This is a genomic window from Thermoanaerobacterium sp. R66 (assembly GCF_028895185.1).
GTDB lineage: Bacteria > Bacillota > Thermoanaerobacteria > Thermoanaerobacterales > Thermoanaerobacteraceae > Thermoanaerobacterium.
The window spans coordinates 2,016,490-2,131,832 of sequence record NZ_JAEUWW010000001.1 but is presented as its reverse complement, the minus strand read 5'-3'; the positions used below and the strand labels follow the sequence as shown (position 1 = coordinate 2,131,832).

Sequence of the window (115,343 nt, the reverse complement as noted above, 5' to 3'; positions counted from 1 at the left end):
GTAGATTTCTCGATGCTGCTTCAATGGCCATCCACTTGCTTAAAAGCATACCAAATGGTGCAATCATCAACGACAAAATGCCTATAAAAGTTATGATGGTCGTAACAGGCATTTTTGTAATGAGCCCTTTCATGTCCTCGATGTCGCGGCTACCGATATTTTGTTCAATTGTGCCGACGCACAGGAACAAGAGAGCCTTTGACACTGCGTGGAATATTAAAAGCAAAATTGCCGCTGTTATAGCACTGGAAGTATTGATTCCTATGCTGGATATCATCAATCCTAAGTTGGCAATCGTGGAATACGCCAATATCTTCTTGCCATTGCTTTGACTTAAAGCCAATATTGATGTGGCGATAAATGTGAAAGCACCATACAGTGCTATAAACCCGCTTAATGTCGTACCTCTAAATGTAGGAGCTAATCTTAAGATAAGGTATATAGCAGCTTTCACCATCGTGCTTGAGTGCAAAAGTGCTGACACCGGTGTCGGTGCCACCATAGCACCTAAAAGCCAACTTTGGAATGGCATCTGAGCAGACTTTGTAAATGCACCTAATACCATAAAAGCCACAGGTATCAACAAAATATACGATGTATCAGACTTCAAAACAGCATCTAATGTTATCATGCCAGTATATTTGTATAGAATTATGATTCCAACCAACAATGAAAATCCGCCAAACATATTAATCCACAAGGCTCTTGATGCATTTTTGATTGCCACTTCTGTCTTATCGTGAGAAATAAGCAGGAAAGATGACAGAGAAGTTATCTCCCAGAAGAAATACAGCCACATCAGATTATTGGAGAATATTATGCCATTCATTGCTCCAAAGAACAAGAGTATGACTGCAAAAAATCTTGATTGCCTTGATTTAACCAATTTTTCTTCTTTTTCATGATGATCCATGTAACCAAAAGCGTACAAAGCTATTATAGGCCCTACTATCGAAACCACCAAATTCATTATGATTGAAAGATTGTCGATGTAAAATGCGCTTACTTCTTGTTCTTTCAGTACAAATAATTCAAAGTATGCAAGAGGCAGTATCTGCAATATTGAAAAAATCGCTATCTTAGGCTCTTTAACCTTAAATGACACATAAAGAGTATAAAGTAAAAGTACATAATCACCAACTTTTATCAATTTATCGATGATTCCATAATACGATGTTCCAATCACCGCCGGTAAATTGGCAGTTTTAAAAATTGCCAATGAACTTAAAAATACGATAAGCAGTGTAGCCGAAACAAATACCTTTCTCGCTGAAGCCTTACCAATTGTAATTGTTATCAAGCTCATTACAATTGGAACAACAATGCTTATTAAAACCAGATCACTTGCCATTTTTTCACTCCTTCTTTATTTCATTTAATGAATATTATATATTGTATACATTTTTAAATACCCATTTTGATTATAAATCTAATTAAATGATAAGTCAATTGTATTTAATATTAATTAATTTTGTTTATTATTTAACAATATTTCAATGAATTTTGCAGTTTTTCCCACAAAAATAGCAGAGGAATAATCTCCTCTGCTGCCGTCAACAAGCTTTTTGTGCAGTCTCTCCATTCAGTATCCTTCTTAAATATTCACCAGATATCGTTTCTTCTTTAACTAATATACTGGATATCTCGTTCAGGACATCTATCTTGTCCTTCAAAATCTCTTTCACCTTTTCTTCCTGCTCCTTTATTATCCTGTTTACTTCCTCATTTACCTTATCCCCTGATATATCGTCTTTACTGATGATGCCAAGGCTTGAAAGCCCTGTATAGACTATTTTCTTTGCAATATCCACTGCCTGTTCAAAATCGTTGGCAGAGCCTGTACTTCTGCTGTTTAGAATGAGAAGCTCAGCAGCCGTTCCACCAAGAGCCACCATTATTTCGTGCTCCAACTGTTCTTTCGTGTATATAAACGTATCGTCTTTCTCAGTCTGTCTTACGAAGCCTAAAGCCTTACCTCTTGGCACTATCGTTACAGTAGCCACAGAATTAGGATTGACTATCTCTCCAATTATGGCATGTCCTGCTTCATGTATCGATACTCTTAGTATCTCATCTTCTGTAGGCTTTTTATCTGTCTTTTCGCCAAGTATGACTTTGTCAACCGCTTCCTGCAAATGCTTTTGCATTATCTTAGATGAACTATCCCTCATGGCCAATATAGCCGCTTCGTTGCACAAGCTTTCCAGATGAGCTCCCGAGAAGCCAAAGGTATCTTCTGCAATCGCCTCTAAATCCACATTTTCATCTAAAGGCTTGTTTCTCGTATGAATCTTCAGTATTTGCAGCCTACCGCTTTTATCGGGAAGGTCTACCGTCACCTGCCTGTCAAACCGCCCCGGCCTTAATAAGGCTGGGTCTAACATATCAGGTCTATTTGTAGCTGCCACCACAAGAATATTTATATCATTATCGCTTTTTATTCCATCCATCTCAACAAGAAGCTGGTTTAGTGTCTGATCGTACTCATGGTGACTTTCGTTTGTACCTCTTTTTGCACCAAGTATGTCTATTTCATCTATGAAGATTATCGCGCTGTTTTTTTGCTCCTTTTTAGCCAACGCTTTTGCCGATTCAAAAAGTTTCCTGACTCTCTGTGCACCGACACCTGCGTACATCTCTATAAATTCACTGCCAGATGTAGCTACATAGCTAGAGTCAGTGTACTTTGCAGCAGCCTTAGCAAGAAGCGTTTTGCCTGTACCTGGAGGTCCACTTAAAAGTATTCCTTTAAGCGGCCTTATGCCCATTTTCCTGATTTTATCCCTGTTTATCACAAAATCCAATGCTTCCTTCAGCTCTGATATGGCTGTGTTTTGACCGCCTATGTCATCAAAAGACACGCTTGTGTCAGGATTTACTACTTTTCCTGACGAACTTATAAGCCCCCTGCTTTCCAGCAAGAAGCTTAAAGCGAAAATCATCATTCCTACTATCACAATAGGAGTTATATCTATGCCTAATATAGCAGCAAAAATCACTAATGCAATTGAAATACCGATTAGTATTTCTTTAACCATCTGTTACATCCCCCTTTGTATTGCGCGGTATAATCTTGTACAAGTAATTTTGACCATCATATATACTTAAATATATATTGCTACCATCAATATAGACATTCGTCTTCGCACCTTTTTCAATGCCATTTTTGTCAACAATTTTGCTCATATCTATATAATCGCCATTTTGAATGGCCTGATATATGGCAAACTGATCTTCGTAAAATAGACTGTCTAATTTGTCGTTAGGATTGTCAACTATCTTTATATCAATTTTAACCGGATATTTCTCAATTATTTTTTCAATGTCCTTATACGCTGTCATAAGGTTGTCTACCTTTTTAAGCTTGATATTTGCCGTATAACCGCTGTTTCCAATACTTACATTTGCAGATTGAACATTATTGAAGGACTTTATGTCATTGGCTATCTTCTGCGGCAATATGCGGTTCTGATATAAATTAAATCCTCCTAAAAGCACACCCAACGCCAACGTCACTGTTACTATAACTACCTGCCATTTTAATTTTGAAAACATAATATACCCCCTTTCCAGCGACGTGATATATCATATTATATCATAAAATATATACTCAGACAACACCATAGTATCTCATTTGATTTCTTCAACTCATAAAACTATAATTAACTTAATAATATATAATTATATTACAACTTATATCCAAAACTTAATGTTTAAAATTTACAGAAATAGGAGTGAAAAATCATGAGGATAGCAGCTACTGTGACAAATGACGGATTAATTTCTAAATTGCCAGACGGTCCTTATATAGTTATCTATGATGTAGAGAGAAAAGACGCAGAAAAATACGAAAATCCAGGTTTTCCTCTAAAAGATGGTAGGCGAATCGCTACAGTTAATTTTCTCATAGAAAAGAAAGTCGATCATGTCATCACAATACCCGAATCATTCTGCGACATATCGTATGGCAAAGCTAAAAATAGCGGCATCAAATTCATAAGACTTGATGAAAGTCTGCCATTTGAAAATGTCATAGAAAATCTTGAAACTTACTTAAATAGCGCAGCGTATGATATACCAGAACAAGAATTATTTAAGAAAAAATGAAAAATTTATAGGAGGCATTGGTAATTTCGATGCCTCCTTTTTTAAGATAAATTATCAGCCAATAGGCTTTACTTTTTCTGACACTTTTTTCGCCAGTTCCAAATAGTATTCTGCTTCAGGTTCATTTATAAAAGCTACTGGCAAGCCAATATCGCTTTTTTCGCGTATCTTTATGTCAATAGGAATCTTTACAAGAACTTCTGTATTAAGCTCTTTTGCAAGTCTGTCTGTTTCGCCTTCTCCAAATATATTGTACTTTTTATGGCAATCAGGGCACTCAAAGTACGACATGTTTTCAGCTATTCCTATAAGCTCTATATTTACCTTCTGAGCCATATATGCAATCCTTCCTGCCACATGTGAAGCAGATGCTTGTGGAGTCGTGACAAGCAAAAATTTCTGCTCAGGTATTTTCTGCATTATTGTAAGAGGTACATCCCCAGTGCCTGGTGGCAAGTCAATTATCATGTAGTCAAGTTTTCCCCAATAAACATCATTCATAAACTGCTCCAGGACGCCTCCTAAAAGCGGTCCTCTCCAAATAAGCGGTGTATCTTCATCTGCAAAATTGCCCATGGAGATAACCTTGATGCCGTACTTCTCTATTGGCAGTATCGTATTTTCATCTAATGCATAAGGTCTTTCGCCTACTATGCCTAATAAACGAGGTATGCTGAAGCCTAAAACATCGGCATCAATTAAGCCAACTTTGTAGCCTAACTTTCCTAAAGCAACTGCAAGGTTTGCAGAAACCGTAGACTTACCAACACCGCCTTTGCCGCTTCCAACTGCGATAACACGAGTCTTTTCAAACAAAGGCACTTTCCCTTGATTCATGCTATTTGCAAGCTTTTGCCTTTCTTCTTCTGTCATGGCTCCCATGTTGACAACCACATCATCAACGCCATCCAAGCTTTTAAGTTTATTTATGACATCTTCCTTTATGGTGTTTTGAAGTGGACAGCCTTTGATTGTCAATTTTATGTCAACTGTGACTGTACTGCCGTCTATATTGATATTATCAACCATATTAAGGTCGACGATGCTTCTTCCTATCTCAGGATCAAAAACATCTTTTAGTGCATTTAAAATTTGTTCTTTTGTAAGCAACTGTATACCCCCTAATGGTATTTTATTTTTTAACACTTATATTATAATATACAATCCTAATAAATAGAATACCTATAAAGCGAAATTTTTATCATATGTCACATTTAAAATCCACCTTAATGGAGTGAAAACAATTACCAAATTAACAATGAAATTTTTGTTAAATCGGTTGATTGAATAAAATTAGCTCTTAATATATGATTAAAATAAATACAAGTAAGGGGGATAAGTGTATGAAGGAGTTTCAGATTTCTTTAAATTCAATTGATAAGGTCAAAAATTTTGTGGAGAAGATGTCAAAATACCCTTTTGATATTGACATCGTATCAGGTCGCTACGTCATCGATGCAAAGTCCATAATGGGGATTTTCAGTCTAAATCTTGAAAACTTGCTTACGGTTATACCACACACAGACGATGAAGAAGCATTGGCTAACTTTTCCGATGACATAAAAGAATACATGAAGTAAAAATAAATTTAAAAGCGTAGACTATCTACGCTTTCACTTTTATATTATCGGCGGCGGTGTAGAGCCTTTTGGTATGGCTATTTGTCCCGTCATTGCATCAATGTGCATCAACCAATACCCCATATCGCCGGCATTTCTCATATTTTCCTTTAATGGACACCAGTACACAAACCCTGTCATGCCTCCAAAAGGTTGGTCAGAAAGTGTAAATAGCCCCGGCATGCCGTAGACGATGTATTTAAGCTTACCATTTTCGTCATTTACAAATCCTACTAAATAATGATCGTAGAAGCCATTCCTATATCCCGTATTTATCCTCCACCATCTGTAACCTTCCAGATTATTTTCAAATGGATGAACTTCATCAAGGTAATTCACAATATTATTTACATACTCTTTTAAATATTTTACATAACCGCTGTTTTCCTGTTCATAAACATCACTTTTAGTTATTGTATCATCGCTTTGATGCTCCGGTTGAACGCTTGTATTCCCTTCATCATTTAAATTAACATCACCCGTCTCCTCTATATTGTCAATTTGTCCATTTTCCACATCTTTTTCAGGCTCAACTTGAATTTCCACTTCTTCTTCGTGGTATTCCTCGTCATTGTACTGTGGCAATGTTGTATAGCTATCTACACTTTCTTTTTGACTTTCAACTAAATCCTCAATAAAATGAATCTCGCTTTTATCTTTTTCAATATTCTCTATGTTTTTCATAAGCTTCTTATAAGTGGCTTTCCAGTTAAATCTGGACTTGTCTATGACGCCAGACAATGGAATCAGCCTCTGTTGTCCATTATCTGCTTCTACTAATGCTACAGCAAGATCATCAAACTTCACACCCTTATCAAGCACATCGTCTGTATTAAAAGACCATTCTGCACCGCCTCTGCCTTTGTCGTCTACCCTTATTGCTCCAAACTCAACTAATTTAGGACTTTCTCCGATTTTTAAAAATTTTACTGTGTAAGAATAATTAGAATCGAGATTTTGAAGCGACGCTGTAATTCGGCCCCTTCCATTCATAGTTTCTATTTTAAGGTACCCTGATATTTCCTTGTCCTTTAAAAGCGACGCACCTCTCTCGTCAGGTTCCAGCATTATATACATGCGCTTATAAATATCCTTCCTTAAAGGCATTTTATATCCCCCTTATTTCAAATATATTTTAGCAATATATATTATGAAACAGGGGGATTTAATATTACATCTTCATATCATAAATGGTGTTTGCAAGCTCAGCAAACTTTTCTATTGAAAGAGTCTCTCCTCTTTGTTTTAAGTCTATGCCACATTTTGTCAAAGCATCTGCAATTATTGATTGATCAATGCTAAGGGATTTTAAAGAATTTGTTATTACTTTTCTTCTCTGTCCAAATGATGATTTCACTATTCTAAAAAAAAGTCTTTCGTCCTTCACAAATACAGATGGCTTATCAAGGACATGTAATTTTATAAGCGATGAACTTACTTTTGGCTTAGGTGAAAATACTTCCGGAGGAAGATTTAACAGTATCTCCGGCTTTGAGTAATAGTTTACTGCTACTGTCAATACGCCATAATCTTTGCCACCTGGATTTGCACATATCCTCTCCGCCACTTCTTTCTGCACCATTATAGTTATGTCTTTCATCAAGCGGGACTCTAAAAGTTTCATTATTATAGGCGATGTTATGTAATAAGGCAGGTTTGCAACGACTTTGCACTTTTCCCCTCCAAAATACGCATTAACGGTTTCTTTCAAGTCAACTTTCATTATATCGTCATTTAATACGATTAGATTATCACGTCCTTTAAAATCTGCCTTAAGTATGTCATAAGCTTCTTGGTCTATCTCATAAGACACTACCATATTAGCCTTCTCCAATATTTTTCTTGTCAGGGTGCCTAAACCTGCGCCTATCTCTATCACATTATCATCCTTTGTTATGCCTGATAAATCAACTATTTTTGATAGTATGTCTTCATCAAAAATAAAGTTTTGTCCAAGTCTTTTCTTTGTATTGAATCCTTTTATTTTCATCATCATCCAACCTCGCTTTTTTCAAAAAACAAGACAGGTTAAACCTGTCTACTTAAGTATATAAACTCTAACAGTTCGTCTTCCCCAATTACACGCTTCTCTATACGATGTAAAGAACAAATCGATGATATTGCCTTTTATCGCTTCCCCAATATCTGCTGCAACCCCAGGACCATACCCCTCAACATAAAGTCTTGTACCTAAAGGTATTACTCTCGGGTCAACCGCAATGATACCACGCCCGACTGTAGCACCAGAATACGTTAGGGATCCAGGCGGTGCATCATACCCTGTCGCATCCATTACCTTCATCTCTCTATATCTGTAGGTTTCTCCCCTTGACGTAGTCAAAAGCCCTAATGTGCCTACCTGCACTATCTTTGTTATGGGATCTTGCACTACGACGTCTTTTATAACTTGCCTTGATACTTCTTTCCCATCTTCATATGTAATTTTTATCGTCTTTTCTCTCTTTCCGTTTTGACCTTCTTGCACAACTAAAGTCTGACCTCTTATCATATTGTCATTTTGAATTGTTTGAACGTTGAAAGCTATATCTTCATCTTGAGTTATTACTTTTTCATTTACTCTAGTAATTGTGACATTCATTCCGCTATATGTTTTGCTATCTAAAGAGGTGCTAATTTTATCGATGGGACTTACTGTGATTTTTCCTTGAGCTAATACATCTTTTAATGTTGGTTTTACTGTGTATATTGTAATATCTTTTCCATCAACGTGAATTACCACGGGGTATGCTCTTTTAATGCTAACTTTCATTCCATTTTTCAGCTTCGAATCTATCGATGGTGTAACTTCGTCTTCTTTTCTAAGCTTTATATTTTTCTCCGCCAATAAGTCTTTTACACTGCTTTTAAATGTGGTCACAGCAACTGTTTTTCCGTTATCTGTGATTGTCACCTGTTTTTTCAAGTTAACGTATACAGTTGTACCTACTAACAAAATGACCAATGCAGCCAATATCAGAATTCCAACCGGTTTTTTGATAAGCTCAGTAAATGCACCCGGCCAAATTCTTCGGTTGCTTGCATCCATTACATAACCTCCTCATTTTTATTGGGAAGACTTTTTATAATTTTAATATAACATATTATTTTTGTCAAATTCATTTCATAATATTTATCTCCATTTCCATAATAAGTTATCACTTATATTATCTACTACATTATTATATTATATACATGAAAATATTATGTTTCTTTTGAAAAAAATACGCCCTTACGGGCGCATCATCTGCATCATTTGTGTCATTATCATGTATGCCATTGAAACATGATTGTAAGCATCCATAAACATTCTCATATGCTCAGGAGGGCACTGCATTGGTGGCATCATGCCCGGCATTCCTGGCATTGGATAAGGCATTGGTCCCATTGGTGGCTCGGAAGGGCACGGCATCGTAGGCATACCGCCCATTGGCGGTTGCATAGAACCCAAATACGGTTCTGGATTTACAGGTGGAACATTCATGGGATTTTCATTTACATTTTCTCCATCCATCTTTCAATTTTCCTCCTTTTTTTGAAATATCCATTTCAATACAGTATATGTTCCACCTTTTAAATTGCTATAAATTACTTGGACTTATTTTAAATAACTCTAAGGCGTTAGATGCTGTTATATCACAAACCTCATCAAATGTCATATTCTTTATTTCAGCAATCTTTTGTGCCACGTATTTCACATTAATAGGCTCATTCCTCTTACCTCTATATGGCACAGGCGTCAAGTAAGGACTGTCTGTCTCAATTAACAACTTTTCTATCGGCACTTTCATAGCTACATCAACAGCTTTTTTCGCATTTTTAAATGTCACTGGTCCTCCCAATGAGATGTAAAAGTTCATCTCAATCAACTGAAATGCCATTTCGCTGCTGCCTGAATAGCTGTGAAAAACCCCTCTTAAACTGCTTGTCCACTCTTTTTTGATAATATCAAGCACATCGCCATGTGCATCCCTGTCGTGAATTACTATCGGCAAATCATACTTCTTGGCAAGCCTTATCTGTTCTATGAAGCATTGCTTCTGGTATTCAACTGGCGGATCGCCGTAATAATAGTCAAGTCCTATCTCTCCTATAGCAACAACTTTTTCTTGTGATAACAATTCCTCAATAACACCAATGTCGTTTATTTCTTTTTGCGAATACTCAGGGTGTATGCCAATGGCGGCATATATAAAATCGTTACTTTTAGCAAGCTCAATCGATTTTTTTGACGTCTCAATGCTGGATCCTACATTTATCAATAATGTAAGCTCATCTTTGCACCTTTTTATAACATCATCCCTATCTTCATCATACTTTTCATCTTCCAGGTGTGCATGTGAATCTATAATCATAAAATCATCTCCTAATCAACGATATAATCTGCAACGTCCTTTTTATTTTAACACATTCTGTCAACGGAAAAATAATAATAATCCTATAGATGAGAAAATTAGCTTACATAAATTACCATAATAAACTTACATGAAAAAATTTAATAAAAAATAGAGACAAATGCTCACTTCTATGGTATTAATATGTTGTTGTCACACTATAACAATATTAAACATAGGAGTGGAGCAAATGTCTCATAATAAAAGAATAACAGAAAATTCATCAATAATCCAGTACTTAATGAAATTAAATTTTGCATTATATTTTACTAAACCTGTTATTCGCCATATTGTAGAATTTATAATTGCTGCCACTCAAAAGGGTTATAGTGGTACTGTTACTGATATAGTTAATTTAAGCTTTGCTAATTGCCATAGAACTACCTTTGGCAAATTCTTAAGTCAAGGTGTTTGGAATATAGAGTATGCATGGAGAGCTATAAGGCGGGAAGTTATTCGTATTATACTTGAATTATCACAAACTTGCAAAAAGCCGATATTTGTGATTTTTGATGATACTATTGCTGAAAAAACTAAGCCTTCGTCACAGGCTAAACATTCTATCCAGGCAACAGGATTTCATCAATCACATTTAAAAGGGAAGCAAGTTTGGGGACATCAGCTTCTTACTATGATGCTATCCTGCGGTAAAGTAGTATTACCTTACTACATCGAACGCTATGAAAAAGGTGGCAAAAGCAAAATCGAAAGAATATGTGAAATGGTATCTATGCTTCCAATACTTAAAGGACCAGCATATGGACTATGTGATTCATGGTACATAAACAAGAAAGTAATAGAAGCGCATTTTGAAAGAGGATACCATCTCATAGGAGCACTAAAAACTAATAGAATTATCTATCCACAAGGCATTAGAATTCAGATAAAAGACTTTGCCCAATATATCGAAAAGAACGAAGTTCACCTCGTTACAGTGAATGGTTCTAGGTACTGGGTATATCGCTATGAAGGAGCCTTAAATGGGATAGATAATGCTGTAGTTCTAATGTGCTGGCCTGAGAAAGCTTTTAAAAATCAGAAGGCTCTACATGCATTTATCTGTACTGATACTGAATTAGATACTGAGACTATTCTAAAATACTATAGTCAGAGATGGCCTATAGAAATATTTTTTAGACAGACAAAGAATAATCTTGGACTAAATACGTATCAAGTACGCTCAACAAAATCAATAGATAGATTATTATGGCTTATATCATTGACATACCTGTATTGTACGACTTCGGGCGACGAATATTACAAATTTGGGCAGGGAATAAAAATGGTTTGTAAAGAAGTACAAAAGCAGCGTATTCAATGGATTTATGAACAAGCTAAAAACTATGTATCTATTGATGAAATTTTAGAACAACTAAAATTAGCATAGGCAGAGTGTATCTATTTAATGGTAATATTTGTTATTAATTTTTCTCATCTATAGAATAATCTTACAAAAAAGAACAAGATTATTTTATTGCACGATCGTCTACAATTTTGCGAAAGATCAATTGATTGATTTAACCCTATTATATGTTTTATAAATAAGTGATACAGTAATCTCTGCAATTCCACATAGTATAAAAATTACCTTTGCGCTAAATATGCCTGTTAAAGCACCACCTATTCCTAATATACAATATTTTGCTTGAGATAGCTATCGTGGTAAGTCTTGTGCCAATACCTGATATTACATAACCAATAATATAAAGCATAAAATTGCTATTTGATAGCAATATTTTATTTCTTTTTCCAAAATCATTCATCATGTCATCACTTCTTTCTACAATCTTTAATTTAGCCATGTAAATAGCAAGTATTCTTCATTTGCTATTAATTAACACTAATCCAACAATGCAAAGCAATATGCCAATCAAATTCGCCATTGAAATATTTTCTTTAAAAAATATTATACCTATGGGAATTAACAATAGCGTAACAGATACGTTTGAAACTATTGCACCTAAGCTTATATCCCATCCTACCCTGTATGCAAGAAGAAACCCCAACTCTAATAAAATTATAGACAATCCTAAAGCGCAACTTGTCCAATTTAATCCTTTAAATGATTCAATAACATTAATATTTTTATGATACCAAATAAACACTATCAAAGAACCTATTAATGCGGTACAATACGTCAAAATTAGCGATGCAATTGGATCTGACTTTTCTGGTATCATTTTTTGGAGAATATGGTAAAACACATTAGCAATAATAGTTAGTATAATTGGTATATAGTACAAAAATCCCACCTCTTATTACATATTACATTCTTTGTAATTTGCCCCAAAATTTAAATTACCTTCATAATAGCATCAATGTTTAATTTTAGCAATAGCTAAATAAAAATCGTATGGTATATTTTGTATATAAACAAAAGAAAATTCAACTAATTTTATTCATATATCTACTAATTTTTAGTTTTTATGTTATGCTAAAATTAATGTAAATAATGCGTAATTTGAAAATGAAAATATAGTGCAATGTTTGTATATCTCCAAAAATAAAACAAGGGAGGAAAAATAAATGAAACGAAAATTAATTATGATTATGACATTGTGCATGCTCATCATATTTTCTATTGGTACAATTAGTTATGCTGTCTCTCCTCAAGTGCAAGCCAATATTGCCGCACAAGACAACTTTAAAACATTGCTTAAAAGCATTAATACAGAATACCGCGATTTTTATTTTACAACAAAAGATGAAGTATCAAAGGCAAAGTTGGGAAATCCAATTCAATGGGCCACTATTGATATTAATAAATATGATCCTTCAATAAAAATAAGTGATCAAGTCACTCGTGAACCATTTTACACATACCCAGTAATAGCTGGAAACAATGTAATAACTGATTTTTCAATCATATTAAAGAATGAAGAATGGCATGTTGTAGATTTTGGCGGAGCATTAACCAAAAATATTTATAAATTAGCAAATGAAAATAATTTTAATCCTGGGGATTGCTTTTTACTGAATTTTGGCGGTGATATATTTGTGATTGTTAATAAAAATGGAGAAGAGATGGCCTTTTCACCATATTACTCTGATCAAAATGCTGGTCTAAAAGAAAAAACACTTGTAAACAGCGATATTATTAAAAAATCTTTTATGAACAAAGTGCGTAATATTCAAGAAAAAGCAAAACAAGGAAATTATAAGACAATAGGCAGCAATGAAGCTCTATATGGACTTCCTCCGTTAGAATTCAAGCAGAAAGGCATTTTTGAACGTTTATCTATTTATTTTAATCATTTATTATAACAATTATTATACAATCTGATCAGCATTCCAAGCTCTTATTAAATAACTGAAGCTTGTCTTGTATATACACAAGTTAGGAAAACTCAGTCAAGCAGAAATTGAAGTTCCGAAAATCGGCACCTACTTCATAAAAAATGTGCCGGATTTCGGAACTTCCCAAATGTTGGAGTTAGAGTTATAATGTAGTCAAACAGATGAATTCAATGTATTATTTACTAACAAATATTTCTTTCATGCTTTATAACAATCGGGAGGCAATGTAATGAAAAAAAATATAATGATTTTGTCTATCATTTTATTGTCCATTTTGTTAACGTCTTGTCATGTAAAAACTAATAATCAAATACATAAAAGCCTTAATATAGATAATGCTTCAATCATTCCGCAAAATACAATTCCTCTTGGATTTGACAAATATAAAAAAAGAATATTGGTGTCAATAGAAAACAAAAACAATGAAAAAACAGAACTGGGTTTCTATGATTTAAATACAAGTGTAGTTAAACCAGTGATAAAGCCAGTTAATACTGATAAAAATATAATAAATGCTGCTACGGATGGAAAGTATATTGCTTGGGTAGAAGCATCTGATAATCCATATGGCAATGACTGGATAATATATGCCTATAATATAAAAAATGGAACCATTAAAAAGATAGACTACGGAAAATTAAATGAAAAATCTGCTTCAAAAGTATCCTTTAATCAACAGCCAAACCTGTCTTTGGATAGCTCAAAGCTTGTATGGTCTACTTATGAAATACAAAACAACAAAATTCTGTGTTCTTTGATTTTATACGATTTAGCAAATGACAAAAAGCAAGTGATAAGAAGCATTGATGGACTGGGAAATAGTTATATTGGACATCCAAAAATATTTGGCAATTACATAGTATGGCATGAAGGTAAAATCGAAGAGCAAAGCGAAGTTGACAAGGTCTATCTATACAATATTTCAAATAGTAAAATTGCAAAAATAAGCGATAATGGATTCACACCAAATATTTACGGTGAGAATATTGTATGGGTATCTGATAAAAGCCATATATCCTTATACAATCTCAAAACTAAAAATACTGTAGAAATTGTAAAAGGCGATGCAGTAGAAAGATGGTTTCCATCGTTAAACGATACATATATTACGTGGTATGATAATATGGGAATACTGGAATTATATAACATTAAGACAGGTAAATTGCAAGACTTCCCTATAAAAACAAATAATTTTTCTAGCATAATGGGTAACGTATTGTCATGGACTAAATTAGAAAATAATAAAGGTATAACACAATTTATTACCCTTTCTGAATGATGGTATGCCGATGCAGCACATACCCAATATATTTGCACCACGAAATATTTTGCATCATTTCTATAATTCAAATAACATAAGGAAGGAGTTTGCCTTTGAAGAGTTTATATGTTTGGCTAATAAGTATTGTAGTAAGTTTAATCATTTTTCTAATTGGTTTTGAAATGGCACGCTTTTCTGGACGGGTGTTTAAGTATTCCATACCGAAAGACAAAGAGTCTAAAATTAAGTTTTTCTGCTTTATAGCAATTGTCGTCATAGCTTTAATATTAGATTTCTTTTATCCAAAAAGATCTTCATTTTACTTAGCCCTGTTCACTGGATTAGCAGCCGGATTACCATATAGTTCTTCAGACAAAAATTCGAAAGATGATAAGAAGCAAAACACTTAAAGTAGTTCAATTAGATAAAAATAATGGCGGGAATCACCCCGCCTTCTTTTTATTTCACCTTCGCGTACTACCTGGATAGACATCCTTTTTATAGATCTATTTTTTTGTCAATAAGATATGATGTCAGAGTGAATAAACCTATATATACAAGTGTTTGGAAAACAAAGCTTGCTACATTTATCGGGAAAACCGCAAAAGACAAAGCAAAATTATCGCTTCTTTGTGCAATTCCTGAAAATAGATTTATATTTAAATTGTATGGAAATAAATTAATGAGAAGACCATTAATTTTACCGATTACATAGAAAATAATCAGAAATAGAACTATTGACAAAACTTTTCCATATTTTTTGCTGTAAATAGCTATCTTGCTGATTGTGATAGAAAAATACGACAAAATCAATAAAGCAATAAAACTCAATAAAGTAGATATAAATGAGCGAATTTCATATTTTAAATAGCTTGATATTCTTAACTTTTTAAAAGATAAAAAAGGAAGTTCACCCCAAATGTCGAATATATAAGTAGTAACCCAAATTTAACAAAAGAGGTGAACCTACTTATGTATATTCGACAAGAATGCTTATTTTCCTTCGACGAATTAATAAAATTTCAACCAGAAACAAAACTTGAAATGGTTTTGTCACAACTTGATTTCTCAAATGTCGTGCTTTCACTATCAAGGCCTGAATATAAAAGAGGCCCTAAAGGATATGATCCACTGCCTTTGCTTTATGCCTTAGTTGCTATGCAACTTGAGAAAATCCCCAATATAGCAAAACTTGTAGCTAGATTAAAATCAGACCCTGTATTTAGATATAACTGTGGTTTCAATGTATTGGGTCATGTACCATCTACATCAACATTTAGCAGATTTTTAAACCTGATATCAAAGTCGGATGCACTGGAAGAAGACTTTAAGCAATTAATACTTAAGGCTAAAAACCTCAATATAATTGATGGTACTAATATAGCTATTGATTCAACTAAATTGAACGCTTTTGAAAAACCAAAACCTAAATCAAAGATAAAAGATGATGGTAAATCTCCTAACTGGGGAAAGAAAAAAGATACTGATGGCAATGATATAAAATGGTTTGGATGGAAGTTACATATAATAGCCGACTGTAAAAGTGAGCTTCCACTTGCCATAGAAATTACTCCTGCAAGCGTAAATGATAGTATTTTAGCAATACCCTTATTAAAGAAGCTAAAAGAGTTTTACGGCAATACTTTTAATGTAAAACACTGTATTATGGATTCAGGCTATGATATAAAAGAGAATTACGATTATATCATGAACGAATTTCATGCACAACCAATCATAGCCTACAACAAAAGAGGAAGTTTTGCTCCACCAGAAGGATTAAATGAAAGGCTTCACCCAATTTGTTCTATGGGATATGAACTTGTATATTGGGGCAAAGACGGTGATTATTTAAAGTTCAGATGTCCACATGTATTAGGAAAGGTAGATTGTCCTCATGGTTCTTCTTGGTGCAGCAATTCAAACTATGGGTATTGCCTTAAAATAAATTACAAGAAAAATAACAGATATTTTAGCTTTCCAATAAGGAGTTCTGATGAATGGCAAGAGATATATAACCTTAGAACTTCTATTGAAAGATGTAATAGCCGATTAAAGGACTATTTAAATACTGACAATCTGCGCTCAGCGGGTATTAAGAAAGCTAAAACCTTTGCTTTATTAAACTGTATTACACTTGTCGCAGGTACTATTGCTGTTAATGTTACTAAATCATTGCCAAAAGTAGCTTAATAAACTGCCTATGCTTAAACAAGCGTATAGCAACAGACAAAAATTATTTTATAAACTATTTTTGTTAAATTTTCAAATTTCATAAGTTATCCACAGGCATTGATATGCTTAGCTTTGCTATTGCCTTTTTTAGCTTCAAAAATTAAAGCTTAATTGTGCAATTTCCTCAAATATATAAAGTATAAAAATTTTATGTTGAAGTACTGCATCTATAAACACTTTAGCTTCATTCACATATAATAGATTTATAAATGCCATCACTCCAGATACTGTTATAAACAATGTGAATTCAATGATCGATATAATTAGCTTTGAAAAAGCTATGTCAAAACCTCTTTGTGGCAGTGTAAACAAAAGATATCCTGTATAGCCGTACATATCTCTCTGATACAACATCACTCCTGATATAAGCACGGCTACAAAGCAGGCAAATCCAGCCATAAAAGATACAACGAATGGCAAGCCATGTGACCATGTATTATTTTTCGTTATAAGGTATATATTCAATAAAATCAAGGCAGCCAAAAATCCAAGATAATATTTATACCTTCCTAAAAACTCATACTTTATTAGTTTAATCATTATTCATACACCTCCCTGAAGATTTCATCAATAGATTTATTTCTTTCCATCCTTAATTCTTCAGCATTTCCTTTTAAAATAATTTCACCATCTGAGATAAATGCCACATCGTCAAAAAGCCTTTCAATATCTCTTACAAGGTGTGTAGATATAATCATTGAACTATCTTCGCGAATATTATCAATTATTGCGTCAATTATCTTTTCCCTTGTATTCGGATCTATTCCCCCAAGTGGTTCATCAAAAATATACAGTTTCGCATTTCTTGAAAGCACAAGTGTAAGATTCAATTTTTCAAGCATTCCTTTTGAAAGTGACGTTACTTTATCATTTTCATCCAACATCATAAAATCCAGCAATCTCTTTGATTTTTCAATGTCAAAATCAGCGTAAAAATCTTTGAAGAAATTTATCGCATCTCTAATCTTCATCCATTTATAGAGATAGTTTATATCAGGTAGATACGATACAATTGATTTTGTATAGATACCTGGTTCCTGACCGTCAATTAATATTTCGCCAGATGTGGGCCTTAATATGCCTGCTGCAATCTTTATAAATGTCGTTTTTCCACTACCGTTAGGACCTAAAAGACCTAATATTTTACCCTCTTCCAACTCAATATTAATTCCTTTTAATGCCTTTTTGCTGTAATAATTTTTAGTAAGGTTTGCCGTTTTTAAAATTAACCCCATCAGTTGACCTCCTTAAGATATTCCTTAATAATTTCGAGTATTTCATTTGAATTGAATCCTAAGCTTCTCATACCTGTTACAAATGACTCAGCTATCTCTTTTGCCATTTCTCTTTTTAACGATGCAAGCTTTTCGGTATTTTCGGTTATAAATGTTCCCATACCTCTTTGTGTATATGTGACGTTTTCCCTTTCAAGTTCCTGATAAGCTCTTTGAACAGTATTTGGATTCACTTTAAGGCTTTCGGCCATTTCTCTTACAGAAGGCAATTTGTCTCCTCCATTTAATTTTTTTGTCACTATATCCCTCTTTATCATATCCATAATCTGGATATAAATAGGCATTTTTTCATTAAATTCGATTTTCATGTTTCACCTCCATGATGCTATCATAGTGCACTAATTGAATAGTACACTATGATAGCGAGAATGTCAATATTTTTTTAAAAACTTATTGTAAGGTAAAATGCACATAAAAATAAGAGGGACTTATGTTATGCCCTCTTATAATGCTATTTTACCTTTGCTCCGCTTTCTATGTCTTTATCGACAGTTACAACAGTCAATTTACCTTCGTTTGATGCCGCCAAAATCATTCCGTATGATTCTATGCCTCTTAATTTTTTAGGCTCTAGATTTGCAACGAGGACGAGTTTTTTGCCTATAAGTTCATCTACTTTGTAATGCAGTGCAAGTCCTGATACAACTTGCCTTACCTCATCGCCTACTTTAAGTTTAAGCTTTAATAATTTATCAGCACCTTCTACTTTTTCCACTTCCAATACTTCTGCAACCCTCAAATCGATTTTTGCAAAGTCGTCTATTTTGATATAATTCGCCTCTTCCTTCGCTTCTACTTTGTTAGAAGTCTTTTCAGCTTCTTTAAGCTCTTTTTCTGCATCAATCCTCGGGAAAATATTCTCCCCTCTTTTGACTTTTGTGCCTGGTTTCAGTAAGCCGAATTTAAGGCTATCCCATGTCCTTAAATCATCGCCGATGCCAAGTTGTTCATATATCTTCATAGGCGTATTTGGCATAAACGGCGTTATCAAAATAGCAACAAACCTCAGTGATTCAACAAGGTTGTAAAGGACAGTTTTAAGCCTTCCTTTTTTGTTTTCATCTTTTGCCAATACCCATGGCATCGTCTCGTCAATGTACTTATTGGCGCGACCTACAAGCTTCCAAATCTCCGCAAGAGCATTTGAAAACTGTAGCTTATCCATATAACTTTCAACAACTTTTGGCAAATTATTTGCAATAGATATTAACTCATCATCAACATCGTCTTTATCTAAAGGCTCAGGTACTACACCGTCAAAGTATTTTTCCACCATCGTTACAGTTCTGCTTAGAAGGTTTCCAAAGTCATTGGCAAGATCTGAGTTTATCCTGGAAATCAGAGCTTCATTTGAAAATACGCCATCTGCTCCAAACGGAACTTCTCTTAAGAGAAAATACCTTATGGCATCTACGCCGTATTTTGAAACAAGCTCTTTCGGGTCAACCACGTTGCCCTTCGACTTTGACATCTTGCCGCCTTCTAATATAAGCCAACCATGGCCAAACACCTTCTTAGGGAGAGGCAAATCCAGTGCCATAAGCATAGCAGGCCATATAATGGTGTGGAATCTTACAATCTCCTTCCCAACAAGGTGCACATCTGCCGGCCAGTATTTTTTGAAATCTCCGTCGTGGTCTGTAGAATAACCCAACGCAGTTATATAGTTGGAAAGGGCGTCAATCCAAACATACACAACGTGTTTTGGGTCAAACGGAACTTTTACGCCCCAGTCAAATGACGTTCTGGATACGCACAAGTCCTCAAGACCTGACTTTATAAAGCTTACCATCTCATTTAGCCTTGATTCAGGCTGTATAAAGTCTGGGTGCTCCTCGTAATATTTAAGAAGCCTATCTGCGTAATTTGAAAGCTTGAAGAAATAGCTTTCCTCTTTCACAAGCTCTACAGGTCTGCCACAGTCTGGGCAGTTTCCATCCACAAGCTGTTTCTCAGTCCAAAACGTCTCACAAGGTGTGCAGTACCAACCCTCGTATTCGCTTTTGTATATGTCCCCTTTTTCATAAAGCTTTGTAAATATCTTTTGCACAATCTCTTCATGCTGCTTGTCCGTCGTCCTTATAAACTTGTCATTGCTTATGTCCATAATATTCCACAAATCTTTGATCCATGCCACGATCTCATCCACATACTGCTTCGGCGTAACGCCTTTTTCTTTTGCCTTTCTCTGTATCTTCTGACCGTGCTCGTCTGTCCCTGTCAAAAACATCACATCATAGCCTGTAAGCCTTTTAAACCGAGCCATCGCATCTGCAGCGACAGTCGTATAGGAATGGCCAATGTGCAGCTTATCGCTTGGATAATAAATTGGTGTCGTAATGTAAAAAGTCTTCGCCATGAAAATCCTCCTCATCTACATTTATTTTTAAGACGTAAAAAAACCCGCCTCCCACTAAGGGGCGAGTTTATTCGCGCTACCACCCTTTTCACATACGCCTCACGGTCGTATGCCTCGTAAAGTGCTGTCACACTCCTACTCTGTAACGGGAAATCCCGCCAAAGCCTACTTAGTTTCAGCTTTGAAGCTCAAGGTCCATGTTCAAAAGTTCATTCTCTGCTGGCTTTCACCTTAATCCAGCTCTCTTTTAAGAGAAATTCCTTTCTACTCTTCCCTTCATTGCCTTTTTAATATATTATTAACATCGTTACATAATAATATACTTTATCGCAAATGTATTGTCAACTATATTTTCTCCATCCTCATTCTTTCTTCCACAAATTTTACTGCATCTTCTCTGCTTTCTATTTCACCATAAAATTGATTTTTCCTCAATTCGTATAGTATTTGATTTAAAAGCTTATAATCTTTAAGATCGAAATTGACTATTATATCAAGCGGCGTAAGAAGTGGTGTCTTCGTCTTTTCAAAGTCCATGTACCTTCTTAATAGCTTTGTTATAAAATTCCTATAGCATGAAGCTTCATTCAACCTGCCTTGTCCTTTCATAGCCGATGTAACATCAGCTAACGACAAAAGCAAACACCCTATAGCATTTTCTTCAAGGTCTGAAAAGAATTTAAACAATGCTTTGTTTCCAGTCCCATCTATGTAAAGTGAAAATGGATTTACGTGGTACAAAACCATCTTCTTTATCAGAGATGCTTCTTTTTTCGCCAGTTTTAATCTCTTAGCTATATCTGCAACAATTTTTTCTCCCTTTACATCGTGATTGTAAAACTGAAGCCTGTTATCAGAATCTATGTAAATGGCATCTTTTTTGCCGATTTCATGAAACATTGCAGCAAGTTTCAATACATCTTTTAGCTTGTTTCCTGAGGAAAGATCTTTATCAAGGTACTTTTTGGCCAAATTTTCTATATCTGAAGGAAATCTGAGGTCATTTACAATTGTTTCATATTCTTCTATAGTCTTTATGGAATGATGCCATGAGTCCAAAACCTGATAATAGCACTTGCCTATCTCTTTCATCTCAGCTATCTCTGGGAACAGCGCATCGATTAATCCCAGCTCGTCCATCATTTGTACGTATTTGAAGGATTCCTTTGACTTAAGTATAGAATATATTTCACTCATAATTCTTTCTGAAGAAACGTTCTTAATTAAATCGGCTTTTTCTTTTATAAGATTTTTGGAATCCTCATCTATAGAAAAATTGTATTTAGCTGCAAATCTAATAGCTCTAAGCATCCTTAAAGGGTCATCATCGAAGGAACTTTTCCCTACGCATTTTATCTTCTTTTCTCTTAAATCCTTTAACCCGCCTAAAGGATCTATTATCAAGTCTACATCAAAAAAATCATTTAGCCTTATTGCCATCGCATTTATCGTAAAGTCCCTATGAAACAAATCTTCATCTATATTTTCGCCTCTAATTTGCGTAAAATCCAGCACTATATTTTCATATACGACTCTATATGTGCCTCTGTCTTCTGCATAAGGCACATAAGAGCCTTTTAGCTTATCACACACAAGCTTTGAAACCGAAGCAGCATCACCTAATACAGCAAAATCATAATCGCTTATATCTACATTTAGTATTCTGTCTCTTATGGTTCCTCCTACAATATAGACTTTTTCGGCCTCATCAGATAGTATGCGCTTTATCCTATTTATCAATATCCCCATATCATGTAAACTCCTCGTTTTTATATTACTGTCTTTAGTATATCAGATTTGAAGTTTCAAAAAAACAGTCTGCTGTAAAAAACAGATGACAGTATTGCAGCGATATCAGCAGCGATGCCCGCTACTATAGAATGCCTCATCTTTTTAACTCCAACAGATCCAAAATAGACTGCTAAGACGTAAAACGTAGTCTCAGTGGAGCCGTACATGACAGAAGCAAGTTTTGCTGTAAATGAATCAGGCCCATGAGATTTAATAAGTTCTGTCGCTATGCCTAATGCGCCGCTTCCAGATAGAGGCCTTATGAGTGCCAATGGCACTACATCTGACGGCATCCCAATTCTTGCAGTAAGCGGTGAAATCCACTTTGCAAAGATATCTAAAGTACCTGATGCCCTTAAGACTCCCACTGCCACCAACATTGCTAGCAAAGCAGGAAATATTTTTATTATCGTATTAATGCCCTCTTTTGCACCATCTAAAAAGACTTCATAGACTTTTACATGTTTAATTAATCCGTATGCAGGAATCAAAAGCATTATAGCAGGAATTATAAACTCAGAAATCGATTTAAGCAAAAATATCACTCCTTAAAAAGGGATGACTTTTCAAGTGATTTTACAACTATAAGGCCTACGGTTAAAGCTGTAATACTTGATAAAAGTCCAGCCAACACAAAATCTGCTGGATTTTTCGCACCTAAAGAAGCCCTTAACCCTATCATTACAGCAGGAAGAAGCTGAACTGATGCAGTGTTTATGACGAGAAATGTGCACATGGAATTAGATGCAACATCCTTTCTATTTAATTCTTGAAGGTATTCCATCGCTTTTATTCCAAATGGCGTAGCAGCATTGCCTAACCCCAACATATTAGCCGATATATTCATTATCATAGCGCCAATGGCAGGATGATCTTTGGGTATCTCAGGGAATAGTTTTATTATGGCTGGCTTTAAAACCTTTGCCAGCATGTCCATAAGCCCAGATTTTTCAGCTATCTGCATTATACCCAACCATAAAGACATGATGCCTATGAGTCCTATTGATATTGTAACAGCCGACTCGGATGAATCTATTATAGCTTTCGAAACTTCCCCCATCCTACCATTTATCATGCCGACGACCACACCTACACCAATCATGAAGATCCATATATAATTTATCAACTTTATCTCCCCCATCCTATAAAAATTTATGTTATTTTTAAAAAAAAATGCCATTAAACTATTGACTTATTTTTCAAAACTTGGTATTATTAGAATGCAAAGAATTTGTCGAATTTTGTAGTTTTAGGAGGGGAGAGAGATGTTGAAATCCACAGGAATTGTGAGAAAAGTGGACGAGTTAGGAAGAGTCGTCATTCCTATCGAACTTAGAAGGACTCTAAATATTGCAGAAAGAGACGCTTTGGAAATCTACGTGGATGGCGAGCAGATTGTGCTTAAAAAGTACGAGCCTGCATGTATTTTCTGCGGCAATGCAGAAAATGTCGTCAATTACAAAGGCAAAAACATCTGCAAGACATGCCTCGATGACATTAAAAAGAGCGAATAATATTAAAAATAATAGAAGTTTTACTTCTATTATTTTTTTTACTCTGTTATTTCATTTTTATCGTAAGGCTCTATATGGACGATGACTTCTGTGACACCAGGTATTTCCTTTTTTAATTTTTCTTCCAACTGATCAGCTATATAATGAGCATCTTTTATGTTTTCATTCGGGTCAACCATTATATGCATGTCTATATTTATATCGTCCTCTCTGCCTCTGCTTCTTATTTGATGGCAAGAAAGCACGCCTTTTACGGATAAAGCGATATCGCGAATTTTTTCTGAATCTATGACAATCCTATCGCACAAAATGTCGGAGCTGTGCTTTATTATTTCAATACCTGCTTTTACGATGAATATCGATATTGCTATAGACATCAGCGGATCGATGTATGGCGGTATTCCAAGTTTTAATGCAATAAGCGTAATGAGAACAGAGACAGACACGTAGATGTCGCTTTTTGTGTGAAGTGAATCAGATACAAGTATGTCGCTTTTTAAATTTACTCCTTGTTTGTACTCATAAGCAAATACAAATATATTAAGCAGTAATGTAGTAATCATTATTATGAAGCTGTCTAAGGTGATTTTTGGTTCTACAGGATTTAAAAGCCTTCCATAAGCTTCTTTTAATATAGTATAGCTTACTACAAACAGCATCACAGATATAAAAATTGACGAAAATGTCTCAAATTTTTTATGCCCATAAGGATGTTCTTCATCCTGCGGTTTTGACGCTAAATATATGCCTACAAGGCCTACTATATTGCCTGAGCTGTCTGACAATGAATGAAACCCATCAGCTACCATGCTGGCGCTTTTTATATGCAAACCGTATAAAAGTTTAGCTAACGCCACAGCTATATTTATAAAAAGTATGAGTATCAAAACATTCTTTATCTTTTTAAATGAATTCATTGTAAAACCCCTTTGTATCAATTGATAATTTTTAATATAATACATATTATATGCTTAAACTAAAAATTATGCAATATATTAAGATATTTTTATATTCGAAATTATTGATTATCATTATCAATTGATACTGATAGGCGAAATCGAATTACGATTCATCCTTCAATGCGAGCTTGTAAATTTCGCTTTTTGGTATCTTTAATTGTTTAGCCGTCAATTTAATCGCTTCTTTCTTATCCATGCCGCATTCAATGTATTTTCTGAGAAGCTCCTCTGGTTCCATCGCAACTTCATCTCTTCCGCCCTCTATAAGGACTACAATTTCTCCTTTTACATCGTCTCCTAATTTTGATAGAACTTCATCTGCCGTACCTCTTATGTACTCTTCGTGCACTTTTGTAAGCTCTCTTGCTATTACAACCTTTCTGCCTTCTATGTATGGCTTTAATTCTTCCAACGTCCTGACAATTCTATGAGGCGCCTCATAAATGATAACCGTTCTCTTTTCTCTCCCTATCTCATCCAAAGCGCTTTCTCTCTCGCTTTTCTTTGTTGGTAAAAATCCTAAGAAGACAAACTTCTTTGTGTCAAGCCCAGAGCCTACTAATGCCGTTGTTATTGCTGTAGCGCCAGGAAGCGATACTACATTTATCTTTTCTTCTAAGCAAAGTTTTACAAGGTCTTCCCCAGGGTCAGATATGCCCGGTGTACCAGCATCAGTAACCAGCGCTACATTTTTCCCAGCCTTTAAATCTATTAAAAGTTTTTTACCGCTTGAAGCTTTGTTATGCTCATGATAGCTTACTACGGTTTTTTTTATGTCGTAATGATTCAAAAGTTTCAAAGTCTGCCTCGTGTCTTCAGCAGCTATTATGTCTACTTCTTTAAGTATCCTTAGGACTCTTAAGGTTATGTCTTCCAAGTTTCCGATTGGTGTTGGGCACAAATATAAGCTTCCAGACATTCTATTCCTCCTCTATCGAAGTTTTCCCGTATATACTTAAAAGCTCCTTTGTGTACTCTCCATTTTCTTCGTATACGTAAAGAGGCGGCATTATTGCCACACCACTTTTTGCGCCTTTTTTTGATTCCACTAAGACTAAATTGGGCTTTTCCCCAACATGCGGATGGACAAACCTTATTTTTTTAGGTTCTAAATTGCAAATCCGCAAATTATAAACAATATCCACAATCCTATCCACTCTATGGACTAAAAAAAACTTGCCTCCAAACTTTAAAAGCCTTGACGCAACCTTTATGAAATCATGAAGTCCGCCATTTATCTCGTATCGCGATATGTTTTCACTTTCGCTATTTTTGTCAAATCCTGTGTTGCAGGGCATGTATGGGGGATTGGACGTCACAATATCGTATTTTTCAATTCCCAATTTATCCACAACATTTCGAATATCATCGTTTATTATGTCTATTCTACCTTCAAAATTATTGAGATATACGTTTCTTATGGCAATATCGGCAACTTCACTTTGTATTTCAACACCTACAATACGTGTATCTCTTGACTTGCCTGCTATCAAAATTGGTATGATGCCTGTTCCGCACCCTAAATCTATAATCTTGTCTCCTCTTTTTGTGTATACAAAATTTGAAAGCAGCACAGCATCCATCCCAAATTTAAACATGTCTTCTCTCTGTATAAGCTTAAGCCCATTCAAATTCAAATCGTCAATTCTCTCGCCATCTTTTAGCATATTACCACCTCGTTACAAATAATTTTACCATATCAATAAATTAATATAAATCGTATTGAAAAATAGATATAAGCAAAGTATACTATATAAAGAGTTTATGCATAGGGAGGAATGTGTTGGTGACGCATCCATTATTAGTGCCACATGTATCATCAGAAATAGGAACTTTAAAAGCAGTCGTATTGCACAGACCCGGAAAAGAATTAGAAAGGCTTACGCCTCAAAATTTGACAGAACTGCTTTTTGATGATATTCCATGGGTTAGAAAGATTCAAGAGGAACATGATGAATTTGCCAAAGTATTAAAAGATAACGGTATAACCGTTTTGTACGTAAAAGACCTTCTTCAGGATGTATTGAAAGATGACGCTATAAAAGAACAATTTATAATAGATCTTCTGAAGATAAATGGCATAACAAATACCGAAACAGAAAGCTACCTTAAAGATTACCTTATGGATTTAAGCTACAGTGATATTGCTGAAATTGCCATAAGCGGACTCGAAAAAGGAGATATTGACAATGTCATCCCAAAAGGCCTGGCTGAATTCATCTATGAAGAACACTATTTTTACATTAAGCCTGTGCCAAATATGTATTTTACCAGAGATCCCGGCGCAATGATAGATGGAGGATTTATGATAAGCTCCATGAAGTCTGCGGCGAGAAAACCTGAGACCCTCATAATGAAATACATATACAAAAACCACGATATTTTTAAGAAAAACGGCATTCCATGTTGGTACGACAACACCTATTTCCACTCTTTAGAAGGCGGAGATGTGCTTATACTAAGCGACAGAGTAATAGCAGTAGGATGCGGCGAAAGGACTACGCCACAAGCAATAGAAAGGCTTGCCCGCAATCTCTTTGAAGGCAATTCAACAGTAGAACACATCCTTGTCGTCCAGATTCCCATAAACAGATCATACATGCACCTTGATACTGTATTCACCATGGTAGATAAGGAAAGGTTCGTCTTCTACCCTGGAATAAAGAAAGATCTGCGAGTTTTTAGCATAATAAAGGATGATAAAGGTTTTTCAATTCAGAAAGAAAAAGACCTCCAAGACGCATTGAAATCTGCATTAAATCTCAGAAATATTGAAATAATACCTACAGGTGGTTTTAATGCCATAACGTCAGCACGGGAGCAGTGGAACGACAGCACAAATACGCTTGCTATAGCGCCAGGCAAAGTCATCACATACTCCCGAAATGAATCATCAAATAAAATCATGAGGAAAGAAGGCATCGAGGTAATCGAGATCGAAGGTTCTGAACTATCAAGAGGCAGAGGCGGTCCAAGATGTATGAGCATGCCACTTTTGAGATATTAGAGGGTTTTACCCTCTTTTTAATAATTTCTTAACATTTATGGTGTATAATAAATAAAAAACTATAGAGGGTGTGTTTCACTTGAAGAAATTTATCACTGCTTTTATGCTTTTATTGATGATTTTGACTTTTATGCTGCCACAAAAAAGTTATGCTGATACAAGCAACAATAAGAAAGTAGTGCTTGTAATAATCGACAGGGTTAGTCTAAGTGACTATACAAAATACGACGCAAAAAACATTCAAAAGCTAATCAACAAAGGTTCAGTTGGTCTTATGAATGTCAGAAATGCTGATGGTTACGTCGATGCATCTGGGTATTTGACATTTGGAACCGGCACAAGGGCAAGTGCTCATGACATCGGTCAAATAAGTCTTAATGTGAACGAAAAATATTCTTTCGGAACCGCGGGGGAAATTTACGAGCTTAACACAGGAGATGACTATGGAAATGCAAACATAGTAAATATAGGCATATCAAACCTTATACAAAGCAGCAAAAGAGCCGACTACAAGATTACGCCTGGTCTTTTAGGACAACTGCTAAAGGATAACAACATTCCTACATACGTCTTTGGAAATTCTGATATAATAACAGACAACACAGTTTCATACAGAAGGTATGGGGCGCTAATCGCCATGGATGAGAAAGGTACAGCATTTGGCGATGTCAGTGAAAATATATTGAAGTACGATAGAAATAGCCCCTATTTTATTAGCACTGATTACAACAAAATCTTTGACTATTTTCAAAAATACGATAAAAATGGTGGATTCTTTGTAATCGACACTGGTGATACATCGAGAGTAGATAGCTATTCTTCCAACGTATCAGACCAATTAGCATCAAAATATGAAGAATACGCCATAAAAAACGCTGATGCATTCATAGGAAAGCTTCTAAAAAGCTTGGATCCATCGAGGGATTTGCTTATAGTGGCAACACCTTATCCTTCAAAAAGCGATATGTCTACCAACAATCTGCTGTCCCCAATAATAATCTATGGTCCCGGATACAACGGACTTACAACATCTATCACGACAAAAAGAAATGGGATCATTACAAATTTAGATTTGGCGCCCACAATACTTAATTATTTCGGCATAAAGGCACCTGTAGAAATGTTAGGACATCCCATAACGAACATAAAGACCCAAGACAAAGTAAATTACTTGGAAAATCTAAATGATAAAGTAGTGTCTATCTACACTGCACGACCCATCGTCTTAAAAAGTTACGTAATTTTTCTAATCATAATTTTAATACTTTACCTGATTACGCTATTTCTAAAGATCAACTACTTAAAATACTTGAAACCTATAGTTTTAGGCGTGATGATCGTCCCTCTGTCGCTTTTGATTTTGTCCCTTTTTGGGCCTTTGACTGTGTATTCAAGCATGATCGCTTTGATACTTATAACAATAGCTTTATTGCTTATAATAAAACTTTTTGCTAAAGATGAACTTAATATGCTAATAGTGATAAGCCTTTTAACTGCTTTGACAATTACGGTTGACATTTTTACAGGAGCACATCTGATGAAAGGCTCTATTTTAGGATATGACGTCATAGCAGGTGCCAGATTTTACGGAATAGGCAATGAATACATGGGTGTTCTAATAGGATCCACAATAATGGGAATAATGACATACATCCAAAAGTATGACACGAGAATAAACAAATTATTAGGAGTGCTCTTATTCGCGGTAGTTTTCATGTTGATGGTGCTACCTCAATATGGTGCAAAAATTGGCGGATTTATAACAGGATTTATGGCATTTGGCGTAACGCTTTTGCTTATGTCAGAAATCAAAGTCAACTACAAAAGTTTGCTGATTTTGTTCATAAGCATGGCTGTCCTTCTGACGCTTATGTTTGTAGCATCAATGTTTATGGGCACTGTAACGCATATGGCGCAAACTGCTTTGATTGTTAAAAACGAAGGAATAATGGCTTTATACAAGATATTTGCCCGCAAATTAGACATGGAATTGACATTAATAAGATACACAATATGGTCGTGGGTTCTAATCATAACCATAATGAGCTTGTTTATCTTGTCATACAAGCCTACAGGAATACTTAAAAACATATTTAAGAAAAATAAATATATCTACTATGGCTTTTTTGGCAGCATTGTAGGAATGCTTTTTGCGCTGGCATTTAACGATGCTGGAATCGTGGCTGCTTCCACAATGTGCATATATGCATTTCCTCCAATACTGATAATGTTGGAAAGAGAAATAAAACATAATGAAATTTAGGAGATGATAAAGTGATATTGACATCATCAATTATACTTCTCATATCAATTGTAGCTGGAGTATTTGGAGCTCTTTTAGGATTAGGCGGTGGCATAATAGTAATACCAATGCTTACACTTCTCTTAGGAGTAAACATAAAATACGCCATTGGCGCCAGCATCGTATCCGTCATCGCCACGTCCAGCGGTGCTGCTGTAACGTATGTAAGAGATAAAATCACTAATTTAAGGATAGGAATGTTTTTAGAGATAGCTACCACGACAGGGGCTTTGACAGGCGCTTTTATCGCAGGACTCATAAGCTCAAAATACCTTTATATTATCTTTGGCCTTCTTCTTTTATATTCAGCATTCACTATGTTAAAAAAGCGAAATGAAGAATTGCCTGTAGGTGTGGTATCACAGCCTATAGCAAAAAAATTGAAATTAGAAGGTTCTTACTACGATAAAGTCCTTAAAAAAGAGATACAGTACAATGTCACCGGTGTAAACAAAGGATTTGGCATGATGTACATAGCTGGTGTAATATCAGGACTTTTAGGAATCGGAAGCGGCATTTTTAAAGTAATGGCAATGGACCTATTTATGAGACTTCCGATGAAAGTCTCAACTGCCACCAGCAATTTTATGATCGGTGTTACTGCAGCCGCCAGTGCTGGAGTATACCTTGTAAGAGGCGATATAGATCCAAAGATAGCTGGTCCTGTGGCACTTGGAGTACTTGTAGGTGCAACACTGGGTACAAAAATCATGACAAATATGAAAAGCACAACCATAAGGAAAATATTTATACCTGTCTTAGCTTATGTTTCCATCGAAATGCTTCTTAAAGGATTGGGGGTATAAGCCGTGGAAGAAATAAAAAATCAAAATGAGAAAATAGAAAACATGGAGATAATAATAAGCAAAACATTGAGGGCAGGAGTTTTATTAAGTGCTTTAATCATTCTCATCGGTTTAATCCTATTTTTTGCAACAAACAGCAGTGGCTACCCTGCAAACACATACCCTACATCTGTAATAGCAATAATTAAAGGGCTAATGTCTCTAAAGCCTTACGCCATAATCATGACAGGACTTTTAGTGCTGATTCTAACTCCCGTATTTCGCGTGGGAGTATCTATCATCACATTTCTTCAAGAAAAAGACTATATGTATGTATACATAACATCGGCAGTTTTTATTATTCTGATATTAAGCTTTGTGTTAGGCAAAGTAGAATAAAAAATAGAGGTAAAACCTCTATTTTTTTTATTCTCCAAAATCACTTCCCAATATCTCTTCATAAATTTCAGAAATCTCTTCTTTTTTATCGTCTTGGCTTTCTTCTATGACAATGACATCTTCTGGGTCGTACTCTTTCGTTATCTCTATTCCCTCAGCATTTTTCATCTTTACCTTAAGTTTTTTTCTTACAACGTCAACTTCTGCTACCCTCATCTCTTTGTCATCGACTTTTATAAGGCTTCCTACAGAAGGCAGTTCTGATCTAACTTCTTCGTAAGTATCCTGCTCATATTTTAGGCAACACATTAATCTGCCACACAACCCTGAGATTTTAGTAGGGTTAAGGGAAAGATTCTGATCCTTCGCCATCTTAATCGATACAGGCTCGAAATCCCCTAAAAATGTCACACAGCAAAGAGGTCTGCCACAAGGACCAAGACCGCCTACAATCTTTGACTCGTCCCTTACACCTATTTGCCTAAGCTCTATTCTCGTTTTAAAAACTGCAGCAAGGTCTTTTACAAGATCTCTAAAATCTATCCTTCCATCAGCAGTAAAGTAAAAGATTATCTTGTTGTTGTCAAAAGTGTACTCAACATCTATTAACTTCATGTCAAGGTTATGCTCTTTTATCATGTCCAAGCAGACGCCAAATGCTTCCGCTTCACAGGCTCTATTCTCCTTGTAATGCTCATAGTCCTCATCTGTCGCAATCCTAAGAACCATCTTAAGAGGAGCTATAATCTCGTCGTCGTCAACTTCTCGTTTGCCTACAACGACTTCGCCAAACTCTACTCCCCTGGCTGTCTCTACTATGACATTGTCACCCACATTTATAGGCAAATCACCTGGATCGAAGTAATATATCTTACCGGCTTTTTTAAACCGAACTCCTACAACTGTATACAAAATAAAACCTCCTAAATGCTTAAGAGAAATTTTTCAATGGCCATTTGGTAATTAACGTTTGACTTAAGATTGAATATGAGATCTTCTATCTCATTTATTATATTATTAAGCTTAGCCCCTGTCAAATCATTCGAAATTGCTTTAATTTTATCTAGTATATCTTTGTTTATAATGCTTTCTTCATCACGGAAGTTTAAAACCATAATATCCCTCACGTAAGAAACCATTATATCAATTACATCATCTATCATTTCTCTGTTTTCATCGAAAAATCTAAAGCTATCAAGCCTTAATGCCTTATCACTGCTTACTAAACTTCGTAATACATCTCCAACTTCAAGCCTTATAGTTGAATACTTCTCATCGGTCAACAAGTCCGCCTTGCCATAATTGCCGCAAGCAACAGACGAAATCTTTTTGGCTTCACTTGCATCGACATTTTTCTCATTTATAAGATAATCCTCTATAACATCATCCGATTCTCTATTAAACCTTATTATCTCGCATCTTGATACAATTGTAGGCAAAAGGCCGTCCATTTTAGACGCTGTCAATATAAACAGAACATGCAAAGGAGGTTCCTCTAAAGTCTTTAAAATGCTGTTTTGAGATTGCTCTGTCATTTTCTCAGCTTCTTTTATTACAAAAATTTTCTTATATGAATTGTACGGTTTAATATAGGCATTGCTTATGACAGTATTTCTCAATGTGTCTACTTTTATTGAGCCTCCCACAGGCTCTATAAAGAAAATATCAGGGTGATTGCCTGATACAAATTGAACGCATGAATGGCAACTGAAGCATGGCTTAGGATTTCTAACACAATTTACCATCATGGCAAAATACTTTGCCATGTACTCTTTCCCCAACCCACTTTCTCCAACAAAAAGATACGCATTTGCTATTTTCCCTGAATTTATGATCTTATCAAACAATTCTAAAATATTTTTGTGACCGTAAATTTTGTGCATGAAGCTTCACCTACGAATATATATCTATCAACAATCCTCTGATCTCCTCTATAGCGCTTAAAATATCAAGATTCTTCTTGTTTCCCTCTAAAAACTCCCGCGTCATAGTTTCAAGTTTATCATTCACTTTTTCAACAATAGTGTAGATTTTTTTTCGTCCACTTAGATTTATTGACTCTCTTTTGCTTTTTTGAAACATGCCATTTAAAGACTTCTGCAAGAACTCTTTAACTTTTCTCTTGTAAACCATAAGGTTATCCAAGTTCATTTCATCTTTTAATTTTTCAGCAGCATCGTCAATATCATTAAGCATCTTATTTAACATGCTTTCTTCTACTTTGCTTATTTCACTGTCAAAGATGTCTTCAAATTTTAAGGCAGAAGTCCTTTCACCTCTATCATCTTTTTCATAGCCTGTCATTATTTTATTTGAATTTATCTCTTGTATCTTCATGCAAAACACCTATATCCTGAAAAATTTTTCTACATCTATGACAAAAACGGTAGCTCCGCCGATAGAAACTTCAACAGGCTGTGGTATAAATATATCAGTGGCTCCTCCCATAGGAGTCGGAGATGTGATTATTCTGTCCCTCGTTTTACACTTCTTTTCAATCACTTCAATAGCATCATCCAGCTTATCATCTTCTACACCTATCATAAGTGTCGTATTGCCAGATCTTAAAAATCCACCCGTAGAAGCAACTCTTGTAAAGCTGAAGCCTTTTTCCGTAAGACCATCCATAAGCCTTCTTACGTCTTCGTCTTGTACTATGGCAAATATCAGTTTCACTTTTTTCCCCTCCTTAAATAATTTTGCTTACTTCAGCAATTATAGCCTTTTGTATATAGTAAATATCATGCGTAGCATCTACAATAAAGTACCTGTCTGGCCTTGACTTAATAAGATTCATATATCCCTCATAGACTTTTTCATGAAATTCTGCATCTTCTATCTCCAAGCGATCCTTGTCTTTTCTTCTGTCGATTCTCATTAAGGTATCTTTAGGCTTTATATCTAAGTACACAGTTAAATCAGGTACAAGTCCATCTATGGCGATACTGTTAATCTCCTCTACAACCTCTACTCCAAGTCCTCTCGCGTATCCTTGGTATACAATAGAGCTGTCAACAAATCTGTCCAAAATAACTATTTTCCCATCATTTAATGACGGTATTATGACCTCTTTTACAAGCTCTGCACGAGATGCCGCATAAAGAAGTGCTTCCGCAGATGGGACTATATTATTTTTTTTGTCAAGAAGTATTTCTCTGATTTTCTCACCTATTGCTGTACCTCCAGGCTCTCTTAAAACAACAATATCTCGTCCAATCTCCAAAAGGTATTTTTTAAGCAGATTTATCTGCGTAGTCTTCCCACTGCCATCTATTCCTTCAAACGTTATGAGTTTTCCTCTGTACATTATTTACACACCCGTATTTTTAAATTATCAATGCCAATAATCTTTATACCTATATTATATAGTAATTTTATATATTGTACCATATCTTTTTTTATGAGTTCACCAGGACACAAAAGCGGAACGCCCGGTGGATATGGAATTACATAATCAAGTGAAACCATTCCTACAGCTTCATCTATGCTTACATAATCATACTCTCTGTTTACAGCGTCTTTTGGTTTCATAGCCATTTCAGGAATTTCTGGGCGACCGTTGCTATCAAAATAACTTAATTTTTCATATCTTTTGTACTTTAAAAGACCTTTGATAGACTCTATTAGCTTGTCAAAAGATGATTCGTCATCAGCTACGGTCATTATGGCAAGTATATTTCTGTAATCTGACATTTCCATCTGAATGTTGAATTTTTCTCGCAGTATACTTTCCGCCACATTTCCAGACATGCCTATTCCACTTACATTGATGGTAAGCTTTGTAACATCGTAATCGTAGATTCCGTACTTGCCAATGACATCATCGCCAATACACTTTATACCATCTATTTCATTGATAACATCTCTTGCTTGAATCGATAGATCTACACATCTATCAAGCAATGCTTTGCCTTCCCTCTCCATAAAATCTCTGGCTAAATCAATTGATGTCATCAAAATATAAGAAGGAGATGTTGATTGATAAAGGCTTAAGTAAAACCTTAATCTATCAATATCTATCCTATCTGTATTCACATGCAAAATTGAGCTTTGCGTAAATGCAGGCAAAGTCTTGTGAACACTCTCAATCACAATATCTGCACCAACTGAAGATGCCGATAATGGCAATCTATCAGAAAATGCAAAATGGGCCCCATGTGCCTCGTCTACTATCAATACCTTGTCGTATTTATGAACTAAATACACCACTTTATTTATATCGACACAGAAACCATAATAATTTGGATATGTAATAACCACTGCCTTTACATTCTTATGTTTTATAAGGAGCTTTTCAAGCTCATCTATGGATATACCCATAGCTATGTCATCTTCATCGTCTATAAGCGGTTCTAAATAAATTGGTATGGCACCAGTAAGTATCAATCCATTATAGACAGATTTATGTGAATTTCTTTGAACAACTACCATGTCACCATCATTTAAAACTGATGACATTGCCGCATATATACCACACGTAGTACCATTGATGAGAAAGAAAGATGATTTGGCTCCAAATGCTTTCGCTGCAAGTCTTTCTGCTTCTAAAATCGGGCCATGTGGATCATGAAGATTGTCTGTCCCAGGAACTTCTGTCAAATCTATTTTAGCAATATTTTCAATGTATTTCCGGGAAATATTTTTCCCTTCCTTATGTCCAGGCATGTGATATGGTATTGTACCGTCTTCAACATATTTAATCAATGCTTCATAAAGCGGTGCTGTCAATTTTATCACCTTTTCACGTATTATACATATATAATACCATATAACACTAATTATTGCCTATAAAAAATATGAGGACATATTTCAACAGTCCTCATATTCAAAATCTTTTTTGTAGTTGCGCCAGATATCTATCATCTTTTTTCTGTAATATTCGTACTTTGCATCATCTGGAGATATGTGAGCGATTATTTTCTGGCAGTCATTGCATAAAAATTCTCCCAATACATCGATACCGTCTGTCTTTTCATGATTGCATATAAAGCACTTTTTAGTTTTTAACATGCTTTCCATATGCTACACCATCTTTCATAATATTCTAATATAATTATTTCCATAGTAACCAGTATCTATACGCTTTCTTATTAACATTATATTATTTTAAGAATAAAAAAAGGCAGGTCTAAGTGCATTTTGCACCAAGCCCTGCATGTATTTTTTTATGAGTTAAATTGCAATAGCTCCTTATGTCTGAAACACGATATTATATGGTCATTTACAATTCCAGTCGCTTGCATGTGTGAATATATTATTGTGGACCCCACAAATTTAAACCCTCTTTTTTTAAGATCATTACTTATCTTATCAGATAATGATGTTTTAGCAGGTACTTCGTCAATGCTTTCCCAATAATTTATGATAGGCCTTCCGTCTGTGAAACTCCAAATATACGTATCAAAACTACCAAATTCTCTTTGAATTTCTAAAAAGGCCTTAGCGTTTGCTATAGACGATTCTATTTTTCTTTTATTGCGAATAATGCCAACGTCATTTAAAAGCTCCTGCAGCTTTTTCTCATCAAAGAGCGAAACTTTTTGTGGATCAAATCCGCTATATGCCTTTCTGTAATTATCTCTTTTTTTAAGGATCGTAAGCCAATTTAATCCCGCTTGTGCCGATTCCAACACTAAAAATTCAAAGTGGACCATATCATCGTGTACTGGTACTCCCCACTCTGTATCGTGATATTTTATGTATATTTCATCTTTGAGGCACCAAGGACATCGATCCATTTTTTCCTCCTTACAATACCAGCGATGCTGCACCTATAAGACCCACATTTCCACCAAACTTTGCCTTAACAACTTTGCAAATCTGCCTATTTGGCTTTAATGCTCTTTCGTCAACTGTCCTCATCATTTTGTCATACAAGACATCCCATTGGCTTGACAATCCGCCACCTATTATTATAAGTTCAGGGTTATAAAATGCCATTATGTTTACAATACCTATTCCCAAATAAAATGCTTCATTCTCAATAAGCTCTAAAGACAATTTATCACCAGATTTTGCAGCATCAAAAATATCTTCTGCTTTTAACTCACCTAAAGGTTTGTCTTTGAGAATAGTATCTTTTCCAGACTCGATATGTTTTTTTGCAAATTTAACTAATGATGTGCCAGAAGCATAAGACTCTAAACATCCAGGATTGCCGCAATTGCACCATCTAGGCCCGTCAAAGTTTATGGTGTGATGTCCTATCTCAGCAGCATTTGAATTTGCGCCATTGTACAACTTTCCATCAATTATGGCGCCACCACCGATACCTGTGCTTACAGTCATATAAACCATATTATTTATTCCTTGTCCAGCACCAAATAAATGCTCAGCAAGTGCCGCAACATTAGCATCGTTGTTAAGTTTTATCTCTGTATCAAAATCTCTCTTTAATATGTCCACCAATGGAATGTCAATCCATCCAGGTAGATTAGGAGGACATTCCACCACGCCTCTATCTGCATTCAAAGGTCCTGGAGCACCTATCCCAATACCTGCAATCTGGCTGACATCTATATTCAATTTATTCAAAGATTCTATTATGCTTTTCTTTATGTTGTCTATTACATGTTGCGGTCCTTTATCTGCCTCTGTAGGTATTTTTACATTGCACAAAATATTTCCGTCCTCATCCATAATGCCGGTATTTATCTTTGTACCGCCAAGATCTACACCGCATGCAAACTTTTTCACAAACACTCCTCCTAAGCAAACTAAATTATTCTACTTCTATATTCATATAGGTTTTCCAATTTGTCAATATAAAAATTAAAAACTCCTTAAATAGGAGTTTTGCTTAGGGGGCTAATATATGAAATTTTTACCGGCAGCGACCTACTCTCCCGAGTAATCAGTACCATCGGCGCTGGAGGGCTTCACTTCCGTGTTCGGTATGGAAACGGGTTTTTAACCTCCGCTATTGCCACCGGAAATCTTTCGTTCATTTGTCTTTTGCATATATGCTGATTCTTTTCTTTGAAAATATTATTTCCGTTCGCAAATTGTGTTTTCTATATACTTTCGGCTCTCTTCGTTTGTTCGGCTAAAGCCGTCTATGCGTTGTGACGTCTTTTTACGCCTCACTTCACTCCGTTCGCCGAGTATATTATGAAAACGCAATTAATCGCTCTCTTCAATAATATTTTCTTCACATATATGCTTTCTTAAATGAACTTTGAATACTGCACAATGCTAAAGGTCAAGTCCTCGACTTATTAGTACCGGTCAGCTAAAAGTATTTCTACTCTTACACCTCCGGCCTATCTACCTCGTCTTCTTCAAGGTGTCTTACTCCTTTCGGATGGGAAATCTTATCTTGAGGTGGGTTTCACGCTTAGATGCTTTCAGCGTTTATCCCTTCCAAACTTGGCTACCCAGCTGTGCAAAAGGCTTTGCAACTGGTACACCATCGGTTTGTCCACCCCGGTCCTCTCGTACTAAGGGCAGATCCTCTCAAATTTCCTGCGCCCGCGACGGATAGGGACCGAACTGTCTCACGACGTTCTGAACCCAGCTCGCGTACCGCTTTAATGGGCGAACAGCCCAACCCTTGGGACCTACTTCAGCCCCAGGATGCGATGAGCCGACATCGAGGTGCCAAACCTCCCCGTCGATGTGGACTCTTGGGGGAGATCAGCCTGTTATCCCCAGGGTAGCTTTTATCCGTTGAGCGACGGCAATCCCATTCTCTACCGCCGGATCACTAAGCCCGACTTTCGTCCCTGCTCGAATTGTCTTTCTCGCAGTTAGGCTACCTTCTGCCTTTGCACTCTTTCGCGCGATTTCCTTCCGCGCTGAGGTAACCTTTGGACGCCTCCGTTACTTTTTAGGAGGCGACCGCCCCAGTCAAACTGCCCGCCTGTCAGTGTCCATATGCCGGTTTACGGCTCCTATGTTAGAATTTCGGTAATATCAGGGTGGTATCCCAACGTCGGCTCCATATAGGCTGGCGCCCATATTTCTCCGCCTCCCACCTATCCTGTACAGATATTACTAAAATTCAGTGACAAGCTGCAGTAAAGCTCCATGGGGTCTTTCTGTCCTGTCGCGGGTAACTCGCATCTTCACGAGTACTACAATTTCACCGGGTCCCCCTTCAAGACAGCGCCCAAGTCGTTACGCCTTTCGTGCAGGTCGGAACTTACCCGACAAGGAATTTCGCTACCTTAGGACCGTTATAGTTACGGCCGCCGTTTACTGGGGCTTAAGTTCAGAGCTTTGGATTTTCTCCTGACCCTTCCCCTTAACCTTCCAGCACCGGGCAGGCGTCAGCTCCTATACTTCGTCTTTCGACTTAGCAGAAACCTGTGTTTTTGGTAAACAGTCGCTTGGGCCTCTTCTCTGCGGCCTTTCGGCACTCCTTCTCCCGAAGTTACGGAGTCTTTTTGCCGAGTTCCTTAATGAGGGTTCTCCCGCTCGTCTTTGGATTCTCTCCTCGCCTACCTGTGTCGGTTTGTGGTACGGGCACCTCATCCTCGATAGCAACTTTTCTTGGCAGCCCCTTCGAAACTTCGCCTTTCGGCTCCCCATCACAGCTCTTATGAGCTTTGGTACTTCACTCAAAGCTCTTTTCGTCGCTGCTTGGACGTGCTCTACCAACCGCACGCTTTTCTTATCTCGCTGCGTCCTTGCTTCTCTTTTAGCGGATTTCGGTGGTACCGGATTTATTACCGGTTCTCCATCGCCTACGCTTTCGCCTCGGCTTAGGTCCCGACTTACCCTGGGCGGATTATCCTTCCCCAGGAATCCTTAGGCTTTCGACGGTAAGGTTTCTCGCCTTACTCTCGTTACTTATACCGGCATTCTCTCTACTGTACTGTCCAGATTCGCTTTCGCTTATCCTTCGTCCTGTACAGTACGCTCCCCTACCATTCTTTTCAGAATCCGTAGCTTCGGTGGCATGTTTTAGCCCCGTTTATTTTCGGCGCGGGATTTCTCGACCAGTGAGCTATTACGCACTCTTTGAATGTATGGCTGCTTCTAAGCCAACATCCTGGTTGTCTTGGAAATCCTACTTCCTTTTCCACTTAACATGCTCTTTGGGACCTTAGCTGTCGGTCTGGGCTCTTTCCCTTTTGACCACGGATCTTATCACTCGTAGTCTGACTCCCAGGGTCTCAATATGGCATTCGGAGTTTGATAGGGTTCGGTAACCTCTTTGGCCCCTAGTCCATTCAGTGCTCTACCTCCATATTTCCTTCCCCCTGAGGCTAGCCCTAAAGCTATTTCGGGGAGAACCAGCTATCTCCGAGCTCGATTGGAATTTCTCCGCTACCCACAATTCATCCCATGACTTTTCAACGTCAACGTGGTTCGGGCCTCCACCAGATCTTACTCCGGCTTCACCCTGATCATGGGTAGGTCGCACGGTTTCGGGTCTATGATATGCAACTCTCGCCCTTTTAAGACTCGCTTTCGCTTCGGCTCCGCTTTCGCTTAACCTCGCTGCATATCTATAACTCGCCGGTCCGTTCTACAAAAAGTACGTGGTCGCTTTCGCTTCCACTGCTTGTGGACATATGGTTTCAGGTTCTCTTTCACTCCCCTCCCGGGGTTCTTTTCACCTTTCCCTCACGGTACTATGCGCTATCGGTCACTTAGGAGTATTTAGCCTTGGGAGATGGTCCTCCCGTCTTCCCACCGGGTTGCCTATCCTGTGGTACTCTGGATCCCACTCGGTATTTAAAGCTTTCGCCTACAGGGCTTTCACCTTCTTTGGCCTGCCTTCCCAGGTCTGTTCGGCTTCGCTTTTCATACCTTCTTGTGGTCCTAAACCCCATCACCAACGGTGATGGTTTGGGCTCTTTCCTTTTCGCTCGCCACTACTCAGGAAATCGATTTTTTCTTTCTTTTCCTCGCGCTACTTAGATGTTTCAGTTCACGCGGTGTCCCTTCCTCATGGCTATGTGTTCACCATGGGATGCTTAAGTATTACCTTAAGCGGGTTTCCCCATTCGGAGATCTCCGGATCTGCGTCTGCTTGCGACTCCCCGGAGCGTTTCGCCGCTTGCTGCGTCCTTCTTCGGCTCTAAGTGCCTGGGCATCCACCATACGCCCTTTCTAACTTGACCTATTGTTTCCTCGTTTTTCTTCGTTACCCATATTTGCATTGTGCAGTTTTCAAGGTTCACTTTCCTGAGGGTCTAAACCCTCAAAACTGAACAGTGAGATACGACTTGTTGTAAGGATTGCTCCTTAGAAAGGAGGTGATCCAGCCGCACCTTCCGATACGGCTACCTTGTTACGACTTCACCCCAATCATTTACCCCACCTTCGGCAGCTCCTCCCCGGCACTCAAGTAGATACGGATTATTTCTTTTCTTCTCTATAATTCCATATCTACTTGAGTGCCGGGTTAGGTCACTGACTTCGGGTGTTGTAAACTCTCGTGGTGTGACGGGCGGTGTGTACAAGGCCCGGGAACGTATTCACCGCGGCATGCTGATCCGCGATTACTAGCAACTCCGTCTTCATGCAGGCGGGTTGCAGCCTGCAATCTGAACTGGGACCTGTTTTCTGGGATTCGCTCCGGATCGCTCCTTCGCTGCCCTCTGTTCAGGCCATTGTAGCACGTGTGTAGCCCAGGGCATAAAGGGCATGATGATTTGACGTCATCCCCGCCTTCCTCCGTGTTTTCCACGGCAGTCTCGGTAGAGTCCCCGTCTTTACGCTGGTAACTACCAACAGGGGTTGCGCTCGTTGCGGGACTTAACCCAACATCTCACGACACGAGCTGACGACAACCATGCACCACCTGTCTCACAGCTCCTCTTGCGAGGCACTCCGGTATTTCTACCAGATTCTGTGGATGTCAAGCCCTGGTAAGGTTCTTCGCGTTGCTTCGAATTAAACCACATGCTCCGCTGCTTGTGCGGGCCCCCGTCAATTCCTTTGAGTTTCAACCTTGCGGCCGTACTCCCCAGGCGGGATACTTATTGCGTTAACTCCGGCACGGATGATTCCTCACCCACACCTAGTATCCATCGTTTACGGCGTGGACTACCAGGGTATCTAATCCTGTTTGCTCCCCACGCTTTCGCACCTCAGCGTCAGTTCAAGTCCAGAGAGCCGCTTTCGCCACTGGTATTCTTCCTGATCTCTACGCATTTCACCGCTACACCAGGAATTCCGCTCTCCTCTCCTTGACTCAAGCTATTTAGTTTCAGATGCATACCCTCGGTTGAGCCCAGGTTTTTCACATCTGACTTTTATAGCCGCCTACGTGCTCTTTACGCCCAGTAATTCCGGACAACGCTCGCCCCCTACGTATTACCGCGGCTGCTGGCACGTAGTTAGCCGGGGCTTTCGTATGGTACCGTCATTATCTTCCCATACTATTGAGCTTTACGACCCGAAGGCCTTCTTCGCTCACGCGGCGTCGCTGTGTCAGGGTTTCCCCCATTGCACAATATTCCCCACTGCTGCCTCCCGTAGGAGTCTGGACCGTGTCTCAGTTCCAGTGTGGCCGTTCACCCTCTCAGGCCGGCTACCCATCGTCGCCTTGGTGGGCTTTTACCCCGCCAACTAGCTAATGGGACGCGGACTCATCCTATAGCGGATTTCTCCTTTCTTCAATTGATGATGCCATCATTTGACATTATCCGGTATTAGCACCCCTTTCGAGGTGTTATCCCAGTCTACAGGGTAGATTGTCCACGCGTTACTCACCCGTCCGCCGCTAAGTTCGTACCGTAGTACTCCCTTCGCTCGACTTGCATGTGTTAGGCACGCCGCCAGCGTTCGTCCTGAGCCAGGATCAAACTCTCATGTTCATATCCTTTGCTCTTATATCTCACTGTTCGGTTTTCAAGGTTCATTTCCCTCGCCGCTTATCGCGACATCGTCTATCTTACCACATTATCTTCTCTCTGTCAACTGCTTTCTCTTTGGTATTTTGTGGTATCTTTATTCGCTCCTCGCAGGAGCGACGTATGTTAATATACCACGTTTTAAATTCTAATTCAAGCTTCATTAATGTTAATATAACACAATTACATGTAAATAACTCAAGAATGCTTCAAAATGCTTCTATATACTACTGATTACACCTATCCAGTTCATCTCTAATAGATTTGAAATCTTCCCAAGCAGGATACTTTTTCTCCGGATCTCTTAAAAGTGCCGCTGGATGATATGTGGCTATTATCTTCACGCCTTTCTTTTCAAACCACTGTCCTCTCATGACTGTTATCTTAAAATCTTTATCAATTATGGCTTTTGCAGCCGTAGCACCTAAGCATACTATGATTTTGGGAGCTATTATTGCAACTTGATTTCTAAGATATGGTAAACATGCATCTACTTCACTCTGAAGCGGCACTCTATTGTTAGGCGGCCTGCATTTTACAATATTGGCAATATATACATCTTCTCTTTTTAAATTTATTGCTTCCAGCATCTTATTTAGCAATTGCCCCGCTTTTCCTACAAAAGGACGTCCTTGCAAATCCTCGTCTCGTCCAGGTCCTTCACCTACAAACATGATTTTCGACTTTAAATTTCCTTCGCCAAACACAACATTATTTCTGACATTGTGCAGCGGACATTTGGTGCAATTCATACATTGCTCTATAAGTTCTTTCAGCGGTAATAGTGACATCAAAACCACCCTTTTCAGTAATTCCTTTTTTTGTATTTGTCTCTTTCTGTTTCATAAAGATTATTGCCATACATATCGATTGTGACTATTGCAGGGAAATCCACCACAGTAAAAAGATGTATGGCCTCCGGTCCCAAGTCTTCATAAGCCAAAACCTTTGAATCTACTACTCTTTCAGATAATAAAGCACCAGCGCCTCCTATAGCTGTAAAGTAAACAGCATGATACTTCATCATTGCCTCAACCACATCTTTGTTTCTATAGCCTTTTCCAATCATGCCTTTTAAACCAACCTCTAAAAGCTTTGGCGTATAAGCATCCATCCTTCCACTTGTTGTAGGTCCACAGCTTCCTACAACTTGACCAGGTTTTGCAGGGCAAGGTCCTACGTAGTAAATCACTTGATCTTTTACATCAACGGGCAATTTTCCCCCATTATTTAAAGATTCTATCATTCTTTTATGTGCTGCATCTCTTGCAGTAAGAACTTTGCCTGTAATCAATACAGTATCGCCAGCACGGAGATCTTTTACAATTTCTTCTATTAAAGGCGTATTTATCTTTTTATACATTTTCTCCTCCACATTTTATATGTTTATAATATAGCTGTAGCATGTCTCGTAACATGGCAGGATATATTTACAGCCACAGGTAGCATTGCTATATGGGTAGGATATTTTTCGATGTTTACTGCCAAAGCTGTTATCCTTCCTCCTAATCCTTGCGGTCCTATGCCAAGTCCGTTTATTTTTAATAAAAGTTCTTCTTCTAATGCCCTCACATCACTGTCACTGCTTCTTTGATCGATAGGCCTTAAAAGGGCTTTTTTAGCCAACAATGGTGCATACTCAAAATTGCCACCTATTCCAACGCCTACTACAAGCGGTGGACACGCATTGGGACCTGACGCTTCAACCGTATCAATTATAAACTTCTTTACCCCTTCAATGCCATCAGAAGGCTTCATCATCTTTAGTGCACTCATATTTTCACTTCCGGCTCCTTTGGGCGCAACTGTGATTTTCAGCTTGTCGCCATCTACAATATCATAATGCACAATCGGCGGTGTATTGTCATTTGTATTGATACGTACAAACGGATCCATCACAATTGATTTCCTTAAATACCCATTAAGATACCCCTCTTTAACACCGTTTTGTATAGCATCTTTTAACGTACCATCCACAATATGAACATCTTGTCCTACCTCAACGAAAATCACAGCTATGCCTGTGTCTTGACATATTGGCATTTCTTTTGCCTTGGCTATCTCAGCATTTTCAATTATACTAGTCAATATTTCTATTCCTGTTTCGCTAACTTCCTCGCGAATTTTCTCCTTCAGTGTATTTAACACATCGTCTGGCAAATTGTAATTAGCTTTAATGCACAAAAGCTCTACAGCCTTTTTTACATCATCTGCTTTTATTTCTCTCATAAGCACACCTCATTACTAAATAAAAAAGCTATACAATGTCATTAAAATAATAATACTACAACATTAGATTTTGCAAAAGGGTTTTACACATATATCATTTTTACTGTCATACCACCATGCCCACTTCCAGTCACTATTACAACTTTTCCATTAAAGTCTTTCCTGCAAATAATCCTTTCATTATATTCCAAAAATCTATTCAAACAGCCTTTCTATAAAAATATATTTCTCCGTTTTCTATTGAATAATCGATAAGTTTTTTATCTCTTAAATAGCTCAAAAATGCGGAAACCGATGAAAAATAAATATAATACTGGGTAAAATTTAATGGCAGATCATTTAATATTACTAAGTTTTGCAGCAATCCTTCCCTTGTATGAGGTTGTTCCAATAATTCCAGTATAATTTCAATATTATCTTCTATATTTGAAATATTTTTTTCTATCAGTGCATCAAGCTCATCCTTGTTAAGCACTCTATCTATGTGACTTATTACAAAATAGTCTGCATCAACCTCTTTTAACTTTTTTAAGGTTTCTACGCTTTTTTCTATATTAAACAAATATGGAAGTGAATATTTTTTTATTGTATCCTCACTAAATACGCTATCTCCCAAAAAACATACTCTATCGGGTGTAATGACACCGATTTGATCTATTGAATGCCCCACCAAAGATATTATATCAAATTTTTCATCGCCAATTTTTGAGATACCATAATCAAGGACAAAATCAACAGAAAATGTTTTATTAGTCGTATCAAGATCTCTTATTGGGCATGAAGAAAATAGTACCATATCTCTTAACTCTGGATTTTCTATATATAATCGCTCCTTATTTGATGTATAGATTTCGCATCCAGGGTACTGAGTCTTAAAGTACATATTACCGCCGCAGTGGTCCATGTGATTGTGAGTATTTATAATATATTTGGGATGTAAACCACCTTCTGCTAATACATTGTCGATCTTTCTTGCTTGCCCATTGTTTATACCGGTATCTACTAATAGACAATTTTTGTTTTTATAGGTATAAACGCCTATATTTGTAGGATTATCGATGTAGTACGTATTTCTATTTATCTTATTTGAGCGAATTTCATATTTTAAATAGCTTGATATTCTTAACTTTTTAAAAGATAAAAAAGGAAGTTCACCCCAAATGTCGAATATATAAGTAGTAACCCAAATTTAACAAAAGAGGTGAACCTACTTATGTATATTCGACAAGAATGCTTATTTTCCTTCGACGAATTAATAAAATTTCAACCAGAAACAAAACTTGAAATGGTTTTGTCACAACTTGATTTCTCAAATGTCGTGCTTTCACTATCAAGGCCTGAATATAAAAGAGGCCCTAAAGGATATGATCCACTGCCTTTGCTTTATGCCTTAGTTGCTATGCAACTTGAGAAAATCCCCAATATAGCAAAACTTGTAGCTAGATTAAAATCAGACCCTGTATTTAGATATAACTGTGGTTTCAATGTATTGGGTCATGTACCATCTACATCAACATTTAGCAGATTTTTAAACCTGATATCAAAGTCGGATGCACTGGAAGAAGACTTTAAGCAATTAATACTTAAGGCTAAAAACCTCAATATAATTGATGGTACTAATATAGCTATTGATTCAACTAAATTGAACGCTTTTGAAAAACCAAAACCTAAATCAAAGATAAAAGATGATGGTAAATCTCCTAACTGGGGAAAGAAAAAAGATACTGATGGCAATGATATAAAATGGTTTGGATGGAAGTTACATATAATAGCCGACTGTAAAAGTGAGCTTCCACTTGCCATAGAAATTACTCCTGCAAGCGTAAATGATAGTATTTTAGCAATACCCTTATTAAAGAAGCTAAAAGAGTTTTACGGCAATACTTTTAATGTAAAACACTGTATTATGGATTCAGGCTATGATATAAAAGAGAATTACGATTATATCATGAACGAATTTCATGCACAACCAATCATAGCCTACAACAAAAGAGGAAGTTTTGCTCCACCAGAAGGATTAAATGAAAGGCTTCACCCAATTTGTTCTATGGGATATGAACTTGTATATTGGGGCAAAGACGGTGATTATTTAAAGTTCAGATGTCCACATGTATTAGGAAAGGTAGATTGTCCTCATGGTTCTTCTTGGTGCAGCAATTCAAACTATGGGTATTGCCTTAAAATAAATTACAAGAAAAATAACAGATATTTTAGCTTTCCAATAAGGAGTTCTGATGAATGGCAAGAGATATATAACCTTAGAACTTCTATTGAAAGATGTAATAGCCGATTAAAGGACTATTTAAATACTGACAATCTGCGCTCAGCGGGTATTAAGAAAGCTAAAACCTTTGCTTTATTAAACTGTATTACACTTGTCGCAGGTACTATTGCTGTTAATGTTACTAAATCATTGCCAAAAGTAGCTTAATAAACTGCCTATGCTTAAACAAGCGTATAGCAACAGACAAAAATTATTTTATAAACTATTTTTGTTAAATTTTCAAATTTCATAAGTTATCCACAGGCATTGATATGCTTAGCTTTGCTATTGCCTTTTTTAGCTTCAAAAATTAAAGCTTAATTGTGCAATTTCCTCATTTAAATTCATGCGATTACCCCCAAAAATCACATCATTACATGATAATTTTACACCTTTTATCAAGCCAGTTCAAAGGAAAAGCCCCATGATACCCATCATGAGGCTTTTAGACTACTTTTATATCTCTTTTTCTAAATTCTTCTTTTATCTCTTCTATTTTTGATGTGTCAGGAGGATTTATTCCCTTCAAACTATATGGTATCCCAAGTGCCTCATATTTATACACACCCATTTTGTGGTACGGAAGTATCTCAACTCTATCTACATTTTTCAACGATGAAACGAAATCAGCCAATTTCTTTATCTCTTCCATATCATCTGTTATTCCAGGCACTATTACATGCCTTATCCACATTTTTTTGCCTTCATCAGAAAGGTATTTTGCAAACTCCAAAGTCTTTCTATTCGAAGCTCCTGTAAGCTTTTTATGGCCTTCATCATCAATGTGTTTTATATCAAGCAAAAAAAGATCGGTGTATTTTACAAGTCCTTTCACTTTATCTATATTCACATATCCCGATGTGTCTAATGCCGTGTGTATGACAGATGCTTTAAGCTTTTTAAATAGATCTTCGCAAAATTCAGGTTGCAATGTAGGTTCTCCACCTGTCAGCGTCACACCACCACCTGATGATTTCATGTACGGTATATATCTTTTTACATCGTTAAATATCTCATCTGTCGATACTTCTTTACCATCGTTATAATTCCATGTGTCAGGGTTATGGCAATAAGCGCACCTTAAAGGACAACCTTGCATAAAGACTACATACCTTATGCCAGGCCCATCTACAGTACCACATGTCTCTATTGAATGTATCTTCCCCATAACCATGACACATCACCTTTACATAAAATTTGAATTACATGGATTCGTGGAACGTGCGGGATATGACCTCCAACTGTTGCTCTCTCGTCAATTTATTGAAGTTGACAGCATACCCTGAAACCCTAATAGTAAGCTGTGGATATTTCTCAGGATGCTCCATAGCATCAAGCAGCATGTCTCTGTTTAAAACGTTGATATTTATATGGTGTCCTGCATTAAATGCGTATCCATCTAATAGTCCCACAAGATTATTAATTTTATCTTCGTCATCTTTGCCAAGTGCATTTGGTACAATCGTAAATGTATATGATATACCATCTAACGAGCTGTCATAAGGTATTTTTGATACTGAATTCATTGATGCTATGGCACCTTTTGTATCTCTGCCATGCATTGGGTTTGCACCTGGCGCAAAAGGTTCTCCTGCCTTTCTTCCGTCAGGCGTTGCACCTGTCTTCTTGCCGTACACCACATTTGATGTAATTGTCAAAACAGACAGTGTTGGTATAGAGTTTCTGTAAGTCCTATGCTTCTTAAGCTTATTCATAAATCTTTCCACAATGTCAACTGCTATTGAGTCAACCCTGTCATCGTCATTGCCAAACTTAGGGAAATCACCTTCCACTTCGTAATCTACCGCTATGCCATTTTCATCTCTTATGGCTTTTACTTTAGCATACTTTATGGCACTTAAAGAATCTGCCGCAACAGAAAGACCTGCGATTCCAAACGCCATCGTCCTTACGATATCTCTATCATGCAAAGCCATAAGGGATCTTTCATAAGCGTATTTGTCGTGCATGTAGTGTATTATATTCATAGCCTTAACATACACTTTCGCAAGCCACTCCAGCATATTGTCGTATGCTGCCATTACCTCATCGTAATCTAAATATTCAGACGTTATAGGATTAAATTTCGGTGCCACTTGTGTTTTATACCTTTCATCGACACCGCCATTTATGGCATATAGTAGCGCCTTCGCAAGATTCGCCCTTGCTCCAAAAAATTGCATCTGTTCTCCCGTCTTCATGGCTGATACACAGCAAGCAATACTGTAGTCATCATTGTATATTGGCCTCATTAAGTCGTCATTTTCATATTGAATAGAGCTGGTATCTATTGACACTTTAGCACAAAACCTTTTAAAGTTTTCAGGAAGATTTTTAGACCATAAAACTGTCAAGTTTGGCTCAGGTGCAGGACCTAAATTATACAATGTGTTTAGAATCCTGAATGAATTTTTAGTTACAAGAGGTCTTCCGTCTACGCCTACACCGCCAATTGATTCGGTGACCCAAACAGGATCGCCGCTAAATAGCTCATTGTAATCAGGAGTCCTTAAGAACCTAACCATTCTAAGCTTCATGACAAAGTGATCCATTAACTCTTGCGCCTGTTTCTCTGTCAATGTACCTTCTTTAAGATCTCTTTCAATGTATATGTCAAGAAAAGTAGATACTCTGCCCAGCGACATAGCCGCACCGTTTTGTTCCTTTATAGCAGCAAGGAAGGCAAAGTATGTCCACTGCACAGCTTCTTTTGCATTTTTTGCAGGTTTTGATATATCATAGCCATACTTTAAAGCCATTTCCTTCATTTCGTTTAACGCTTTTATCTGTTCTGTCAGTTCTTCTCTCAATCGAATAGTTGCTTCATCAAATTCATCGTAATCAAGTTCAAGTTTTTCTTTTTCCTTTTCTTCTATGAGTCTGTCTATTCCGTAAAGTGCGACTCGCCTGTAATCCCCAATAATTCTTCCTCTGCCATACGCATCTGGAAGACCTGTGATTATACCGGCATGTCTTGCTGCTCTTATTTCCGGAGTATATGCATCAAACACACCATCATTGTGGGTCTTTCTGTACTTCGTAAATATTTCTTCTACTTTTGGGTCTATTTTATATCCATAAGCCTCACAAGCTTTTTTGACCATCCTTATGCCACCGTAAGGCATTATAGCTCTTTTAAGAGGTTTGTCTGTCTGCAATCCAACTATTTCCTCAAGATCTTTGTCTATATACCCCGCATCGTGGGATGTTATAGACGATACAGTTTTTGTATCGATATCTAATACACCTTTTTTTAATTCTTCCTTCATTAGCTCGAGTACTTTATTCCAAAGCTTAATAGTCTTTTCTGTAGGTCCCTCTAAAAAGCTGTCATCACCTTCGTATAACGTGTAATTTTTCTGTATGAAATCTTGAACGTCAATAGTCTTTTGCCACTTGCCCTCCTGAAACCCGCGCCATTCGCTAATCATCTTTATTCCCCCTAATGATTTATTATGGTTTTATTATAGCTGTTTTGTTCTTTGTAGTCAATATACTGTATACACTTCAGAAAATTTATTATCTTGAAACATCAACCTCATTGTATCACTATCAAAGTGTAAAAAATATGACATATATCACATTTTGATACAAATTTTATGTTTTTGGGATATAATTTAGTAAGGAGCACAGTTATACTGTTTAGGAGGAATCTAAGATGTCAAAGATGAGAATAGATAAGCTTTTATCAAATATGGGATATGGCACAAGGAAAGAGATTAAAAATTTTATAAAAGAAGGCCTTGTTTCAATAAATGATGTGATAATCAATGACCCTGGTTTTGCAATACAACCTGACAAAGACGTCATCACATTTAGAAGTGAAAAAGTCTTATACAAAGAATACATATATATAATGATGAACAAACCCAAAGGCGTCATCTGCGCAACTTATGACCCATCAGAAAGAACCGTTGTAGACCTTTTGCCACACCATATAAAATCAAGAAAGGTCTTTCCAGCAGGAAGACTTGACAAAGACACAGAAGGATTGCTTTTAATCACAAATGACGGAGAACTGTCACATAAGCTTTTATCGCCAAAAAAGCATGTTTTCAAAAAATACTATGCAGAAGTTTTAGGCTTTATCGACAAAGATGACGTGTCTTTGTTTTCAGAAGGCATATTATTAGACGATGGTTATAAGACTATGCCTGCAAAACTGGAAATAATATCTTCAGGCACTATCTCAAAAGTAAATATCTCAATCAGAGAGGGAAAATATCATCAAATAAAAAGAATGTTTGAAGCGATAGACTCAAAGGTCGTCTACTTAAAAAGGCTTTCAATAGGTCAATTAAAATTAGATGAAAATTTAAAAGAAGGGGAATGGCGGGAATTAAATGAAGAAGAAATAAAATTGCTTAAGTCAATTGAATAGTTATTTCAATTGATCGATTGCACAATGGGATATCATAATCGATATAAGGCTTTCGGCTCCTTCATTGATATTTACGCCATCTTCCGTTATGCCATCACTGCAGCCTCCACTATTTTCGTCGTATAAGCTTAACCCTTTTGAGTTTTTTCCGTAAAACCATTTGTCACAGTCTATAGCCCTTTTTTTGTATTTTTCGTCGCCTGTCAATTTATAAGCATCTATATACATGAGAGCCATCGTATACGCTTCCACAGGCTGTTCATCATATTCTGCAATGCCTTTGCCTTTTCTATACCATCCTTTGCATCCAACAGCTTTAAAATAGCCATTTTTAAAGCAAACACTATCCAGAAAATCGACTGTCTTTAAAGCGATATTCAGAATTTTTTCATCTTTAGCGATTGAAAAATACTTTAGAAGCGATAATGGAATGATTCCATTATCGTACGACACTACGTCTTCAAACCACTGCCAATCTTCGCTTGAGTTTTTTTCGTACTTCTCAATTATATCATGCGCCAATTTATCCATCTTTTTTCTAACGAAATTTTTGTCTAAATTCTTAAAAGAATTGTAAACATAGGATAAACCTATCAAGGTGTATGCTTTACCTCTGATGTAATTTAGAGTGTCTACTAAAGGCAGTGATTTCTCAATCATCTTATACGCAGGTAACTTTACCCTTTCATCTATATCTGCATTTATTAAATACCCTAAAGCCCAGATGCACCTGCCAAAACAATCTTCTGAAAAATCTTCATCAATAAATTTCCTATCGAATGACATAAAATTTCTATAATGTCCATCTTCTTCTTGTGCGTACATCAAAAATGACAAGTATTTTTTGATAAGGTCTATATACACATCATCTTTGTATTTTTCGTACATCATTGTACAGGCTATCAAAGCCCTTCCATTGTCATCCGTCGTATACCCATATTTAAGATTAGGGACAGAGCCAATAGAATGCTGCATCATACCTGTATCATCTGTCAGTATAAACAAATGGTTAAACATTTTTTTGCCGTCCACAGTACGTCCCTCCTTGTTTATACTGCTTCTTTTGCATCATCCTCTAAATCTTCAAATATTCTCAAGAACAATTCAACATATTCTAATGCAACATTGTCCCACATCATCGTTTTTCCATAAACTTTTATCTTCTCCTCCATGATTTGCTTTTCGTGGGGATTTTCTATGGCAAAATTTATGCAGTTTGCTATAGAATCAGGATTTTTAAATTCCGCCAACAATCCCCTTCCATCGCTTAAAATTTCTTCAGCGTATTTGTATGGTGTTGACACAACTAATTTTCCTAAGCCTGCAGCATATGCCAATGTCCCGCTGACCGCTTGTTCTCTGCCAATGTATGGCGTCAAATATACATCAGAAAGCTTTAAGTATTCTACGATCTCCCTTTTTGTCAGATATTTATTGACAAACTTTACATTGTCGTTTAGATTTAGCTCATTTACCTTCCTTACAAGAAAATCTCTGTAAACTTCCCCATCTGACTTGACTATATTAGGATGTGTCTGACCCAATATAAGGTACAATATATCAGGATATTTTTCCTTAACTTTTGCTATGGCTTCTATGCCATATTCTAACCCTTTTCCAGGACTTATCAGTCCAAATGTGCTTACGACGAATTTTCCTGCATCAATGTTGTATTTCTTTCTCAAACTTTCACTGGACAGCGTTGGCAGATTTGGAACTCCGTGAGGCAATACTACGATTTTTCTTTCATCAACACCATATAAATTGACAAGAAGTGGAATTGTGTTTTTGGCCATAGTGACAACTCTTTTGCTCTTTGTACACAATTCTTTTAAAATGTGCTTTTGCTTATCAAGTGGGTTAGACAATATCGTATGAAGAGTTACGACATAAGGCACTTTTAAATTGTCTACAAGGTCTAAAATATATTCGCCCCACTCACCGCCGTAAATTCCATATTCATGCTCGATGACTAACAAATCAATTAATGAATCATTTAATTTATTCGCAAGTTCTAAATAGCTATTTCGGTCGTGCTGCTTAAGTCTATAAATAACATCATCACCATAATCATACTCTTTATCGTCTATCGCAATCACTTTTGGTTCATTTATAATTTTAATATCTTTAAGCTCATTTACCAAATCTTGTGTAAATGTAGCTATGCCGCATTCTCTCGGCGGAAATGTACTCAAAAACGCAATGTTTATTTCTTTATTCTTTACCATTCATAACACCTCCATCAACTTACAGCATAATCGTTAATACCATTTGCATAAACTTCATCTTCAATTTTCCTCATGCCATCTATCACGCTATTTGAAGCTACGACAGCATTTATCAAATTTACATTTCCTTTGACTTTGACATTGTCCCATAAAACACTGTGTCTTATGATGCTGTTAGGACCTATACGCGTATTATCGCCTATAATCGCATACGGACCTATCTCTGCTTTGGCATCTATTTTGACGTTACTTCCTATAAAAACAGGCTCAACAATTTTTACAGAATTATCGATTGTGATTTTTCTACGCTTAGTATCATGATCATTTATGTCAACGTATTTGCAATACTTTTTTAATATGTCAAAGTGGACTTTTTTGTACTTTTCAATTGTTCCTATGTCTATCCAATACCCGTCATACCTATACGCAGCCATTTTATAACCTTTTGATAAAAGTTTTGGATATGTATCCCTTTCTATTGATACCACTTCATCTTTGGGGATTTCATTTAATAGCTGCGGTTCAAACACGTATATTCCTGCATTTATCCATTTTGAATTAGTCTCGTATGGTTTTGGTTTTTCTTTAAACGCTGTAATGTAATCATTATCGTCATATTCTATCACGCCGTATTGCGAGGGATCCTCTACTTTAGTCATTGCAATAGTAGCTAATGCTTTTTTTGACTTGTGATGCTCCACAAGACTTCTAATATCGATATCACATATAATATCTGAATTTAGCACTAAGAAAGTATCATCGAAAAATTCCTCAGCATTTTTTATAGCTCCGCCTGTTCCCAGCGGTATGTCTTCTTTGATGAATGAAACTTTTACCCCTAATTTTTCACCATTTTTAAAATAATTCTCAATATGATTAGATTTATAGCATGTGCTTATTACAACTTCGTCTACACCTTGATTCTTAAGTCTTAAAATGGTAGATTCTAATAATGGTCTACCCATTATTGGTACCATAGGTTTAGGAAGAAAATTCGTCAGAGGTCTTAGCCTTGTACCTAATCCTCCTGCCAGCAATAATGCTTTCATTCGAATTCCCCCTTCGTCAATATTTAGTTTTTGTTTAACAATTAGAATTTATAAACGTGTCGCAATCAAAGTACAATGTGAGTTAAATGTGAAGATACATCAGTAGTATTAGCACTCTATATAAACGGCTGCTAACAATTAAAATTATAATCCTTTTAATTCCATAAGTCAAGAGGGTCAAAGGATTGTAAACGTTAAAAGACTTTATACAAAACCTCCATCTACAGTCAATACTTGACCTGTTATAAATGAAGATTGATCCGATAGCAAAAAAACCACTGCCTTAGCGACTTCATCTGGCATCCCAAGCCTTTCGAGAGAAGTTCTTGTCGACAGATATTTAAGTGTATCATCTGACAAGTCTTTATTCATGTCTGTTTCGATTACCCCAGGTGCAACACAATTAACTCTTATATTTGATGGTCCCAATTCTTTTGCCAATGCTTTTGTAAAAGCTATAATAGCACCTTTTGAAGCAGAATATGGCACTTCACAAGATGCGCCGTATATTCCCCACATGGATGAAACATTCACAATAGCACCTTTTTTACTTTTTAACATGTACTTTAAAGCGCTTTGCGTACAATTAAACATGCCATTTAAATTCACATCCATCATGTATCTCCAATCTTCTGCTGATACATCCATAAAAGGCTTAATTTGTGAAACACCAGCATTGTTGACCAAATAATCTATGCGACCAAATCTATCAACTACATTTTTCATCATCGTTTCTACTTCTTCTCTATTTCTAATGTCTGCTTTAAATACCTCTGCATATCCTAAGTTACTTTTTATATAATTCTTTAAACTACATGCACTATCGTAATCTGTATTGTAATGAATTGCCACACATCCACCTAATTTTGCTACTTCTTTACATATAGATGAACCAATGCCTCCAGAACCACCTGTAACAACGACAACTTTTCCACTGAACATAAAAACATCTCCTTTAATAAATTAAGCCGCTTATAGATAGGTTATACAAAAGTAAAACAAAAATCAATAGAAAAAAAGTGTATGAAGCACTCATACACCTTTTGTGGTTATTTTTTTATGGCCTCTACTGTATTTTTTGTAGTGCTATAAAGGCCAGATGCTCCAAGACCCATGGCAGTTCCCAGTAGTATTCCTTTTAAAATATCGCCGGGAGCTATGTAAAGTATTCCTAAAGCTATTCCAAATATCAACGAAATCAATGCTGAATATTTTTTAGGTAAGCCAATTTGTTTTACTACCTCTACCAAACCTATTATCAAAGGTATCAACGACACGTCGTAAACATCCATAATAAAATCCCCCTAAATAAATATTTCTAATAACATTATATTTTGTCCCGCATCTTTTAAGACATGAAATTAAAAAGGCATATTTAAAAAATACTTAATAAAAAAAATCAACAAATAAGATAAAATAAAAAAGATCCCATTGACTGGAATCTTGATATCACTGGAGCGGATGACGGGATTCGAACCCGCGGTCCTCGGCTTGGGAAGCCGATGCTCTACCACTGAGCCACATCCGCAAAATATTCTTTTTTAAATACAAAAATGGCTCCTCAGGTAGGGCTCGAACCTACAACCTACCGGTTAACAGCCGGTTGCTCCACCATTGAGCTACTGAGGAATATATTATCCGGCAGCGACCTACTCTCCCGAGAAATCAGTACCATCGGCGCTGGAGGGCTTCACTTCCGTGTTCGGTATGGGAACGGGTTTTTAACCTCCGCTATTGCCACCGGAAATCTTTCGTTCATTTGTCTTTTGCATATATGCTGATTCTTTTCTTTGAAAATATTATTTCCGTTCGCAAATTGTGTTTTCTATATACTTTCGGCTCTCTTCGTTTGTTCGGCTAAAGCCGTCTATGCGTTGTGACGTCTTTTTACGCCTCACTTCACTCCGTTCGCCGAGTATATTATGAAAACGCAATTAATCGCTCTCTTCAATAATATTTTCTTCACATATATGCTTTCTTAAATGAACTTTGAATACTGCACAATGCTAAAGGTCAAGTCCTCGACTTATTAGTACCGGTCAGCTAAAAGTATTTCTACTCTTACACCTCCGGCCTATCTACCTCGTCTTCTTCAAGGTGTCTTACTCCTTTCGGATGGGAAATCTTATCTTGAGGTGGGTTTCACGCTTAGATGCTTTCAGCGTTTATCCCTTCCAAACTTGGCTACCCAGCTGTGCAAAAGGCTTTGCAACTGGTACACCATCGGTTTGTCCACCCCGGTCCTCTCGTACTAAGGGCAGATCCTCTCAAATTTCCTGCGCCCGCGACGGATAGGGACCGAACTGTCTCACGACGTTCTGAACCCAGCTCGCGTACCGCTTTAATGGGCGAACAGCCCAACCCTTGGGACCTACTTCAGCCCCAGGATGCGATGAGCCGACATCGAGGTGCCAAACCTCCCCGTCGATGTGGACTCTTGGGGGAGATCAGCCTGTTATCCCCAGGGTAGCTTTTATCCGTTGAGCGACGGCAATCCCATTCTCTACCGCCGGATCACTAAGCCCGACTTTCGTCCCTGCTCGAATTGTCTTTCTCGCAGTTAGGCTACCTTCTGCCTTTGCACTCTTTCGCGCGATTTCCTTCCGCGCTGAGGTAACCTTTGGACGCCTCCGTTACTTTTTAGGAGGCGACCGCCCCAGTCAAACTGCCCGCCTGTCAGTGTCCATATGCCGGTTTACGGCTCCTATGTTAGAATTTCGGTAATATCAGGGTGGTATCCCAACGTCGGCTCCATATAGGCTGGCGCCCATATTTCTCCGCCTCCCACCTATCCTGTACAGATATTACTAAAATTCAGTGACAAGCTGCAGTAAAGCTCCATGGGGTCTTTCTGTCCTGTCGCGGGTAACTCGCATCTTCACGAGTACTACAATTTCACCGGGTCCCCCTTCAAGACAGCGCCCAAGTCGTTACGCCTTTCGTGCAGGTCGGAACTTACCCGACAAGGAATTTCGCTACCTTAGGACCGTTATAGTTACGGCCGCCGTTTACTGGGGCTTAAGTTCAGAGCTTTGGATTTTCTCCTGACCCTTCCCCTTAACCTTCCAGCACCGGGCAGGCGTCAGCTCCTATACTTCGTCTTTCGACTTAGCAGAAACCTGTGTTTTTGGTAAACAGTCGCTTGGGCCTCTTCTCTGCGGCCTTTCGGCACTCCTTCTCCCGAAGTTACGGAGTCTTTTTGCCGAGTTCCTTAATGAGGGTTCTCCCGCTCGTCTTTGGATTCTCTCCTCGCCTACCTGTGTCGGTTTGTGGTACGGGCACCTCATCCTCGATAGCAACTTTTCTTGGCAGCCCCTTCGAAACTTCGCCTTTCGGCTCCCCATCACAGCTCTTATGAGCTTTGGTACTTCACTCAAAGCTCTTTTCGTCGCTGCTTGGACGTGCTCTACCAACCGCACGCTTTTCTTATCTCGCTGCGTCCTTGCTTCTCTTTTAGCGGATTTCGGTGGTACCGGATTTATTACCGGTTCTCCATCGCCTACGCTTTCGCCTCGGCTTAGGTCCCGACTTACCCTGGGCGGATTATCCTTCCCCAGGAATCCTTAGGCTTTCGACGGTAAGGTTTCTCGCCTTACTCTCGTTACTTATACCGGCATTCTCTCTACTGTACTGTCCAGATTCGCTTTCGCTTATCCTTCGTCCTGTACAGTACGCTCCCCTACCATTCTTTTCAGAATCCGTAGCTTCGGTGGCATGTTTTAGCCCCGTTTATTTTCGGCGCGGGATTTCTCGACCAGTGAGCTATTACGCACTCTTTGAATGTATGGCTGCTTCTAAGCCAACATCCTGGTTGTCTTGGAAATCCTACTTCCTTTTCCACTTAACATGCTCTTTGGGACCTTAGCTGTCGGTCTGGGCTCTTTCCCTTTTGACCACGGATCTTATCACTCGTAGTCTGACTCCCAGGGTCTCAATATGGCATTCGGAGTTTGATAGGGTTCGGTAACCTCTTTGGCCCCTAGTCCATTCAGTGCTCTACCTCCATATTTCCTTCCCCCTGAGGCTAGCCCTAAAGCTATTTCGGGGAGAACCAGCTATCTCCGAGCTCGATTGGAATTTCTCCGCTACCCACAATTCATCCCATGACTTTTCAACGTCAACGTGGTTCGGGCCTCCACCAGATCTTACTCCGGCTTCACCCTGATCATGGGTAGGTCGCACGGTTTCGGGTCTATGATATGCAACTCTCGCCCTTTTAAGACTCGCTTTCGCTTCGGCTCCGCTTTCGCTTAACCTCGCTGCATATCTATAACTCGCCGGTCCGTTCTACAAAAAGTACGTGGTCGCTTTCGCTTCCACTGCTTGTGGACATATGGTTTCAGGTTCTCTTTCACTCCCCTCCCGGGGTTCTTTTCACCTTTCCCTCACGGTACTATGCGCTATCGGTCACTTAGGAGTATTTAGCCTTGGGAGATGGTCCTCCCGTCTTCCCACCGGGTTGCCTATCCTGTGGTACTCTGGATCCCACTCGGTATTTAAAGCTTTCGCCTACAGGGCTTTCACCTTCTTTGGCCTGCCTTCCCAGGTCTGTTCGGCTTCGCTTTTCATACCTTCTTGTGGTCCTAAACCCCATCACCAACGGTGATGGTTTGGGCTCTTTCCTTTTCGCTCGCCACTACTCAGGAAATCGATTTTTTCTTTCTTTTCCTCGCGCTACTTAGATGTTTCAGTTCACGCGGTGTCCCTTCCTCATGGCTATGTGTTCACCATGGGATGCTTAAGTATTACCTTAAGCGGGTTTCCCCATTCGGAGATCTCCGGATCTGCGTCTGCTTGCGACTCCCCGGAGCGTTTCGCCGCTTGCTGCGTCCTTCTTCGGCTCTAAGTGCCTGGGCATCCACCATACGCCCTTTCTAACTTGACCTATTGTTTCCTCGTTTTTCTTCGTTACCCATATTTGCATTGTGCAGTTTTCAAGGTTCACTTTCCTGAGGGTCTAAACCCTCAAAACTGAACAGTGAGATACGACTTGTTGTAAGGATTGCTCCTTAGAAAGGAGGTGATCCAGCCGCACCTTCCGATACGGCTACCTTGTTACGACTTCACCCCAATCATTTACCCCACCTTCGGCAGCTCCTCCCCGGCACTCAAGTAGATACGGATTATTTCTTTTCTTCTCTATAATTCCATATCTACTTGAGTGCCGGGTTAGGTCACTGACTTCGGGTGTTGTAAACTCTCGTGGTGTGACGGGCGGTGTGTACAAGGCCCGGGAACGTATTCACCGCGGCATGCTGATCCGCGATTACTAGCAACTCCGTCTTCATGCAGGCGGGTTGCAGCCTGCAATCTGAACTGGGACCTGTTTTCTGGGATTCGCTCCGGATCGCTCCTTCGCTGCCCTCTGTTCAGGCCATTGTAGCACGTGTGTAGCCCAGGGCATAAAGGGCATGATGATTTGACGTCATCCCCGCCTTCCTCCGTGTTTTCCACGGCAGTCTCGGTAGAGTCCCCGTCTTTACGCTGGTAACTACCAACAGGGGTTGCGCTCGTTGCGGGACTTAACCCAACATCTCACGACACGAGCTGACGACAACCATGCACCACCTGTCTCACAGCTCCTCTTGCGAGGCACTCCGGTATTTCTACCAGATTCTGTGGATGTCAAGCCCTGGTAAGGTTCTTCGCGTTGCTTCGAATTAAACCACATGCTCCGCTGCTTGTGCGGGCCCCCGTCAATTCCTTTGAGTTTCAACCTTGCGGCCGTACTCCCCAGGCGGGATACTTATTGCGTTAACTCCGGCACGGATGATTCCTCACCCACACCTAGTATCCATCGTTTACGGCGTGGACTACCAGGGTATCTAATCCTGTTTGCTCCCCACGCTTTCGCACCTCAGCGTCAGTTCAAGTCCAGAGAGCCGCTTTCGCCACTGGTATTCTTCCTGATCTCTACGCATTTCACCGCTACACCAGGAATTCCGCTCTCCTCTCCTTGACTCAAGCTATTTAGTTTCAGATGCATACCCTCGGTTGAGCCCAGGTTTTTCACATCTGACTTTTATAGCCGCCTACGTGCTCTTTACGCCCAGTAATTCCGGACAACGCTCGCCCCCTACGTATTACCGCGGCTGCTGGCACGTAGTTAGCCGGGGCTTTCGTATGGTACCGTCATTATCTTCCCATACTATTGAGCTTTACGACCCGAAGGCCTTCTTCGCTCACGCGGCGTCGCTGTGTCAGGGTTTCCCCCATTGCACAATATTCCCCACTGCTGCCTCCCGTAGGAGTCTGGACCGTGTCTCAGTTCCAGTGTGGCCGTTCACCCTCTCAGGCCGGCTACCCATCGTCGCCTTGGTGGGCTTTTACCCCGCCAACTAGCTAATGGGACGCGGACTCATCCTATAGCGGATTTCTCCTTTCTTCAAATGATGATGCCATCATTTGACATTATCCGGTATTAGCACCCCTTTCGAGGTGTTATCCCAGTCTACAGGGTAGATTGTCCACGCGTTACTCACCCGTCCGCCGCTATCCGGCACTCAACTCCGCGTTTACTCATTTTTCTCTCTTTTTGCTTTATCTTTCTTTTCTGTCTTTTTTTCTGTAAGCGCTTAGTTGAGTGCCGGATCGCTCGACTTGCATGTGTTAGGCACGCCGCCAGCGTTCGTCCTGAGCCAGGATCAAACTCTCATGTTTATATCCTTTGCTCTTATATCTCACTGTTCGGTTTTCAAGGTTCATTTCCCTCGCCGCTTTCCGCGACATCGTCTATCTTACCACATTATCTTCTCTCTGTCAACTGCTTTCTGTCTGGTATTTTGTGGTGAATAGAATCATCATATAGCCCAATAATCTGTGCTCTATTAATATACCACATTTATTATTTATATTGCAATACTCCTATTGCCCAAATTACGGCCAATAATTCATTTTATGTCTAATTATCTTATAAATGCTTGGATTTTTCTCGTTTTATGTTAATTTTATGTAAAATTTTTGAGGCATCAATAGATGCCCCTAATACTCATTTTTTATTTGAAAGTATATTTTGCACTTGCTGTGTGGCCTGCTGCTGTTGATTTAGTTTGTTATTTGAATTTATATAATTCAACCTATTGTTTAGCATATTTACATGCCTTTGCATATCTTGCTGCATCTGCTGAAACATCTGCTTAGCTGCTGGATCATCTGTTGCACTGGCAAACTGCGCGTACGTTCCAAGTGCAGACTGTGCTGCAGCAACAGCCTTTTCGATATCGCTTTTTACAGTCATCTTTGCAACCTCCTTAATAAAATATTACCTTTTTTATTATTTCTATTAAGGAGATTATTTACACTTATAATTATTTGGAAATTTATATTACACGATATACTGCAACACAATAAGCAAAATCACTCCAGGTATGCCTAAAAAGCCTACAACTAAAGCTGTTATAGGATTTATGCCGACATATATTCCAAATGTCTTTCCAGCCATATTTATAAAAAACAAGACTAATGCTCCTACTACTCCATTTAAAATAAGCCTTATAAGAAATTTTCTCGGTACAACCAATAACCACCCAAGTATGTATAATAAAAAAAGTCCCACTACATATGCTATTATTATATTGTATTCAATGCTTAAATTCATAAAAATTCCCCCTTAATACATCCTATGATTATTATATTAAGAGGGGGACAAATTATGATATAAGCGAATTGAAATTATCAAAATTCACACCATTTTCTTTAGCTTTTTTAAGTAAATATGTATACTTCTTTCTCAATGACTCTATATTGTAAATAGCTTGATCAATTAAGTCAGGATCTGTGACACTTTGAAAATACATTTCCGCATCTTTTAACTGTCTCATGGTGTTTTTCACTTCATCTATCAAAGCATCATTTTCATCATTTGTTTCTTCTTTTGTAGCTGATATCTCCCTAAAAATTTTATATAGCGTGCCCATATAATACCTCCTCATCCATATTATTGACAGTTATATGGATGAGTATACTTATTTGTTCACTTTTTGTATTTCTCTTATTATCTCCAGCGATTTCCCATCTACCTTATTTTGCTTGACCAATTTATAGATCACATCGATTGCTTCAATATGTGACATACCTTTTCTATAGGGCCTATCTTCTGTTAGTGCTTGGTATATATCGCAAACAGCCATAAGCCTTGAAATTTCATCAAGGTCTTCTTCAGTAAGTCCTTCAGGATACCCTGAGCCATCTAATTTCTCATGGTGATTTGCAGCCCACTCAGCTATATCATCAATTTCTCCTATCTCCCGTAGTATTTTTTTAGTAAAGTATGTATGAGACTTTATCGTCGTAAATTCTTCTTCAGTAAGTTTTCCCGGCTTGTCCAATATTTCATTTGGTATGGCCAATTTGCCTAAATCATGCAAAAGGCCTGCTATTTTCACCTTTTGAACTGTAATTTGATCGTATCCGGAAAGCATCGCTGCTTTATGTGCAATTTCAGATATGCCTTTTGAATGGTTGTACGTAAAATGACTTTTGTTATCAATTATTTTTGAAAAAACTTCGGCGATACTCTCAAGATCATCTATTCCAATCACCATAATTTCATTTCTTATGTACGGATTTAAGACATCAAACTGATTATAATTTTCATAATCCAGCCAAAACTTTTCTTGCTTCATTAGATCTTTAAACATGCTTACCAATAGAGGATTAAACGCCTTTTTGGATTCTAAATCAAGCCATTTCTTTATGTTTTCCCTTGTATCGTACTCATTGAGTTTCTTGGATATAATGCTGTACCTTATATCAAATTGATCAGCTAAATATATTATCTGTGCTTCTAAAGGAATAGAGTTTCCACTAAGATGGAAATGCCCACTTCCATCCCAATTTTCATGATGATACTTGATGATTTCGGAAAACTCATCCCCTTTAGGCATCCCTTTTACAAATTCACTTCCTTTAAGGGAATGCTTCCACGTGCTGTCATGGTTAATGTCCTCAACTACATCGCTTTTCCCTATATCATGCAAAAAAGCAGAATAAAAGATCTTATATTCTTCATCGTCTTTAACGCCAATATTTCGTGCCAGTCTTATGGCAACATAGGCAACTTTCCTGGCATGTCCGAAACTTCTTTTCTCCATCACATCTAATGATAGCGATAACGCTGAAAGCAATCTAAAATAGTCTAATATCAAAACCTCATACCCCCTCCTTCTATACTTCTATAATACATTATTTAAAACAAACTTCCAATATAGTATCCTAAAAAAGCGCCAATAAGTCCAACGACGACAGTAACAAATGAATACAAAAATGCATGTATATAATGTTTTTTGCGAAAAAGATCTATTGTCTCATGAGAAAATGTGGAATATGTAGTAAAAGCACCTATAAATCCTGTCATGATAAACAATTTTATATCGTCATTAAATAGATGGACAAGCTTAGGACTTGATAAAAAGCTTAATAATAAAGCGCCAGTAACATTTATGATAAATGTCTCTAATGGCACTACAAATTCCCTATTTTCTTTTATGTGCCTTGATATTTCATACCTCAATATTGCTCCAAAAACTCCTCCTAAACCTACTAACAGCATATTTAGCATCAATTTTCTTCACGCCCTTTAATCATTTTTGCAGTCTTATCTCCTAATTCAAATCCCATAAATGACATGATAAATCCTATAAATATTGATAGAAGCACATACAATATCGCAACAGCGATTTTCCCGTTTCTTATTAGATCCATAGTCTCTTTAGTAAAAGTGGAGAATGTAGTAAAAGCACCTATAAATCCTGTTGTAATAGCAAGTCTTATATTGAAATTTACATTAAATTCTTCAAGGGATAAATTTGAAATATAGCTTAACAAAAATGATCCAAAGATATTAATAAAAAAGGTTTCAACGGGAAATACTGTATGCAATATACTTTGATAGTAAGTAGAAATTAGATATCTCAAAATTGCCCCAAAAAAACCACCAACACCTATATAGACGTATTCCATGTAAATCACCCTCCATTTTCATAAAACAGTAATAAATAAGCTCCTATTGAGTTAGTATACCCAATAGGAGCCATCAGCATCATTGCATTTAATGGTGAGCTCCATCACCTTACATCAACAATTATATCATAGATTTGTTTTTAAAGTAAATATTTTATATAAAATTTACATTTTATTTAAAGTGTCAATCTTATTAAGTAATTCTTGGTGTAATTTTTGCAATTCATCTATCTTTTTATGGAGATCTTCTATAATTAGCTCTGATTTTAAGTTAACTTTATAATCATTTTTAGAGCGAATTCTGTCTTTTGCTTCTTGCCTATTTTGGCTCATCATAATAATTGGAGCTTGAATTGCAGCAAGACATGATAAAATAAGATTAAGCAAAATAAATGGATATGGATCATAAGGACGTTTTAAAATAAAACTATTCGCAATGATCCAGGCAAAAAGCACAATTCCAAAACCTATTATAAAAACCCAGCTTCCGGCAAATTCCGCTAACTTATCTGACATTCTGTCTCCAAAAGTTAAATGCTTTTCATGCTCTTTTGAAACATCTTTAGCAACTTTCTCATTAATAATCATATGAATAATATCTTCTTCAATCATTTCAGAATCATCTATATCTTCTAATATAACTTTAATCAAGTCCTTTTTCGAAAAATTCTTTGTCATATTCATCCCTCATTTCATTGTAAAAATAAATATTGGTTAAAATTTTATGTTGATAGATATCAAACGCATTACAAGATTTAAATTTACTTTCCGTTAATTTAATGACGTGCATCATACTTTGTATAATTTTTATATAACTTCACTTTGTATTGTATTAACTTGTTTATTATCCACTTCATTGTCATCATGCAACACTTTGAAGAGACTTTCTATTGTACACATTTTTTTGTTTTCTAAACTTTCTATAAACCTGTTTATATCATTATCAAAAAGCTTGAAAACAGCCGCAAAAGTATTTCCATCATAAACAGACTCATTAAACGAAGCGCCATTATCAGTAAAAAATTTTAAAATATTTTTTATATTAAACTTGTAAAATGGTTTAAGTTTTATATAAAATACATCTGTAAAACTACCATTAAAAACTGAAATGCGTTTAGACGTATGATTCGTTTTTATATCATAATTCAATAGTATATCTATTAAATCTGCAACAACCGAATCACCTGTAGGCATTTGTCCTGCACCTTTTCCAATAAAAATTAGCTCTTTAAAACTGTCTCCTCTCAGTATAACAGCATTGTTTACATCACCAACACTTGCTAAAATGTTGCTATCTTCTATCAATATAGGCTCTACACTCGCATAGACGTTTCCTTTCTCGTATTTAGCCCATGCAAATGGTTTAATCTTGTATCCCAATTTTTCAGCATAATATATATCGTCATTTTTTATTTCATTTATACCATATCTCAATATTGAATTAGCAGAAACATCAGCATCGAATGCTTTTTTTATGAGAATCACAAGCTTATACAAAGCATCGAATCCTTTTATATCGTAATCCGGATTGCTTTCAGCATAACCTCTTTTTTGAGCTGATAAAAGTGCTTCATCATATTTCATTCCCTTTTCTGTTATTTGCGTCAATATGTAGTTTGTAGTACCGTTTATTATCCCTCCTACAAAATTTATTTCATCGGTTATTTTGAGCCTCTCAATTTGATGTATAATGGGGATTGCTCCAGCGACACTTGCTTCAAATTTCAAAAATACACCATTTTCATCTGCCATTTTTCTAAGCTCGTCTCCATATTTTGCTATTAACTCTTTGTTTGCAGTAATTACATGTTTTTTAGAAATTATCGCCTTTTTTACGTACTCGTAAGCAGGATCAATTCCTCCCATTACTTCAATTATTGCACTTATTTCGCTATCACACAAGATTTCGTTAGCATCAGTTGTTAGTATTTCATCTACACCATTAACATTTCTCGGCTTATCAGGATGCTTCACTAGTATTTTTTTTATTTCGGGATAAAACCCCGTTTTTTGTTTTATATGCTGTTTTCTTGATGCGACTATTTTATAGACTCCGCTTCCTACTGTTCCAAATCCCAACAATCCAATCTTAAATTCCATGTGGCATACCTCCTAAAAATTTTTGGCCCTCTTCAATGAGAAGAGGGCCAAAATACGCCACTCCTCTCATCTCTCAGGTTTTCCCTGCAGGATTTGGCACCAAACGCATATAAATGCCGGTTGCCGGGTTTCATCGGGCCAGTCCCTCCACCACTCTTGATAAGAGGCCTTCAATATTCTCTTTTAAATTTGTTGATATTTATATTATCACTTTATACGCTAAGAATCAATACATATTTTTAGATTTTTTATCTTTTCCACATTTTCTTACATCAACATAGTACCTTTTAGTTAAAAGATTCAATTTCGATCACTTACATTTCCCTTCTGCCTTCTAAAGCCCTTGACAGTGTTACAGAATCTGTGTATTCGAGGTCACCGCCTACCGGTACACCATGTGCAATTCTTGTCACCTTTATTCCAAAAGGTTTTATAAGCTTTGCGATGTACATTGCAGTTGCCTCGCCTTCTATGTCTGGATTTGTAGCTAATATTATTTCATTGATTTCAGCGTCTTTTATCCTCTCCAACAGCTCTTTTATCTTTATATCCTCTGGACCTATTCCATCCATAGGCGATATTGCACCGTGAAGTACATGGTATAAGCCTCGATATTCCCTCGTCTTTTCCATCGCTACTACATCTTTGGGATCGGAAACTACACATATGGTATGTGTATCCCTCGTCTCATCACTGCATATACTGCAAAGCTCACTGTCAGTAAAGTTATAGCACTTTTTACAGTATCTTAAATTGTTCTTTGCCTCTAAAATAGCATTAGACAAGTTAACAACATCGTCTAAAGGCATATCTAAGATGTAAAACGCCAGCCTCTGAGCTGTCTTGCGTCCAATGCCGGGAAGTCTTGATAATTCATCAATAAGCCTTGACAATGACCTCGAATATACGTTCATTAATTAATTCACCTCAGAACAAGCCAGGTATGTTGAAACCTCCTGTTATTTTTCCCATCTCTTCTGCAATCATCTTTTCAGCACTTCTTAAAGCTTGATTTACTGCAGCCAATACAAGATCCTCCAGCATCTCTACATCGTCTTTGTCAACGACATCCGGATCGATCTTTATGCTTATAAGCTCCTTTCTGCCATTTGCCACTACCTTTACAGCTCCACCGCCTGCAGACTCCTCAACCGTCTTGTTTTCAAGCTCCTCCTGCATTTTCTTCATTTGCTCCTGCATCTGCTGCGCTTGCTTTATCATGTTATTCATGTTGAAACCGCCAGGAAATCCTCCTTTAGCCATCCAAATACCTCCTAATTAATTTTGTATTCTCTCTTATTTATATGCTAATTTTGACTCAGTAGTGATTAATCAATCTATTATTTCTACATCGCCAAAATATTTTCTTACTGCCTCAATTAACTGTTCATCTTCATTTTTTTCTTCTGTAGCAAAAACTATGTTGTAATCATTACCTGTCAGTCTTTTAATAGCATCTTTGATGTAATCTTTATTTTCGATTTTATTAAGCTCTTCTTTGTAAAACACATGCTCCTTTGGATATTCTATCACAAAATTGCCATCTTTCAAATACGGTTTGCCTAAGCTTAAAAAAGAAAAAATCATCGGTCTGTCTTTCTTTATCATGCTTAATAGTTTTTTGAAAACTTCATTCACATTTATCTCAATGCTCTTATCTACTTTATCAACTATATCATCAGTTTTTTTCGCTTCTTTTTTTACCACTACATCATCAAAAGCCCTCTCAGATTTTAAAGTTTTATCATCAGCGACAATATCCTTCTCTACAGATGGCATTACTTTTCCATTTTTAATCACATTTTCCAACATACTTAGTCTATCTAAAATACTGTCCATATCAGGTGAGATTTCCGGATTTATAAGCTTAAGCAATGTTATTTCCAGCATTATTCTTGGAGATTGAGCATATCTTATTTTTCCCTGAAGATCTATCAATTTCTCTAACACATTTGATAAAAACGCCATGTCAAATAAAGAAGCCTTCTTAATTACATCATTTATCTCTGTTTCTAATATCTCTTCTGACTCATCACCACATGTCTTATATACAATCACATCTCTCAAAAAAGACAATAAAGCCTTCACCAAATTATTTACGTCTATGCCGTAAAGCATCAACTTATCTATCTGTTTTATGGTTTCTTTTCCATCTCTATCGTTTAAACTATTCACTAAAGCAAACAATGTATCATCATTTACAGTGCCAAGTATATCACACACATCATCATACGTTAAAACATCGTTGTATGAAGCACACTGCTCAAGTATGCTTATAGCATCCCTCATAGAGCCATTTCCATGCTTTGCAATCAGTGCAATTGCTTTACTGTCTATATTTATTTGGCTGTCTTCAGCTATCTTCTTTATATTCTGTGAAATAACTTTCGATGATATCCTTTTAAAGTCAAACCTTTGACACCTTGACAAAATAGTTGCAGGTATCTTATTTGGCTCAGTTGTAGCCAGAATAAATATCGCATGTTGCGGAGGCTCTTCAAGCGTCTTTAAAAGGGCATTAAAAGCGCTGCCAGACAGCATATGGACTTCATCGATAATGTACACCTTGTACTTACATGAAGAAGGAGCATATATGACGTTATCCCTCAATTCCCTTACATCATCAACGCTGTTATTCGATGCCGCATCTATCTCTATTATGTCCATGAGAGAATTGTTATTGGCAGACTCGCATATCTGACATTTGTTGCATGGCTCCCCATCTACGCTATTAGGGCAATTAACAGCTTTTGCAAAAATCTTTGCAACACTTGTCTTGCCTGTACCTCTTGTACCACAAAAAAGGTATGCATGTCCTATTCGCCCACTTTTTATCTGATTTTTTAAAGTCCTGACAATATGATTTTGCCCCAAAACTTCCCCAAAGCTTCTGGGCCTATACTTTCTGTACAGTGATTGGTACATATAAAAACACCTCATTTACTTAATTGTAACAAAAAAAAGGATACTTTTCTATATCCTTTTAGTTTGCTACTTCCGTTTCTATTTTTATCCTCTCCATCTTTTTTCTATCTCTCATGTATATAGATATTACGCTGTCAACAACCCTCGGATTAAACTGTGTGCCTTTGTACTTCAATAATTCATTTACGGCCTCGTCAAAGGAAATCCCCTTCCTATACGATCTATCAGATGTCATAGCATCGAACGAGTCTGCCACGCACAGTATCGCAGCAATCAGCGGTATGTTGTCGTCATCAAGCCCAAACGGATATCCTTTCCCATCGTATCTTTCGTGGTGCTTTTCAATTCCATCTATTATATCCTTAGATAGTCCAATTGGTTCTAATATTTTTCTGGATATTTTTGGATGTTGCTTTATCTTGTCGTACTCCTCATTTGTAAGCTTGCCAGGCTTGGTAAGTATACTGTCAGCCACCCCTATCTTTCCTATATCATGCAACAAACCAGCGATCCTTATCTTTTCTATTTCATCTTTTGGCAGTCCCATGCTTTCGGCTATAATTGCAGCGTACTTCGAAACTCTAAGTGAATGCCCCTTGGTGTATTTATCCTTTGCCTCAACAGCATGAGCCAAAGCGTCGATGGTCCTAAAGTACCAATTCCTCATGTCGTCATATAGATTTGCATTTTCTATGGCAACAGACACACTATCAGCAACAGACCTCAACAAGCTTATATCATTGGCAAGCTTTGAAGTTGTTAATATATTTAAGATTCCCACAGCCTTATCTTTAGATATGAGTGGAACAGCTATCACGTTTTTTACATTTAATTCTTTCAATCGCAAAAGCAAATTATCATCTATCGGGAATTTATTAGGATCCAAAACAGTAATCTCTTTTGAAACAAGAAGCTTAACATTTTCATCCGACGACAACGACAACTCTTTTAAAAGAGGCATGTCTCTCAATTCCCCTGCTGCTACCATAAGCTCTAATCTTCCTGACTCATTTATCGTCCTTATGGTACAAAGTGGTGAAGAAAGAATGGTGGATATTTTTTCAGCAATAGAATATAAAACATCTCGAGGTTCTAAATTTTTAGTCAACAATTGCGTCACATTTCCTATGGCCAGAATCTGCCTATTTCTCTCCATTATCTCTTTTTTCGCATTATTGTAATCAGTTATATCCCTCGACAAGCCTTGAATTCCCAATATCTCATTTTCATTGTTCTTTATTACCTTGGCTCTCGTTTCTGTAAGGAGTATTGAACCATCTCTTTTTTTGAATTTTATTTCCGCCATGCTTATTCTGCCATTCATCAGATCTTCCATGATCTTCTTATCGTCGTCATGAACGAATTCTGTGATTTTTCTGCCTGTCATCTCGTCTGGCATATAATCTAAATACCTTACTGATCTATTATTAATAAACTCTATATTATATTCACTATCAGTAAACCAAAGAATATCTGAAATATTGTCTACCAACGTCCTATACTTTGATTCCGATTTCTCAAGCTCGTTTGTCACAGCTTCCATCTGCTCATAAGATGCCTCAAGCTCTGCATAGTAATCTTGCAATTCGTTGTTTTTCTTTAAAAGCTCCTGAGACTCCCTTTTTAACTCTTCATAAGTTGACTTTAGCTTATGTGACATTTCTCTGAAACTTCTTGATAACTCTACAAATTCTTCTGAAACATCTATATCGATATTATAATCGTATTCACCATCTATTATACGTTTAACGCCTTCATTCAACTTTTCTATTGGATATGACAAGTGCTTTGACTCTGTCATTGCTATAAAAGCCGAAATAAACAATATCAAAAAAGAAGCAAATATGTTATTGCCTATGCCTTTTACTATGTGGACAAACGAAAGTAGATATACAAAGACTGAAACTCCGAATATTATGACGAACAAGCGATTGCGATAACTTCTAAACATAAATACCTCCCTAAGCAGTAAAAGTCACTATTAGTATTTTCGACAATGCGCAAAAAAACTTTACACAAATTTTAAATATCAGAATATTTTTTTGATAAAATATTTTTTATGTACGTATTAAAATTTTTTAGTAAAATATAATAAAATAAAAAGGCCGCACACCCGACTCTGTCATGTTACCATAAGCGTTACATAAGCAGTTAACTCCACTCAAGCACTCCCCCGGCACATGGAAGTATTTGCTTACCGTTGCTTCCTTCCAGACCTGGCGGGGTTCACAAATTTCCATTGCGGAGGACTTGAATATCATAATCACTTACTTATGCCAGCCTTACAGTAATCATGCCTCGGCTCGGGAATTCGACCCTGCTATAGCGGATTGCAGGTTACAGGGCACCGCTACCTCCCCATCTAGTACGGCCATGTAAGTCCTTTTCAACTTACAACATTATTTTGTGCAATGCAAGACCTATTATACATCGTCTATATGTAAAAATCAACACATGGATTGAAATTTTTAATGGATGTTATGGATTAAGATGGGAATTACATTTAATGGCGGAGAGAGAGGGATTCGAACCCTCGGTACCCGTTTTGAGGGTACACACGATTTCCAGTCGTGCGCCTTAGACCAGCTCAGCCATCTCTCCATGATATTTCCATGGCGGAGAGAGTGAGATTCGAACTCACGAGGCGGGAATCCGCCCACTCGCTTTCGAGGCGAGCGCTTTCGACCACTCAGCCATCTCTCCAGATTACCTTAGTCTACTAAAAAAATCATTTATCAGTTTTTTGCACTCATCTTCCATGATGCCAAAATAAACTTCTGCTTTTTTATTTAAAAGATCATATACAGTGCCTGCAGCACCGCTATCACGGCTCTCTGCGCCTATATACACTCTTTTTATTCTGGACTCTATTATCGCACCTGCACACATTGGACATGGCTCTAATGTGACGTACAGCGATGCACCATTAAGTCTCCAATCACCAATGCTTTTGCAAGCATCCTTTATAGCATTGATCTCTGCGTGCTGCGTCGCATCTTTTTCTGTTTCTTTCAGATTATGGCCTCTACCGATGATGATGCCATCTTTAACTACAACTGCACCAACCGGCATCTCTCCAAGCATAAAGCTTAGTATAGCCTCATCTATAGCAGACTTCATAAATTCGTTGTACATCTTAATCACACAAATGGTGCGCCCGAGAGGACTCGAACCTCCGGCACACGGTTTAGGAAACCGTTGCTCTATCCTGCTGAGCTACGGGCGCATGATTTATATTATAAATAAAATTTCAAATTTGTCAATATCATAGTGGTGCGCCCGACAGGATTCGAACCCGTGGCCTTTTGATTCGTAGTCAAACGCTCTATCCAACTGAGCTACGGGCGCACACTTACATACTTTATAATACCACAATTTATTTTTATTTGCAAATGCTAAATTAATCCCCGCTTAAAAAGGGCTATAGACTTTTATCTATAACCCTTACTTTATTACTGCATTCCTGTTTGTGTCGTATTCTGCTGATTTGCTTGCTGGTTTAAGAAATTGGCCTGTGCTTGCTGAGCTTGTTGAGCTTGCAATTGAGGTGTCAACTGCTGCAATTGCTGATTTGATGAATCTAATATTTTGCTCATCTGTGCAAATACTTGGTTTGCCTGTATGCTTTGTTGAGCCTGTTGAAGTGCAGCCATAGCCTGTTGTAATGCTTGCTGAACCTGCATATCTGTCTGCTGCTGCTGTTGTTGCGCTTGAGCTTTTACTTGATTTAATAATTGCTGGAATTGCTGCGGTGTGACATTTATGCCCATGCTCTGCAATTGTTGCTGAAATTGCTGTGCTTGCTGCTGTGCCTGTTGTTGAGCTTGTTGCTGTGCTTGATTGTTTTTGCCAAATCTTGCACTTAATTCTTCAGACACTTCGCTATTTACTTTTTCACCTAGGTAATCCTCAAATTCTCTCCTATTCAATGTAAACCCTCCTTTAAAAAATTTCCCCGTTATTTAATATTCCCTTTATGATTAGAATTAGTAAATGAAAATTTTACTATTGAAAATTTTCCAAATTATTTACAATGTCTTCGTATATTTTTATCCTATTCATTCCTTCTCTAGCGATGTACAAATTATTTAACGCCGTATTTAGATTGTTTACAAGTTGCGGCGGCAAGTCATACACGTATTCTACCTTTTCAGGTGTATTTTCTTTGTTTAGCTCTATGTTTAAAAGCACATCCTTTTCGATTACAGCTTTCATAGAGCTAATATCTCTTTCAAGATCTTTTAACTTGTATAGTGTCTTTTTCATGTTATCCAGATTGTCTTTTAGAGTTTTTACGTCATTACCTAATTCATCGATATTGGAGTAAATCATGTTTTCTATTTCTTTTAAGTTATCTAATCGATTGTCAGCCTTTCTCAAATAACTTATTAGATATTTTCTATCGTTATTTTCTTCAAATTGACTTTCAATGTACTCCTTAATTTCTTTTTCGCTTTTTTCTAATTTTGCATCAATTTTTGTCACATCATTTGATAAAATCTCATTGAAGCTCATTAATTTTTCAAATATATGTTCTGTTTCTTTTATCAAATTTTCTATCTTTAATTCTGACTGCAGTATTTCCATTTAACATCACCTACATTTAGTATCTCCACTTTTAATGCAAAAAATAAAGTGCACCGCCAAATATTAATTAGCAGTGCACTTTTCATCATCACTTTTTTATGCTATTGTTTAAATCATTAAGCACGTTTCCAAGCTCATCGAGATTTTTACCGAAATCTGTCCAATCGCCATTTTTTGAAGCATTCATTGCATTATTATATATGTCATTTGCCTTCTTTATAAGCTCTTGCTGGGTTTCATTCGTCTGCACTTGTGGAACCTGTGGCTGTGTTGGAGCTTGCAAATTAAATAGCTTGTTTAATGCATTTGCAAGCGTATCCTCCATTACGATTTTATCTTTGTACGCCAGAATGACCCTTTTCACTTCAGGTATTGCATTTTCATTTGATGACTGTATATAGATAGGCTCAACGTAAAGCATAGAATCGTCAATCGGCAGTGTCAGCAAATTGCCTCTTATGATGCTTGATCCTTTTTGATCCCACAAGCTCATCTCTTTTGAAATATTCGGATCTTGATCGATCATGTTCTCAATCTGCATAGGCCCATACACGACAGTGCTTTTTGGAAACTTATAGACTACCAGTTTTCCATAGTTATTGCCATCCATCCTTGCTGCCATCCAAGCCACCATGTTATCTTTCGTGGCTGGTGTATACGGAATCATCAAAACGTACTCAGCAGTTTTTTCTCCTGGAAGCCTCATTATGACATACTGTGACTCTTCCGGTTCTATCTTACCTGTAAATTTCTCCTTTGCTATGTCCCAAGAATCTTCTTTGTTGTAAAAGACTTGCGGATCTGACATGTGATAATTTTTATAAACGCTTGCTTGTATATCAAACATATACTGAGGATACCTTATATGAGCTTTTAAGCCTTTAGGCATCTCGTCTATGTTTTTGAATAGCCCGGGAAATATCCTGCTGTACACCTTTATTATAGGGTCATTTTTGTCAGATATATAGTACTTTACATCACCTGTATAAGCATCAACGACGACTTTGACAGAATTTCTTATGTAATTTATGCCTGTATCCCCATAAGGCTCTGAATAGGGATAGTTTCCAGAATAAGTGTATGCATCAATCATCCAATACAGTTTACCATTATCTACTACTATATATGGATCATCATCGTATATCAAAAACGGAGCTATCCCTTGAACTCTATCCTTTATGTTTCTAAAAAGAAGCATCCTGCTATCATGCGTAATGTCAGTGGATAAAAGTATTTTTATATTGCCAGTATAAATAGTGTACAAAAGCTTGTTTAAAAACGTCATAGGTATGCCTGATTTGCCAGAGTAAAAATTTTCTTTGTTTGTGTCGCCTGAAGGGTAATCAAATTCACCTGTCTTTGTATTTACTATTGCGTACGTGTTTGTAAGCTCTCCAAAGTATATCTCTGGCCTCGTTATCTTTATATTTGTGCTGCTCACTGGCGGAATATTTTTTATCACCATGTCTGGCTGCCCTGTAGCCGTTACATCATTTACGGTTGACATCACAACGCCATACCCATGTGTATATTTAAGGTGCATGTTGATCCAATTTTTCGCTTGGCTTGCCAGATTGTCAAGATTCATCTCCCTCGCAGATATAAAGACCTGCCTGTAATTTCCATTTATCATATACCTGTCGATATCTATGTCATTAAATTTATAGTAAAGCCTTATGCTTTGAAGCTGGTTGTATATTTGGCTTACAGGCCTATAATCATTTATCCTGATATTGTTTATAGTATCTTGGTTTTCATCTAATACCTTTTTGTCTATATTACCGCTTAAATCGTAATTTTTCTCTTCAACATTATTTAAGTCAAATGCTTTCTGAGTAAAGTCAATATTGTACTTCAAATAAGTCTTTTCCTTGTCAAGCTCGTTTGGCGCAACAATGAAACTTTGAACAACCACTTGTGATACAGTCGATAAGATCATGATGGCAACGATTATTACAGGTGATGCTATTATGTATTTAAGTTTTTGCCTAAATGCACCAATCATAAACAAAATGCCGGAAACTATTGATGCCAACATTAAAATCCTGTAAAACAAAAGCCTTACATGAACATCTGTATAGCCTGCGCCAAAGACAACGCCACTTTTAGAGTACAATATGCCATACGCTTTTAAGTAATAACCCAATGAAAGAACGGCAAAAAATACAAATCCCAAAACGGCAATTTGCCTAAAAGCTATCATCAGTATCTCTTTGTTGTAAATAGCTCTAAAAAAACCTCCTCTGTCTGATATCTCATAAAACCTGGTCTTATCGGATAAGTACATAAGCCCATATACAATTATAGTGGCGACTATGAGTATCGGTATTATGATAATAAGCAAATCATATACATCTAAAAGAAATGGCAGTCTAAACATGTAAAGGCTTATGTCTTTATTAAAAATCGGATCTTTCACGCCGAAATTCGCAGAATTTATGTAAAACAAAAAGTCGTTCCACCAATTTGCAGAGATAAATACAGAAATCAAAAAGCTTACAAATATCGATATGCCTATCACCACACCTCTAAATCTTTTGCGTACACTTTTGATTTCAATGTCCTGGGCAAACTTTGCATAGTCTTTAACCATTCTATTCAGGTAGAAATAAGAAAGGATAAAGATTACTACAAACGATGGTACACCTATAGTAAGCTGTGTTAAAAACTTCTTAAAAAATACCCCTAAATAATTTAAACTGTTAAACCACTGTATGTCCACAATAAGATTTGCAAGGCTTGCAAATAAAGCTACAATTAAAAATATTGATATCAATAAAATGATTATTGCCAAATTCCCTCTTTTCAAACAAATCACCATCCTAAAATGTACTTCTTGACACTATTATAATATATCCATTTTATAAAATGCAAAGCGATTTTTATTGATTAATTTAGGCATATAATGTATATTAGAAATAAATAGAAAATGATGATTAATGAGGATGTGATATATGGATGAAAAGGGCTTTAAAAATCTCCCTCCTTGTCATTTTAGGAATCGCTTTATCTATTGGCACAGGTGCATTTATGTTTTATAGAAATTTAAACGTTGTAAACACAGAAGAAAATCCTGTCACAACCAATAATCAAGTTAAAACGTCTAAACAAAATAACAGTAGTCAGAACAAAAAAAATATACTATTTGTCGGTGATGCCGATGGTCTCTCTGACACTATATTCGTGGCAAGCTTTGATGCAAATAAAAAAGAAATCGATATGTTATCGATTCCACGCGATACATATTATCCAAGGCCAGGCTACAATGCACCAACTGAGAAAAAAATCAATGCAGCTTATTCCGAGCAGAAAATAGACGGTTTAAAAGATGCAGTGGAAAGTCTGTTGGGAATAAAAATAGACAACTACGTCATTTTAACATATGATGGCTTCAAAGATATAATTGACACCATAGGTGGTGTCGAGGTAAACATACCGTTTAACATGAAATACGACGATAACGTGGCAAATCCACCACTTCACATAAACCTAAAGAAGGGACTTCAAGTATTAGATGGTGAAGAAGCTTTGCAATTTGTTCGTTATAGACATGGCTATGCAGATGGCGATATAGGAAGAATAAATGCTCAGCAAGAATTTTTGAAATCATTCATAAAGAAAGTCACATCACCTACCATAATAACGAAGATTCCATCTCTGGCCATAACACTAAGCAAAAACTTAAAAACAGATTTGACAGCAAAAGATATCACAACGTACGCATTGGACTTCGTCAAGAATAAGCCTCAAAACATAAATACTTCTATAGTGCCAGGAGAAGGCGGATACATGGGTGATTACAGCTATTATTTTGTAGACCAGCAAAAAGCCATGGAAGTGGCATCAGAGATGTTTGGAGACGGCCTAAACAATGATTCTGTAAGCACAGTCTCGCAAATAACGTATTCACCTATAAATAATACCATTTCTGTTGCGGTCTACAATGGAACAAAAGTACAAGGACTGGCTGCAAAGTACGCTGATGAACTTAAAAATCTTGGCTTTAACGTAGTCAAAATCGCCAATGCTGATGCGAAAAATTACGATGAATCATGCGTTTACGCAAATACCAGCATTGATAAAGCCCACAAAGTTGCCAATGCTCTATCAATAAAAAACGTATTAAAAGATGAAAAATTAAGCAGTGCAGATGTCACCGTCATAATAGGTAATGATAAAAAATGAAAAGGCGCAATTGCGCCTTTTTTTCAACAAAAAAAGTAGCCTATGTATGGCGGAGAAGGAGGGACTTGAACCCTCGCGCCGGGTTATCCCCGACCTACAGTCTTAGCAGGACCGCCCCTTCACCAACTTGGGTACTTCTCCATGTCAGCTACAATCTATTTTAATATTAAATTCATGGCGGAGAGGGTGGGATTCGAACCCACGGCTCCGTTAAGAGACACTGGTTTTCAAGACCAGCTCCTTAAACCCCTCGGACACCTCTCCAAGCCGGGAACAATATAAAGTATATCATATACCGGCTAAGTTGTCAATATTCATGAATCAATTACAGAGATTTCGCATCAAAATTCCAGCAAAAAATTTATCTTTACAAGAATTTTTATATTTTACATCTAGTTGAATATATGGTAATAGTAAATCCATTTAGATGCTAAAAAAGTTGTACTTTCCCCTTACCCCATGAATTTTAATAATGAATTTCCAGTTTTGTTTCAAATTATGTCTTCACAAACAGTGGATTACTCCATCCAGTTTCTATGATAAATATCTCATCTTTTATATCTTCAATAATATCTATTTGAAGCATATGCTTTTCCCTAAAATTTCTTATACACCTGAAGAAATATAATTGCATCAAATTAAATGCTATTATTATAAACATTAACACAGTTTCTACACCCTCAGGACTGTGCAGAAAACAGTGATTTAAATGCCATTCTGTTTTTAGTTGATGAAAAGCATTGTTTTCAATTTCCCATCTTTTATGTATTATTTTCCATAGGGTTTCTACTGAAGTAACTTTAGAGGTAGTTATTATCCATGATTCTTTTATTTCTACTTTGCCTGAGCTATGTATTTCTTCTATAAATTTTATAAACCTTACTTCTATGTCGGAATTAGGCATTTGAAAATTGTCTTCGTCCCAGGCCTTTATTTTAATATAATTATTACTTTTTTTCTTAACAGTCCATTCTTTATCTGCTTTTCGACACTTGAATAAACCAAGTGCATCCTTAACTATATTAAGTCTTTCATCTTTAACCCTTACTACTGCATCCATCCCTATTGATAATACTTCTTTAATCCAAGTAGATTTGCAATATAATGCATCAGCTACTATAATGTCTGCAAAATGATGAAATTCTTTATGCAATTTTCTAATTAGACGCTTGCCTGCTGTGATTTCTCCTTCGTCTTTATCTGAAGCATCTCTTTTAGGTTCAAGCATTTCCTGACCTATGATAAGATGTGGATCAGAACCTACAGTTGCACATATTACTGACCTATGAAAGTAATGAGTAATCCCGTCCTTTTGGACTCGTGTAAGACAATTATCACAGCACTTATTAGTGCTTTCAAATAACTCTACACCATCTATTGCAACGACTTTTAGTCCATCTATAGTTCCTTTTCTAAAAACCTTATTTTTTGTACTTGTCTTGATTATACTATTATTAAGTTCATTTAAGCCATCTAAATCAAAATTACTTAAAACACGCCTAATAGTGTCAATACGAGGAATTTTAGTCTTTTTAGGTAATACTTTTTTAAATTTACCTTTTTTAAGCCAATGTTCCAACCTATTAAAACTCCTTATTTGAAGTATAAATCCAAATAATACTACAAAGGTAACTGTTGAAATTTTTACTGAAGATTTTGCTCTTTTATCTTTTAGGGTATTGATTTTTTCTCCAAGATGGTATATCTTAGAGAAGTAGATAAGCATTTGTTTTAAATAACTTTTGTTCATTTTATCAGCATCCTTTCTATTTAGGTTATCGCAAAACATATTATAGAAAGGATGCTTTTATTTTGCAAATTTTTTCTTTCAATTTCCAGTAAAAAACGGAAAATCACATATTTCTAGCTGCTCTTAGTTAAATTTTATAAATCAACGTGTCTATCACTCTAAAAATTTTTAAATGCGAAATCTCTGAATCAATTATTTAATGTTATTTAATCCTTTTACTTCCTTATAACATCACATCTCATATACGGCCTTAAAGCTTCAGGCACAACTACAGAACCATCCTTTTGCTGATAGTTTTCAAGTATTGCTGCAAAAGTCCTGCCGACTGCCACACCTGAACCATTTAGAGTATGGACATACTGGGCCTTTCCTCCATCTTTTGGCCTGTATTTGATGTTTGCTCTCCTTGCCTGAAAGTCCTCGCAGTTACTGCAAGATGATATCTCAACATACCTTCCGTAGCTTGGCATCCAAACCTCAAGGTCGTACTTCTTTGCCGCAGTGAAGCCAAGGTCTCCAGTGCATATAGATACAACCCTATAAGGTATGCCTAAAGTCTTCAGCACATCTTCAGCATCGCTTACCATCTTTTCAAGTTCTTCGTATGATTTCTCAGGCTCTGTAATCTTTACCAGTTCTACTTTATTAAACTGGTGCTGCCTTATTAATCCTCTTGTATCTCTCCCTGCAGAACCGGCTTCCTGTCTAAAACAAGCGCTATACGCGCAATTGTATATAGGAAGTTTTTCACCGTCAATTATGGTCTCTCTGTACATATTTGTAACCGGAACTTCAGCAGTCGGTATCAAGAAATAATCTGTCCCAGCCACCTTAAATGCGTCTTCTTCAAATTTAGGAAGCTGTCCTGTGCCAAACATGCTTCTTCTATGAACCATAAAAGGCGGAAAAACCTCTGTGTATCCATGTTTTTCTGTGTGAAGATCCATCATGAAGTTTATTAGAGCCCTTTCCAGCCTACAGCCTAATCCTTTGTAAAACGTGAATCTGGAACCTGTAACCCGTGATGCCGCTTCAAAGTCTAAAAGCCCCAGCTCAACTCCAATGTCCCAGTGTGGCTTCACTTCAAAGTCAAATTCTCTAACATCGCCCCATCTGCGGATTTCCACGTTATCAGCATCGCTGTCTCCAACTGGAACGCTTTCATGTGGAATATTTGGTATGGTCCATAGAAGCTCTTCCAATTTCTCATCGTACTGCTTTACTTCGCTTTCCATCGCCTTGATTTTGTCGGATATTTCTTTCATCTCTTTTATCAATTCTTCAGCGTCTTTGCCTTCTTTTTTCAGTTTAGCTATGTTTTCAGATTCTTTATTTCTGGTGTTTTTCAAAGACTCCAGTTCCTTTAAGATTTCCCGTCTCTTTTCGTCAATCTCTAAAAATTCGTCGATGTTTGAGTTTTCTTTTTTAAGTTCAATAGCTTTCTTTACCTCATCTGGATTATTCCTTATCCTTTTAATATCAAGCATCATTTGCACCTCCTAATAAAAATATCCCGCCCTATGTAGGGACGGGATTTCCGTGTTGCCACCCTGATTCGGCTTAAAAAGCCCTCATCACTGATTTAACGGTCGCCCGATGGTTATTAACCATAGCTCCAGGCTGGATAAATATGTACATATACTGGTTTACACCCGCCACCAGCTCTCTTAAATATAATACATACTATTGGCCCTTCAACGCTTCTTTTAACTTAAAACTAATTATACTATATAACAAATGCGATTTCAACAATTATTTGCCAATCATAGAACCAAATCTGCTTAAAGGCCAAATTCTAAATACTATTTTGCCCATTATGGCATCTTTGGATACATATTTGTTTTTCCAATACCTTGAGTCAAGAGATTGATTGCGGTTATCCCCCAACATGAAGTAGTGATTTGGCGGAACTTTATACGGCCCAAATGTCTCATTTTTATTCATAGGCTCTTTAAGGTATGGCTCTTTTACTGGCTTTCCATTTCTATACAATATCCCATTTTTGATCTCAATGGTATCTCCGCCAATTCCGATTACCCTTTTTACAAAGCTTACAGACGGATCGTCGGGATACTTAAATACGACTATGTCACCTCTTTTAATAGGCTCAAATCTGTATATGAATTTTAATTCAATAAACTTATCATTAAGCTGTATTGTGTTAAGCATAGAACCTGTAGGTACGTCAACAAGCTCAAACACATACGTCCTGATAAACATAGCTATGATAAAAGCAAGCCCAATAGTAAGTATCCAACTTACAATCTCTTTTTTCGTATTGCTCTTCATCGTCCAATCTCCTTTTTTAAATATACAGTTATTATTATATCACATCAATATTTCAAATACTAACTTTATATACATTACAACAACAATGTATATAATGAATATATGTGTCAATAATTACTATATAAAATAATTTATGGGGGAATATGATGAACGAAATCAAATACCTATTAGAAATTGCCGACATAAAAGACACAGAGTACAAAAACACTTTAGCTTTGACATCTTTAATAGAATTGCTTATCGAAAAAGGAATAATATCTCAATCAGAAATAGCTAAAAAATCATATGAAATCAAAATAAAGACCGCCCAATAAATAAAATCCGGCAAAACCGGATTTTATTTATTCGTTTATGTAGACACATAGCTATTCCGATACTATAATAAAGAGTAAGGAGGGGTTTTTCGTGAAAGATTTTCTCTCACGGTATCAAAGCACTATAAGAAATTCAATTGTAATATTAGCAGTCATACTGAGCTTTTACCTATTTGTGTTTAAGCTTATTCCATTTTTAATGCCTTTTGCAGTGGCATTGTTTTTGGCTATTTTAATTGACCCTGCCGTAGAGTTTTCAGAAAAAAAACTGAAAATACCAAGGGGTTTGTCATCTGCATTCTTTATACTTTTATTGATTGGAATAATCGGTCTTTTAATAAGCCTTTTAGTCACACAGCTTGTATTCGAACTCAATACTTTAGCTGAACACGCACCAAGTTACACAAAGAATTTTGATGTAGTGATATCTGATTTGATAGACAGAATTAGGAGATATTATGTATCGCTTCCTACAAACATCTCAACTTTCTTAGAAAGCAATCTTCAATCGATTTTAAATAATATATCTGTGTACGCTAAAAACTTCGCAGGATGGATATTAGGCTTGGCAACAAAGCTGCCTAACTTTTTCTTTATGTCAATAATAACAATCGTATCAACGTTCTTTTTAAGCAAAGACAAATGGCTCATATTAAACTTTATAAAAAGACAGTTTCCATCCAATTGGGCATTTCACGCTGAAAATATAAAAGGAGATCTCTTTCAAACTTTAATAGGCTTTATAAGGGCTGAAATAACCATAATGTTTATCACTTTTTTAGAAGTTTCCATAGGGCTTACGATAATAGGTTTTGATTACGCATTTTTGCTGGGGCTTTTAGTCAGCTTTATAGATATACTGCCTGTTTTAGGATCAGGCTCTGTATTAGTCCCATGGGCATTGTACAACATATTCACCAAAAACTACCTTATTGGAATCTACTTGCTTATCATATATGCCATCGTCACAGTCGTAAGGCAGATGATAGAGCCAAAGATAGTCGGCCAAAGTATAGGCCTTCATCCTCTTGTGACGCTTTTATCCATGTTTATCGGTGCAAGGCTTTTTGGTGGTCTCGGGCTTATAATGGGGCCTGTTTTCGTAGTCGTCTTTAAAACATTCCAAAAATCTGGCATAATACCATCATGGAAGTAAAATACCCATCTTAAAAGCGTAATGCTCTTAAGATGGGTATTTTTTTATAAGCTTTCTATTTCCTTTATCAAATTGGCCATCTCAATTGCTGTAACAGCCGCTTCAAACCCTTTATTGCCTGACTTTGTTCCAGCCCTCATGATTGCCTGTTCAACTGTATCCGTCGTAAGGACTCCAAATATTACAGGCACATCGTAATCTACCGATATTTTTGCTACCCCTTTTGATACTTCATTTGCAACATAATCAAAATGCGGTGTATCGCCTCTTATTACAGCACCCAGCGCGATAATTGCATCGTATTTTTTTGATGTGGCCATCTTCTTTGATATAAGGGGTATTTCAAATGCGCCTGGCGTCCAAGCAATGTCAATGCTTTCATCATCTACACCATGTCTTCTTAAAGCATCCAAAGCACCATCCAAAAGTTTATTTGTTATAAATTCATTAAATCTGCTTACAACAATGCCTACTTTTAAGCCATCTCCAATGAGTTTTCCTTCATACTTTTTCAATACAATCTCTCCTTTGCTTATTTTTAAAATGAAGTAAATATGTGGTCAAATTTTTCTTTTTTTGTTTTAAGATATCTTTCATTGTGTCTATTGATTGAAACCTCTATAGGAACTCTTTCTACAATTTCAAGGCCATAACCTGAAATACCAACCAGTTTTTTGGGATTATTTGTCATTATCCTGAGTTTTTTAAGCCCAAGGTCCTTCAAAATCTGAGCTCCAATCCCATACTCTCTCATATCAGCCGGAAAACCTAATCTGATGTTGGCATCTACCGTGTCAAGTCCCTCATCCTGCAAATGATATGCTTTAATCTTGTTTAAAAGTCCTATTCCTCTGCCTTCTTGTCTTAGATACAATAGTACACCTCCTTCTTTTCCAATTTTCTCCATCGATGTATGAAGCTGATCGCCACAATCACACCTTAATGAACCCATAATGTCGCCTGTCAAACATTCTGAATGAACCCTGACTAATGTAGGACTATCAGATAAATCACCTTTCACCAACGCAACGTGTTCTTTACCTGTTAAGATTTCTTCATAACCTATTATCGTAAAATCTCCATACTTTGTGGGCAAATATGCTTCTGCCACTCTTTTCACCAGTTTTTCATTTTTTCTTCTATATTCTATGAGATCAGCGATAGATATTATTTTTAAATTAAATTTTTTCGAAAATTCAATTAGCTCTGGAAGCCTGGCCATCTTTCCATCATCTTTTATTATTTCGCAGATTACACCAGCACTTTTAAGACCTGCAAGCCTTGCTAAATCACACGCTGCTTCCGTATGTCCCGCTCTTACTAATACTCCTCCTTCTTTCGCTTCCAATGGAAATACATGTCCTGGCTTTGTAAAGTCATCCGGCATCGATTCATCATCTATAAGCATTTTTATAGTAAGTGCTCTTTCGTAAGCAGAAATTCCAGTTTTACAGTTTTTATGATCTACAGATACTGTAAAAGCAGTTTCTCTATTATCGGTATTATCAAATACCATCTTGCCAATGTTTAATTTTTTAAGCCTCTCCCCCATCATAGGAACACATACCAATCCACGGCCGTACTTTATCATAAAGTTCACATGGTCACTTGTCACTTTTTCCGCAGCCATAACTAAATCCCCTTCATTCTCTCTATCTTCATCATCGACTACAATGACCATTTTCCCATTTTTTATGTCTTCTATTGCGCTTTCAATAGTATCAAACATTTATGAACATCTCCTTATAAATAATTTTCTAGTGAACCTACTCCATCCTATAGAGGGTGGAGCTTCCTACTTCATAGACCGTTGCCTACTGCTATTCACAGCAGGTCTTACACAATCTCCATAGGCGTAACTTCGGGAGGAACCTTCCCTACAAAATTATTATTCTTATGCTGCTATGCCTAATTGTTTTAATCCTTCATATAGTATATTTATTGCTGCATTTACATCTCTGTCTATCTCTAATCCGCACTCGCATTTGTGTATTCTTACTGATAAGTCTTTTTCTACTATTTTCCCGCATCTTGAACATCTTTGTGATGTATATGCTGGATCTACTTTTACGAAGATTTTTCCTTCTTTTTCTGCTTTATACTGGAGATATTTGTCTAACATTCCCCATCCTGCATTTGCTATTGATTTTGCAAGTTTATGATTTTTCATCATATTTTTTACTTGCAAATCTTCAACGCATATGATGTCATTATGTTTTACTATGTTATAGCTTATCTTATGTAGATAGTCCCTTCTTTGATTCGCTACTTTTTCATGAAGTTTCGCTAATCTTTTCTTTTGCTTTTCTCTGTTTTTGCTTCCTTTCTTTTTTCTTGATAATTGTCTTTGCAGTCTTTTTAGTTTCTTCTCTGATTTTTGTAGCCATTTAGGATTTGAGTATAACTCTCCATCTGATGTTGCAGCTATTGAGTTTATTCCTTTGTCTACTCCTATTGCTTTTTCTCTTATGACTGTTTTTTCTTTTTCTTCTTCTACTTCAACTGACAGATTTATATACCACTTTCCTGCATGGTATTTTATGTTTATTGTTTTGACTTTTGTTGGATCAAAGTTTCTATGTGCTTTGATTTTTATATGCCCTATATTTTTTATGTATACATATCCTTCTTTCCCAAAGTTTCTTTTTGTTTCGCATTGTGGAAGTGTTATTGATGTGTAGTGATATTTATCTTTGAATTTAGGATATTTGGCTCTTTTGTCAAAGAAGTTTTTATATGCTCTATCTAATCTTCTCAACACATCCTGTAATATTTGCGACTGTACTAATTTGTATTCTGGATGTTCTTTTTTATATTTTGGAAGCATGTTCTGCTGTTCTTTATATGTAAGTCCTTTGCCATATTGTTTGTAATGTTTTATTCTTTGATCCAGTGAATAGTTGTATAATTTGCGACATAAATACAATGTATAAAAAAGCTTTTCTTCTTGTTCTTTTGTGGGTTCTATGAAAAAATGCTGACATGTCATCATCTTTTCTCACCTTGGCTTTCTATATACTGTTTTATAACTTCTATAGGTGCACTACCAGTTGTAAGAAGACAGTAACTTCTTGACCAAAAATATTCTTTCCAAAGTTTTTGTTTTATCTGCGGATATTCTTTTTTTATGAGTCTAGATGATGCACTTTTATAAGCATTTATGAATTTTGATATTTCAGAATTAGGTTCTGCTTTGAAAAGTATGTGTACATGGTCTTTATCGTGATTCCATTCTTGCAGTGATATATTATAATTGGATGATATATTCTCAAATATCTCCTTTAATTTATTTGATATGTTATCGTCTATTACTTTTCTTCTGTATTTTACAACCATTATAAGATGATAATACAATAAGAATACTGAATGATTGTTATTATCTAATATTAGCATTATATCACCACTTTGCTTTTTACTTCTGATAAGATTATAACATATAATGTTATGGAAAACAATAGAAATTCATCTCCCACCTATAGAGGATGGGAGAACTTCTTTCAAGTTTTTGTAAAAAATTCATCAACGTTTTTCTTCGTCAAAAGCCTTTCTGCATACTTTGAAAGTATGTCAACTTCAATATTTACGGTATCTCCGATTCTTTTTATATTTAAAGTTGTATTGTTCTCTGTATGGGGTATAATTGACACTGTAAAGTATGAAGCTGATGATTCTACCACTGTCAAACTTATTCCATCCACAGCAATACTTCCTTTATCAGCCACATATTTTGAATATCTTTCATCAATTTTAATTTTAAATGTCGTCGTACTGTTTATTTTGTTTTTATCAATTATTGTACCAACGGTATCCACATGTCCCGTCACAATGTGTCCATTTAGCCTGCCTGATATGCTTAATGCCCTTTCTAAATTGACAATGCTTCCTATCTTTAAACTTCCTAAATTGCTTGTTTTAAGTGTTCCATACATTATATCTGATGTAAATAAATCTTTACCTATATTTGTAACCGTTAAGCATACTCCATTTACAGCTATGCTATCTCCAATTCTTACACCATCTAAGACTTTTTTGCACTCTACTGCTATTTTGGTAATATTTCCTCTTTGAATCATTTTGACCTTTCCAACTTCTTCTATAATTCCTGTAAACATCTTAACACCTACTTTTTTATATAACCTTCTATAAGTATGTCATCGTCAAATTTTTTTATATCTATCTTTTCAATCATTATTGCATCTTTAATCAAAGCAATGCCATCACCTTCTACAGGCGTTAATGAATTGCTTCCACCTATTATTTTTGGAGCAATATAAAACATAACTTTGTCTACTATTCCTTCTTTTAAAGCAGAATAGTTGAGAGTTCCTCCACCTTCTATGAGAATACTATCTATCCCTCTTTCCCCTAACGTATAGATCAATTTCTTTAGATGGACTTTATTATCTTTTTTTTCGATTGTAACAACATCAACACCCAAATCATTCAAAGCTTTCACCTTATCATGTGGCATCATATCTGTTGTAGCTATTAATGTCTTAGCAGATTTATCAATGATGACATTTGCATCTAATGGAATCCTGCCGTGACTATCCACAATAACTCTTAAAGGGTTTTTATATCCTTGCAATCTAACAGTAAGATGTGGATTATCTTTTATAACTGTATTAATACCTACCATTATTGCCATAACGCTGCCTCTAACTTTATGGACATGCTCCCTTGATTTTTCATTTGTTATCCACTTAGAATCGCCTGTAAAAGTCGATATCTTTCCATCAATTGTCATGGCGGATTTTAATATTACATAAGGTTCTCTACTTATGATGTACTTTATAAATACTTCATTCAATTTCTCTGCTTCATCTTTTAACAATCCAGTATAAACATTTAAACCAGCTTCTTCAAGCTTTTTAATTCCTTTTCCTGCTACAAGTTCATTTGGATCCTCCATAGCGATAAAAACATTTTTTATGCCTGATTTTATGACAGCATCGACACAAGGTGGTGTTTTTCCATGATGGCAACACGGTTCCAATGTCACATAAAGCGTGGCTCCATTTACATCTTCTTTAGCATTTTTTAATGCATTTATTTCCGCATGTGGTCCTCCATAGTATTCATGATAGCCTTCACCTATAATTTTGCCATTTTTAACAATTACAGCTCCTACTAAAGGATTTGGGTTTGTGTGTCCTACACCAAGTTTAGCAAGCTTTAATGCCCTTTTCATGTATTTCTCCATAAATCACCTCAAAAAATTAGCCCTGAAGCATGTAATACTTCAGGGCATAATGACAATTGCCATTTCACCTTCTTTCATCCAGACTATACTGTCGGCTCTGGAATCTAACCAGATCTGCCATAAGGCTCGCGGGCTTTACCGCCGGTATGGAATTTCACCAATCCCTGAAGGTTTAATCTTATTTAGTTTCTATAATTATAACATTAATTTTATAAAAATGCTAGTCTATCATCTCTTCAATGGTTCCTCCAGCAGGAATAAATGGCAGAACCATCTCATCTTTGTCTATGATACACTCTAAAACATAAGGCTTGTTGTTTGACAATGCTTCACTAAAAGCATCTGTAAATTCTTCTTTCGTGTAAATTCTTCTTCCGGTTACCCCAAAAGCTTCGGCGACTTTTGAAAAATTGAGATTCGGGTTTAAATCTGTCTGAGAAAATCTTTTGTCGTAAAGGAGATTTTGCCATTGTCTAACCATGCCAAGTGTCTGATTGTTGAGGATTATCGTTATAACAGGTATGTTGTACACCGACATCGTTTCAAGAGCATGAATATTCATCCTTATGCTGCCGTCACCTGCAATATTCACCACTCTTTTGTCATCTCTCCCTACTTGTGCACCTATTGATGCAGGAAGTCCAAAGCCCATGGTACCTAATCCACCGGATGTGACAAATGTCCTTGGCTCTTTGAATTTATAGTATTGAGCCGTCCACATCTGGTTTTGCCCTACTTCTGTCGCTACTACAAGATTGTCTCCTCCAAGCTCTTGAACCCTTTCTACTATCCACTGTGGCTTCAATTTCCCATCATCTTTATATTTAAAGGACGTTTTGTCTTTTATCGATATAAGCTCATTAATCCATTCCCTATTGTCTTTTTCTTTTATCATTCCATTTAAAAGAGATAGGACTTCTTTGATATCTCCTACTAATGGCACATCAACATCGATATTTTTGCCGATTTCCGCAGGATCGATATCGATGTGAATGACTTTTGCATTTGGCGCCAGACCACCTGCTTTACCGGCGACTCTGTCGCTAAACCTTGACCCTACTGCAATCACCAAATCTGATTTATAAACGGCCGTATTGGCATATCTGCTTCCATGCATTCCAATAAGCCCTAATGACAACTCATCATCTTCTGGAAAGCATCCAAGGCCCATAAGCGAAGTAGCTACAGGTATCATGTGCTTTTTAGCAAAATCGTACAAATTCTTCGATGCTTCGCTCCATATTACTCCACCACCGGCAAAAATAACTGGTCTTTTGCTTGATGAGATTAACTGGGCTGCCTTTACTAAATCTGCTTCTAACACTTGATGCTTCTTTACTTCAACATAAAAATCCTTTCGCTTGACAAAGTTTATATCTGCAGTCTGAATGTCCTTTGGTATGTCTACAAGAACAGGGCCTGGTCTTCCATCTTTCGCTATAAAAAAGGCTTCTCTCAAAGTGTCCGCTAATTTATCAGGCGATTTCACAATAAAATTGTGCTTTGTCACAGGCATCGTGATTCCTGCAATATCCACTTCTTGAAAAGAGTCCTTTCCTATAAGGCTTGTAGCAACTTGCCCTGTTATAGCAACTATTGGCACAGAGTCCATGTAGGCATTGGCTATTCCTGTGACTAAATTGGTAGCACCAGGTCCTGATGTAGCAAAGCACACGCCAACTTTTCCGGTCACTCTTGCGTATCCATCTGCCATGTGGGCAGCCATCTGTTCATGCGTTGCAAGGATATGCCGCAAGTCAGAATCGTACAAAGCATCGTAAAGAGGTATGACGGCACCGCCAGGAATGCCAAAAACGACTTCTACTCCTTGCTCTTTTAATACTTCTATGACAACCTGCGAACCTTTTATGATCACGATATGCGCCTCCTTTCATGGAATTTAAGCTTTGTCAATCATTTTTTAAAACCGCACCAGTATTTGCAGATGTGACTAATCTGGCGTACCTTGCCATGTAACCTGTCTTAATGTGAGGCTCCGGCCTTCTAAAGTTTTTTCTTCTTTCTTCCATTTCTTCATCGTCTATCTTTAAGTTAAGCTTTCTTCCCGGTATGTCTATTTCAATGATATCCCCATCTTTTATCAAAGCAATTTCTCCACCTTCCATCGCTTCAGGCGACACATGACCTATGCAAGCTCCTCTTGTGGCGCCAGAAAATCTTCCATCTGTAATAAGCGCTACATCCTTGTCAAGTCCCATGCCTGCCAGTGCTGATGTAGGGCTTAACATCTCCCTCATGCCAGGACCGCCTTTTGGCCCTTCATACCTTATTACAACGACATCGCCTTTTTGTATCTTGCCATCATAAATGGCTTTTATGGCTTCATCTTCTGAATCAAAGACTCTTGCAGGACCAGAATGGCGAAGCATCTCTTTAGCTACTGCAGACGCCTTTACTACAGAACCGTCTTTCGCAATATTTCCGTACAAAATCGCCAAGCCACCTGTATTGCTGTAGGGATCTTCTACTGAGTGTATTACATCATGATTTTTTATCCGCGCATCTTTGAAATTTTCACCGATTGTATCGCATGTGACTGTAATGCAATCTGTATTTAAGACTCCTAATTTTGACAGTTCTTTCAATACTGCCTGTATGCCACCTGCATGGTAGAGATCTTCTATATGATACTTTCCTGCAGGGCTTAATTTGCACAGGTTTGGAACCTTCTCATTGATTTCATTTATCTTTTCGAGAGGTATATCAACTCCTGCCTCATGTGCAATAGCCTTTAAGTGAAGAACTGTATTTGTAGAGCCTCCTAAAGCCATGTCTAAGCAAAAAGCATTTATAAAGGCATCTTCTGTCAAAATATCTCTTGCCTTAATATCCTTTTCTACAAGCTCCACTATCTTCATTCCTGCTTTTTTAGCAAGCCTTATCCTTTCTGAGTAAACAGCAGGTATCGTGCCATTACCAGGAAGTCCTATGCCAAGCCCTTCTGTAAGGCAATTCATCGTATTTGCGGTAAACATTCCTGAACATGAACCACACGTAGGACAAGCAGACATCTCCATCGCCTTTAACTCGTCCTCACTTATCTTGCCTGCCTTCAATGCGCCTACCGCCTCAAACATGGAGCTTAAATCGCATGCTCCTCCTTCGTAACTTCCAGCCAGCATCGGGCCTCCGCTTATTACGATAGCTGGTATGTTTAGCCTTGCGGCCGCCATAAGCATACCTGGAACTATCTTGTCGCAGTTTGGTATAAGCACAAGTCCGTCAAGGCCATGGGCCATAGCCATCGTCTCAACGCTGTCGGCTATCAATTCCCTTGAAGCAAGAGAATACTTCATCCCTTTGTGATTCATGGCTATTCCATCACAGACACCTATTGTGGAAAATTCTAAAGGAGTGCCGCCAGCAAGCCTTACACCAGCTTTTACTGCTTCTGCAATCTTGTCAAGATTTATGTGTCCAGGAATTATATCGTTTTTTGAATTAGCTATGCCTATTAAAGGCCTATTTATCTCATCATCTGTAAGCCCTAAAGCGTACAAAAGTGACCTGTGGGGCGCTTTTTCCACTCCTTTTTTTACGCTATCGCTTATCATAAAATCACCTCTTTAAATACTTTACAACCATGTCGCCCATCTCTTCGGTGTTTAAAATAGTGCCTTTTCCTAAATCAGGAGTCCTGTAGCCATCCTCCAATAGGTCGTTTACCGCCTTTCTTATGTCATTTGCGGCATCAACCATGTCAAAGGAATACTCCAGCATCATTGCGACAGATAGTATTGTAGCTAAAGGATTAGCTTTCTTCGTGCCAGCAATATCAGGAGCCGAACCGTGTACAGGTTCGTAAAGCCCAACTTTGTCACCTCTCAAGCTGGCTGATGGCAACATTCCTATTGATCCAGTAAGCTGTGATGCTTCATCAGACAATATGTCTCCAAACATATTTGATGTAAGTATCACGTCAAACTGTGATGGATCTTTTATAAGCTGCATAGAGCAATTGTCAACATACTGATGGTTTAATTCTACATCTGGGTATTCTTTACTCACTTCATTGACGACTTTTCTCCATAATCTTGATGAATCCAAAATATTGGCCTTATCAACCGATGTGACTTTTTTCTTGCGGTTTCTCGCCGCTTTAAACGCTATATGGGCAATCCTCTCTATTTCCATTGTGGTATACGATTCTGTATCATATGCCTTATACCCGTAATCAATCTTTTCCGTTCCTCTATCGCCAAAATATATGCCACCTGTCAATTCCCTTACAACAAGTACATCTAACCCATCCTTTAAAATTTCGTCTTTCAAAGGAGATGCACTTCTTAAAGAATTAAAGAGAGTGGCAGGCCTTAAATTGGCATACACGCCAAGGCTTTTCCTCAACGATAAAAGACCTGCCTCAGGCCTCTTATCGCCATCCAGATCATCCCACTTAGGCCCACCAACAGCCCCTAACAAAACTGCATCGCTTTTAAGGCACGCTTCTTCTGTTTCCTTAGGGTACGGCGTTCCAAACTCATCAATGGCACAGCCGCCAAACAGATACTTCTTTACTTCAAATTGGATGTTGTATTTTTCTGAAACAGCATCTAATACTTTAAGTGCTTCCTCCATTACTTCTTTTCCTATTCCATCTCCTGGTAATACAGCTATCTTGTACATCTATACCACCTTTTCCTTCACGTAGTTTACAAGGCCGCCACATTCGATTATCTTCTTTATAAACTCAGGAAATGGCTGCGATTTAAACTCGATACCTTTTGTTATGTCTTTTATGACACCTGTCTCAAAATCGACTGAAACAATGTCACCATCTTCTATCGAAGATGCCGCATCAGGACATTCCAATATAGGCAATCCTATATTTATGGCATTTCTGTAAAATATTCTGGCAAACGACTTTGCGATGACACACGATATGCCAGACTCCTTTATGGCTATAGGAGCATGTTCTCTTGATGAACCGCAGCCAAAATTGTCTCCTGCAACCATTATATCTCCCGGTTTGACTCTATCTTTAAAGCTCTTATCTAAATCTTCCATGCAATGGGCAGCAAGTTCTTTTGGATCAGATGTATTTAAAAACCTTGCAGGTATTATTACATCCGTATCTACATTATCCCCGTACTTTATTGCCTTTCCTTCCAATTAAGCCACCTCCTCAGGACTTGCTATATAGCCTTTTATGGCTGATGCCGCTGCTACAGCAGGACTTGCCAAGTACACTTCGCTTTCTGTGTGACCCATCCTGCCAACAAAGTTTCTGTTTGTAGTGGATATTGCCCTTTCACCTTTTGCAAGTATCCCCATGTGACCGCCTAAACAAGGGCCGCATGTAGGCGTAGATACAGCAGCACCTGCCTTTATGAATTCTTCTATATAGCCTCTTCTTACACATTCCAAGTATATGTCTTGTGTAGCTGGGAATATTATTAACCTTACATCTGGATGAACCTTCTTGCCTTTTAAAATTTCATACGTCACTTCCATATCTTGTAGACGGCCATTTGTACAAGAACCTATTACAACTTGATCTATCTTTACATTTCCAACATCATCTATGGACTTTGTGTTTTCAGGCAAGTGAGGAAATGCCACTTGCGGCTTTATCGTTGATAAGTCTATATCGTATGTCTTTACGTATTCTGCATCATCATCAGCTTTAAACACTTTGTAATTTCTCTTTGCTCTCCCCAAAACATATGCTTCGGTAATTTCGTCGTAATCGAAAATACCATTTTTAGCCCCTGCTTCTATAGCCATATTTGCAATTGTAAACCTGTCATCAATCGACAAAGACGAGATGTCGCCAGTAAATTCCATCGACTTGTAAAGTGCGCCATCTACACCTATCATGCCGATGATGTACAGTATGACGTCTTTTCCGCTTACCCACTTATTAAGCTTTCCTTTAAGATTAAACTTTATGGCTTCGGGAACCTTAAACCAAGCCTTGCCTGTAGCCATGGCACAGGCCATATCAGTGCTTCCTATTCCTGTAGAGAAACACGTTATTGCACCGTACGTGCATGTATGAGAATCTGCACCTATTACCACATCTCCTGGCAATACTAAGCCTTTTTCCGGCAAAAGGGCATGTTCTATCCCCATTTGCCCTACTTCAAAGAAGTTTACGATGCCGTACTCTCTGGCAAATTTCCTTACGATATTTACTTGTTCTGCAGACTTTATGTCTTTGTTTGGGACAAAATGGTCAGGCACTAATGCAATTTTCTCTTTGTCGAATACTTCCTTTACACCTATCTTTAAAAACTCTTTTATGGCAACAGGCGATGTGACATCATTGCCTAACACCATGTCAACGTCTATCTCTATAAGATCTCCAGGTTTAACTTCATATCCGGCTTTATTAGCTAAAATTTTCTGTGTAAGTGTTAACCCCAAAGCTCTCCCTCCTTAAAACTCTTACTGTTTAAAATTACATCTTCTACGATTTCTCTTATATCTTCATCATCTACAACTTTTTTATTGTCAGCTACGTCTTTAAATCTCTTAAAAGCGATATTTATCTCATCTCGCGAAAGATTGAATCCCATGTTTTTTAACTTCAATTCAAAGGCATTTCTGCCGGATAATTTGCCCATAGATATATGATCAGTCGTTATGCCTATGTCTTCTGGCTTCATTATCTCGTAGGTAGCTTTATTGTTTATGACACCATGTTGATGGATTCCAGCAGTATGCCTAAAAGCGTTAAATCCAACAATGGCTTTGTTTGGTTGAAGTTCTATCCCTGCCATCTCACTTACCAGCTTGCATGTGCTGTAAATTTCCTTTGTGTTTATGCCATGGATTACATTAAAATAATCCTTTCTTGTATTTATGGCCATGATGACTTCTTCTAAAGCAGCATTTCCAGCTCTTTCCCCTATTCCACATACAGTAACTTCCACTTGATCCGCACCGCTTTCCACTGCCGAAAGCGAGTTTACCACAGCCATGCCAAGGTCGTTGTGGCAGTGGACGCTTATCGTCACATTTTCTCTGTCGTGAATGTTATCTTTTACGTACTCTACTAATCTGCCAAATTCTTTTGGAACGGCATATCCTACCGTATCAGGTATATTTATTATCTTAGCTCCAGCATCAATGACTTCGTTAAACACTTTGACTAAGAAATCCCAATCAGTCCTTGACGCATCTTCAGCAGAAAATTGAATTTCATCAAATTTACCTAAAGCATATTTCACACTGTCAACTGCCATTTTTAAAGCTTCATCTCTGGATATTTTTAACTTGTATTTTAAATGAATATCAGATGTGGCAATAAAAAGATGTATCCTGGACTTTTTCGCATTTTTTAATGCTTCATATGTTCTATCTATATCGCTTTTCACACATCTTGACAATCCTGCGACAGTGACGCCATCTAAATTCTCCCCTACATACTTTACAGCTTCAAAATCACCGTTTGATGCAGCAGGAAAGCCGGCTTCTATTACGTCAACTCCAAGTGAAACAAGCTTATTTGCTATCTTATATTTAGTTTCCTTGTCGAAATTGACGCCTGGCGTCTGCTCACCATCTCTCAATGTCGTATCAAAAACAATGACTTTTCTATCCCCCATAAACAAGCCCCCTCTTTACTTCTTTTTAAGCCATGACATCATTCCACGGAGCTCTTTTCCTACCTTCTCAAGCTTTTGATTTGCTTCTCTCTCTCTTATGGCATTAAACTGCGGTCTTCCTACAGCATTTTCCAAAAGCCATTTCTTTGCAAATTCTCCTGTCTGGATTTCCTTCAAAACTTGTTTCATTTCATTTCTCGTATCTTCCGTTATTATCCTTTTACCTGTCAGATAATCACCGTACTCTGCTGTATCAGAGATGGAATACCTCATGTTGGCAAAGCCGCCTTCATATATCAAATCCACTATAAGCTTCATCTCGTGTATACACTCAAAATATGCTATTTCAGGCTGATAACCGGCTTCTACCAAAGTTTCAAAACCTGCTTTCATAAGCTCTGTAACACCGCCGCACAAAACTGCTTGTTCACCAAAAAGATCCGTCTCTGTCTCCTCTTTAAAAGTAGTCTCTAAGACACCTGCTCTTGTGCCTCCAATTCCCTTTGCATAAGCCAATGCTGTCTCAAAAGCTTTTCCAGTGTAATTTTGATGAACCGCAACCAAATCAGGAACGCCTTTTCCTTCTGTAAAAACCCTTCTTACCAAATGTCCAGGCCCTTTTGGCGCTACCATGAATACATCAACGTACTCTGGCGGCACAATCTGATGGAAGTGTATATTGAAACCATGGGCAAAAACCAAAGCATTTCCAGGTTTTAAGTGCTTTTCTATGCTTTCTTTGTAAACTTTTGATTGCTTTTCATCAGGTATTAAAATCATTATTATGTCTGCTGATTCACATGCATCATCTACGTTTAACACCGTAAGTCCATCCTGCTTTGCTCTTTCAGCAGATTTACTTCCCTCATATAGACCTACCACAACATCTAAACCAGAATCTTTTAAATTAAGAGCATGTGCATGTCCCTGACTGCCGTACCCAATTATCGCAATTTTCTTTCCTTTCAAAAGGTTTAAATCTGCATCTTCATCATAATACATTCTTGCCATTTACAATTCCTCCTCATATTCTTTTAAAATTCTATTTCCTCTTTCTAAAGTTATAAGACCTGTTCTTGTAAGTTCTCTGACTTGAAACTGTTTGATGAGTTTTATAAATGCCTCTACTTTTTCAGTGTCTCCAGTCATTTCAATGATGATAGAATCCAATGAAATATCAATGACTTTGCCTCTAAAAGTATCTACGATATGCATGATGTCATCTCTCGTGCTGGAATTGATCTCGACTTTCACCAGTACAAGCTCCCTTGATACATTAGGGAATTTACCTACATCTTGTACTTTAATGACATCATACAGTTTGCTAAGCTGTCTTATTATTTGTGTTATCACATAATCGTCACCATCGACTGTTAAGGTAATGCGAGATTGATCGTTTTGTTCTGTGGTGCCTACAGCCAAACTTTCAATGTTGTAGCCTCTTCTTGAGAAAAGACCTACAACTCGCGACAATACACCAGAATGATTGTTTACCAAGACAGATATTGTGTGTATGATAATATCACCCCTTTCACATATTAAAAAATCCCCGCCCCATATTCAGGGCGAGGATCATCTCGCGGTACCACCTGATTTCGCATTTACCTCACGGCAAATGCCTCAGCAAGTAATCATACTTTACCTTTAACGCAGGTCTTACGGTTAAGCCTACTAAAACTTCAACTTAACTACTCCGGAGCGATCTAATATATGTACTCGCACCGGTTTGCAGCAACCACCGGCTCTCTTTAGCTTATACATATACCCCTCTCCATCATCGCTTTTATTGAGATGAAATATCTTAAGGTGAAATTAATAGTTATTCTATCAGCATATTGAAAATAAGTCAACTTAATTTTTTGTAAATTCTAAATAAATCATCGTTTACATTTATTAAAAAATTTTAATTTTTTAAGCAAAAAAATACTTTTTTTATCAGTATCATCATAGTATGAATCAACATATATTTTTAAAGAGGTGAATTTTAATGGTAAGCAAAAAAGAGCTTATATCAAATTTGAATACCGACTTAACTAAGGAATACGCCGCAATGGTGCAGTACATCCAGCACTCCAGCATGCTGCACGGAGCGGAATACGTAGAAGTCATCGACAAGATATTAGAACACGCAAAAGATGAACACGATCATGCGGTAATATTGACAGACATTATACAATACCTTGGTGGTATCCCCACAGTGGAAGTTTACCCAAGGCAAACTTCTCTTGACAATAGAGAAATGCTTTATCAAGATTTAAACTACGAGTACGACGCACTGAATGGGTACAATCAGAGAATAGCTCAAGCAGAAAATTTAGGGCTTTTCGATGTAGGACAAAAGCTTAGAAATATAGCTTTAGAAGAAGAAAATCACATAATAGATCTGGAAAAAGCATTAGGTATACTAAAAATAGATCCATGAAAAAAACCCTCCAAAATGGAGGGGTTTTTTTATTTCTTAGCATCTTTCAATGCTTGATTTGCCAACTCTACAAACGTCTTTGACGACTCTGTAGCACCTGCCACAGTATCAACTTTTGACGTATCTTGACTATCTACCAATTCTTGCTGAAGTTTTTCATCTACTTCTTTTGGCGTTATGTTGTTTTTAGCTTTCATCTTTGATGCATAGTCAGCATCGTCTCTTTTGAACTTGCCGTTTTTGTCTACTTCATTGTACACAACGCTTGAAATCTTGCCGTCTTTTACGGTGATTTCAATCTGTCCTTTGTATCCGTGTGCATCGAATGATGCTTGCTCTGCCTTGTAAGTCCCATCCTTGTACGCACCAGATGTGTTTGAAGACGTATTGGAGTTATTTGAACCACAACCAACCAAGCTTACTGCAATAAATGCCGTCGTAAGCCCAATAGCTAATGATTTTTTCATGGTAACCTCTCCTTTTAGAAAAATTTTTAACAATTCGCCTCTTAATATATATTCGACATCTATCTTAAAAATCCTTCTTTTGTTAAAATAAATTTTAACAATTTATTCTTCATCATTTGCAATCCTTGCAGTCGAAACAACTCTATCACCATCATCAAGCTTCATCAGCGTCACACCTGTAGTATCCCTGTGCATCTTTGATATATCAGCCACTTTAGTTCTTATGAGGATACCATTAGCTGATATTATCATGATCTCGTCTTTTTCACTTACAGACATTACAGAAACCAATTTTCCAGTTTTTTTCGTTATTTTTGCAGCTATTATTCCTTTTCCTGCCCTTGTCTGCAATCTGTATTCATCTGCATCGCTTCTCTTTCCGTATCCATTTTCTGTAACAACTAATATATCTCTATCTTTATCAACCAAATCCATTTCAACGACGTAGTCATCATCTCTTAGTGTAACTGCTATTACACCTCTTGCCTGTCTACCCATTGGCCTTAGATTGTCCTCATGGAACCTTATGCAGAAGCCGTTTGCTGTACCTATGATTATTTCCCTATTGCCATCTGTAAGCATGACATTTATAAGCTCATCTCCATCGTCAAGCTTTATGGCTGTATTGCCGCTTTTCTTTATCTTCGGAAAATCTTCGATCTCAGTCTTTTTGATTATGCCATTTTTAGTGCACATAACGACGTATTTAGCATTATGGGATTTTTTTATTGGTATCACAGCATTTACTTTTTCATCTTGATCTATCTGAATGAGGTTTATTATAGCTGTCCCTTTAGCTTGCCTCCCTGATTCAGGTATGTCTATCGTCCTTAAGCTGTACACCTTGCCTTTGTTTGTAAAAAACAAAAGCCTATCATGTGTCGTAGTTGTAAATACATTTTCTACAAAATCGTCTTCTCTTGTAGATATGCCGGAAATACCCTTTCCACCACGCTTCTGTGATTTATACGCATCAAGAGGCATCCTCTTTATGTAGCCAAAGTGCGTCATGGTTACAACAGCGTCTTCCAGTTGAACTAAATCTTCAATGTCGACTTCGTCTTCTTTCGCAACAATTTGCGTCTTTCTATCTGATGAATATTTATCTTTTACGTCTTTAAGCTCTTTCTTTATTATGTCCAGCACCTTTTTTTCATCTGACAGTATGCTTTTTAGCTCTTTTATTTTTTTGTAAAGATCGTTTAATTCATCTTCTATCTTCTGTCTTTCTAATCCTGTAAGGCGTCCTAGCCTCATATCAACGATAGCCTGTGCTTGCCTATCGCTAAGCCCAAACTTATCCATCAAATTATTCTTCGCTATAGGCTCTGTTTTTGAGCTTCGTATCACATTTATGACTTCATCAATATGGTCAAGGGCAATCTTCAAGCCTTCTAAAATGTGTGCCCTTTCTTCGGCCTTTTGAAGGTCAAACTTCGTTCTTCTGGTAATAACATCCACCTGGTGATCCACGTACTTTTCAATAATCTGATTTAACGAAAGTATCTTTGGAGCTCCATCCACAAGGGCCAACATGATAGCTCCGAACGTCTGCTGCATCTGTGTATGCATGTACAATTTATTTAAGACGACCTTTGGGTTTACATCTCTCTTTAATTCTATGACGATTCTCATGCCGTTTCTATCCGATTCATCTCTTAAATCAGAGATGCCTTCTATATGCTTGTCCCTTACAAGCTCCGCTATCTTTTCAACCAACTTTGATTTTATGACCATATAAGGCAATTCTGTGACGACTATGCGATTCCTGCCATTGTGCTCCTCTATCTCTGCCTTTGCCCTTACTATTATCTTCCCTCTGCCTGTCTCGTACGTTTCTCTGATGCCATCTTTTCCAACTATAAGACCACCCGTAGGAAAGTCAGGGCCCTTTATATACCTCATAAGCTCATCTGTAGCAATATACGGATTATCTATATACGCAATTATGCCGTCTATCACTTCGCCTAAATTGTGAGGAGGAATATTAGTAGCCATTCCAACGGCTATTCCTTGTGATCCATTTACCAATAAGTTTGGAAACCTTGATGGAAGAACTACAGGTTCTTTGTAGTTTTCATCGAAGTTTGGCACAAAGTCTACAGTCTCTTTATTTATGTCAGTAAGCATTTCCAAAGCTATCTTTGATAACCTTGCTTCTGTGTACCTCATGGCAGCAGCCGGATCTCCATCGATGCTTCCAAAGTTTCCATGGCCATCAACCAATGTCTCTCTCATGGAAAAATCCTGCGCCATCCTAACCATAGCGTCGTAAACTGCCACATCGCCGTGTGGATGGTATTTCCCTAATACTTCACCTACGACAGTTACGCTTTTCTTGTAAGGCTTGTCAGGCGTAAGACCAAGGCCATTCATTGCATAGAGAATTCTCCTGTGAACAGGCTTTAATCCATCTCTCACGTCAGGCAAAGCCCTGCTTACGATGACGCTCATGGCGTAATCTATAAAAGATTTTTTCATCTCATCTTCTACATCTACTGGTATTACTCTCAATTCTTCATTATTTGTGTTATCACTCACTTAAATCACCTGCCTATATATCAAGATTTCTAACGGTTTTAGCATATTTTTCTATAAATTCACGCCTTGGCTCTACTTTGTCCCCCATCAAAATCGTAAATATTTCATCGGCTGCAATAGCATCATCAAGGCTTACTTTCAGCATAGTCCTTTTCTCAGGGTCCATCGTAGTATCCCAAAGCTGCTCCGCATCCATTTCTCCTAAACCTTTGTACCTCTGCACATTGTAATTTTCTCTTCCGATCTCTTTTAAAATATTGTCAAGCTCTTTATCGGAATAAGCGTAGTACACCTTTTTGTTTTTCTCTATCTTGTAAAGTGGAGGCTGTGCAATATATATATTTCCATTTTCTATCAACGGCCTCATAAACCTGTAGAAAAATGTAAGAAGCAATGTCCTTATGTGGCTTCCGTCTACATCGGCATCTGTCATTATGACGACTTTATGGTATCTAAGTTTTGAAATGTCAAAATCGCTTCCTATTCCAGTGCCTAACGCTGTTATCATCGCCTTTATCTCATCGCTTGATAAAATTCTATCAAGCCTTGCCTTTTCTACATTCAAAATCTTACCTCTAAGGGGAAGTACGGCTTGATACTTGCTGTCTCTTCCCATTTTTGCAGAACCGCCTGCAGAATCACCCTCAACAAGGTAAAGCTCGCACTTTGATGCATCCTTTTCTGAACAATCTGCTAATTTACCAGGAAGCGAAGTAGATTCCAGCGCTGACTTCCTTCTTGTAAGCTCTCTGGCTTTTCTGGCTGCTTCCCTTGCTCTTGCAGCAGATGTAGCCTTTTCAAGAATGACTTTTGAAAGCGAAGGATTTTCCTCCATGAAAGCCGTCAATTTTTCCGTCACGACAGAATCGACGATGGAGCGCATCTCAGAATTGCCTAATTTCGTCTTCGTCTGTCCTTCAAATTGCGGATTCATGAGTTTCACGCTTATAATCGCCGTAAGCCCTTCCCTTACATCTTCGCCTTGCAAGTTCTTGTCATTTTCTTTTATGATGTTAAACTTTCTTGCGTAGTCATTGATGACTTTTGTCAGTGCTGTCTTAAAGCCTATTAAATGAGTGCCGCCTTCTCTTGTATCGATATTGTTTGCAAAGCTAAATATGTTTTCCGTATAGCTGTCATTGTACTGCATCGCCACTTCCACTTCGTACGTATCGCTTTTGTTTTCCATGTAAATAGGCTCTGGGTGCAACACTTCTTTATTTCTGTTTAGATACTTTACAAATTCAACTATGCCGCCTTCATAGTGAAAAACATCTTCTTTTCCATCTCTCTCATCAACAAGCCTTATTTTTACGCCTTTATTCAAAAACGACAATTCCCTCAGTCTTTGTGAAAGCACGTCATAATCGTATTCCAATGTCTCAAATATTTCCCCGTCTGGAGAAAATGTTATTGTCGTACCGGTTTCATCTGTCTCACCAATTACTGTAAGATCTGTCTTTGGAACTCCTCTTTCATATTTCTGCTGATACACTTTTCCATTTTGCTTGACGATAACTTCAAGCTTTTTTGACAAAGCATTTACTACTGATAGTCCTACACCGTGAAGACCACCAGAAACTTTGTACACGTCATTGTTAAACTTACCGCCTGCATGTAGCACAGTCAGCGCAACTTCAACACCTGATTTGCCTGTTTGTGGATGTATGTCTGTCGGTATTCCCCTACCATCATCTATTACAGATACAGAATTATCTTTGTGAATAATGACATCTATATTTTTGCAGTATCCTGCTAATGCTTCATCAATGCTATTGTCTACTATCTCATACACAAGATGGTGAAGTCCCCTGCTGCTGGTGCTACCTATGTACATGCCAGGACGCTTCCTTACAGCCTCAAGACCCTCTAATATTTGAATTTGACTTGCACCATATGTTTCATCATTTGCCATATACATACCTCCGTACTAAATTCCAATAGTTTTATTGTATCATTTTTTTGTTTTTTATACAAGGAAGCGAATTTAAGCAGATTTTTTCGCATTTTTACTTCTAAAAGGAAATTTTTTATTTTATAAAAAGACTATTTTATAATATACTTAAATATATAGATAAGATGTTCATTTTCAAGGTGGTGTTATATTGGATCTTCTCGGTATCTTAGTGGGAAAATTTGTAATACTTGGTTGTAAATTAACTAGAAAAAACGGTACATCATTGCCAGGAAAATTAGCTTTAAAGGTAGATGCTGATATCATAAAGAACATCGTAAAAGACGTAAAAAATGAAAAGATAGTTGTGACAGGAACAAATGGAAAGACTACTACATCGGGACTTATAGCAGAGATTTTAAAGTCGTCTGGCAAGAAAGTAGTTCATAATAGAGAAGGAGCAAATATGTTAAGTGGAATTGCCACTGTGCTTATAAAAAACAGCGACATCTTTGGCAATATAAGCTGCGATACTGGCGTTTTTGAAGTCGACGAAGCGAATATGCCTCTTGTCTTAAATGACATCAATCCAAAGGTAGTCGTTGTGACGAATTTTTTTAGAGATCAGCTTGACAGATACGGCGAGTTAGACACGACAATCAAAAAAGTCAAAGAATCTTTAAGTAAACTTCCTAAAGATTCAATGCTTCTTTTAAATGCAGACGAACCTTTTACAGCTTCTTTAGGCGATGACCTCAATCTAAATGTCTTTTACTACGGCATCTTAGACAAGTTAAATTACGGCTACAGCCTATCACCAGCATTTGAACAGAAATACTGTCCGGTTTGCGGTGGAAAATACGTCTACAGGGATGTTTTTTACGGTCAGCTTGGCGACTATTACTGCCCTAAATGCGGAAAATCACGGCCAAAATTGGATTTCGGCGCACTTGACATAAAACTTACAGAAGATGGCATATCATTCAAATTAAAATACAAAGACAAGTTAATAAACGTAAAAAGCCATCTTACAGGTGCATACAATGTTTATAACGTCATGGCATCTGTAGCAGCAAATGTACTTTTAGGAATTTCATTTTCAAATATACAAACGGGGCTTAACAACTACACGCCTATTGCAGGTAGACTTCAAAAGACTTATTTAAAGGGCAAAAAAACCATAATAAACCTCATTAAAAATCCAATAGGTTTTGACAGCACTTTAAACATGTTAAGAGAAATCAACAAACCTTTAAACTTATTAATTGCCATAAACGACAATTACGCTGACGGCAGAGATGTGTCTTGGCTTTGGGATGTAGACATCGAAAATTTCGTATCCCATACAAAGATAAACCATGTTGTGACATCAGGATTACGAGCAGAAGATATGGCATTAAGGCTTAAATACGCCGGAATAGATCAAAAGAAGATAAAAATCATAAAACCAATAGATGAAGCACTGGACTACATTCCAACCATAACAAATGAAGAATTGATAGCTGTCCTGCCTAACTACACATCATTGCACGAAGTAAATAATTACTTAAAATCAAGAGGTGTAAAACAATGAAACTCGTAATAGGCCATATGTATCCAGAGCTACTGAATCTTTACGGTGATAGAGGAAACATAATAACACTGAAAAGAAGATGTGAGTGGAGAGGAATTGAAGCCGAAATAAAGGCCATAACAGTAGACACAAATACAAATTTCAAAGACATCGACATACTGTTCTTAGGTGGTGGCTCTGACAGGGAGCAGAAAATCGTCAGCGATGATCTGACATTAAAGAGAGCAAAAAATTTAAAGTCTGCCATTGAAGATGGATTGACGCTTCTCAGCATATGTGGCGGATACCAACTGCTTGGCATGTACTACTTATCTTCAGACGGAAACAAATTGCCTGGCATAGGTGCACTTGAAATATACACGGTAGCAGGAAATAAAAGGATGATTGACAACATAATAATAGAATCATCTATCGATGGCAAGACATTTAAGATGGTAGGATTTGAAAATCACTCCGGAAAGACATTTTTGCAAAATAACGTTAAGCCTTTAGGAAAGGTCATATATGGAAATGGCAATAACGGCGAAGACGGCATGGAAGGCGCAATATACAAAAACACATTTGGAACATACCTTCACGGCCCAGTGCTGCCTAAAAATCCAGAGTTTACAGACATGCTGATAAAAAAAGCTCTGGAAAGAAAATACGGCAATTGCAATCTAACGCCTTTAGATGACTCATTTGAACATCTAACACAAGATGCCATAATAAATAGATTTGCAAAAAAATAGAGGTTTTACCTCTATTTTTTATTCGCTGTATTTTAAAGCTCTTTTAATGATGGTGTAGGACGATATGGGAGATATGTAAATTATGCTTTTTTTGTTTCTCTCTGTTATTACAAAAGACTTTATATTGTCATCTGATATTTTTACGATGAATCCTTCTTCTTCAGCAACCCTTAAAAATTCGCTGGTATCTTTTGACGATTTAACATCTATATTAAAAACTGCAATTATTTCATCGTCTGGCACCACTACATTCCCACCTAAATGAACGTACATATTTTCCTCCTTAATCAGGTATTATTACTCCATTTGAAATCAAAAAGTATTTATCGCCTTTTACATCTTTTTTTTCTGTATGTGTTATAAAAGTCTGACACCCTTCAACTTTATTTAAGATATATTTTCTCCTATTTTCGTCTAACTCTGACATGACATCATCCAGCAAAAGTATAGGACTTTCACCATTTTCTGATCTTATTACTTCGTATTCTGCCAATTTAAGACACAGTGCAATCGTCCGCTGCTGACCTTGTGAAGCAAAAATTCTTGAATCGTGGCCATTTATCGATATTTTCACATCATCTCTGTGAGGCCCGTACTTCGTATCACCATACCTTATATCCACATCCCTGTTTGAAATCAACTTATTTAAAAATAAATCCTTAGTAGACTTAATATCATCAATTTTGTCTGTAACATTATTCCAATATATCAGATCAACTTTTTCACATGAAATATCTTGAACAATCTTTTTTACTATTAAATCAAGATTATTGATGTACTGCCTTCTGTACATGATAATCTTTGAGCCAAAAAATGAAAGCTGCTCATCCATAATGTCCAAAAGCCTTGCACTTTCTTTTTTAAATTTTACATCCTTTAAAATCTTGTTTCTGTTTGCTAAAACTTTGTTGTATTGTATTATATCATAAAGGTAGTTTCTCTTCATCATTGAAATAGATGCATCGATGTATCGCCTTCTTGATGAAGGGCTGCCTTTTACAATATTTAGGTCATCTGGAGAAAAAATCGTAGTAAGTATAATGCCGATTAACTCCGAAATATTCTTTATCTTATTGTTATTTACCTTAAAAAATCTGTTTTGATTTAACTTATACCCTGTCTCAACTGTCACTTCTTCACCATCTACGTCGAAAACACCTTTTATATAATAATAATCCCCATCAAAACACACCATATCCCTATTTTTGCTATTTCTAAAGGATTTTCCGATGCTTAACAACCTTATGCACTCTAAAAGATTGCTTTTTCCTTGTGCATTTGAACCGTATATTACATTTATACCAGCAGAAAATGTAACCTTTTGATGCTTTAAATTCTTAAAATTGTCAACAATAAGCTCTTTTAGATACATTCATTCCTTTTCCTTTCGTACAGCAAAACCGTACTTTATTTAATTACAAACTGTTTCTCATTTACAACCACTGTATCACCTTTGCGCAATTTTTTCCCTCTTTTAAGCTCAATATTTCCATTTACTCTTACAAGGCCATCCAATATCATCTGTTTACCTTTACCGCCAGTTTCTGCTATGCCTACGTACTTTAAAAATTGATCAAGCGTAATGTATTCAGTGCTTATCTTTACTTCTTCCATCATACCAAACCCTTTCGACTAATCATTTAATTTTACAGGCAATACCATGTACAAGTAATCATCATCTTCTATCGGCGTTATTATCATAGGATTTATGCTGTTTATCATGCTCATCTTTATTTTTTCAGAATCGATGACTCTAAGTGCCTCCAAAAGGTACCTGGAGTTAAAAGCTATCTCAATAAGATTGCCTTCAATCTCTATATTAAGTCTTTCCGACATCTTTCCTTTTTCAGAATTTGATGATATCACAAGTTCTCTTTCATTAAAAGTAAATTTAATTAGATTGCTTTTGTTTGAAGCCAGCAATGACGCCCTGTCTATAGCATCTACCAAATCATCTTTATCTATGATAACTACAGACTTAAAATCCTTAGGTATTACTGCCTTATAATTCATATAATTCCCATCTAAAAGTTTTGATATAACTTTTGTACCGTCAAATTCCAACAAAATTTGATTGCCTGTAAAAGATATTGATACGTCATCATCATTGTCTTCCATAATCCTTAAAAGCTCGTTAGCCGTAGTACCTGGTATGACAACGCTGAAATCATCCATATTATTTGATAGAGGATCTTCTGAAACGTGTTTTTTTATAGCCATACGGTATCCATCAAGTGCTACCATATTTATCGCATTTCTGCTTACCTCCATAAGTATACCTGTCAGAATAGGCCTCGTCATATCTTGAGCGACGCTAAATGAAGTCATCTTTATCATTTCTTTTAAGACTTTCTGTTTTAAAGTGAAAGTTACATCTTTTATCACATCTGGTATATCAGGGAATTCTTCTGATGAATTTCCTGATATAGAAAATTCAGATAAACCACACCTTATATTTACTGTGTTGTTTTCGTCAGACTCAAAAAAAACTGTATCATCTGGAAGCTTCCTTACAAGGTCTGAGAAAACCTTAGATGATACGACTATACTTCCCTTTTCAATGATAAATGCATCAACACTGCATTGAATTCCAATTTCCATATCAGTTGTGTACATTAATATCTTATCGCCTTCTGATTTTAAAAGTATGCCTTGCAGTATAGGGAGGGTGGTACGGGGGGTTACCCCTTTTATAACCTTGTTCACTGCATTTGATAATGAAATTTTATCGCAAGAAAATTTCATAGAAATTTCTCTCCTTTTAGGTATATTTAAAAAAAATAAGAATATAATTAAATAATAGTAGTAGTAATAATAGAGCTTGTTAATATGTTAAAAACTTTTTTAATCAGCATAAAACCTTGTTTTTATGTTGTTGATAACTTATTAAAATTTTTAAAAAGATATCTACAATATCAACAAGCTCTAAAAAATCGATGTTATCAACAGTTTATCAATGTGTATATGTTAAAAACCTTTTATTCGCTTTTTAAGTTCCTCAATTTGTTTATTTAAAGATTCGTCTTCTTTTATGTCGTTTGAGATTTTGTCGTAGGCATGTATAACTGTAGTGTGATCTTTTCCAAATTCTTCGCCTATTTTAGGCAATGACAAGTCTGTCATTTCCCGGGCCAAGTACATGGCAATTTGTCTTGGAAAAGCTATCGTCTTAGTCCTCTTTTTTGATATAAAATCTTCGTATTTTATGTTGTAGTATTTGCATACCTCTTCTTGTATAAGCTTAACTGTTACTTTTCTGACTTTGTTGGATATTATGTCCTTTAAGGCATCTTTTGCGAGATCAAGGTCTATGTTTGCCTTTGTAAGAGAAGAAAAAGCCACGATTCTTATTAAAGCGCCTTCTAATTCTCTTATATTTGAAGGTATTTTTTCTGCAATGTATATAAGCACATCGTCAGGTATATTTAAGTTTTCGTTTTGCGCTTTTTTCTTTAAGATTGCTATCCTGGTTTCGAAATCTGGTGGCTGTATGTCTGCTATAAGGCCCCATTCAAACCGTGATCTAAGCCTGTCTTCCAGCGTTGGTATCTCTTTAGGAGGTCTATCGCTGGAAACTATTATCTGCTTATTTGCTTCGTACAGTGTGTTGAATGTATGGAAAAATTCTTCCTGTGTCCTTTCTTTTTTTGCTATAAATTGTATGTCGTCTATTAAAAGGATGTCTATGCTTCTGTATTTATTTCTGAATTCTTCGTTTTTGTCGTCTTTTATAGAGTTAACCAGCTCGTTTGTAAATGTCTCTGATGTAACGTACATTATCTTTGTATTGCTGTTGTGTTCCAGCACAAAATGACCTATAGCGTGCATTAAATGGGTTTTGCCAAGGCCAACACCGCCATATATAAAAAGAGGATTGTACGCCCTTGCGGGTGATTGTGCTACGGCCAAACATGCAGCGTGTGCCAATTTATTGCTGTTTCCTACAACGAATGTATCGAATGTGTACTTTGGATTTAACATGTTAGAAACAGATTTGTCTTTTTCACTTTTAAATTGAACGGTTTCTTTTATTTTTTTGTATTCTTCTTCGTCTTCTGATACTATTTTTATTTCTATGTTTTTGTTTGTTATCGATTTTGCCGCATCGTAGATTACATTTAAATACCTTCCATTTATGATATTTTTTGTAAATACATTTACTGCTGATAGCACAAGTATGTCATCTAATAGTGCTACAGGCTTTAAATGGACAAGCCATGTGGTATAGCTGGTGGATGTTAATTCGCTTTTTAATTTTTCAAATATTGCATCCCAGAGTGAGTAACAATCGTCATACATTTTGTGACCTCCTACAAATATAAACAAGCTGTTAATAAAAAATAATTTCCATGTGTTTATATCGGCAAGTTGTTAATAAATTTTGTTAAAAAGGCAAAAAAATATCAACAATGTAACATTGTTTAAAAGATATAAAAATGTTGTTGATAAATTTTTACTTGATAAAAATATATTGAAAAAGGCTAAAAAACCTAATTATAAAATCAATGTATAAAAAATAAACTAAAATAATAACAAGTTATTCACAGATTTATGCACAACCTGTGAATAACTAAACATGCGTATTGATAAATTTTAAAACTTATTAACAACTTCGATTATATAATACCAAAATATTAACACATTATCAATAAAAAAATAAAAATTATTAACAGTCGCTGAATAAAACTTTTTAATATGTTAATAACATTAGTGGATTAATTTATTGACATGCAAATAAATAAACGATATAATCTTATTAGCATTTTTATGGTTTTAGGAGGTGTAGTAGTGTTACGTACACATCAGCCAAAAGTAAGGCATAGAAAAAAGGAACATGGATTTAGAAAAAGGATGTCTACGAAAGATGGTCGTGATGTTTTAAGAAGAAGAAGGAGAAAAGGTAGACATAGGTTGACAGCATAAGGAAGGCCTTAATGGGCCTTTTTTGCAATCGGAGGTTTATAAATTTATGATATGATGAAGATAAAACGCAGTAGAGACTTTAAGAATGTTTATAGTCATGGGAAATCTGTTTCTAATCAATACATCGTCATGTATTTTTTAGAGAATGGTTTGGATGCCAATAGAGTCGGATTTTCTATCAGTAAAAAAATAGGTAAAAGTGTAGTTAGAAATCGCTATAAGAGGTTATTATATGAAAATTTCAGGTTGTTAGATGGTGATTTAAAAAAAGGATACGACATTATTTTTATTGCCAGAAATAAAATTGTAGAGTCAGATTTTTATACGTTAGGAAATGCTATGAGAAGGCTTCTTAAGAAATCTTCTCTTTATATGGTGAATGATAAATGAAATACATTTTCATATATTTAATAAAGTTTTACCAAAAATTCATATCTCCAATGAAGCCAAAATCCTGTAGGTTTTATCCGACTTGTTCTCAATACGCTATCGATGCCATCATGAAGTATGGCATTTTGAAAGGTGGAATTATGGCTTTGTGGAGGATATTAAGGTGTAATCCCTTTAATCCAGGTGGATACGATCCTGTAAAATAGCTAGGAGGTTTAAAATGGCATCAATTGGTATGTACCTTGGCCAGTTATTGAAATTTATATACGATTTTGTTGGAAATTATGGTGTAGCCATAATCATATTTACGATTCTCATAAGGGTTGTCCTTTTGCCTTTTTATGTCCAGCAGATGGGGACAATGAGAAAGATGAAAGAAGTTAGTCCTTTAGTTGAAGAAATCAAGAAAAAGTATGCTAAAGATCCCCAAAAGATGAATGAAGAGATGATGAAGTTATATAAAGAAAAGAACGTAAATCCTATGAGCGGTTGTCTGCCGATGCTTCTTCCTCTTATAATACTTTGGCCGCTTTTTGCTATGCTTAGAAGCTATCCTGCGTTTAGCACGGCTTCATTTTTATGGCTTAAGAGTTTAGCAGCAAGAGATCCTTATTTTATATTGCCAATATTGTCGGGTGTTACTACTTATATTTCCTCTGCGATGATACAGACAGACAACAATCAGAAGTCGATGAATCTTATAATGTCTGCTTTTATGATATGGATAACTGTTTCACTGCCTGCTGGTGTAGGAATATACTGGGTTACCAGCAATATCTTTCAGATTGTGCAGCAGTACATCTTTTTAAGACCTACCGAACCAATGAAGGGAGAGTCTTCAAATGAGGGAAATAATAAAAACAGGAAAGACGGTTGATGAAGCTTTAAATGCTGGACTTTCAGAGTTAGGTATAACGAGGGATTTGGTGGACGTAGAAGTAATAGACGAAGGCAGTAAAGGATTTCTGGGTTTATTGGGCAAACAGGCAATAGTGAAGATAATAGTCAAAGATGTCTTCAAGGAAAACATTAAAAGGTTTTTAGACGGATTGATAAGTTTTATGGGCATAGATGTCGCTTACGACATTGGCGAAAAAGATAATACGATATTGGTAAATTTAAAGGGAAAAGGCGTTGGTCTGCTGATAGGGTACAGAGGAGAGACATTAGATTCACTGCAGTACCTTGTATCTTTAGTGGCCAATAAAAATAATATAGAAGGCGCGCACAAGAGAGTTCTATTGGATGCGGAAAATTATCGCGAAAAAAGAGAGAAGGTACTCATAAATTTGGCAAATAAAATTGCCAGGAAGGTAAAGCAGGAACATAGAAGCATCACATTAGAGCCTATGAATGCCAACGAGAGGAGAATAATTCATTTGGCTTTGCAAGATGATCCTGATATAGAGACATTTAGCGAAGGCGATGAACCAAATAGGAGAGTGACGATATCTTTAAAGTAGCGGATACCCAAAAGGGTATTTTTTCTTTTATCTTATTGTAAAATAATATTTGGTGTTATATTATCATACTGAAGATTTGAAAGTTTGGTGGTTAATGTGATAGATGATACAATTGCTGCAATTTCGACTCCGATAGGTGAAGGTGGTATTTCCATCATAAGGATAAGTGGCAGTAATGCAATAAAAATAGTTTCCGGTATTTTTAAGTCAAAGCGAAACGTGGATTTGAAAAATGTTAAGAGTCATACGGTTCATTACGGTTTTATTTGCGATATGGAAAATGACGAGATATACGATGAAGTTTTGGTAAATGTCATGAGAAGTCCTCATACTTATACTAAAGAAGATGTGGTAGAGATAAATTGTCATGGAGGTTATATTCCCGCTAAAAGAATTTTAGAGCTTGTACTCAGAAATGGCGCAAGGCTTGCTGAACCTGGTGAATTTACAAAGAGGGCTTTTTTGAATGGAAGATTGGATATATCACAGGCGGAAGCCGTCATAGACATAATTAGATCTAAGACAGATCTATCTAATAAATACGCTTTGATGCAGCTTAATGGAAGCGTCAAAGAAAAGATCACAAAGATAAAAAATGATCTTGTGGCGCTTATTGCACATATATTTGCACTCATGGATTTTCCTGAAGAAGACGTGGAGTTATTTAATGATGGTGAACTTATAGATGGCATTAACAAATCAATCAGAGAAATTGATGAGATACTTAAAACATCTGAAAAAGGCAGAATCATAAGGGAAGGGCTTAACACAGCAATAATTGGGAAACCTAATGTAGGCAAATCATCGCTTCTAAACGCATTGTTAAATGAAAACAGAGCAATTGTGACAGATATACCAGGCACAACACGAGACATCATCGAAGAACATTTAAGCATAAAAGGCATACCTATAAACCTCATAGATACAGCAGGCATAAGGCAGACTGATGAGATCGTGGAGAGAATCGGTGTCGAAAGAAGCAGAGAAGCTATAGATAAGGCTGATTTGATAATGTTCGTTTTTGATGGTTCACGGCCTTTGGAGAAAGATGACTATGAGATACTTAAGCTAATAGAGAATAAGAAGATCTTATATATCTTAAATAAGATCGATTTGCCTTCTGCAATTGACATACATGAAGTTGATAAGTTATCAGGTGGAAGATATGTGAAACTGTCATCTGTCACAAAAGAGGGGTTAGAAACATTAGAAAATACTGTATACAATATGGTTATGGTTGATGGTTTATCCCACGACGAGTTTTTGTTGACAAACATGAGACACAAAGAGGCCTTAATTAAAGCGAAAGAAAATTTGGTGTCGTGCCTTAAGACGATAGAAAGTGGTCTGACGGAAGATTTTGTATCGATTGACTTAAATGCTGCAATAGATCATTTAGGTTTGATAACTGGTGAAACTGCAAATGAGGATTTGATAAATGAAATATTTGAGAGATTTTGTGTTGGAAAGTAGGTGTAAGGATGGTATACGATGCAGGTTCATATGATGTAGCTGTAATAGGTTTAGGCCATGCTGGATGTGAAGCAGCTTTAGCTACCGCAAGACTTGGCCTAAAGACAGTCGCTTTTGCTATAAATTTAGATTCTATTGCTTTGAT

The 115,343-nt window shown here is 36.9% G+C and carries 110 protein-coding genes, 8 tRNA genes, 6 rRNA genes, 1 other RNA gene, 3 riboswitches and 3 other annotated features (2 of these 131 only partly in view); of the genes, 27 read left to right on the top strand and 98 right to left on the bottom strand.

All coding sequences use genetic code 11. The features are described from left to right. The 3 genes from JJQ93_RS10650 to JJQ93_RS10640 form a co-directional block, all read right to left on the bottom strand. Positions 1-1,351: the 5' portion of an NADH-quinone oxidoreductase subunit 5 family protein gene (locus tag JJQ93_RS10650; RefSeq protein ID WP_014757610.1), read on the bottom strand. The gene continues 533 nt to the left of window position 1, outside the view; the window shows 1,351 of its 1,884 coding nt (coding positions 1-1,351); its start codon is at positions 1,349-1,351; the stop codon falls past the left edge of the window. Positions 1,352-1,553: 202 nt separating this feature from the next. Next, positions 1,554-3,038 (bottom strand): AAA family ATPase, encoded by a 1,485-nt coding sequence (locus JJQ93_RS10645; protein ID WP_274893744.1) that lies wholly within the window; start codon positions 3,036-3,038, stop codon positions 1,554-1,556. Further along, on the bottom strand, positions 3,031-3,555 hold the full coding sequence (locus tag JJQ93_RS10640) for a hypothetical protein (RefSeq protein WP_085112510.1): 525 nt from the start codon (positions 3,553-3,555) through the stop codon (positions 3,031-3,033). Before JJQ93_RS10640 ends, JJQ93_RS10645 begins: the two co-directional genes overlap by 8 nt. Positions 3,556-3,744: 189 nt before the next feature. On the opposite strand from JJQ93_RS10640, the gene JJQ93_RS10635 reads away from it, so the two are divergent. Next, positions 3,745-4,107 (top strand): NifB/NifX family molybdenum-iron cluster-binding protein, encoded by a 363-nt coding sequence (locus JJQ93_RS10635; protein ID WP_085112511.1) that lies wholly within the window; start codon positions 3,745-3,747, stop codon positions 4,105-4,107. 54 nt (positions 4,108-4,161) lie between these two features. Here JJQ93_RS10635 and JJQ93_RS10630 read toward each other — a convergent pair whose 3' ends face one another. Then, positions 4,162-5,217 (bottom strand): Mrp/NBP35 family ATP-binding protein, encoded by a 1,056-nt coding sequence (locus tag JJQ93_RS10630; RefSeq protein WP_274893742.1) that lies wholly within the window; start codon positions 5,215-5,217, stop codon positions 4,162-4,164. A gap of 233 nt (positions 5,218-5,450) precedes the next feature. Between JJQ93_RS10630 and JJQ93_RS10625 the strand changes: the two genes are divergently transcribed. Further along, complete coding sequence (locus JJQ93_RS10625; RefSeq protein WP_274893741.1) at positions 5,451-5,687, top strand: HPr family phosphocarrier protein; 237 nt, start codon at positions 5,451-5,453, stop codon at positions 5,685-5,687. Positions 5,688-5,726: 39 nt separating this feature from the next. On the opposite strand, the gene JJQ93_RS10620 is transcribed toward JJQ93_RS10625, so the two are convergent. From JJQ93_RS10620 to JJQ93_RS10600, 5 genes are all read right to left on the bottom strand, one after another. Continuing rightward, a complete protein-coding gene (locus tag JJQ93_RS10620; protein WP_274893740.1) occupies positions 5,727-6,833 on the bottom strand; it encodes a hypothetical protein in 1,107 nt (368 codons plus the stop codon). Positions 6,834-6,897: 64 nt separating this feature from the next. Further along, positions 6,898-7,716, bottom strand: coding sequence for a 16S rRNA (adenine(1518)-N(6)/adenine(1519)-N(6))-dimethyltransferase RsmA (gene rsmA / locus JJQ93_RS10615; protein WP_274894092.1), 819 nt, complete (start codon positions 7,714-7,716; stop codon positions 6,898-6,900). 48 nt (positions 7,717-7,764) lie between these two features. Beyond that, complete coding sequence (locus tag JJQ93_RS10610) at positions 7,765-8,772, bottom strand: resuscitation-promoting factor (protein ID WP_274893739.1); 1,008 nt, start codon at positions 8,770-8,772, stop codon at positions 7,765-7,767. Positions 8,773-8,955: 183 nt separating this feature from the next. Further along, positions 8,956-9,237, bottom strand: a complete 282-nt coding sequence (locus JJQ93_RS10605) for a hypothetical protein (RefSeq protein WP_274893738.1) — start codon at positions 9,235-9,237, stop codon at positions 8,956-8,958. Between the two features lie 67 nt (positions 9,238-9,304). Then, positions 9,305-10,078 carry a TatD family hydrolase gene (locus tag JJQ93_RS10600; RefSeq protein WP_274893737.1) on the bottom strand — a complete coding sequence of 258 codons (774 nt, stop codon included), beginning with the start codon at positions 10,076-10,078 and terminating at the stop codon, positions 9,305-9,307. Between the two features lie 229 nt (positions 10,079-10,307). On the opposite strand from JJQ93_RS10600, the gene JJQ93_RS10595 reads away from it, so the two are divergent. Beyond that, entirely contained in the window at positions 10,308-11,504 is a 1,197-nt protein-coding gene (locus JJQ93_RS10595) for an IS701 family transposase (RefSeq protein WP_274893736.1), read from the top strand. Positions 11,505-11,712: 208 nt separating this feature from the next. Here JJQ93_RS10595 and JJQ93_RS10590 read toward each other — a convergent pair whose 3' ends face one another. Beyond that, on the bottom strand, positions 11,713-11,919 hold the full coding sequence (locus JJQ93_RS10590; RefSeq protein ID WP_274893735.1) for a hypothetical protein: 207 nt from the start codon (positions 11,917-11,919) through the stop codon (positions 11,713-11,715). 18 nt (positions 11,920-11,937) lie between these two features. Then, positions 11,938-12,369 carry an EamA family transporter gene (locus tag JJQ93_RS10585; RefSeq protein ID WP_274893734.1) on the bottom strand — a complete coding sequence of 144 codons (432 nt, stop codon included), beginning with the start codon at positions 12,367-12,369 and terminating at the stop codon, positions 11,938-11,940. A 274-nt stretch (positions 12,370-12,643) separates the two neighbouring features. Here JJQ93_RS10585 and JJQ93_RS10580 point away from each other — a divergent pair, with 274 nt between their 5' ends. The 3 genes from JJQ93_RS10580 (at position 12,644) to JJQ93_RS10570 (ending at position 15,085) form a co-directional block, all read left to right on the top strand. Continuing rightward, complete coding sequence (locus JJQ93_RS10580; RefSeq protein ID WP_274893733.1) at positions 12,644-13,381, top strand: hypothetical protein; 738 nt, start codon at positions 12,644-12,646, stop codon at positions 13,379-13,381. A gap of 262 nt (positions 13,382-13,643) precedes the next feature. After that, positions 13,644-14,693, top strand: coding sequence for a hypothetical protein (locus tag JJQ93_RS10575; protein ID WP_274893732.1), 1,050 nt, complete (start codon positions 13,644-13,646; stop codon positions 14,691-14,693). A gap of 164 nt (positions 14,694-14,857) precedes the next feature. Continuing rightward, positions 14,858-15,085, top strand: coding sequence for a DUF2919 domain-containing protein (locus JJQ93_RS10570; protein ID WP_150201215.1), 228 nt, complete (start codon positions 14,858-14,860; stop codon positions 15,083-15,085). A gap of 88 nt (positions 15,086-15,173) precedes the next feature. Here JJQ93_RS10570 and JJQ93_RS10565 read toward each other — a convergent pair whose 3' ends face one another. After that, on the bottom strand, positions 15,174-15,488 hold the full coding sequence (locus JJQ93_RS10565; RefSeq protein WP_274893731.1) for a hypothetical protein: 315 nt from the start codon (positions 15,486-15,488) through the stop codon (positions 15,174-15,176). Between the two features lie 159 nt (positions 15,489-15,647). Here JJQ93_RS10565 and JJQ93_RS10560 point away from each other — a divergent pair, with 159 nt between their 5' ends. After that, on the top strand, positions 15,648-16,865 hold the full coding sequence (locus JJQ93_RS10560) for a transposase (RefSeq protein WP_274892998.1): 1,218 nt from the start codon (positions 15,648-15,650) through the stop codon (positions 16,863-16,865). A gap of 135 nt (positions 16,866-17,000) precedes the next feature. On the opposite strand, the gene JJQ93_RS10555 is transcribed toward JJQ93_RS10560, so the two are convergent. From JJQ93_RS10555 to JJQ93_RS10525, 7 genes are all read right to left on the bottom strand, one after another. Next, the gene (locus JJQ93_RS10555) at positions 17,001-17,447 is read right to left on the bottom strand and encodes a hypothetical protein (protein WP_274893730.1); all 447 of its coding nucleotides are present in this window, start codon (positions 17,445-17,447) and stop codon (positions 17,001-17,003) included. Then, a complete protein-coding gene (locus tag JJQ93_RS10550) occupies positions 17,447-18,142 on the bottom strand; it encodes an ABC transporter ATP-binding protein (protein WP_150201217.1) in 696 nt (231 codons plus the stop codon). The genes JJQ93_RS10555 and JJQ93_RS10550 overlap by 1 nt, the downstream gene beginning before the upstream one ends. After that, positions 18,142-18,510 carry a GntR family transcriptional regulator gene (locus JJQ93_RS10545; RefSeq protein WP_274893728.1) on the bottom strand — a complete coding sequence of 123 codons (369 nt, stop codon included), beginning with the start codon at positions 18,508-18,510 and terminating at the stop codon, positions 18,142-18,144. Before JJQ93_RS10545 ends, JJQ93_RS10550 begins: the two co-directional genes overlap by 1 nt. A 143-nt stretch (positions 18,511-18,653) precedes the next feature. Beyond that, a complete protein-coding gene (gene metG, locus JJQ93_RS10540; RefSeq protein WP_274893727.1) occupies positions 18,654-20,561 on the bottom strand; it encodes a methionine--tRNA ligase in 1,908 nt (635 codons plus the stop codon). A gap of 54 nt (positions 20,562-20,615) precedes the next feature. Further along, positions 20,616-20,850, bottom strand: a binding site (T-box leader). A 56-nt stretch (positions 20,851-20,906) separates the two neighbouring features. Beyond that, a complete protein-coding gene (locus JJQ93_RS10535; RefSeq protein WP_274893726.1) occupies positions 20,907-22,310 on the bottom strand; it encodes a CCA tRNA nucleotidyltransferase in 1,404 nt (467 codons plus the stop codon). Between the two features lie 56 nt (positions 22,311-22,366). Continuing rightward, positions 22,367-22,888 carry a spore maturation protein gene (locus tag JJQ93_RS10530; RefSeq protein ID WP_274893725.1) on the bottom strand — a complete coding sequence of 174 codons (522 nt, stop codon included), beginning with the start codon at positions 22,886-22,888 and terminating at the stop codon, positions 22,367-22,369. A 5-nt stretch (positions 22,889-22,893) separates the two neighbouring features. Beyond that, positions 22,894-23,478, bottom strand: a complete 585-nt coding sequence (locus tag JJQ93_RS10525) for a nucleoside recognition domain-containing protein (protein ID WP_085112528.1) — start codon at positions 23,476-23,478, stop codon at positions 22,894-22,896. A gap of 139 nt (positions 23,479-23,617) precedes the next feature. Here JJQ93_RS10525 and JJQ93_RS10520 point away from each other — a divergent pair, with 139 nt between their 5' ends. Further along, positions 23,618-23,866 carry an AbrB/MazE/SpoVT family DNA-binding domain-containing protein gene (locus tag JJQ93_RS10520; RefSeq protein WP_013786911.1) on the top strand — a complete coding sequence of 83 codons (249 nt, stop codon included), beginning with the start codon at positions 23,618-23,620 and terminating at the stop codon, positions 23,864-23,866. A gap of 38 nt (positions 23,867-23,904) precedes the next feature. Here the strand turns inward: JJQ93_RS10520 and JJQ93_RS10515 are convergent, their stop codons facing one another. The 3 genes from JJQ93_RS10515 to JJQ93_RS10505 form a co-directional block, all read right to left on the bottom strand. Next, positions 23,905-24,783: a cation diffusion facilitator family transporter gene (locus tag JJQ93_RS10515; protein WP_274893724.1), complete on the bottom strand. Its 879-nt coding sequence runs from the start codon at positions 24,781-24,783 to the stop codon at positions 23,905-23,907. Between the two features lie 145 nt (positions 24,784-24,928). Then, positions 24,929-25,744: a 16S rRNA (cytidine(1402)-2'-O)-methyltransferase gene (gene rsmI / locus JJQ93_RS10510; RefSeq protein WP_274893723.1), complete on the bottom strand. Its 816-nt coding sequence runs from the start codon at positions 25,742-25,744 to the stop codon at positions 24,929-24,931. 1 nt (position 25,745) lies between these two features. Continuing rightward, positions 25,746-26,492, bottom strand: a complete 747-nt coding sequence (locus JJQ93_RS10505) for a tRNA1(Val) (adenine(37)-N6)-methyltransferase (protein WP_274893722.1) — start codon at positions 26,490-26,492, stop codon at positions 25,746-25,748. A 119-nt stretch (positions 26,493-26,611) separates the two neighbouring features. On the opposite strand from JJQ93_RS10505, the gene JJQ93_RS10500 reads away from it, so the two are divergent. From JJQ93_RS10500 to JJQ93_RS10485, 4 genes are all read left to right on the top strand, one after another. After that, positions 26,612-27,832 (top strand): arginine deiminase, encoded by a 1,221-nt coding sequence (locus JJQ93_RS10500; RefSeq protein WP_274893721.1) that lies wholly within the window; start codon positions 26,612-26,614, stop codon positions 27,830-27,832. A 79-nt stretch (positions 27,833-27,911) separates the two neighbouring features. Continuing rightward, positions 27,912-30,095, top strand: coding sequence for an alkaline phosphatase family protein (locus JJQ93_RS10495; protein WP_274893720.1), 2,184 nt, complete (start codon positions 27,912-27,914; stop codon positions 30,093-30,095). 11 nt (positions 30,096-30,106) lie between these two features. Beyond that, positions 30,107-30,940 carry a sulfite exporter TauE/SafE family protein gene (locus JJQ93_RS10490; RefSeq protein WP_085112533.1) on the top strand — a complete coding sequence of 278 codons (834 nt, stop codon included), beginning with the start codon at positions 30,107-30,109 and terminating at the stop codon, positions 30,938-30,940. 42 nt (positions 30,941-30,982) lie between these two features. Then, a complete protein-coding gene (locus JJQ93_RS10485) occupies positions 30,983-31,318 on the top strand; it encodes a DUF1634 domain-containing protein (RefSeq protein WP_284700702.1) in 336 nt (111 codons plus the stop codon). Positions 31,319-31,345: 27 nt separating this feature from the next. Here the strand turns inward: JJQ93_RS10485 and JJQ93_RS10480 are convergent, their stop codons facing one another. From JJQ93_RS10480 to JJQ93_RS10405, 16 genes are all read right to left on the bottom strand, one after another. Then, positions 31,346-32,230, bottom strand: coding sequence for a PSP1 domain-containing protein (locus JJQ93_RS10480; RefSeq protein WP_274893718.1), 885 nt, complete (start codon positions 32,228-32,230; stop codon positions 31,346-31,348). An 11-nt stretch (positions 32,231-32,241) separates the two neighbouring features. Further along, positions 32,242-33,201, bottom strand: coding sequence for a DNA polymerase III subunit delta' (gene holB, locus JJQ93_RS10475; RefSeq protein WP_274893717.1), 960 nt, complete (start codon positions 33,199-33,201; stop codon positions 32,242-32,244). Between the two features lie 10 nt (positions 33,202-33,211). Then, complete coding sequence (locus JJQ93_RS10470; protein ID WP_085112536.1) at positions 33,212-33,655, bottom strand: YaaR family protein; 444 nt, start codon at positions 33,653-33,655, stop codon at positions 33,212-33,214. 9 nt (positions 33,656-33,664) lie between these two features. Further along, positions 33,665-33,994, bottom strand: a complete 330-nt coding sequence (darA, locus tag JJQ93_RS10465) for a cyclic di-AMP receptor DarA (protein WP_013786900.1) — start codon at positions 33,992-33,994, stop codon at positions 33,665-33,667. A gap of 13 nt (positions 33,995-34,007) precedes the next feature. After that, on the bottom strand, positions 34,008-34,625 hold the full coding sequence (tmk, locus tag JJQ93_RS10460) for a dTMP kinase (protein ID WP_085112538.1): 618 nt from the start codon (positions 34,623-34,625) through the stop codon (positions 34,008-34,010). Then, positions 34,625-36,046 carry an aminotransferase class I/II-fold pyridoxal phosphate-dependent enzyme gene (locus JJQ93_RS10455; RefSeq protein WP_284700700.1) on the bottom strand — a complete coding sequence of 474 codons (1,422 nt, stop codon included), beginning with the start codon at positions 36,044-36,046 and terminating at the stop codon, positions 34,625-34,627. Before JJQ93_RS10455 ends, tmk begins: the two co-directional genes overlap by 1 nt. Before the next feature lie 81 nt (positions 36,047-36,127). Then, positions 36,128-36,337, bottom strand: coding sequence for a sigma factor G inhibitor Gin (locus JJQ93_RS10450; protein WP_013786897.1), 210 nt, complete (start codon positions 36,335-36,337; stop codon positions 36,128-36,130). A 146-nt stretch (positions 36,338-36,483) separates the two neighbouring features. Further along, complete coding sequence (locus JJQ93_RS10445) at positions 36,484-37,056, bottom strand: DNA-3-methyladenine glycosylase I (protein ID WP_274893715.1); 573 nt, start codon at positions 37,054-37,056, stop codon at positions 36,484-36,486. 10 nt (positions 37,057-37,066) lie between these two features. After that, positions 37,067-38,014, bottom strand: coding sequence for an ROK family protein (locus JJQ93_RS10440; protein ID WP_274893714.1), 948 nt, complete (start codon positions 38,012-38,014; stop codon positions 37,067-37,069). Positions 38,015-38,142: 128 nt separating this feature from the next. Next, positions 38,143-38,251 (bottom strand): 5S ribosomal RNA (gene rrf, locus JJQ93_RS10435). A gap of 264 nt (positions 38,252-38,515) precedes the next feature. Continuing rightward, positions 38,516-41,391, bottom strand: a 23S ribosomal RNA gene (locus JJQ93_RS10430). A gap of 128 nt (positions 41,392-41,519) precedes the next feature. Further along, a 16S ribosomal RNA gene (locus JJQ93_RS10425) occupies positions 41,520-43,092 on the bottom strand. The 16S, 23S and 5S rRNA genes sit together here, the layout of an rRNA operon. Before the next feature lie 263 nt (positions 43,093-43,355). Continuing rightward, on the bottom strand, positions 43,356-43,919 hold the full coding sequence (locus tag JJQ93_RS10420; protein WP_085113734.1) for a uracil-DNA glycosylase: 564 nt from the start codon (positions 43,917-43,919) through the stop codon (positions 43,356-43,358). Between the two features lie 14 nt (positions 43,920-43,933). After that, entirely contained in the window at positions 43,934-44,491 is a 558-nt protein-coding gene (locus JJQ93_RS10415) for a Fe-S-containing hydro-lyase (protein WP_085113735.1), read from the bottom strand. Between the two features lie 23 nt (positions 44,492-44,514). Next, positions 44,515-45,357: a fumarate hydratase gene (locus JJQ93_RS10410; RefSeq protein WP_085113736.1), complete on the bottom strand. Its 843-nt coding sequence runs from the start codon at positions 45,355-45,357 to the stop codon at positions 44,515-44,517. Between the two features lie 199 nt (positions 45,358-45,556). Next, positions 45,557-46,399 carry an MBL fold metallo-hydrolase gene (locus JJQ93_RS10405; RefSeq protein ID WP_274894091.1) on the bottom strand — a complete coding sequence of 281 codons (843 nt, stop codon included), beginning with the start codon at positions 46,397-46,399 and terminating at the stop codon, positions 45,557-45,559. Between the two features lie 171 nt (positions 46,400-46,570). Here JJQ93_RS10405 and JJQ93_RS10400 point away from each other — a divergent pair, with 171 nt between their 5' ends. Next, on the top strand, positions 46,571-47,788 hold the full coding sequence (locus tag JJQ93_RS10400; protein WP_274892998.1) for a transposase: 1,218 nt from the start codon (positions 46,571-46,573) through the stop codon (positions 47,786-47,788). A gap of 277 nt (positions 47,789-48,065) precedes the next feature. On the opposite strand, the gene pflA is transcribed toward JJQ93_RS10400, so the two are convergent. Next, positions 48,066-48,788, bottom strand: a complete 723-nt coding sequence (pflA, locus tag JJQ93_RS10395) for a pyruvate formate-lyase-activating protein (protein WP_284700605.1) — start codon at positions 48,786-48,788, stop codon at positions 48,066-48,068. 34 nt (positions 48,789-48,822) lie between these two features. Beyond that, entirely contained in the window at positions 48,823-51,051 is a 2,229-nt protein-coding gene (gene pflB, locus JJQ93_RS10390; protein WP_274893712.1) for a formate C-acetyltransferase, read from the bottom strand. A gap of 227 nt (positions 51,052-51,278) precedes the next feature. Between pflB and JJQ93_RS10385 the strand changes: the two genes are divergently transcribed. Then, positions 51,279-52,001, top strand: coding sequence for a pseudouridine synthase (locus JJQ93_RS10385; protein ID WP_274893710.1), 723 nt, complete (start codon positions 51,279-51,281; stop codon positions 51,999-52,001). Here the strand turns inward: JJQ93_RS10385 and JJQ93_RS10380 are convergent, their stop codons facing one another. The 31 genes from JJQ93_RS10380 to JJQ93_RS10230 form a co-directional block, all read right to left on the bottom strand. Beyond that, positions 52,002-53,033, bottom strand: a complete 1,032-nt coding sequence (locus JJQ93_RS10380; RefSeq protein ID WP_274893709.1) for a glycoside hydrolase family 88 protein — start codon at positions 53,031-53,033, stop codon at positions 52,002-52,004. Positions 53,034-53,050: 17 nt separating this feature from the next. Then, positions 53,051-54,229, bottom strand: coding sequence for a glycosyltransferase family 4 protein (locus tag JJQ93_RS10375; protein WP_274893708.1), 1,179 nt, complete (start codon positions 54,227-54,229; stop codon positions 53,051-53,053). 14 nt (positions 54,230-54,243) lie between these two features. Then, positions 54,244-55,278, bottom strand: a complete 1,035-nt coding sequence (locus JJQ93_RS10370) for a nucleotidyltransferase family protein (RefSeq protein ID WP_274893707.1) — start codon at positions 55,276-55,278, stop codon at positions 54,244-54,246. A gap of 204 nt (positions 55,279-55,482) precedes the next feature. Beyond that, positions 55,483-56,220, bottom strand: coding sequence for an elongation factor P 5-aminopentanone reductase (ymfI, locus tag JJQ93_RS10365; RefSeq protein ID WP_274893706.1), 738 nt, complete (start codon positions 56,218-56,220; stop codon positions 55,483-55,485). Positions 56,221-56,327: 107 nt separating this feature from the next. Beyond that, positions 56,328-56,570 (bottom strand): hypothetical protein, encoded by a 243-nt coding sequence (locus JJQ93_RS10360; RefSeq protein ID WP_013786882.1) that lies wholly within the window; start codon positions 56,568-56,570, stop codon positions 56,328-56,330. 161 nt (positions 56,571-56,731) lie between these two features. Next, positions 56,732-56,806, bottom strand: a tRNA-Gly gene (locus JJQ93_RS10355). 26 nt (positions 56,807-56,832) lie between these two features. Next, a tRNA-Asn gene (locus JJQ93_RS10350) sits at positions 56,833-56,907 on the bottom strand. Between the two features lie 7 nt (positions 56,908-56,914). Further along, positions 56,915-57,023: ribosomal RNA gene (gene rrf / locus JJQ93_RS10345) — 5S ribosomal RNA — on the bottom strand. A 264-nt stretch (positions 57,024-57,287) separates the two neighbouring features. Further along, a 23S ribosomal RNA gene (locus JJQ93_RS10340) occupies positions 57,288-60,163 on the bottom strand. 128 nt (positions 60,164-60,291) lie between these two features. Then, positions 60,292-61,938, bottom strand: a 16S ribosomal RNA gene (locus JJQ93_RS10335). Positions 61,939-62,266: 328 nt separating this feature from the next. Continuing rightward, a complete protein-coding gene (locus JJQ93_RS10330; RefSeq protein WP_013296629.1) occupies positions 62,267-62,515 on the bottom strand; it encodes a DUF1657 domain-containing protein in 249 nt (82 codons plus the stop codon). An 87-nt stretch (positions 62,516-62,602) separates the two neighbouring features. Continuing rightward, positions 62,603-62,875 (bottom strand): pro-sigmaK processing inhibitor BofA family protein, encoded by a 273-nt coding sequence (locus tag JJQ93_RS10325; RefSeq protein WP_274893705.1) that lies wholly within the window; start codon positions 62,873-62,875, stop codon positions 62,603-62,605. Positions 62,876-62,927: 52 nt separating this feature from the next. Then, complete coding sequence (locus tag JJQ93_RS10320) at positions 62,928-63,194, bottom strand: DUF2508 family protein (protein WP_013786879.1); 267 nt, start codon at positions 63,192-63,194, stop codon at positions 62,928-62,930. Between the two features lie 48 nt (positions 63,195-63,242). Further along, the gene (locus tag JJQ93_RS10315; RefSeq protein WP_085113281.1) at positions 63,243-64,424 is read right to left on the bottom strand and encodes an HD-GYP domain-containing protein; all 1,182 of its coding nucleotides are present in this window, start codon (positions 64,422-64,424) and stop codon (positions 63,243-63,245) included. A 41-nt stretch (positions 64,425-64,465) separates the two neighbouring features. Beyond that, positions 64,466-64,837 carry a fluoride efflux transporter CrcB gene (gene crcB / locus JJQ93_RS10310; RefSeq protein ID WP_085113280.1) on the bottom strand — a complete coding sequence of 124 codons (372 nt, stop codon included), beginning with the start codon at positions 64,835-64,837 and terminating at the stop codon, positions 64,466-64,468. Next, positions 64,837-65,238, bottom strand: a complete 402-nt coding sequence (gene crcB, locus JJQ93_RS10305; RefSeq protein WP_274893704.1) for a fluoride efflux transporter CrcB — start codon at positions 65,236-65,238, stop codon at positions 64,837-64,839. The genes crcB (JJQ93_RS10310) and crcB (JJQ93_RS10305) overlap by 1 nt, the downstream gene beginning before the upstream one ends. A gap of 57 nt (positions 65,239-65,295) precedes the next feature. After that, positions 65,296-65,356: riboswitch (Fluoride riboswitch) on the bottom strand. 47 nt (positions 65,357-65,403) lie between these two features. Further along, positions 65,404-65,916 (bottom strand): DUF1003 domain-containing protein, encoded by a 513-nt coding sequence (locus JJQ93_RS10300; RefSeq protein ID WP_085113278.1) that lies wholly within the window; start codon positions 65,914-65,916, stop codon positions 65,404-65,406. Positions 65,917-66,045: 129 nt separating this feature from the next. Further along, positions 66,046-67,338: a homoserine dehydrogenase gene (locus JJQ93_RS10295; protein ID WP_085113277.1), complete on the bottom strand. Its 1,293-nt coding sequence runs from the start codon at positions 67,336-67,338 to the stop codon at positions 66,046-66,048. Positions 67,339-67,401: 63 nt separating this feature from the next. Next, positions 67,402-67,504, bottom strand: a riboswitch (SAM riboswitch). A gap of 148 nt (positions 67,505-67,652) precedes the next feature. Continuing rightward, positions 67,653-68,252 carry a recombination mediator RecR gene (gene recR / locus JJQ93_RS10290; protein WP_013786875.1) on the bottom strand — a complete coding sequence of 200 codons (600 nt, stop codon included), beginning with the start codon at positions 68,250-68,252 and terminating at the stop codon, positions 67,653-67,655. 13 nt (positions 68,253-68,265) lie between these two features. After that, the gene (locus JJQ93_RS10285; RefSeq protein ID WP_013786874.1) at positions 68,266-68,601 is read right to left on the bottom strand and encodes a YbaB/EbfC family nucleoid-associated protein; all 336 of its coding nucleotides are present in this window, start codon (positions 68,599-68,601) and stop codon (positions 68,266-68,268) included. A 69-nt stretch (positions 68,602-68,670) separates the two neighbouring features. Continuing rightward, on the bottom strand, positions 68,671-70,263 hold the full coding sequence (gene dnaX / locus JJQ93_RS10280; protein ID WP_274893702.1) for a DNA polymerase III subunit gamma/tau: 1,593 nt from the start codon (positions 70,261-70,263) through the stop codon (positions 68,671-68,673). Positions 70,264-70,321: 58 nt separating this feature from the next. Further along, positions 70,322-72,214 carry an HD domain-containing phosphohydrolase gene (locus JJQ93_RS10275; protein ID WP_274893701.1) on the bottom strand — a complete coding sequence of 631 codons (1,893 nt, stop codon included), beginning with the start codon at positions 72,212-72,214 and terminating at the stop codon, positions 70,322-70,324. A gap of 154 nt (positions 72,215-72,368) precedes the next feature. Then, an RNA gene (ffs, locus tag JJQ93_RS10270) (signal recognition particle sRNA large type) lies at positions 72,369-72,634 on the bottom strand. Between the two features lie 136 nt (positions 72,635-72,770). Next, positions 72,771-72,864, bottom strand: a tRNA-Ser gene (locus tag JJQ93_RS10265). 12 nt (positions 72,865-72,876) lie between these two features. After that, positions 72,877-72,966 (bottom strand) — tRNA-Ser (locus JJQ93_RS10260). Between the two features lie 3 nt (positions 72,967-72,969). Beyond that, positions 72,970-73,398 carry a nucleoside deaminase gene (locus JJQ93_RS10255; RefSeq protein WP_085113284.1) on the bottom strand — a complete coding sequence of 143 codons (429 nt, stop codon included), beginning with the start codon at positions 73,396-73,398 and terminating at the stop codon, positions 72,970-72,972. A 14-nt stretch (positions 73,399-73,412) separates the two neighbouring features. Next, positions 73,413-73,489, bottom strand: a tRNA-Arg gene (locus JJQ93_RS10250). A gap of 45 nt (positions 73,490-73,534) precedes the next feature. After that, positions 73,535-73,611: transfer RNA gene (locus JJQ93_RS10245), tRNA-Arg, on the bottom strand. Positions 73,612-73,715: 104 nt separating this feature from the next. Next, entirely contained in the window at positions 73,716-74,192 is a 477-nt protein-coding gene (locus JJQ93_RS10240; protein ID WP_274893700.1) for a hypothetical protein, read from the bottom strand. Positions 74,193-74,268: 76 nt separating this feature from the next. Next, positions 74,269-74,850, bottom strand: coding sequence for a hypothetical protein (locus JJQ93_RS10235; protein WP_085113273.1), 582 nt, complete (start codon positions 74,848-74,850; stop codon positions 74,269-74,271). 88 nt (positions 74,851-74,938) lie between these two features. Next, positions 74,939-77,659: a UPF0182 family membrane protein gene (locus tag JJQ93_RS10230; RefSeq protein WP_503010227.1), complete on the bottom strand. Its 2,721-nt coding sequence runs from the start codon at positions 77,657-77,659 to the stop codon at positions 74,939-74,941. Positions 77,660-77,808: 149 nt separating this feature from the next. Here JJQ93_RS10230 and JJQ93_RS10225 point away from each other — a divergent pair, with 149 nt between their 5' ends. After that, positions 77,809-79,035 (top strand): LCP family protein, encoded by a 1,227-nt coding sequence (locus tag JJQ93_RS10225; RefSeq protein WP_085113271.1) that lies wholly within the window; start codon positions 77,809-77,811, stop codon positions 79,033-79,035. A 47-nt stretch (positions 79,036-79,082) separates the two neighbouring features. On the opposite strand, the gene JJQ93_RS10220 is transcribed toward JJQ93_RS10225, so the two are convergent. From JJQ93_RS10220 to lepB, 5 genes are all read right to left on the bottom strand, one after another. After that, positions 79,083-79,176 (bottom strand) — tRNA-Ser (locus JJQ93_RS10220). 34 nt (positions 79,177-79,210) lie between these two features. After that, positions 79,211-79,299: transfer RNA gene (locus JJQ93_RS10215), tRNA-Ser, on the bottom strand. Between the two features lie 232 nt (positions 79,300-79,531). Next, positions 79,532-80,785 carry a transposase gene (locus tag JJQ93_RS10210; RefSeq protein ID WP_150201018.1) on the bottom strand — a complete coding sequence of 418 codons (1,254 nt, stop codon included), beginning with the start codon at positions 80,783-80,785 and terminating at the stop codon, positions 79,532-79,534. Positions 80,786-81,000: 215 nt separating this feature from the next. Next, the gene (gene serS / locus JJQ93_RS10205) at positions 81,001-82,272 is read right to left on the bottom strand and encodes a serine--tRNA ligase (protein WP_085113270.1); all 1,272 of its coding nucleotides are present in this window, start codon (positions 82,270-82,272) and stop codon (positions 81,001-81,003) included. 34 nt (positions 82,273-82,306) lie between these two features. Then, positions 82,307-82,492: a binding site (T-box leader), on the bottom strand. Positions 82,493-82,537: 45 nt separating this feature from the next. After that, positions 82,538-83,074, bottom strand: a complete 537-nt coding sequence (gene lepB / locus JJQ93_RS10200) for a signal peptidase I (protein WP_013786854.1) — start codon at positions 83,072-83,074, stop codon at positions 82,538-82,540. Positions 83,075-83,220: 146 nt separating this feature from the next. On the opposite strand from lepB, the gene JJQ93_RS10195 reads away from it, so the two are divergent. Together JJQ93_RS10195 and ytvI are read left to right on the top strand one after the other, a co-directional pair. Beyond that, positions 83,221-83,388: a hypothetical protein gene (locus JJQ93_RS10195; RefSeq protein ID WP_013786853.1), complete on the top strand. Its 168-nt coding sequence runs from the start codon at positions 83,221-83,223 to the stop codon at positions 83,386-83,388. 91 nt (positions 83,389-83,479) lie between these two features. Next, the gene (ytvI, locus tag JJQ93_RS10190; RefSeq protein WP_085113269.1) at positions 83,480-84,544 is read left to right on the top strand and encodes a sporulation integral membrane protein YtvI; all 1,065 of its coding nucleotides are present in this window, start codon (positions 83,480-83,482) and stop codon (positions 84,542-84,544) included. Between the two features lie 44 nt (positions 84,545-84,588). Here ytvI and ribH read toward each other — a convergent pair whose 3' ends face one another. From ribH to ilvN, 14 genes are all read right to left on the bottom strand, one after another. Beyond that, positions 84,589-85,059, bottom strand: coding sequence for a 6,7-dimethyl-8-ribityllumazine synthase (gene ribH, locus JJQ93_RS10185; protein WP_085113268.1), 471 nt, complete (start codon positions 85,057-85,059; stop codon positions 84,589-84,591). A gap of 23 nt (positions 85,060-85,082) precedes the next feature. Further along, on the bottom strand, positions 85,083-86,273 hold the full coding sequence (locus tag JJQ93_RS10180) for a bifunctional 3,4-dihydroxy-2-butanone-4-phosphate synthase/GTP cyclohydrolase II (protein ID WP_085113267.1): 1,191 nt from the start codon (positions 86,271-86,273) through the stop codon (positions 85,083-85,085). Positions 86,274-86,438: 165 nt separating this feature from the next. Then, on the bottom strand, positions 86,439-87,536 hold the full coding sequence (locus JJQ93_RS10175; RefSeq protein ID WP_274893695.1) for an RNA-guided endonuclease InsQ/TnpB family protein: 1,098 nt from the start codon (positions 87,534-87,536) through the stop codon (positions 86,439-86,441). Next, entirely contained in the window at positions 87,533-87,937 is a 405-nt protein-coding gene (gene tnpA, locus JJQ93_RS10170) for an IS200/IS605 family transposase (RefSeq protein ID WP_274893694.1), read from the bottom strand. The genes JJQ93_RS10175 and tnpA overlap by 4 nt, the downstream gene beginning before the upstream one ends. A 104-nt stretch (positions 87,938-88,041) precedes the next feature. After that, entirely contained in the window at positions 88,042-88,656 is a 615-nt protein-coding gene (locus JJQ93_RS10165; protein WP_274893693.1) for a riboflavin synthase, read from the bottom strand. Positions 88,657-88,664: 8 nt separating this feature from the next. Continuing rightward, positions 88,665-89,747 carry a bifunctional diaminohydroxyphosphoribosylaminopyrimidine deaminase/5-amino-6-(5-phosphoribosylamino)uracil reductase RibD gene (ribD, locus tag JJQ93_RS10160; RefSeq protein WP_274893692.1) on the bottom strand — a complete coding sequence of 361 codons (1,083 nt, stop codon included), beginning with the start codon at positions 89,745-89,747 and terminating at the stop codon, positions 88,665-88,667. A 62-nt stretch (positions 89,748-89,809) separates the two neighbouring features. After that, a riboswitch (FMN riboswitch) is annotated at positions 89,810-89,923 on the bottom strand. A 44-nt stretch (positions 89,924-89,967) separates the two neighbouring features. After that, complete coding sequence (gene ilvB, locus JJQ93_RS10155) at positions 89,968-91,623, bottom strand: biosynthetic-type acetolactate synthase large subunit (protein WP_274893691.1); 1,656 nt, start codon at positions 91,621-91,623, stop codon at positions 89,968-89,970. 34 nt (positions 91,624-91,657) lie between these two features. Next, positions 91,658-93,322 (bottom strand): dihydroxy-acid dehydratase, encoded by a 1,665-nt coding sequence (gene ilvD, locus JJQ93_RS10150; protein WP_085113264.1) that lies wholly within the window; start codon positions 93,320-93,322, stop codon positions 91,658-91,660. 4 nt (positions 93,323-93,326) lie between these two features. Beyond that, positions 93,327-94,394: a 3-isopropylmalate dehydrogenase gene (leuB, locus tag JJQ93_RS10145; RefSeq protein ID WP_274893690.1), complete on the bottom strand. Its 1,068-nt coding sequence runs from the start codon at positions 94,392-94,394 to the stop codon at positions 93,327-93,329. Continuing rightward, positions 94,395-94,880, bottom strand: a complete 486-nt coding sequence (gene leuD, locus JJQ93_RS10140; protein ID WP_085113262.1) for a 3-isopropylmalate dehydratase small subunit — start codon at positions 94,878-94,880, stop codon at positions 94,395-94,397. Beyond that, on the bottom strand, positions 94,881-96,137 hold the full coding sequence (gene leuC, locus JJQ93_RS10135) for a 3-isopropylmalate dehydratase large subunit (RefSeq protein WP_085113261.1): 1,257 nt from the start codon (positions 96,135-96,137) through the stop codon (positions 94,881-94,883). Next, positions 96,128-97,321, bottom strand: a complete 1,194-nt coding sequence (locus JJQ93_RS10130; protein WP_085113260.1) for a 2-isopropylmalate synthase — start codon at positions 97,319-97,321, stop codon at positions 96,128-96,130. Before JJQ93_RS10130 ends, leuC begins: the two co-directional genes overlap by 10 nt. Before the next feature lie 15 nt (positions 97,322-97,336). Then, on the bottom strand, positions 97,337-98,332 hold the full coding sequence (gene ilvC / locus JJQ93_RS10125) for a ketol-acid reductoisomerase (RefSeq protein WP_274893689.1): 996 nt from the start codon (positions 98,330-98,332) through the stop codon (positions 97,337-97,339). After that, complete coding sequence (ilvN, locus tag JJQ93_RS10120) at positions 98,333-98,836, bottom strand: acetolactate synthase small subunit (protein ID WP_041592037.1); 504 nt, start codon at positions 98,834-98,836, stop codon at positions 98,333-98,335. Between the two features lie 43 nt (positions 98,837-98,879). Next, positions 98,880-99,108 (bottom strand) — a binding site (T-box leader). A gap of 200 nt (positions 99,109-99,308) precedes the next feature. Between ilvN and JJQ93_RS10115 the strand changes: the two genes are divergently transcribed. Further along, positions 99,309-99,743 (top strand): ferritin-like domain-containing protein, encoded by a 435-nt coding sequence (locus JJQ93_RS10115; protein ID WP_013786839.1) that lies wholly within the window; start codon positions 99,309-99,311, stop codon positions 99,741-99,743. Positions 99,744-99,772: 29 nt separating this feature from the next. Here JJQ93_RS10115 and JJQ93_RS10110 read toward each other — a convergent pair whose 3' ends face one another. From JJQ93_RS10110 to gyrB, 3 genes are all read right to left on the bottom strand, one after another. After that, entirely contained in the window at positions 99,773-100,210 is a 438-nt protein-coding gene (locus JJQ93_RS10110; RefSeq protein WP_085113258.1) for an FMN-binding protein, read from the bottom strand. A gap of 102 nt (positions 100,211-100,312) precedes the next feature. After that, positions 100,313-102,751: a DNA gyrase subunit A gene (gene gyrA / locus JJQ93_RS10105; protein WP_274893688.1), complete on the bottom strand. Its 2,439-nt coding sequence runs from the start codon at positions 102,749-102,751 to the stop codon at positions 100,313-100,315. Between the two features lie 13 nt (positions 102,752-102,764). Further along, positions 102,765-104,666 (bottom strand): DNA topoisomerase (ATP-hydrolyzing) subunit B, encoded by a 1,902-nt coding sequence (gene gyrB, locus JJQ93_RS10100; RefSeq protein WP_274893686.1) that lies wholly within the window; start codon positions 104,664-104,666, stop codon positions 102,765-102,767. A 190-nt stretch (positions 104,667-104,856) separates the two neighbouring features. Here gyrB and JJQ93_RS10095 point away from each other — a divergent pair, with 190 nt between their 5' ends. Both JJQ93_RS10095 and JJQ93_RS10090 read left to right on the top strand, forming a co-directional pair. After that, positions 104,857-106,218 (top strand): MurT ligase domain-containing protein, encoded by a 1,362-nt coding sequence (locus tag JJQ93_RS10095; RefSeq protein WP_274893685.1) that lies wholly within the window; start codon positions 104,857-104,859, stop codon positions 106,216-106,218. Beyond that, positions 106,215-106,949, top strand: coding sequence for a type 1 glutamine amidotransferase (locus JJQ93_RS10090; protein ID WP_274893684.1), 735 nt, complete (start codon positions 106,215-106,217; stop codon positions 106,947-106,949). The genes JJQ93_RS10095 and JJQ93_RS10090 overlap by 4 nt, the downstream gene beginning before the upstream one ends. An 18-nt stretch (positions 106,950-106,967) precedes the next feature. Here the strand turns inward: JJQ93_RS10090 and remB are convergent, their stop codons facing one another. The 5 genes from remB to dnaA form a co-directional block, all read right to left on the bottom strand. Beyond that, entirely contained in the window at positions 106,968-107,222 is a 255-nt protein-coding gene (gene remB / locus JJQ93_RS10085; RefSeq protein ID WP_085113253.1) for an extracellular matrix regulator RemB, read from the bottom strand. A 10-nt stretch (positions 107,223-107,232) separates the two neighbouring features. Then, complete coding sequence (gene recF / locus JJQ93_RS10080) at positions 107,233-108,321, bottom strand: DNA replication/repair protein RecF (protein WP_274893683.1); 1,089 nt, start codon at positions 108,319-108,321, stop codon at positions 107,233-107,235. A gap of 35 nt (positions 108,322-108,356) precedes the next feature. Continuing rightward, a complete protein-coding gene (locus tag JJQ93_RS10075; RefSeq protein ID WP_085113251.1) occupies positions 108,357-108,563 on the bottom strand; it encodes an RNA-binding S4 domain-containing protein in 207 nt (68 codons plus the stop codon). Positions 108,564-108,581: 18 nt separating this feature from the next. Further along, the gene (dnaN, locus tag JJQ93_RS10070) at positions 108,582-109,694 is read right to left on the bottom strand and encodes a DNA polymerase III subunit beta (RefSeq protein ID WP_085113250.1); all 1,113 of its coding nucleotides are present in this window, start codon (positions 109,692-109,694) and stop codon (positions 108,582-108,584) included. A gap of 222 nt (positions 109,695-109,916) precedes the next feature. Beyond that, positions 109,917-111,248, bottom strand: a complete 1,332-nt coding sequence (gene dnaA / locus JJQ93_RS10065) for a chromosomal replication initiator protein DnaA (RefSeq protein ID WP_085113249.1) — start codon at positions 111,246-111,248, stop codon at positions 109,917-109,919. Between the two features lie 489 nt (positions 111,249-111,737). Between dnaA and rpmH the strand changes: the two genes are divergently transcribed. The 7 genes from rpmH to mnmG all read left to right on the top strand — a co-directional run. Then, positions 111,738-111,872, top strand: coding sequence for a 50S ribosomal protein L34 (gene rpmH, locus JJQ93_RS10060; protein WP_013789130.1), 135 nt, complete (start codon positions 111,738-111,740; stop codon positions 111,870-111,872). A gap of 51 nt (positions 111,873-111,923) precedes the next feature. After that, complete coding sequence (gene rnpA / locus JJQ93_RS10055; protein ID WP_085113248.1) at positions 111,924-112,262, top strand: ribonuclease P protein component; 339 nt, start codon at positions 111,924-111,926, stop codon at positions 112,260-112,262. Continuing rightward, on the top strand, positions 112,259-112,468 hold the full coding sequence (yidD, locus tag JJQ93_RS10050) for a membrane protein insertion efficiency factor YidD (RefSeq protein WP_045411109.1): 210 nt from the start codon (positions 112,259-112,261) through the stop codon (positions 112,466-112,468). Before rnpA ends, yidD begins: the two co-directional genes overlap by 4 nt. A gap of 14 nt (positions 112,469-112,482) precedes the next feature. Continuing rightward, positions 112,483-113,139, top strand: a complete 657-nt coding sequence (locus tag JJQ93_RS10045; RefSeq protein ID WP_274893681.1) for a YidC/Oxa1 family membrane protein insertase — start codon at positions 112,483-112,485, stop codon at positions 113,137-113,139. Further along, entirely contained in the window at positions 113,105-113,725 is a 621-nt protein-coding gene (gene jag, locus JJQ93_RS10040; protein WP_274893680.1) for an RNA-binding cell elongation regulator Jag/EloR, read from the top strand. The genes JJQ93_RS10045 and jag overlap by 35 nt, the downstream gene beginning before the upstream one ends. Before the next feature lie 96 nt (positions 113,726-113,821). Beyond that, positions 113,822-115,198, top strand: a complete 1,377-nt coding sequence (gene mnmE, locus JJQ93_RS10035) for a tRNA uridine-5-carboxymethylaminomethyl(34) synthesis GTPase MnmE (RefSeq protein ID WP_085113245.1) — start codon at positions 113,822-113,824, stop codon at positions 115,196-115,198. Positions 115,199-115,206: 8 nt separating this feature from the next. After that, positions 115,207-115,343, top strand: the 5' end (the start) of a protein-coding gene (gene mnmG / locus JJQ93_RS10030) for a tRNA uridine-5-carboxymethylaminomethyl(34) synthesis enzyme MnmG (RefSeq protein ID WP_085113244.1). The gene runs 1,735 nt beyond the window's last position; the window shows 137 of its 1,872 coding nt (coding positions 1-137); its start codon is at positions 115,207-115,209; its stop codon lies beyond the right edge, outside the window.

Excerpts from the sequence above, each read along its gene's own strand:
- JJQ93_RS10645 (WP_274893744.1), bottom strand. The coding sequence starts at position 3,038 with ATGGTTAAAGAAATACTAATCGGTATTTCAATTGCATTAGTGATTTTT.
- JJQ93_RS10640 (WP_085112510.1), bottom strand. The coding sequence starts at position 3,555 with ATGTTTTCAAAATTAAAATGGCAGGTAGTTATAGTAACAGTGACGTTG.
- JJQ93_RS10635 (WP_085112511.1), top strand. The coding sequence starts at position 3,745 with ATGAGGATAGCAGCTACTGTGACAAATGACGGATTAATTTCTAAATTG.
- JJQ93_RS10625 (WP_274893741.1), top strand. The coding sequence starts at position 5,451 with ATGAAGGAGTTTCAGATTTCTTTAAATTCAATTGATAAGGTCAAAAAT.
- JJQ93_RS10620 (WP_274893740.1), bottom strand. The coding sequence starts at position 6,833 with ATGCCTTTAAGGAAGGATATTTATAAGCGCATGTATATAATGCTGGAA.
- rsmA (WP_274894092.1), bottom strand. The coding sequence starts at position 7,716 with ATGAAAATAAAAGGATTCAATACAAAGAAAAGACTTGGACAAAACTTT.
- JJQ93_RS10610 (WP_274893739.1), bottom strand. The coding sequence starts at position 8,772 with ATGGATGCAAGCAACCGAAGAATTTGGCCGGGTGCATTTACTGAGCTT.
- JJQ93_RS10605 (WP_274893738.1), bottom strand. The coding sequence starts at position 9,237 with ATGGATGGAGAAAATGTAAATGAAAATCCCATGAATGTTCCACCTGTA.
- JJQ93_RS10600 (WP_274893737.1), bottom strand. The coding sequence starts at position 10,078 with ATGATTATAGATTCACATGCACACCTGGAAGATGAAAAGTATGATGAA.
- JJQ93_RS10595 (WP_274893736.1), top strand. The coding sequence starts at position 10,308 with ATGTCTCATAATAAAAGAATAACAGAAAATTCATCAATAATCCAGTAC.
- JJQ93_RS10590 (WP_274893735.1), bottom strand. The coding sequence starts at position 11,919 with ATGGCTAAATTAAAGATTGTAGAAAGAAGTGATGACATGATGAATGAT.
- JJQ93_RS10580 (WP_274893733.1), top strand. The coding sequence starts at position 12,644 with ATGAAACGAAAATTAATTATGATTATGACATTGTGCATGCTCATCATA.
- JJQ93_RS10575 (WP_274893732.1), top strand. The coding sequence starts at position 13,644 with ATGAAAAAAAATATAATGATTTTGTCTATCATTTTATTGTCCATTTTG.
- JJQ93_RS10570 (WP_150201215.1), top strand. The coding sequence starts at position 14,858 with ATGGCACGCTTTTCTGGACGGGTGTTTAAGTATTCCATACCGAAAGAC.
- JJQ93_RS10560 (WP_274892998.1), top strand. The coding sequence starts at position 15,648 with ATGTATATTCGACAAGAATGCTTATTTTCCTTCGACGAATTAATAAAA.
- JJQ93_RS10555 (WP_274893730.1), bottom strand. The coding sequence starts at position 17,447 with ATGATTAAACTAATAAAGTATGAGTTTTTAGGAAGGTATAAATATTAT.
- JJQ93_RS10550 (WP_150201217.1), bottom strand. The coding sequence starts at position 18,142 with ATGGGGTTAATTTTAAAAACGGCAAACCTTACTAAAAATTATTACAGC.
- JJQ93_RS10545 (WP_274893728.1), bottom strand. The coding sequence starts at position 18,510 with ATGAAAATCGAATTTAATGAAAAAATGCCTATTTATATCCAGATTATG.
- metG (WP_274893727.1), bottom strand. The coding sequence starts at position 20,561 with ATGGCGAAGACTTTTTACATTACGACACCAATTTATTATCCAAGCGAT.
- JJQ93_RS10535 (WP_274893726.1), bottom strand. The coding sequence starts at position 22,310 with ATGGGGATATTGATAAATAGGATAAAGCGCATACTATCTGATGAGGCC.
- JJQ93_RS10520 (WP_013786911.1), top strand. The coding sequence starts at position 23,618 with ATGTTGAAATCCACAGGAATTGTGAGAAAAGTGGACGAGTTAGGAAGA.
- JJQ93_RS10515 (WP_274893724.1), bottom strand. The coding sequence starts at position 24,783 with ATGAATTCATTTAAAAAGATAAAGAATGTTTTGATACTCATACTTTTT.
- rsmI (WP_274893723.1), bottom strand. The coding sequence starts at position 25,744 with ATGTCTGGAAGCTTATATTTGTGCCCAACACCAATCGGAAACTTGGAA.
- JJQ93_RS10505 (WP_274893722.1), bottom strand. The coding sequence starts at position 26,492 with ATGCTAAAAGATGGCGAGAGAATTGACGATTTGAATTTGAATGGGCTT.
- JJQ93_RS10485 (WP_284700702.1), top strand. The coding sequence starts at position 30,983 with ATGGAGATAATAATAAGCAAAACATTGAGGGCAGGAGTTTTATTAAGT.
- holB (WP_274893717.1), bottom strand. The coding sequence starts at position 33,201 with ATGCACAAAATTTACGGTCACAAAAATATTTTAGAATTGTTTGATAAG.
- JJQ93_RS10470 (WP_085112536.1), bottom strand. The coding sequence starts at position 33,655 with ATGAAGATACAAGAGATAAATTCAAATAAAATAATGACAGGCTATGAA.
- tmk (WP_085112538.1), bottom strand. The coding sequence starts at position 34,625 with ATGTACAGAGGAAAACTCATAACGTTTGAAGGAATAGATGGCAGTGGG.
- JJQ93_RS10450 (WP_013786897.1), bottom strand. The coding sequence starts at position 36,337 with ATGGAAAGCATGTTAAAAACTAAAAAGTGCTTTATATGCAATCATGAA.
- JJQ93_RS10445 (WP_274893715.1), bottom strand. The coding sequence starts at position 37,056 with ATGGATCGATGTCCTTGGTGCCTCAAAGATGAAATATACATAAAATAT.
- JJQ93_RS10420 (WP_085113734.1), bottom strand. The coding sequence starts at position 43,919 with ATGTCACTATTACCGCTGAAAGAACTTATAGAGCAATGTATGAATTGC.
- JJQ93_RS10415 (WP_085113735.1), bottom strand. The coding sequence starts at position 44,491 with ATGTATAAAAAGATAAATACGCCTTTAATAGAAGAAATTGTAAAAGAT.
- JJQ93_RS10410 (WP_085113736.1), bottom strand. The coding sequence starts at position 45,357 with ATGAGAGAAATAAAAGCAGATGATGTAAAAAAGGCTGTAGAGCTTTTG.
- JJQ93_RS10400 (WP_274892998.1), top strand. The coding sequence starts at position 46,571 with ATGTATATTCGACAAGAATGCTTATTTTCCTTCGACGAATTAATAAAA.
- pflA (WP_284700605.1), bottom strand. The coding sequence starts at position 48,788 with ATGGGGAAGATACATTCAATAGAGACATGTGGTACTGTAGATGGGCCT.
- pflB (WP_274893712.1), bottom strand. The coding sequence starts at position 51,051 with ATGATTAGCGAATGGCGCGGGTTTCAGGAGGGCAAGTGGCAAAAGACT.
- JJQ93_RS10385 (WP_274893710.1), top strand. The coding sequence starts at position 51,279 with ATGTCAAAGATGAGAATAGATAAGCTTTTATCAAATATGGGATATGGC.
- JJQ93_RS10375 (WP_274893708.1), bottom strand. The coding sequence starts at position 54,229 with ATGGTAAAGAATAAAGAAATAAACATTGCGTTTTTGAGTACATTTCCG.
- JJQ93_RS10370 (WP_274893707.1), bottom strand. The coding sequence starts at position 55,278 with ATGAAAGCATTATTGCTGGCAGGAGGATTAGGTACAAGGCTAAGACCT.
- ymfI (WP_274893706.1), bottom strand. The coding sequence starts at position 56,220 with ATGTTCAGTGGAAAAGTTGTCGTTGTTACAGGTGGTTCTGGAGGCATT.
- JJQ93_RS10360 (WP_013786882.1), bottom strand. The coding sequence starts at position 56,570 with ATGGATGTTTACGACGTGTCGTTGATACCTTTGATAATAGGTTTGGTA.
- JJQ93_RS10330 (WP_013296629.1), bottom strand. The coding sequence starts at position 62,515 with ATGACTGTAAAAAGCGATATCGAAAAGGCTGTTGCTGCAGCACAGTCT.
- JJQ93_RS10325 (WP_274893705.1), bottom strand. The coding sequence starts at position 62,875 with ATGAATTTAAGCATTGAATACAATATAATAATAGCATATGTAGTGGGA.
- JJQ93_RS10320 (WP_013786879.1), bottom strand. The coding sequence starts at position 63,194 with ATGGGCACGCTATATAAAATTTTTAGGGAGATATCAGCTACAAAAGAA.
- crcB (WP_085113280.1), bottom strand. The coding sequence starts at position 64,837 with ATGCTAAATATGCTGTTAGTAGGTTTAGGAGGAGTTTTTGGAGCAATA.
- crcB (WP_274893704.1), bottom strand. The coding sequence starts at position 65,238 with ATGGAATACGTCTATATAGGTGTTGGTGGTTTTTTTGGGGCAATTTTG.
- JJQ93_RS10300 (WP_085113278.1), bottom strand. The coding sequence starts at position 65,916 with ATGACAAAGAATTTTTCGAAAAAGGACTTGATTAAAGTTATATTAGAA.
- JJQ93_RS10295 (WP_085113277.1), bottom strand. The coding sequence starts at position 67,338 with ATGGAATTTAAGATTGGATTGTTGGGATTTGGAACAGTAGGAAGCGGA.
- recR (WP_013786875.1), bottom strand. The coding sequence starts at position 68,252 with ATGAACGTATATTCGAGGTCATTGTCAAGGCTTATTGATGAATTATCA.
- JJQ93_RS10285 (WP_013786874.1), bottom strand. The coding sequence starts at position 68,601 with ATGGCTAAAGGAGGATTTCCTGGCGGTTTCAACATGAATAACATGATA.
- dnaX (WP_274893702.1), bottom strand. The coding sequence starts at position 70,263 with ATGTACCAATCACTGTACAGAAAGTATAGGCCCAGAAGCTTTGGGGAA.
- JJQ93_RS10275 (WP_274893701.1), bottom strand. The coding sequence starts at position 72,214 with ATGTTTAGAAGTTATCGCAATCGCTTGTTCGTCATAATATTCGGAGTT.
- JJQ93_RS10255 (WP_085113284.1), bottom strand. The coding sequence starts at position 73,398 with ATGTACAACGAATTTATGAAGTCTGCTATAGATGAGGCTATACTAAGC.
- JJQ93_RS10235 (WP_085113273.1), bottom strand. The coding sequence starts at position 74,850 with ATGGAAATACTGCAGTCAGAATTAAAGATAGAAAATTTGATAAAAGAA.
- JJQ93_RS10225 (WP_085113271.1), top strand. The coding sequence starts at position 77,809 with ATGAAAAGGGCTTTAAAAATCTCCCTCCTTGTCATTTTAGGAATCGCT.
- JJQ93_RS10210 (WP_150201018.1), bottom strand. The coding sequence starts at position 80,785 with ATGAACAAAAGTTATTTAAAACAAATGCTTATCTACTTCTCTAAGATA.
- serS (WP_085113270.1), bottom strand. The coding sequence starts at position 82,272 with ATGCTTGATATTAAAAGGATAAGGAATAATCCAGATGAGGTAAAGAAA.
- lepB (WP_013786854.1), bottom strand. The coding sequence starts at position 83,074 with ATGAAGAGCAATACGAAAAAAGAGATTGTAAGTTGGATACTTACTATT.
- JJQ93_RS10195 (WP_013786853.1), top strand. The coding sequence starts at position 83,221 with ATGAACGAAATCAAATACCTATTAGAAATTGCCGACATAAAAGACACA.
- JJQ93_RS10180 (WP_085113267.1), bottom strand. The coding sequence starts at position 86,273 with ATGTTTGATACTATTGAAAGCGCAATAGAAGACATAAAAAATGGGAAA.
- JJQ93_RS10175 (WP_274893695.1), bottom strand. The coding sequence starts at position 87,536 with ATGATGACATGTCAGCATTTTTTCATAGAACCCACAAAAGAACAAGAA.
- tnpA (WP_274893694.1), bottom strand. The coding sequence starts at position 87,937 with ATGCTAATATTAGATAATAACAATCATTCAGTATTCTTATTGTATTAT.
- JJQ93_RS10165 (WP_274893693.1), bottom strand. The coding sequence starts at position 88,656 with ATGTTTACAGGAATTATAGAAGAAGTTGGAAAGGTCAAAATGATTCAA.
- ribD (WP_274893692.1), bottom strand. The coding sequence starts at position 89,747 with ATGGAGAAATACATGAAAAGGGCATTAAAGCTTGCTAAACTTGGTGTA.
- ilvD (WP_085113264.1), bottom strand. The coding sequence starts at position 93,322 with ATGATAAGCGATAGCGTAAAAAAAGGAGTGGAAAAAGCGCCCCACAGG.
- leuB (WP_274893690.1), bottom strand. The coding sequence starts at position 94,394 with ATGTACAAGATAGCTGTATTACCAGGAGATGGAATAGGAAAAGAAGTA.
- JJQ93_RS10130 (WP_085113260.1), bottom strand. The coding sequence starts at position 97,321 with ATGGGGGATAGAAAAGTCATTGTTTTTGATACGACATTGAGAGATGGT.
- ilvC (WP_274893689.1), bottom strand. The coding sequence starts at position 98,332 with ATGGCAAGAATGTATTATGATGAAGATGCAGATTTAAACCTTTTGAAA.
- JJQ93_RS10115 (WP_013786839.1), top strand. The coding sequence starts at position 99,309 with ATGGTAAGCAAAAAAGAGCTTATATCAAATTTGAATACCGACTTAACT.
- JJQ93_RS10110 (WP_085113258.1), bottom strand. The coding sequence starts at position 100,210 with ATGAAAAAATCATTAGCTATTGGGCTTACGACGGCATTTATTGCAGTA.
- gyrB (WP_274893686.1), bottom strand. The coding sequence starts at position 104,666 with ATGGCAAATGATGAAACATATGGTGCAAGTCAAATTCAAATATTAGAG.
- JJQ93_RS10090 (WP_274893684.1), top strand. The coding sequence starts at position 106,215 with ATGAAACTCGTAATAGGCCATATGTATCCAGAGCTACTGAATCTTTAC.
- remB (WP_085113253.1), bottom strand. The coding sequence starts at position 107,222 with ATGTACGTTCATTTAGGTGGGAATGTAGTGGTGCCAGACGATGAAATA.
- recF (WP_274893683.1), bottom strand. The coding sequence starts at position 108,321 with ATGTATCTAAAAGAGCTTATTGTTGACAATTTTAAGAATTTAAAGCAT.
- JJQ93_RS10075 (WP_085113251.1), bottom strand. The coding sequence starts at position 108,563 with ATGGAAGAAGTAAAGATAAGCACTGAATACATTACGCTTGATCAATTT.
- dnaN (WP_085113250.1), bottom strand. The coding sequence starts at position 109,694 with ATGAAATTTTCTTGCGATAAAATTTCATTATCAAATGCAGTGAACAAG.
- dnaA (WP_085113249.1), bottom strand. The coding sequence starts at position 111,248 with ATGTATGACGATTGTTACTCACTCTGGGATGCAATATTTGAAAAATTA.
- rnpA (WP_085113248.1), top strand. The coding sequence starts at position 111,924 with ATGATGAAGATAAAACGCAGTAGAGACTTTAAGAATGTTTATAGTCAT.
- yidD (WP_045411109.1), top strand. The coding sequence starts at position 112,259 with ATGAAATACATTTTCATATATTTAATAAAGTTTTACCAAAAATTCATA.
- JJQ93_RS10045 (WP_274893681.1), top strand. The coding sequence starts at position 112,483 with ATGGCATCAATTGGTATGTACCTTGGCCAGTTATTGAAATTTATATAC.
- jag (WP_274893680.1), top strand. The coding sequence starts at position 113,105 with ATGAGGGAAATAATAAAAACAGGAAAGACGGTTGATGAAGCTTTAAAT.